The following is a 115343-nucleotide window of genomic DNA, read 5'->3' on the forward strand; positions in this document are numbered from 1 at the left end:
ATGACGGATGGGTATGACTGTTACCAGAATGCGTTGGCGGAGCGGGTGAACGGGATTTTGAAAGGAGAGTTATTGTTGCAAAGCCCGCAGGATTTAACGCAAGCGCGGGAAATGGTGCGTGAAGCGGTGGATATTTACAACGCGGAGCGGCCGCATCATGCGTTGAAATACAGAACCCCCGATGCGGTACATAGGGGGTTCTGAGTGGAGAAATGCTAGTTGAAAATGTGTAAACCTATTTCAGGACTAGACAGGAGCAACCACGCATTCGCACTGGCTGCGATATTGCCCGCAGCCTTATTCGCGCCACTGGCCGCCACTCATCACTCGCTCGATAGCAAACGTCCGGTCGTGTACCAGCAGCAGATCCGCATCCTGCCCGACCCCGATACGCCCCTTGCTGCAAAGCCCCAGCGCCTGTGCCGGATTGCTCGTCACCGCGGCCAACGCCCTCTCCAGCGAGACACCGAGCCGGGTCGCGCGCGCGCACTGCTGCCACAGGCTGGCAATCTGGCCGCAGCGCATCTCGATTAGCCGCCCTTCGCCATCAAAGCGCGGCAGGCTGGCGTTGGCATCCGAGCTGAAGGTGATGCGATCGGCAGGCACATTGGCGGCCAGCAGCTCGAGAAACGCATCGGCGGCAAGCCGCTCGCCATCCTCCAGCAGATCGGGAAAGCTCGAGGTGGTGAGATCTACCCAACCTCCCGCCTTGCCCCACTCGATGGCCTCGGCAAAGAGCCAGGGGTTGCGGTTGCAGTGAGTGGGATAGAGCTGGCGCAGTGGAATGTCGGTCTCATCGCGAAGAGCCCTCAGGGGGGCCAATGCCCCCTTGCCATCCCCGACATGGAAGAAGCTGACCCCGCTCTTGCCCGCAAGCAGCCCAGCCACTCGCGCCTCGCTGGCAAGCCTGGCCAGCTCATCGTGGGTCGGCGCGCTGGATCTGTGGTCGCTGATAGCCACCTCCCCCACCCCCAATACCTCAGGGATCAGGATGATGTCCGACTCCAGCGTGCCGGTCAGGGTCTTGACCGGCAGATGGTAGGAGCCGCTATACATAAAGGCGCTCACCCCGGCGGCGCGAAACTCGCGCACCTTGCCGAGCACCTGCGCGGGAGTGCGGGTCAGGCTGTCGGTGCCAAGCGCCGCCACCAGGGTAGTGACGCCGGCCCTGAGCGCCTCGCTCGCCGCCAGTTCCGGGGTGCGAAAGGCAAAGCCCCCCTCACCGCCGCCGCCGGTGATATGGGCCAGCGGATCCACCAGCCCGGGCACCAGATAGCGGCCTCGACCATCGACCCGATGCAGCGGCCAGTTTGCGGGCACCGTCAACCCCTTGCCCATCCAGGCGATACGGCCATCAGCCACCAGCAGATCCTGCTGGCCAAGGTGGGTGGGGCTGAAGATCTCGGCCCCCTCGATCAGGGTCAACATGGCGATCCTCCTTGCACGATTGTCGCTTACCCGATGAAAAGAGAGGGAGCAAGCTCCCTCCCCCCGTCAACCACCATATATATCGTACTTGAAGTACTTCTGGTTGATCTGCTGATAGGTGCCGTTGGCACGCAAGGCCTTGATCGCCTCGTCCAGCTTGCCCTTGAGCTCCTTATCGCTCTTGCGCACGGCGATCCCCATACCATCACCAAACCACTGGCGATCGGTCAGGGCGGGCCCCACATAGTCGAACTTGTCGCCCCCCTCTTTGCCAAGCAGCCCCTGCTCGATGGCAGAGGCATCGGCCAACAGGGCCTGCACCCGACCCGCCTTCAGATCGAGATAGGCCTCATCGGCATTGCCGTAGCGGACTATGGTGACATTCGAGCCAAAATTGTCGGTCAGGTACTTGTCGTGGGTGGTAGCACGCTGCACCCCGATGCGCTTGCCCGCCATGCCTTCCGGGGTCAGCGTCAGCTCGGTCCCCTTGGCCGCCACAAAGCGATTGGGAATATGGGCATATTTCTCGGTGAAGTCGACCTTCTGGCGCCGCTCGTCGGTGATCGACATGGCGGCGATGATGGCATCGTATTTGCGCGACAGCAGGGCCGGGATCATACCGTCCCAATCCTGCGCCACCAGCTCGCACTTGACCGCCATCTGCTTACAAAGGGCGTTGGCGAGATCGATATCAAACCCCTTGAGCTCACCCGACGCATCGGTCCAGGAGAAGGGCGGGTAGGCCCCCTCCACCCCGAAGCGCACGGTTTTCCACTCCTTGGCCATGGCAGGGGTGGCCAGCAGGCTGGCAACAAACAGGGCTGAGAGGGTCAGTCTGATCTTCATCATGAGTACTCCATTACATAAAAAGCGCACAGGCGCGGACAAGGCACCGCAGGCAAATGCATGCGATGACCAAAAGCGGCAAAATCTGGATGAGCGAGATCAAGCCCAAGCGGGCGTCAGTGAACTGCTCCAGGGGTTCGATCTATTCGTCGAACCACTCGGAGAGATAGAAAGGCTTGAAGTAGAAGGCCAGAAAAAAGCCTCTGGCTTTGCGCATCATGGTGGTTTGTCGCGTCCTGTGACAAAGATGGCATCACCTTAGCACGCCCGAATTTTGCCCGGCAAGAGGCAGCCGCCGGGCAGTAGCAAAATCCCGGTCATGGTCAAGGCGGGCGGGATCCGTTAGGCTCGAAGCACCTTGCCATTCCATAACAGACCCACAGCGACCGATGAATTTTCTGGCCCATCTCCATCTGGCTGCCCACACCCGAAGCTCTCTCACCGGCAATCTGCTCGGCGATTTCGTCAAAGGCACGCTGCCCACGGGGCTTGCCGCCCACTTCGATGAGGGGATCTGGCTACACCGCAAAATTGACGCTTTCACCGACAGCCACCCCGAGCACAAGGCGGCCGTCGCCTGTTTCGAGGCCCCCTGGCGCCGCTTTGGCGGCATAGTGGTTGATATGATCTACGACCACTGGCTGAGCCTGCACTGGGGACTGTTCAGCACCGAGCCCCTGCCCCGCTTCCTGCAACGCAGTTATGAGCAGCTATTGGCGGATCACCCACGCCTGCCGGACGGACTGCCACTCCCCCTCAAACGGATGGCCGAGCAGAACTGGATCGCCTCCTACTGCCACAGGGAGGGGCTGGGGCAAGCGCTAAATGGCATAGGTCGCCGACTGCGCCGCCCGGTACAACTGGGAGAGGCGCTGCTGACCCTCGATGAGTCGCAGTGGCAAACATGCGAGGCGGGATTTCTGCGCTTCTATCCCCAGCTGATGGACTTTAGCCAGCAGCAGCTGGCCCAATATCGGGAAGCCCAAGGGGCACAGTGATCCCTCTGGATAGAGCAGCTTCCCCATAAAAAACGCCCCTTGCGGGGCGTTTGTCATCAGTTGGCTTCGTCTTTCTTCTTGCGAATGCTTAAGCCAAGTTCCCGACCACGCAGTCGGGCGTAATAGATGGTGCCGACAAAGGCGAGAGTGGTGAAGACCAGCTCCACCACCGCCAGCCACCGCTCCCCCTCATCCGTGGTGATCAGGGTGAGGGCGTGGAGGAAATAGGGCATCAACACGAAGTTGCCCCAGGCGTGGGTGTAGGGATTGCCCTGCACGATTCCCTTGAGGGGAAAGAGCAGCGGCACCGTCCAGATCACCGGCAGCAGCCAGGGGTTGAGGTCCGGGTGGGGTGACAGCCACAGATGCCAGAGGATGACCCAGCCCAGCAGGCCGAAGAAGCCGACCAGAGTCAGCCAACGTGCGAAGCGGGTGCTCACTTGAGGATCTCCAGCACCTGCTCCGGCGGGCGACCAATACGGGCCTGACCATTCTTGATGACAATTGGGCGCTCGATCAGCTTGGGATGCTGGTGCATGGCGCGAATAAGGGCATCACCGCTGACATCGGCCAATCCCAGCTCCTTGTAGAGATCCTCCTTGGTGCGCATCAGCTGGCGGGGATCGCTAAAACCGAGCAGAGAGAGCAGGTTGCGGATCTCATCTTCGCTCGGGGCCTGCTCCAGATAGAGCACCACATCAGGGGCGATCCCGTGCTGTTCCAGCAGGGCCAGGGTTTCGCGACTCTTGGAGCAGCGCGGATTGTGGTAGATTTGGGTCTCGCTCATGGTAACTCCCTGATTAATCGCAAGATGGGATTAGAAACGGCGCTATTGTAGGGGAAAGTGATGGTCAGGGTAAGCAGCAGTGGAAAGGAATTGAAACGAATTTGTTGGCTGATTGTGGCTGGCCTGCTGGGCGCCTGCACGCCCGTCCCCGAATTTACCGATGCAACAGGGCAGTCGGTCAGCCTGCGCCACTTTGCCGGCAAGCCGCTGCTGGTCAACTACTTCGCCCCCTGGTGCGCTCCCTGCCTGCGCGAGATGCCGCGCCTCAACAGGCTGGCAGCGGAGGGCCAGATCACAGTGGTGGCCATCAACTACGACCCGACCACGCCAGCAGAGCTGAACAAGCTGGCTGCGCAGTATCACATCAAGGTGCCGCTCCTTATTGCCAATGAAGATGCCAAGCTCCCCTTCCCTCGCCCAAGCGGCCTGCCCACCAGCTATCTGCTCGATAGCGAGGGCAAGCTCAAGCAGACGCTGGTCGGCGAGCTCGACCAGCAGCAGCTCGAGATGCTCAAGGCGACCGCCAGCAGCATGAGTCACTAGCCCATCGCTGCTATCACCGTCCCCCACATCAACGCCACCGCCATAAACAACAAGGGCGCACCATAGTGCGCCCTTGTTTGATAGGTTTCGTTAGCCCTTGAGGCTGTCGAGATCCTTCTTGGCCCGCTCCAGCTCGGTGATGCGCGCCTCCAGACGAGCCAGGGTCATCCGGTCGCTGGTGGTACCGCGCGCAACGATCAGCTCGTCGATGGCCGCCTGATAATCCCCGCGCAGTGCGAGCATCTCGGCCCGCGCCATATGCAGCTCGGTCATTCTGCCCGCCTTGCGATAGGCATCGGCCAACAGGTTCCAGGCCAGATTATTCTCCTCATGGGCACGGGCATAGGGGTCGAGGATGGCGATGGACTTCTTGTAGTTGCCGCTCTCGAGGTAGGCGTTGCCGAGGTTGACCACCACCACTTCGTTATCCGGCATCCGGCTGCGGAACTTCTCGAGGCGCGCGATGGCCTGAGCACTGCGCCCCTTGGCCAGATCGATGTCGGTCTGGGCATCGACGATAAAAAGATCTTCCGGATGACGGGCCGCCAGCTCCTGCATCAGGGTATCAGCCTCGTCGGTGCGCTTGAGCTGGATCAGCGCCAGCGCCTTGCCATAGATGGCGGCATCCTTGAGCGGGTAATCCCCCTTCTGGATCCGGCTATCGAAGTAGCTCAGCAGCCCCTGCGGGGTATCGGTACCAAAACGCACCTGAATCCGCACCTTGGCCAGCCAGAAGTCGAGACTGGGCGGCAAGTCGCGGCGGCCATAGCTGCCCGCCCGAGCGCGAGCCTCGCTGATCCGGGTCTCCGGCAGCGGGTGAGTGAGCAGCATTTCCGGCGGCTTGCTGGCGTAACGGTATTCGGCAGCCAGTTTCTGGAAGAAGTTGGCCATCCCCATGGGGTCGAAACCGGCATCATAAAGCGTCTTCATGCCGATGCGATCCGCTTCATATTCGTTGTCGCGGGTGTAGTTGATGGCCGACTGCATGGAGAGGCCCAGCGTAGTCTGCAACGCAGCGATACCGGCGGTCGGGTTGATCACCGCCAGCGCGATGGAGCCCACCAGACCGGCCAGGGTCACTGCCGAGCTGCTCGCCTGCGCTTCCATATAACGGGCGATATGGCGTTGGGTCACGTGGGTGATTTCGTGGGCCAGTACCGAGGCCAGCTCGCTCTCGCTGTCGGCGTAGAGGAATAGACCAGTGTGCACCTTGACTCGCCCGCCGAGGAAGGCGGCCGCGTTGATGCTGGGATCATTGATGAGGAAGAAGGTAAACGGGAAACGCACCCCATCGGCGTTGGTCAGCAATCGCTGACCCAGATCATCAATGTACTGGCTCAGCACCGGATCATCGATGATCGGCAGACCCGCACGGGCAAAGCGCATAAAAGCGTTGCCGTAACGCACTTCCTGCTCGATGGGCAGGGCAGCAACCCCGGCCGTGCCGATGTCGGGAAGCTGATTGTTGGCCTCGGCATGAAACGTGGCGCCCATCAGGGAAGCCAGCAGGGGAAGCGATGCCATCAGGGGGGAAAAACGTGCCACGTTATCTCTATCTCCATCAGAAAGGGCCTCGGCAGAATACCCTTGCCCATCAAGGGCTACAAGCGTTGTTTCATGCTCTTATCACGGCCATAATAGCGGCCACCTGCCTGATGGAGCCCCCATGGAAATTCTCGACCTGACCCCCTGGCGCTGCCCCGAGCCGCTGATCCTGCTCAAGCTCTGGTTAAGGGAGGCCAAAAGCGGTCAAACCGTCACCATCCGGCTGGCCGATACGGGCTCCCGGCAGGATATTCCGGCCTATCTGCACCGTCAGGGCCACCATGTCGAGGTGCAGCAAGAAGCGGACAAAACCCTCTCTTTGCAGTTGGTTGTCGGGGCGAAACAACCATCTTGAGCCCCAGTGATGTAAGGATGCCGTCATGTTAGAAGTATTGAAGCGCTGGTATCAGACCCGTTTTTCCGATCCCGATGCCGTTACCCTTTTCCTGTTGCTGGTGTTCTGCTTCACCATCATCTGGCTGTTTGGCGATCTGCTGGCCCCCCTGCTGGTGGCGCTGGTAATGGCCTATCTGCTGGAGTGGCCGGTCGCCCGGCTGCAAAAAGCGGGGCTGTCGCGCACCCTGGCCACCAGCGTCATTCTGATCCTCTTTATTGCGGTGGCAGTGGCCTCCTTGCTGGGTCTTATCCCGACGCTGGTCAGTCAGGGGATCAATCTGGCCAAAGAGGCGCCGGCCATGCTGACCCACGCTCAGGATTATGTGCGCACCCTGCCTGACAAATACCCCGAGCTCATCGACGTCAGTCTGGTGGAGACCGTCATCGACAATATTCGCCAGCGCATCCTCAGTGGCGGCGAGCATCTGGTAAGCGCCTCCCTCAGTTCGCTGGTCAACGTGGTCGCCATCATGATCTACCTCATTCTGGTGCCGCTGATGGTCTTCTTTATGCTCAAAGACAAGCGGGTACTGATGGGCAGCCTGCGCCGCTTCCTGCCGCGCAACCGCACCCTGGTCAACCGGGTGTGGGTCGAGATGAACAACCAGATCATCAACTACATCCGCGGCAAGGTGATCGAGATCCTCATCGTCGGCATCGCCACCTATGTTCCCTTCGCCCTGATGGGACTGCGCTACTCGGTGCTGCTGGCGGTCGCGGTCGGCTTCTCGGTGCTGATTCCCTATATCGGCGCCGCCGTGGTGACCGTGCCGGTCGCCATGGTCGCCCTGTTCCAGTGGGGGCTCACCCCGGAGTTCGCTTGGCTGATGGTAGCTTATCTGGTCATTCAGGCCCTCGATGGCAACCTGCTGGTACCTGTACTTTTCTCGGAAGCGGTCAACCTCCATCCGGTGGCCATCATCATCGCCGTGCTGGTCTTCGGCGGCTTGTGGGGATTCTGGGGAGTCTTCTTCGCCATTCCCCTCGCCACCCTGGTCAAGGCGGTGATCAATGCCTGGCCAAAACGTGAAGAGATGCCCAGTGCCGCAAAATAACCTGCTTCCCCTGCAATCGTGACAACGGAGTGTCCATGACCTTTTTTCGTCAAATCAGAGCGGCAGGGCTGACGGCCCTGCTCCTCGCTGCAGCCCTCCCAGCGCGTGCCGATATCGATCTTGGTGCCATGGATCTGCTCACCAGCGACAGCCCAACCAGTCCGGTGCCACAAGGCTTTGTCGCCGGTGCGGCGCTCATCGGGGGGCAGGCCCGTTATGAAGCACAAGATAACAGCCTCTACGCCATCCCCGGCTTTATCTACTTCGGCGACGACTTTATGTTTCTGGGAGATCGGGCCCGCTACTACTTCCACAAGGATGATAACGTGGCCCTCTACGGCTATGGCCGGGTCCGTTTTGGCAATCTGGATCCCGAGGATTCTCCGGCCTTTACTGGCATGGAGCAGCGAAAATGGCAACTGGAAGGCGGGATCGGTGGCAACATCATCACCCCCTACGCCCTGCTGACCGTGCGTGCCAACAGCGATGTCACCGGCCGCAGCAAGGGACAGGAGCTGCTGCTGTGGGCCGATTTCCCCATCCTGCGTGACAACCTGCTGATCATGCCGGGGATGGGGCTGATGCTGCGCAGCGACAAGATGGCCAACTACTATTTCGGCGGCATCTCCGAGAGCGAGGCGACTGCCCAGCGGCCTGCTTGGGATACCGGTACCACCCTCTCCCCGATGACGGCCCTCATCACCAGTTACCGCTTCAGCCCCAACTGGATTGGCATGTTTGCCATGAACTACGAATGGTATGATCGGGACATCAAAAACAGCCCCATCGTCCAGCACGACGGCGAGCTCTATGCGGGTTTTGCGCTGGGCTATATCTGGTAACGGTTATGAGTCTTGAACCGTGAGACACGACCAAACAAAAGGGAGCCCTCGGCTCCCTTTTTCACGACCATCAGGCTGGTCGTACAGCCTGCTCAAGCTGCCAATTCAGGCTTACAGCGCCGCCAGAAAATCGATCATCTGCTGATTGACGAAGGCCGGATTTTCCAGCGACGAGATGTGGCCAGCCATCGGGATCTCCCTGAACGGGCAACCCAGCACCTCAGCCATCAGATAGCCCTCCAGCACCGGACGGGCCTTGTCCTCGCAGCCGGTCATCACCAGTGCGGGAGTGGTGATCTCCTCCAGCCACTCGATACGATCTTCGCGGGTCACAAAGCTGCGGCCCACCGCCACCATGGCGGCAATCTTCTCGTTTGGCCAGGCGGCCAGACGCGCCTTGAAACCACTCATCAGCGCCTCATCAGGCTGGCTGGCAAAGAAGATAGGCGCCACCTGTTCGATGATGGGCGCCGGCACGGTGCCGAGCTGCTCGATCATCGCCAGCATGCCGAGGTAGCGCTCGCAGGTGATCTGCGGTTCCAGGCCGACAAAACTGTCCATCAGCACCAGACCCTTAAGGCGGTTTGGCACCATGCGCGCCAGCTCCACACCCCACATGCCGCCGATGGAGAGGCCCACCAGTACGAACTCGTCTACCCCGAGGGCATCGAGCAGCGCCAGGTGATCCCGCGCCAGCGTCGCCAGGGTGCAGCCACCTTCGGGGAGCAGGTCGGAATCACCGTGGCCCCACAGATCGGGAACGATGCAGCGATAGCTGCCCTTGAGCGCCTCGATTTGCGGCGCCCACATGGCGCTGTCCCACAGATAGCTGTGGCCAAACAGCAGTACCGGCCCTTGCCCTTCGTCCAGATAGGCCATCCGGCGGCCCGCTATCTCCATAAAATGCTTCATGTTATCTCCTGTTGCCAGCGATGGGCGGGCAGTGTATCACGTCCCCCTTGGCAGGTGACGCCTCCCTGGTGCAAGCTGACAGTGACTCAAAGAAGTCACCCATGAAAGGATGCCAAAAGGAGAAGCCCATGGCGAAGGAGAAGAGCAAGAAGCGGCCGCGTCTGGACAAGAAGTGCTACGAGCACCACCTTGCCCATCTGCAGGAGGAGCTGGTCAAGCTGCAGGAGTGGGTCAAGCAGGAGGGGTTAAAGGTAGTGGTACTGTTCGAAGGACGGGACGCCGCCGGTAAAGGGGGCGTCATCAAGGCGATCACCGAGCCGCTCAACCCCCGGGTCTGCCGGGTCACGGCGCTGCCCGCCCCCTCCGATCGGGAGCGCTCCCAGTGGTACTTTCAGCGTTATGTGGCCCACCTGCCCGCCGCTGGCGAGATGGTGCTGTTTGACCGATCCTGGTACAACCGGGCTGGGGTTGAGCGGGTGATGGGATTTTGCAGCGATGCCGAGTATCGCGAGTTTCTGCGCGCCTGCCCCGAGTTTGAGCGGATGCTGATCCGCTCCGGCATCACCTTGATCAAATACTGGTTCTCGGTCAGCGACGAGGAGCAGGAGAAGCGCTTTAAGGAGCGGATAAATACGCCCATCAAGCGCTGGAAGTTCAGCCCGATGGATTTGCAGTCCCGCTCGCGCTGGGTGGAGTACTCCCGCGCCAAGGATGACATGTTCACCTACACCGACACCGAGGATTGTCCCTGGTTCGTAGTGGAGGCAGATGACAAACGCCGTGCCCGGCTCAACTGCATCGCCCATCTGCTGAGCAAGGTGCCCTACGAGGCGATCCACTACGAGCCCATCAAGCTCCCCCCCATCAAGACCGAAGGGTATGAGCGCCCTCCCCTGACCAGCCAGACCTTTGTGCCCGATATTACCGCCGAACTCGAGGCTTGAGCCGGGTTACCTTGCCTATCTGCGTGTTCAAATCGCAGGCAATAAAAAGCCGGTCTGACGACCGGCAAAAAGGCATTGATTATTAAGAAAGGAAAACCAGCACAACAAAAAATCAGGTACGGATATATTTGGCAGTACGGGGGAACGCCTGCTCCTTGGCATCGAACAGGTAGCAGGCTTCGGCCGGGATACCCACGCTGTAGGTCTGACCGGTCGCCACATCCACATCCGAGGTGGCCTTGACGGTAAAGTCGTGACCATCCACATCCATATAAACGAAGGACTCGGCACCCAGGTGCTCGGCCACCTGCACGATCCCGCTCACCTTGCTGTGCGCATGGGGGTGATCCAGCGGCATCAGATGCTCGGGGCGAATACCCAGCTCCACCTTGTCACCCACAGCGCCACTGCGGGCATCGACCCGGGCACGCACGGTATCGCCAGAGGTCAACTTGACTAGGCACTCCTGCTCGCCAATCTCCAGCAACTCGCCCGCCAGGAAGTTCATCTTGGGAGAGCCGATAAAGCCCGCCACGAACTTGTTGTCCGGGTTGTGGTAGAGATCCAGCGGTGAACCGAACTGTTCCAGGTTGGTGGCAGCTTCGGCCTTGAGCGGGCTCAGCACCACAATCTTGTCGGCCAAGGTCATCGCTTCCACCTGATCGTGAGTCACGTAGATGATGGTGGAGTTAAGCTCTTTGTGCAGCTTGGCGATCTCGATCCGCATCTTGACCCGCAGCGCGGCATCCAGGTTGGAGAGCGGTTCGTCAAACAGGAACACCTGCGGCTGCTGCACGATGGAGCGACCGATGGCGACACGCTGACGCTGACCACCGGAGAGCGCCTTGGGCTTTCTGTCCAGCAGCGGCTCAAGACCCAGGATCTCGGCGGCGCGCATCACCCGCTTGTGGATGTTCTCTTTGTCCATCTTCTTGAGCTTCAGACCAAAGGCCATGTTCTCGTAGATGTTCATGTGCGGATAAAGGGCGTAGGACTGGAACACCATGCCGACGTTGCGCTCTACCGGCGGCACGTCGTTCATGTAGCGACCGCCGATGGTCAGCTCACCGCTGGTGATGTCTTCCAGACCCGCGATCATCCGCAGCAGGGTGGATTTACCGCAGCCGGACGGGCCGACGAAGACGATGAATTCGCCCTCCTTGATGGAGAGGTTGATGTTGCGCAGGGTGTCCTTGTGAACAGCCGGATCGTAATTTTTGCGAACGTTGTTGAGTACTACTTCAGCCATGACGAGCTCCGCTCTTGAATCTTTGCAAATCGTGATAGCGGGGGGAGTCAGCTCCCCCGGCCATAAACTTAACCTTTCACACCACCAGCAGTCAGACCGCCAACCAACCAGCGCTGTGCCAACAGGAAGACCACTGTGATGGGGAAACCGGAGAGCACTGCGGCCGCCGCGAAATCACCCCACAGATAGTTCTGCGGATAGAGGTACTGCTGGGCCCCGACCGCCAGGGTCAGATTGTTCACATCCTGCAGCAGGATGGAGGCCATGGGCACCTCGGTAATGGAACCGATAAAGGCCAGAATAAACACTACCGCCAGGATGGGCACCGACAGGGGCAACAGGATCAGACGGAATGCCTGCCACGGGGTCGCACCGTCGATGGCCGCCGCCTCCTCCAGGGAGGAGTCGATGGTCTCGAAGTAGCCCTTGATGGTCCAGACGTGGAGGGCGATACCCCCCATGTACGCCAGGATCAGGCCACCGTGGGTATTGAGACCCAGCCAGGGGATGTAGTCACCAATCTTGTTAAAGAGCGCGTAGATGGCTACCAGTGCCAGCACTGCCGGGAACATCTGGAAAATCAGCATGCCCTGCAGGATGGTGGACTTGCCACGAAAACGCAGGCGGGCAAAGGCGTAGGCACAGGTGGTGGAGAGCGTCACGATCATCAGGGCAGTGATGCCGGCGATCTTGATGGAGTTCCACAACCAGGTCAGCACCGGGAACGGCGGCGGCGTGATGCTGCCGTCGGCGTTGGTGATAGACATGCCCAGCGCCAGCTTCCAGTGATCCAGCGTCGGATTGGAGGGGATGATCTCCCCTACCGCGAAGTTACCGTTACGGAACGAGATGGCGATAACCATGATCAACGGGAAGATGATCAGCGCCAGGAAGCCCCACATGACCAGGTGGGTTGCCCACACCCGGTATTTGACTGATTTGGGTTGTACGATTGCCATGTTGAAGCCTCCTTACAGCTGCTTGTCGGCTTTGGACAATTTCAGGTTGAGCAGCGCCAGCGCACCTACGATGAGGAAGATGGCGGTGGCGATGGCACTGGCCAGACCGTAGTCCTGACCACCCGATCCCTGGAACGCAATCCGGTAGGTATAACTCACCAGCAAGTCGGTGGTACCGGCCGGGGTGCTGGCGCCGATGATGTCGGGCGCACCGTTGGTCAACAACTGGATAAGCACGAAGTTGTTGAAGTTGAAGGCGAACGAGGCAATCAACAGCGGTGTCAGCGGCTTCATCAGCAGCGGTACGGTGATCTTGAAGAAGTTCTGTACCGGGCCGGCACCGTCCATGGCTGACGCTTCATAGAGATCTTCCGGAATGGCTTTGAGCAGGCCCATGCAGAGGATCATCATGTAGGGGTAGCCGAGCCAGGTGTTGACAATCAGGATCATCACCTTGGCCAGGAAGGGGTTGGTATACCAGTCCGGTTTGATGCCAAACGCAGCTTCCAGGAACATGTTGATCTCACCGAAGTTCTGGTTGAACAACCCCTTGAACACCAGGATGGAGATAAACGCCGGAATCGCATAGGGCAGGATCAACATGACCCGATAGAAACCGCGCCCCTTGAGCTCTTCCCACTGCACCAGACAGGCCAGCACCATGCCGATAGCCAAGGTGAAAGCGACGGAGCAGGTTGAGAAGATCACAGTCCAGATGAAGATCTGCAGGAAGGGTGACTGGATGCCCGGATCGGTGACGATGCGCGCGAAATTCTTCCAACCGACGCTCACCACAAAGCCCGGAGCAATACCCTTGCCGACAAACTGACCCTGTTCGTCGATGTACTGATAGAAGCCGGTCTCACCATTGGGCAGCATCAGCTCGCCATTCTGGGTATCACGCAGCAGGTTGCTGTCTTTGATCACCACGCCGGACTTGAGCACGGCACCATCCATCAGACGGGTGTAGTGCTGCTTCTGGGCGGCAAACTTGCGCAGACTGCTCAGGGTCAGGTGGGTACCGCCATCCGGCAGCACCAGATCAAGGTCACTCAAATGAGTACGATGCTCAACAATGGCGCGGATCGGTGCGGCCTTGCTGGCTGCTTCGCCAGTGAAGGGCTGCAGCTCGACCACTTGCTGGGTGTTCTGCACACGGCCCTCGCGGGACGCCAGCTCACGGGCCTTGTTGGTCATCAGGGAAACAGGTTGGCTGATAAAGGATTGATCATCCTGTGTCAGCAGCAGCTGAAACTGGCCGTTGTCGCCACCCAGCAGGGTAAAATCGAATTCACCGCCCGCCACCTTGTAGGTTTTCTTCAGGTGGTAGTCCCGCGCCTGCTCCACGGAGAGCAAGTTGGACCCCGAATAGTTGGTGAAGGCAATGCCAATGGTGTAGGCAAGAGGGAAGATGATAAACACAACCATGCCCGCAACACCCGGAAAGATGTAGCGATGGGCATAGGTCTTCTTGTTCATGAAGACATACAGACCGACGGAAACCACCACCAGATCCAGCAGCGCGAATACCCACTCGCCACTGGCGTACATCATCACGGCTGCGTAGCCGTTGAGGATGGCAACCAGGGCCGCTATGGTCCACTTAAGCCAGGTGTGCTTATCCTTCGGACCGGCATAGGACTCAACAGAAGGTACTACTTCCATGCCAATTAACCTTTATAACGCCAAGAGAGATTTGAGAGAGTGGGAGGCCATGACGGCCTCCCGGGTAGTGCGTGCTTACTGAACGATACGCTTGGCAGCGGTATCCAGAGCTTCGTCAACACCCTGACGACCGGAGGTCACGTTCTTGAGGGCAGTTTCGAAGGAAGACCAGAAACGGCTCATCTCGGGAACGGATGGCATCGGCTCGCCAGCCTGGGCGTTCAGCATGGTGGCCTTGATGTGCGGATCGGATTCCAGGGTCTTCTGGAAGGATTTCAGCGCAACGGCACCCAGCGGCTTGTCGGCGTTAACCGGCGCCAGACCGGCATCGGTCAGCAGGTAGTTTTCCAGGAACTCGATAGCCAGATCCTTGTTCGGGCTGGCGGCGTTGATGGTGGCACCCAGTACGCCAACGAAGGCTTTGGCCGGCTTGCCGTTCAGGGTCGGCAGCGGCGCTACGCCGTACTTGATGCCGCTCTTGTCCAGGTTGCTCCAGGCCCAGGGACCGTTGATCATCATGGCCACTTCGCCCTTGTTGAACTTGGCGTCCATCACACCGTAGTCGATGCCTTTTTCCAGGTGACCGGACTTGATCATCTCGGAGATGTAGCCCACGCCCATCTTGGCACCTGCGTTGTTCACGCCGGTATCTTTGACGTCATAACCGGTAGCGGTTTTCTTGAAGGCGTAACCACCGTTGGCAGCCACCAGCGGATAGCTGAAGTACGGGGTGTCATAAGCCCACATGATGGCGCGCTTGCCGTTTTTCTTCAGAGTCTCGTCAATCTTGGCGATCTCTTCGAAGGTTTTCGGCGGCTCGGGCAGCAGGTCTTTGTTATAGATCAGGCTGACTGCTTCCATGGCAACCGGGTAGCCATAGGTTTTGCCATCAACAGTCATGGCATCCCATGCCAGCTGTTCAAATTTGCCTTTGGTGGCAGCGTTCGGCGTTACCGGAACCAGCAAACCGGCTTTGACCCACTCACCGTAACGGTCGTGAGCCCAGAAGAAGATGTCCGGGCCGTTGCCAGTGGCGGCGGCTTGCTGGAATTTCACTTCAACCTGATCCGGGTGAGCAACAGTAACCTTGATGCCGGTTTCTGCTTCAAACTTCTTACCCACTTCAGCCAGACCGTTGTATCCCTTGTCACCGTTGATCCAGATGGTCAGCTGGCCTTCATCGATGGCAGCAGTAGCAGAGCAAGCGACGCCAAGAGTGGCCAGACCGATCAGGGATGACAGCAATTTCTTTTTCATGAGCCTTTCCTTGTATTAGTTCCGCGCTGTAAGAGCATTGTGTGCGAGATGAATATTATCCCAAGCGGCAAACGGCTCACATGACGCAACTCGCATTTTTGAAATGCAATTACGTACTTCCTTCCAGAAAGTTTTGAAAACATTTTCTTATTTCAGGGAATTACGGCCATTTATCGGCTTAATTCCAGACAACCACAGAATAATAATTACCAAAATGAAATAAAATTTCATGAATGAAAGGGTTTTCACCTCAATGAAAACCCTTTCAGGTGGTTTATTTTGTTTGATTTGTTAACAAAGTACCGCGCCAGTTTCGAGGTCTGCCCGGGCGCGATAAAAAAAGAGACCCCGCCGGGGCGGAGTCTCTTTTTGCCAGAAATGACGAGTTGATCACACTCGGGAGCATGACTACGACTGGCGCAGCAGCTGATCCTTGAGATTGGGCGGCACACCCTTGATGGTCAGGGTGTCGGTCTGGGGATCGTAAAAGATCCGGCTGTTCAACAGCTTCTGCTCAAAGCTCAGAGTCAGACCGCCACCGGAGCCGACAAACTTGGTCAAACCACGCAGAGTAGAGCGATCCGCCGGGAAGCGCTCTTCCAGCTCATACTCCTGACCGATAAAGCTGTAAAAATCGAGATCACCGTCGCCGGGCAATTCTGCAGACAACTCCTTGATTTCGATCTCTTCACCGGCACTCGCCTGTTCGGTGCAATATTTGAAGACCTGCTTTTTATAGTCATTGCGCTCGGTCGGTTCGAGCTGACGACTGTCGCAATAATCTTCGACCGCCTGCAGCAAGCCTTTATTTTGTACCTTGGCATCCATGCCCTCGCGGGCACCCAGCAGATCCATAAAGAAGTCGCCCAGTTTGCGACCAATGCGCCCCTTGCAGAAGGTGATATAGCGGCGCGAATCAGGTTGGGTTTTCCATTCGGTCAAATCAATGCGGGCCACCAGATTGAGTTTGCCGATATCCAGATACTGGATATGGCGTAATTCCAGCGCTTCGCTGACGGTGACGCTCTCCTTGCCCTCCAGCAGAGCAATCAGCAGATAATCGACCCCGACGTAGTTATATTTGGCAAACAGCAGCACCCCCTGCTCATCGAGGGCGTGCTCCACCAGCTGCTTGACCAGCATCTGGGTCACGGTGACCGAGAAGGGAACGAATTCGGTCTGCTCGTCGAGCAGCTGTTCGAGGGCGATACGAAACGCGGGTGAAGGCTGCTTGGGAGCCTCTTCACCGTCGGCCAGCTCGGCGACGGCGGCCTCGGGGTCGGCAAAGAAGCCAAAGCCCTTGCCGCCCTTGCCGTTGTAGATCCGATGCAGTTCCGCCATCAGTCCCTGTACCGCCTCATCAGGGGACAGGGTCTGGCTGCGGGTATCGGCGTGGGGTTGACCATCGCCGCCCTGGCGCAAGGAGTGAAGAATGATCTTGTCGATATCGAGACTCATGTCACAAAGCCATAGTGTTAGCCGAAAGGGTGAAGTATTATAAGGCGCTTTGAACCGAGATGAACTGAAGATTATGCCTATCGTATCAAAGTACAATAACGAGCAATTTGACGCCCTGATGAACGACCTGATCACCGCGCTGGAAAAGCATAAAGCGCCGGTGGATCTCAGCCTTATGGTGCTTGGCAATCTGACCACCAATATCATCAACGGTATGGCACCGGCCCAGCGCCAGGCCATCACTGAAAAGTTTGTCCAGGCCCTGACCGCATCGGTCGATAATCGCCACGACGCACACTGAGTCCCCGACTCTGTTGATTTGACGTTTCTCAACGCAGATGGATCACTATGGTCGAAACCGGTAACCCCTATCGTGATAATGTCTCTCGCCTGATCACCTGGGGGCATTGGTTCTCCTTCTTCAACATTATTCTGGCCATGCTCATCGCCACCCGTTATCTGGGTGCCATCAGCTGGCCATCGACCACGCTTGGCGTGATCTATCTCGTTGTAAGCTGGATTGGCCACTTCTCGTTTCTGAGTTTTGTCACCTACCTGTTGACGATCTTCCCGCTCAGCTTCGTGCTGCCCAAGGAGAAGTCGTTGCGGTTCATCTCGGCCATCATCGCTACCCTGGCGCTGGTGCTGCTGCTGATCGACACCCAGGTATTCCGGCTGTTCAAGTTCCACCTCAACAGTCAGGTATGGCAGTTGCTGCTGGATCAGGCGCAGACCGAAGAGGGCTCAATCTGGAGCATCATCTTCGTTGCCGTGCCCACCATCTTCCTGCTGCAACTGCTGCTGTCGGCCTATGTCTGGCGCAAGATCAACAAGCGCAAGCGCCGCCAGTACGGCAATCAGGTGGGGCTGGCCCTGCTGATCTGCTTTATTCTGACCCACGTGGTCAACAGCTGGGCGGATGCGACCCTCTATCAGCCCATCACCATGCAGAGAGCCAACTTCCCCCTCTCCTACCCCATGACGGCCCGCTCCTTCCTGGCCAAACATGGCTGGCTGGATCTGGATCAGTACGAGAAGCAGGCTGCTTCCCAGGGGGATAACAGCGACAGCCGGATGCACTATCCGCTGCGCCCGCTCAACGTCAACGCCCCCCTGACTCACAACAATCTGCTGATTGTGGTGGTCGACTCATTGCGTTTTGACATGCTCAACAACATCAACATGCCCAATCTGCAGCGCTATGCGGATCAGCATCTGACGTTCCGCAATCACCTGAGTGGCGGCAACGACGACCTGATGGGCATGTTCAGCCTCTTCTACGGGTTGCCCGGTCACTACTACAAGGACATCAGCAGCGACAAGCGTCCGCCGGTGCTGTTCGACGAGATGCTGCGCCAGGATTACCAGTTCGGGCTGTTCGGCGCGATGGAAGATGCCCAGAAGTATCGCAAGAGCATCCTCGCCGGTCTGCGCAAACAGGTGTTTGTCTCCGAACAGAGTGACGATGGCAAGCTGCTGACCGACTGGCAACAGTGGCTGGAGAAGCGCTCTCCCGAGCGTCCCTGGTTCTCGCTGGTCTATCTCTCGAGCCCCGGCGACTACCAGTTGCCCGCCACCATGAAGGGGCCGTTCCAACCGGAGCTCGCCAACTTCAATCCGGCGACAGCCTATCGGTCGGAGAACCTGCAAAAACTGGAGAACCGCTACAAGAACTCGGTCTTCTATACCGACCAGTTGCTTGAGCAGATGCTGACCAAATTGCAGTCGCAGGGGATGGACAGCAACACCATCGTCGTGATCACCTCCAACCATGGTCAGGAGTTCAACGACACCCGTAGCAACAGCTGGGGCGCAGGCAGCAACTACTCACCCTATCAGGTGCAGGTACCGCTGGTACTGGCCTGGCCGGGGCGCGGCAGTGATGTTCGGGAACAACCAAGCAGCCATTTCGATCTGGCGCCGACCCTGATGCAGGGGATGCTGGGTGTGCGCAATCCGGCGCGCGATTACAGCGTTGGCCGCTCGCTGTTTGATACCAGCCCGCGCAACTGGCTGCTGGCCGGGGATCAGAATGACTTCGCCATCTATGAAGGGGACACCATCACCCACTTCAACAAGCAGGGTGACTTCGAACTGCTGGAGCGCAACAGCTATCGCCCGATCAAGCACGGCACCCCGGATATGGGCGCCATGATCCAGGTGATGAACGAGCTGAACCGCTTCTATCGCAACCAGTGAAGCGCCCGTTGATGGCTTGCTACCATAAAAAACGCCCCGAATTCGGGGCGTTTTTCGTTGTATAGCCGTGCCACGTTCACGACTGTTAGCCACCCCACCCTTGCGGGTACTTGTAGCCGACGAAACGCTTGGCTGCATAGGATTTGAAAGCCGCCGAGTTGTAGGCTGCCGCCACATCTTTGGCAAAAGGCTGATCCGCATCTGCGCTTTTCACCACCACCCAGTTGATGAAATCGTAGCTGCGCTCCAGAAACAGTCCTTCACTGAACAGGATACCGCTGGAGGCGGCAAAATTACCGTTGATCACCGAGAAATCCACATCCTCGCGCGAGCGGGGCAACTGCGCCGCCTCCAGCAACACCAGCTTGAGATTGTGCGGATTGTTCACCACATCAAACTCGCTCGCCTTGAGCGGGTTGATCCCCTCCTTGAGGGTCAGCCAACCGAGATCCTGCAGCATCAACAGCGCCCGCGCCTGATTGGTTGGATCGTTGGGAATGGCCACCGTGCTCCCCTCTTTCACCTTGTCGAGGGCCGCCAGCTTGCCGGAGTAGAGCCCCATCGGGCCAGTTGGCACTTGGGTAATGGGCGCCAGCGACAAGCCGCGATCTTTGGCAAAACTCTCCAGATAAGGTTTGTGCTGGAAGCAGTTCACATCCAGTGATCCGTCAGCCAGAGCAATATTGGGAGTCACATAGTCGGTGAACTCCACCAGCTTGACCTTATACCCCTTGGCCTCCAGCTGCGGCTTGATGGAATCGGTCACCATGTCGGCAAAATCCCCCACAGTGGTACCAATCACGATCTCCTGTTTGGCCGGCAAGGACGCATCGGCGGCAACCGCGGAAAAAGAGAGGCTCCCGACCGCTATCGCGGCAATAAAGGTGCTGGCGCCAGCAGTGGCACGCAAGGAAGCAGTAAAAAGAGAAGATAAGAAGGAACGAAACGGCATAGGGACTCCCTGTCAGGTACGCATCAAGCTATGGGACTGCGGCGGGGTGGCTCTCAGAGATTAGGCCTCTCAAACCGCAGCAATCTAGCCATCCAAACGGCTGTTTTGGTTACCATAACAGAGCCATCCACCGCCGCCAAGCAATAAACCGCTGGTCCCACCTCATCACCCTTGCTGTCACCCCCGAATGCATAGCTGTATCACATTGGCACACACAACCATGCCGCTCACGTTCAAGAGCACACGAGCTCCCCTCGGGATTGCCCCGAATCGAGATGGCTGCGGCGAAGGAGAGTCGCGAGAGGAGTGAATTACAGATAAAAAGATCAGTAGCGAGCGGTGAGAACCATTCTCAATAGAACACATAACCAGTGTCATTGGAATACCTACCACAAACCAGATCGGATTTCTTTGAACCTCATTGCGTTTTTTGAAAATGGCTCTTTTTGAACCCCTACCACCCGTGTATAGATTTCCGTCGCACTCAGGATGGTGCGATCCAAGATGGAGTTAAAAAAATAATGAAGCAAACATCGTTAGCACTGGCGATCACAGCACTGCTGTCGACCCTGCCCAGTGCGCTCGTTCAGGCAAATGAAGGTTGTGCGCCGCTCAGCGGCAAGGAGAGCGGCATGGATATCGGACGCAGCAGCACCGAGCGCTGCCTGCCAGGTGCCAATCCCCTGCAGGATCAGCAGTGGTATCTGCTCAACAGCGGCCAGGATGGATTCAGCGCCCGTGGCGGTATAGCGGGCAATGATCTCAACCTCTGGTGGGCTCATCGCACCGGCGTGCTGGGCCAGGGAGTCAATGTGGCCGTGGTGGATGATGGTCTGGCCATCGCCCACCCGGATCTGGCGGAGAACGTGCGTCCGGGTTCGAAAAACGTGGTAACCGGCAGCGATGACCCGACACCGACCGATCCGGATACGGCCCACGGCACCTCGGTCTCCGGCATCATTGCGGCGGTAGACAACGCCATCGGCACCAAGGGGATTGCCCCGCGAGCCCAGCTGCAAGGGTTCAACCTACTGGATGACAACAGCCAGCAGTTGCAGAAAGATTGGCTCTACGCCCTTGGGGACAGCGATGCCAGCCGCGACAACCGGGTGTTCAACCAGAGCTACGGCATGAGTGTGGTGGATCCCCGCTCAGCCAACTCTCTGGATCAATCCCAGCTTGATCGCCTGTTTGAACAGCAGACCCTCAAGGCGCAGGGCGCGGCCTATATCAAGGCCGCCGGCAACGGCTTCAACAAGATAGCGGCGGGCGGCTATGTGCTTAACCGCACCGGCAATGGTCCCAAATTGCCGTTTGAAAACAGCAACCTCGATCCCTCCAACAGCAACTTCTGGAACCTGGTGGTAAGCGCTCTCAACGCCGATGGAGTCAGATCCTCCTACTCCAGCGTCGGTAGCAACATCTTCATGAGCGCCACCGGCGGCGAGTACGGTACCGACGCTCCGGCGATGGTGACCACGGATCTGCCCGGCTGCGACATGGGTTACAACCGCACCGACGATCCCAGCACCAACCGGCTGCACGGCAACCCGCAACTGGATGCCAGCTGCGACTACAACGGCGTGATGAACGGCACCTCCTCCGCCACCCCCAGCACCTCCGGCGCCATGGCGCTGCTGATGTCCGCCTACCCGGATCTGTCGGTACGTGACCTGCGGGATCTGCTGGCGCGCAGCGCAACCCGGGTCGATGCCAAACATCAGCCCGTGATGGTCAGCTACACCAGCAGCACCGGCAAGGTGCGCGACGTGAAAGGACTGGAAGGTTGGGAGCGCAATGCCGCCGGCATGTGGTTCAGCCCGACTTACGGTTTCGGTCTGATCGACGTCAACAAGGCCCTTGAGCTGGCAGCCAATCACCAGCCCCTGCCCCCGCTGGTACAGCTGCCATGGCAGAAGATCAATGTCACCGGCAGTGCCGCCGCCATTGCGGATGTGGGCAACAGCCCGACCAGCTCAACAACCCGCATCGCGACACCATTGACGGTAGAAGCGGTTCAGGTGATGGTGAGTCTGGATCATCAGCGCCTGCCCGATCTGCTGATCGAACTGGTCTCCCCCGCTGGCACCCGCAGCATCCTGCTGAGCCCCTTCAACAGCCTGGTCGGCCAATCTCTCGACCAGCAGCAGCTGGGCTTTGTGCGAACCAAGGGATTGCGCGACATGCGGATGCTATCCAACAAGTTCTACGGCGAATCGGCGCAAGGCACATGGCGACTGGAAGTAACCGACGTTGCCAACGGTACCCGTCAGGTCTCTCTGCTCAATCGCGAGACCCGTGAGCGTACCACCCTGACCGAGCGCAACAATCGCCAACCGGGCAAGCTGATCTCATGGTCCCTGCGGGTCCTGGGTCACGATGCCAACCGCAGCTAACACGCTAGGAGTATTACCATGAACAAACCTGTTACCTTGCTTCTGGCAACCCTGCTGGCCCCCCTCTCGGGACAGCTCTGCGCCCAGGAGTCCATCACCATGGATGGCAAGCAGTACAGCACCATAGAGGTGAACGGCCAGACCTACCTCATTCCTGACAACGGCAGCAAGAAGCGGGTCGCCCGCAGCCTTGACAGCAAGGTCCCGCAACAGACCCTGCGCCGCGGTGACGTGTTGATGCAAGGGGCCGCTAGCCCGGAGCTGACTGTAAGCGGCACCCTGCTGGTGGAAGCTGACGATGCCAGCGCCAAGGCGCTGGCGACTCGCCACGGCCTGAACTTCAAACAGAGCAGTGGTGGTATCGCCCTGCTGGAGGCCAAACCGGGCACCGATCTCAACGCCATCGCCACCAAGCTCAAGAGCGAAGGGGTTAATGTGCAGATCGAGCTGTCGGGGGCCGAACAGCAGCCGAAATAGGTCGCGACAGACAAATAACAAAGGGGGCCATCATGGCCCCCTTTCTGCTGTTCATTTTGACAGTGACTTACTTGGCACCATGCTGCTCCGCCAGATAGAGCCAGGTATCGACCACGGTATCGGGGTTGAGCGACACCGAATCGATCCCCTGCTCCACCAGCCAGGCGGCAAAGTCCGGGTGATCGGATGGCCCCTGACCGCAGATCCCCACGTACTTGCCCGCCTTGCGCGCAGCCTGGATCGCCATCGCCAGCAGCGCCTTGACCGCCTCGTTGCGCTCGTCGAACAGATGGGCAATCAGCCCGGAATCCCGATCCAGCCCAAGGGTGAGCTGGGTCATGTCATTGGAGCCGATGGAGAAGCCGTCCACGTGCTCGAGGAACTTGTCTGCCAACAGGGCATTGCTCGGGATCTCGCACATCATGATCACCTTGAGCCCCCGCTCGCCGCGGCGCAGACCGTTCTCGGCCAGGATGTCGATCACCTGCTCCGCCTCGCCCACGGTGCGCACGAAGGGGATCATCACCTCGACGTTGGTCAACCCCATCACATCGCGCACCCGCTTGATCGCCTCGCACTCGAGGGCAAAGCAGGGGCGGAAGCTGTCGGCGATGTAGCGGGATGCGCCACGAAAACCGATCATCGGGTTCTCCTCGTGGGGCTCGTAGCCACGACCGCCCACCAGATTGGCGTACTCGTTGGACTTGAAGTCCGACATCCGCACGATCACCCGCTCCGGCCAGAACGCGGCCCCCAGAGTGGCGATCCCCTCGGTCAGCTTGGCCACGTAGAACTCCCGCGGGCTGTCGTAACCGGCGATCATCTTGCCGATGGTGGCCTTGAGCTCTGGGGTTTGCTGGTCAAACTCCAGCAGCGCCTTGGGGTGCACCCCGATCATCCGGTTGATGATGAACTCAAGGCGCGCCAGCCCTACCCCGGCATTGGGCAACTGGGCAAAGTCGAAAGCGCGGTCCGGGTTGCCGACGTTCATCATGATCTTGATGGGCAGGCGCGGCATATTGCCCACCTCGGTCACCGCCACGTCGAAGTCCAGCTCGCCGTCATAGATAAAACCGGTATCCCCTTCCGCGCAGGAGACGGTGATCCGCTGGCCCGGCTGAATATGATCGGTAGCGTTGCCACAGCCCACCACAGCCGGAATGCCCAGCTCACGGGCGATAATGGCGGCGTGACAGGTGCGGCCACCCCGGTTGGTGACGATGGCGGAGGCCCGCTTCATGATGGGCTCCCAGTCCGGGTCGGTCATGTCGGTGACCAGCACATCGCCGGGTTGCACTTCGTCCATCTGGCTGATGGAGGAGATGACCCGCGCCGGGCCCGCGCCAATCTTGTGGCCGATGGCTCGTCCCTCGATCAGCACCTTGCCCGCTTGCTTGAGTGCAAAACGCTCGAGGGTGTTGGCCTCCTGGCGGCTGCGCACGGTTTCCGGGCGGGCCTGCACTATGTAGAGTTGGCCATCCTGACCATCCTTGGCCCACTCGATATCCATCGGGCGGCCATAGTGCTGCTCGATGATGAGGGCCTGTTTCGCCAGCGCCATCACCTCCTCATCGGTGATGCAGAAGCGGCTGCGCTCGGCCTCATTGGTGTCGACAATCTTCACCTGACGGCCGTGACCGGCATCGTCCGAATAGGTCATCTTGATAAGCTTGGAGCCGAGGGTCTTGCGCACCACCGCCGGGCGGCCCCCCTTGAGAGTCGGCTTGTGCACATAGAACTCGTCCGGGTTGACCGCTCCCTGCACCACCATCTCGCCAAGACCATGGGCGCCGGTGATAAAGACCACGTCGTTGAAACCGGACTCGGTATCCAGGGTAAACATCACGCCGGAGGCGGCGAGATCCGAGCGCACCATCCGCTGCACCCCGGCCGAGAGGGCAACGCCCTTATGGTCGTAGCCCTGATGCACCCGATAGGAGATGGCGCGATCGTTGAACAGGGAAGCAAACACATGCTTGACCGCCGTCATGACGGCATCGATGCCACGTACGTTGAGGAAGGTCTCCTGCTGACCGGCAAAGGAGGCGTCCGGCATATCCTCGGCGGTGGCGGAGGAGCGCACCGCAAACGAAGCCTCGACACCGGCACTCAACTTTTCATAGGCAACCCGGATAGCCTGCTCCAGCTCGGGCTGGAACGGGGCTTCGATCACCCAGTTGCGGATCTGCTGACCGGCCCGGTTGAGGGCGGCGATATCGTCCACGTCGAGATTGTCGAGCAGATGGTGGATCTTGCCGTTGAGGCCGCTTGACTCCAGAAACTCGTTAAACGCAAAGGCGGTGGTGGCAAAGCCCCCCGGCACGGATACGCCGGCGCCAGAGAGGTTGCTGATCATCTCGCCAAGGGATGCGTTCTTGCCGCCAACTCGTTCTACGTCCTGCATTCCGAGTTGTTCGTACCAGAGCACGTACTGTTGCACTTGGATGTCTCCAGGTTGGTGGGCACCGATGCCATAGCACCTCGTGCGCCCGATTTAATCGATGAGGTTATGGGTAAGTCAGGTGCGTTATTGTCTGTTTCTTTTGTTGCCAACGACAATGAAAACGTTTTCTATTGGTTTTCAAAAAAATCCCCGAGCAAGAGGTGGGGATGGTCGAATGACCGGAACATTCTACAATGGCGACACAAAAAGATAACGATTCAGGTTTGCAAGCCACTTCACAACTTGGGCACAGCAGACCGGTTGACAAAACTGGTATGGTTTCGGGAGATACTTCTCACCCCTTACCCCATGCGACCCCACCCGCGGTATCACAGGAGCCCTACGTGCACACCGTATTTTATGTTTCAGACGGCACCGCCATCACCGCCGAAGTGTTCGGCCACGCGGTACTGAGCCAGTTTCCGCTGGCCTTCGAGCAGATCACTATCCCCTTTGTGGAGACACTGGAGAAAGCCCGTCAGGTGCGGATGCGGATCGACGAACAGTTCCGCCAGACCGGGGTGCGCCCCATCCTGTTTCACACCATCGTCGACCCGCTGGTACGGGAAGAGGTACTGAAATCGGAAGCGTGCGGCCACGACTTTCTCAACACCTTCGTCAGCCCGCTGGAGCAGGAGCTAGGGGTAAAAGCCGAGCCCCGCCTCCACCGCACCCACGGCATGGAGAACCGCAAGCTCTATGACGATCGCATCGAGGCGGTCAACTTCGCACTGGCCAACGACGATGGCATCACCACCAAGGAGTACGATGAGGCGGACATCATCCTGATCGGGGTCTCCCGCTGCGGCAAGACCCCCACCAGCCTCTATCTGGCGCTGCAGTTTGGCATTCGTGCCGCCAACTACCCCTTTATCGAGCAGGACATGGGCATGCTGGAGCTGCCCGCCCCCCTCAAGGCCAACCGTCACAAGCTGTTTGGCCTCACCATAGCGCCGCAGCGGCTGCACGAGATCCGCAACCAGCGCCGTGCAAACAGCCGCTACTCCTCCATCGAACAGTGCGAGCAGGAGCTGGCCTGCGTGGAGAGGCTGTTTCGCCAGGAGGCGATACGCTTCCTGGATACCAGCTCCCACTCGGTGGAGGAGATCAGCGCCAAGGTTCTCGAGGCAACCGGTCTGCGCCGCCAGCTCTGTTAAGCCAGCTTGACAGCTATCGGCATCAACAAAAGATAAAAATTACAGTGTCGCGGCGAAAGTCAGCTGTGGCGAACTGCAATTCACATAGATGACAGTGAAAAGCGTGGGTAAAAAAGGGATAAGCACCACAAATGCTTATCCCTCTTCTTGTCGACCTTGGCGTTGTGCCCTTATCACCTGCTGCCAGTTAGCCGCTATTCGATTCCGTTCTGCTGCCCTCGGCAAACAGCCAGCGTTAACTAACGATTGAGCTCAGGGTTGTTCATCAACCGGGCATAGAAGGCCAGCAAACCGTGGCGCAGGCGAACCCGCTCCGCCAGCCAGCCGCCAACGAGCGCCCCCGTTACCCCACCCACCAGCAACAGCGGCTGCCAGTAGGGCAGCAACTCCTGATCACCGAGTAACAGCCAACCCAGCAACATAATCGCGGCCACCAGCAACAACAGCGGACTGGCGGCAATCCCTAACCAGAGCGCCACCAGTACACCCCGGGCAACCCCTTGTTGCAGCACGCTTTCGCGCTCTCTGTACTCCAACTCCCTGCACTCTTCCCTGTACTCTCGCTTGTTTGGCATCATTTGCATCCATTTGTGACCTGACACCACAAAAGCACACCAATAATACAAAATGTCAATAAAACAGAATTCGATTGTGCAAACATCAACCAGAAACTGCCAAGAAGCCTCTTCAGATCATGAAAAAGCTGCCTTTGGTACAAAACACGGCCATTAGAGATGGAAAACAGGTGCATTCATGGCGGATTATCACTATTCTGCTTCGGTTGCCAGCCAACACTAAAAATTGAAAATGGCATGGTGTAACGAAATAAATACAGTTTTCGTCAGGTTTTGGCTACGCACTGCGTGCCTGCTCAGGATGAGCCCAACACCGACCAGAGACAACAGAGACGTAAGGACAGACCTATGGATTTGAAACAAGACGGTGAGGAGCTGAAGCGCGGCCTTAAAAACCGCCACATTCAGTTGATTGCTTTGGGCGGCGCCATCGGCACCGGCCTCTTTCTGGGCATTGCCCAAACCATCAAGATGGCAGGCCCCTCAGTCCTGCTGGGGTATGCCATCGGCGGCTTTATCGCCTTCCTGATCATGCGCCAGCTCGGTGAAATGGTGGTTGAAGAGCCGGTAGCTGGCTCCTTCAGCCACTTTGCCTACAAATACTGGGGCGAGTTTGCCGGTTTTGCGTCCGGCTGGAACTACTGGGTGCTCTACGTGCTGGTGAGCATGGCCGAGCTGACCGCAGTGGGCATCTATGTCCAGTACTGGTGGCCCGAGATCCCGACCTGGATGTCGGCAGCCTTCTTCTTCGTGCTGATCAACGCCATCAACCTCTCCAACGTCAAAGCGTTTGGCGAAATGGAGTTCTGGTTCGCCATCATCAAGGTGGTCGCCATTATCGGCATGATTGGCTTTGGCGGCTATCTGCTCCTCTCCGGTGCCGGCGGCCCCGAGGCGAGCGTCACCAACCTGTGGGCTCAGGGCGGTTTCTTCCCCAACGGCATCAGCGGTCTGGTGATGGCGATGGCGGTGATCATGTTCTCCTTTGGCGGTCTGGAGCTGGTTGGTATTACCGCCGCCGAAGCGGACAATCCCGAGAAGAGCATTCCCAAGGCCACCAATCAGGTGATCTACCGCATCCTCATCTTCTACATCGGTGCTCTGGCTATCCTGATGTCCCTCTACCCCTGGGGTAAAGTGGTGGAAGGCGGCAGCCCGTTCGTGATGATTTTCCACGCACTGGACAGCAATCTGGTCGCCACCGTACTCAACATCGTGGTGCTGACGGCGGCACTGTCGGTCTACAACAGCTGCGTCTACTGCAACAGCCGGATGCTGTTCGGTCTGGCCAAACAGGGCAACGGCCCGAAAGCCCTGCTCAAGACCAACAAGAGCGGCGTGCCGCTGGTTGCCCTCTCGGTCTCGGCCATCGCCACCCTGCTCTGCGTGCTGATCAACTACCTGATGCCGGGCAAGGCGTTCGGCCTGCTGATGGCGCTGGTGGTCTCCGCACTGGTGATCAACTGGGCGATGATCAGCCTCGCGCACCTCAAATTCCGCAAGGCCAAGGTCGCAGAGGATGTCCAGCCCAAGTTCAAGGCGTTCTGGTACCCCTTCGGCAATTATCTCTGCCTCGCGTTCATGGCCGGTATTCTGGTGATCATGTATATGACCCCCGATTTCCGCATCTCGGTCGAACTGATCCCCGCCTGGCTGGTGGTATTGGGCATTGGCTTTGTCATCAAGCGCAAAGGACAAGCCCAAAGCAAGGTTGCAGCCAATCTGGGTTAATGCCCGCAACTGAGAAAAACAATGCAAAACGCCGATCGGATGATCGGCGTTTTTTATTGTGCGCAGCATTACTCGCAGCCATAGCCCTCAGGAAGGCAGCTCTTGCCTTTGATCTTGCCGATGCTCCGGGCTGTTGACGCAACACTCATCGCGGAAAAAGGCGATGATCTCCTCCAGCACCGCGTATTGAGAGACGCAAAGCAGGGTGCGACTCTCCCGGTTTTGCTTCACCAGCCCCACTGAGACCAGCGCCGCGATATGGTGGCTGAGGGTGGAAGCGGGGATCACCAGCTGCTTTTGCAGCTCACCCACCGGCAACCCCTGCTCTCCCGCCTTGACCAGATGCTTGAAGATAAACAGCCGGGTCGGATGACCCAGCTCTTTCAATGCCTTGGCGACCTCTTCCAGTTGCATCTCTGCGCCCTCCACAAATTTGATATTTCGATAATACCAGAAATATCTTGACCGGCCATTCATTTCGATTATTTTGGAAATATAGAAACCAAGTGAGGATACGACAATGAATGAGTGGTTAACCATGCTGACCGATGCAGCCCAGATGTTCCTGTTTCTGGCTGTCGAGCTGTCGGTGCTGTTTCTGGTCATTAGCGCCGGGGTCAGCCTGATCCGTCAGAAGATCCCCGACGAGAAGATCCAGCGGATGCTGGGGGCGAGACATGGCAAGGGCTATCTGCTCTCGGCCCTGCTCGGTGCCGTCACCCCCTTTTGCAGCTGCTCCACCATCCCCATGCTGAGAGGGCTGCTCTCGGCCAAAGCTGGCTTTGGCCCCACCCTCACCTTCCTGTTTATTTCGCCACTGCTGAACCCCATCATCGTCGGCTTGATGTGGGCCACCTTCGGCTGGAAAGTGACCCTGCTCTACGCCGTGATCGCCGCCAGCGTCTCCGTCATGGCGAGCATGCTGCTCGACAGATTGGGGTTCGAGCGCCATGTCATCGACCCCAAAGAGGCCACCCCCTCTTGCGGTAGCGGCTGTGGCCCGGCGACCCGCACCACCACTCAAGCACATTGCAGTGACAACCAACGCAGTGCCATTCGCGAAATCAAACCCCTCAACGGGTCAGCGTGCTGCCCGGCACCGCAACCAGAGATGGCAGAACAGGCCACCCTCTCCTGCTGCGGCGATGGCACGGCAACCCTGACCAGAGCACCACAGCTCCCCACCGCCTGGGTCAAAGCTCGCCTCGATGCCTGGCAGCAGTTCAAAGCGGTATTGCCCTTCCTGCTGCTGGGGGTGCTTATCGGCTCGTTTATTTACGGTTTTATTCCGGCCGAGTGGATCGCCGCCCATGCTGGTGCCGACAACCCGCTAGCCATCCCCTTCAGTGCCATCGTCGGGATCCCGCTCTACATCCGTGCCGAGGCCGTGATCCCGCTGGCGTCGGTGCTGCTGGGCAAAGGGATGGGGATGGGCGCCGTCATGGCGCTGATCATCGGCAGTGCCGGTGCCAGCCTGACCGAGGTGATCCTGCTCAAATCGATGTTCAGAACACCGATGATTGCGGCCTTTCTTACCGTGATCCTCGGCATGGCGATCCTGATGGGCTACCTGACACAACTGTTGTTTTAAGTCGCCCATCTTTAAACAGGCAAAATGCCAAAGCAGCCGAGTGTGAAACCATCCGGCACCTCATAGACAAACGCCGCTCGGATGATCGGCGTTTGTTTATTCCGTACGGCAGTCAATTTGAGACAGCCAAAGGATGAGGGTTTGCTGCTCTCCGGGCCATGTGACATGGCTTGCCTCCCCTCGCCGAACCGTACTGTAAAAATGTGAGACCCATCCCGTCCCCACGCAGTAGCACAAGAGTTAATGTGCAACAACACAATAAATGAACATCCTCTGCCATACTCAAACGAAGTATTCCGTTACGCCGAAACCGGAGCCTGATCATGGTAACCAGCTCGCTTCACACCACAGATACCGAGGTTGAATTTGCCGACGATATCCAGTTGGTATCGACGACCGACCTCAAAGGGGACATCACCTACGCCAATCCGGCGTTTTGTCAGGTGGCAGGCTATCGCCTGGAAGAGATGTTGGGGCAGCATCACAATCTGGTGCGCCACCCCGACATGCCCAAGGCAGCGTTTGCCGATCTCTGGGCCCACCTGCAGGCAGGCAAACCATGGCGAGGCATGGTAAAAAACCGCTGCAAGGATGGTCGCTATTATTGGGTTGATGCCTATGTCACCCCGATTTATGAAGATGGCAAGATGGTGGGTTACCAATCCGTCCGCTGCCGTCCCGCAGCAGAGCACAAAGCGCGTGCCAGCAAGATGTACAAAACCCTTAAAGCCCGTGAAACCGGCTCTGCCATTCACATGGGCCTGCGTCAACTCACACCGGCCATGATGACCATACCTCTGCTGCTCGTCAGCGTGATCAGCGCGCTCTGGCTGCTCTCACCGCTGCAGGCGCTCTGGGTCATCATTCCTCTCTTGGCAGCCATCTGGTTCAATCGCCACCCCCTCTTCCTCACACCGCGATTCTTGCAGCAGCTCGAGCAGGATTACGACAGCATCAGCCGCCTTATCTTCTCGGGGGATGCCCCCCACAGCATTGCCGATTTCCATATCAAGCTCGGGCAAGCGAAGATCCGTACCGTACTCGGCAGGGTGGATGACACCACGGCTTCGCTCAATGCCATGGCCAATGACCTGCGCGGCTCTGCCTCGCTGGCCAGCCAGGATATCTCTTCGCAAGACACGCAGATCCAGCAGATTGCCACCGCCGTCACCCAGATGGCTTCGGCCGCCGAGGAGATCAACCGCAATATTCAAGACAGCAACAGCCAGATTGAAGAGGCCCGTAGCCACTGCATCACCACCAGCACCCAGCTTTCGGAAGCAGGAGAAGAGATGTCGGCGCTTGCTACTCAAGCGGAGCAAGCCTTTCAGTCAGCCGTCGAACTGGCGAGCGAATCCGAGCGGATCGGCACCATCATGAGCGAAATTCGCGGCATTGCAGATCAAACCAACCTGCTGGCGCTCAATGCCTCCATCGAAGCCGCACGGGCCGGCGATCAGGGGCGCGGCTTTGCAGTGGTGGCGGACGAGGTTCGCAGCCTGTCGACCAGAACCCACAAGGCGACAGAGCAGATCCAGAACAGCATTGGCCATATCCAGCAAACCCTTGGGGGATGGAAAGAGATGATGCATCTCAATGTGACCAGAACCAACGCCTGCCTCGCCACCACCCGGGCAAGCACCGGCAACCTGAATCAGGTTGTGGTCGAGATAGACAAGGTCTCTGATTTTTCCAACCAGATCACCGCCGCAGCCACCGAGCAACAAGCGGTCATCGAGGAGATCAGTCGCAATATCAACCAGATATCCTCGCTCTCTCACGATAACAGCCTCAAAATCGATCAGGTGAGTGAAACCAGTGCCAACTTGCAGAGTAAAGCGAGCCAGCTCAAGGACTTAAGCCGGACATTCGGATAGCAACATGCAGATAAAGTCCATGTAAACGAAGGGCCACCCGTCTGGGTGGCCCTGTTGTTTATAAGGCTTAACTGTTGCTCCTGGACGCCACTTACTTGGCGTAATCCTCGGTCGGGATACAGGCACAGAACAGGTTGCGATCGCCGTAGACATCGTCGATGCGGTTAACAGAGGGCCACAACTTGGCGGCGCGCACGGCGTCGGACGGGAAGACCGCCTCGGCGCGGCTGTAGCCACGGTTCCACTCACCGTCCATCACGTCGTCCTGGGTGTGCGGCGCATGGACCAGCGGGTTGTCGGTCAGGCTCCACTGCCCCTCCTGCACCTTGGCAATCTCGGCGCGGATGGACGTCATCGCCTCGACGAAGCGATCCAGCTCGCGCTTGGATTCCGACTCGGTCGGCTCGACCATCAGGGTGCCCGCTACCGGGAAGCTCATGGTCGGCGCGTGGAAGCCGTAGTCCATCAACCGCTTGGCTACGTCCATCTCGCTGATGCCAGAAGCCTCTTTGAGCGGACGGATATCCAGGATGCACTCGTGTGCCACCCGACCGTTACGGCCGGAGTAGAGCACCGGGAAGGATTCCCCCAGCTTCTTGGCCAGATAGTTGGCGTTGAGGATGGCCACCTGAGTGGATCTCTTCAATCCTTCGTCACCCAGCATGGCGATATACATCCAGCTGATGGGCAGGATGCTGGCCGAACCGAACGGTGCAGCCGACACGGCGCCGTTATCACGGCTCTCCTTGTCGGTCTTGACTACGGCGTGACCGGCCACGAACGGTGCCAGATGCTTCTTCACGCCGATGGGGCCCATGCCCGGGCCGCCACCGCCGTGAGGAATGGCGAAGGTCTTGTGCAGGTTGAGGTGAGAGACGTCCGCCCCGATAAAGCCCGGCGCCGTCAATCCGACTTGCGCGTTCATATTGGCACCGTCCAGATAGACCTGACCACCGTGCTGGTGAACGATGTCGCACACCTCCTTGATGGTCTCCTCATACACCCCGTGGGTGGAGGGGTAGGTCACCATCAGACAGGAGAGTTGCTCCCCCGCCTCGGCCGCCTTGGCACGCAGGTCGTCGAGATCCACGTTGCCGGACTTGTCACAGGCGGTGACGATCACCTTGAGCCCCGCCATCTGGGCAGAGGCCGGGTTTGTGCCGTGGGCAGAAGCCGGAATGAGGCAGATATCGCGATGCCCCTCGCCACGGGATTCATGGTACTTCTTGATGGCCAAGAGACCTGCGTACTCCCCCTGCGCCCCTGAGTTGGGCTGCATGCAGACCGCATCGTAACCGGTCACTTTCACCAGCCAGTTTTCGAGGTCGGCCAGCAGCAGCTGGTAGCCCTTGGCCTGCGCCAACGGGGCAAACGGGTGCAACTTGCCAAACTCGGGCCAGGTCACCGGGATCATCTCGGCAGTGGCGTTGAGCTTCATGGTGCAGGAGCCGAGTGAAATCATGGCGTAGTTGAGCGCCAGATCCTTGGCTTCGAGACGGTGGATATAACGCAGCATCTCGGTTTCGGAGTGGTACTTGTTGAACACCTCGTGGGTCAGCACGGCATCGGTGCGCAGCAGATCCTGCGGGATAGCGTGATGGGCCTGGGCCGCCTTGTCGAGAGCCTCGATATCGAGCCCATGACCTTGACCAAGGAAGAGATCGAACAGCTCGGCCACATCGCCGCGAGTGGTGGTTTCAGAGAGGGACACCCCTACCGAGCCATCCAGATCGGCGCGCAGGTTGATGCCGAGCCCCTCGGCCTTGGCAATCAGCTCTGATTTGCCCGTGGTCAGCACGGTCAGGGTATCGAACCAGCTGGCATGCTTGAGGGCCACCCCCTTGGCCTTGAGGCCAAGCGCCAGAATGGTAGTGAGACGGTGCACGCGGGAGGCGATGGTTTTCAGCCCCACCGGGCCGTGATAGACGGCGTAGAAGCTCGCCATGTTGGCCAGCAGCACCTGAGCGGTACAGATGTTGGAGTTGGCCTTCTCGCGGCGGATGTGCTGCTCGCGGGTCTGCATCGCCATACGCAGCGCGGCCTTGCCGCGGGCATCCTTGGAGACACCGATGATGCGGCCCGGCATGGATCGCTTGTAGGCATCGCGGGTAGCAAAAAAAGCCGCATGTGGGCCACCGTAACCCATGGGCACGCCGAAGCGCTGGGCGGAGCCCAACACCACGTCAGCACCCAGCTCGCCCGGGGATTTGAGCAGCAGCAGAGAGAGCAGATCGGCGCTGACGCAAGCCAGTCCTTTCTGGGCCTGTACGGCGGCAATCAGAGCGCGCAGATCTTTCACCTCACCTGTGGTGGTGGGGTACTGGAACAGGGCACCAAACACCTCTTCGCTCACCGCATCGCTCGCGGCGCCGACCGCCACGTCGAAACCGAAGTGAACCGCGCGCTCCTTGACCACGTCGATCACCTGCGGGTGCACGTCATCGGCCACGAAGAAGAGGTTGGATTTGGACTTGGCCATCCGTTTGGCCAGCGCCATCGCCTCGGCGGCGGCGGTCGCTTCATCCAGCAGGGAGGCGCTTGCCAGATCCATGCCGGTCAGATCCAGCGTCAGCTGCTGGAAGTTGAGCAGGGCTTCGAGACGGCCCTGTGCCAGCTCGGGCTGATAGGGGGTGTAGGCGGTATACCAACCCGGATTTTCCAGCACGTTGCGCAAAATGACGTGGGGCACATGGGTATCGTGATAACCCATGCCGATGTAGCTCTTGGCAATCTTGTTCTGAGCGGCATAGCCCTTGAGCTTGGCGAGCGCCTCCACTTCGGTCATGCCGGCACCGATGCCGAGCGGGCCCGGCAGGCGAATGGCGGCAGGCACGGTCTGGGCAATCAGATCGTCCAGGCTTTCGGCCCCGACGGTCGCCAGCAGCTGGCGCAGCTCTTCCTCGCCCGAGCCGATATGGCGGCGGACAAAATCGGTTTTTTGCTCGAGTTCAAACAGTGACTGGGTCATTTCCCTATTTCCTGATAAATAAGTCTTGGCATGACATCCTGATAACCAAGACCTGATGTTCCTGATCGTCGGCTGATACCGACTCCACTCATGTTCTGGGTCCCGCAGACAGGGTGCGGCACCGGATGCTGCGGCAGCATCAAGAGGGGATCGCCTTGTTGCGAACCGGCCCGTTTGCCCTGGCAAAAGCAGGCAAGCAAACGGCAAGCGCGGACGACTTCACCCTTCCACCGGCCGGTGCTTGCCCGGCTGGCGGTCATACAAAGGGGCCCTGCTGTGTTGGCAGGGCCCGGGGGCATTACTCTTCGTCCACCACGTTCTGGTAGCCTTCGGCATCCAGCAGGTTGGCCAGCTCGCTCTCGTCATCGAGCTTGATGCGGAACAGCCAGCCAGCGCTGTAGGGGTCGGAGTTGACCAGCTCGGGGCTCCCTTCCAGCTCTTCGTTGACGGCAATGATCTCGCCGCTCACCGGGCTGTAGATGTCGGAGGCCGCCTTGACCGACTCGGCCACAGCGCAGTCGTCACCGGCACTGACCTGCTTGCCCACTTCCGGCAGCTCGACAAACACCATGTCACCCAGCAGCTCCTGGGCGTGCTCGGTGATACCGACCACGGCCTCGCCGTTGGCTTCAACACGGATCCACTCGTGGGAAGTGGCATATTTCAGTTCGCTCGGGATATGGCTCATTTGTGCTTCCTTTGATCTTTGAGTCGCGTTTAAAAACGAATATGAAAAGGGATGAGGGAGGCACTGCCCTCCCCCAAGACGATGTTAAACCAGCTTCTGGCCGTTACGGACGAAAGCGGGCTTGGTGACCTTCACGGTGACCAGCTTCTTGCGGATCTCCACCTCGGCCAGCTCACCGATATCACGGGGCACCCGCGCCAGGGCAATACTGTAGCCCAGGGTGGGGGAGAAAGAGCCGGAGGTGATCACACCTTCCCGCTTCTCACCATTTGCCGCGGTGAAGGTAACCGGCATACCGGCACGCAGCACCCCTTTCTCTTCCATGACCAGACCCACCAGCTTGGGCTGGTTGCCCGCCGCTTTCTGCGCTTCCAACACGTCACGGCCGATGAAATTTCGATCGCTCGGCTCCCAGGCGATGGTCCAGGCCATGTTGGCGGCCAGCGGAGAGACTGACTCGTCCATATCCTGACCATAGAGGTTCATCCCCGCTTCGAGGCGCAGGGTATCGCGAGCACCGAGACCACACGGGGCCACGCCGTTATCCAGCAGCGCTTGCCACAGCTCGCAGGCTTTCTCTTGCGGCACTACGATTTCATAACCATCTTCGCCGGTGTAGCCGGTAGTGGCGATAAAGAGATCGCCAGCCTGCACGCCGAAGAAGGGTTTCATCCCCACCACGGCGGTACGCTGAGCGGCGCTCAGCACGGTCGCAGCCTTGACCTTGGCGTTAGGGCCCTGCACCGCAATCATCGCAAGCTCCGGACGCTCGGTCACTGTGATATCGAAATCGATGGCGTGATGGCGGATCCAGGCCAGATCCTTCTCGCGGGTAGCGGAGTTGACCACCAGCCGGTAGAAGGTATCGGTCAGGTAATAGGTGATGAGGTCATCGATCACGCCGCCTTCCGGATTGAGCATGCCGCTGTAGAGGGCCTTGCCGGGGGCAGTGAGTTTGGCCACGTCGTTGGCCAGCAGGTGTTGCAGAAAGGCTTTGACCCGTTCGCCGGTCAAATCGACGATGGTCATGTGGGAGACATCGAACATACCGGCATCGCTGCGCACCGCGTGGTGCTCTTCCAGCTGGGAGCCGTAGTTGATAGGCATTTCCCAACCGTGGAAGTCCACCATCTTGGCGCCGGCTTCCAGGTGTTTGGGATGCAGTACAGTAGTCTGGATCATCGCATTCTTTCCTTAGCAAAAAGCCTTTTCGCTTTGGCGACCACCCTTGCGACCCGCGCCACCGCTCTGACTGCAATACGTACAGCAAAAAGCGACCGGATCCAAAAGTGTGTGCTCGCTCCTGCCCTTGCCAGGCAAGAGGGATTCCTTGAACGGAGCGGATTATATGACAAGCAGGCGAGCGTGCCGCTCAAAAAAAACTAATCCCCTCCCGTAAAACTGACTCCAGACACTAAGATAAATGCAGTGATAAAAACAGCCATAAGCCGACTCAGGCGAGATTAAATTTTGATTTTTACCGTTTCGTCACAATTTGCAGAAAAACGTTTCGCTCCAGAGCAAAATTAAAGGCTGACACCCAAAACGGGTCATCAGCCTTGTCGGATTACTTTTGTTGTCAAAAACGGCGAGTAATATTAGTTTTTTTCACCCTTGGCCTGCATGGCACTGCCCTTGGTCGCAGCAACAGCCCAGTCAGGACGGGCCAATGCGGGCAACTCTCCCTCCAGCCCCATGGCAGCGCGGATCACCCCCTCCTTGAAGGGCGTCAGCAGATTGGCCGCGCGCAATCCCACGCCCCGCACCAGCTTCTTGAGCGGGTTGGCCCCGCTGAACAACCTCTTGAGCCCTTCCATCGCCGCCAGCATGCGAGCCGCCTCGCTCTTGCGCCAGCGCTCGTAACTGCGCAGGTTGGCGAGCAGGCCGATATCCTCGCCCGCGGCATGATTTTGCAAGATCTGCTCCGCCAGCGCGGCAGCATCCAGCAGGCCAAGGTTGACCCCCTGCCCCGCCAGCGGGTGGATGGTGTGGGCGGCATCTCCCACCAGCACCAACCGCTCGCGAGCAAAGTCGCGGGCATAGCGGGCAGTGAGGGGAATGGCGCTGCGCGGCCCCTCCACCTTGCACAGACCGAGCCGGGCATCGAAGGCGGTGGTAACCTGGCGATTGAACTGCTCGTCATCGCAGGCGCAGAGCGCCTCGGCACGAGCCGCAGGCAGCGACCAGACGATGGAGCAGAGGTTCTCCTTCCACAGCGGCAAAAAGGCGAGCGGGCCATCCGGGGTGAAGATCTGGCGAGCAACAGCTTCATGGGGTTCGGCGCAGCGCACCGTCGCCACCAGGGCGTGGTGACCGTAATCCCAGCTGGTGAGCGGGATATCGGCCTGACGGCGCACCCAGGAGTGGGCGCCATCGGCAGCCACCACCAGTTTGGCCGAGATGGCCTGACCATCTTCAAGGAGCAGCAGGGCGCCCGCCGGGCCGCTCTGCAGGCTCTTGGCTCTGGCGGGGGTCAGCAACTGGATATTGCTGGCACCTTCAATCGCCTCAAGCAGCGCCAGCTGGATCACCCGATTCTCGACGATGTGGCCGAGGTTGGCCTGACGCAGGCTGGCGGCATCGAAATCGATATGGCCGAAACTGTCCTGCTCCCACACCGCCATCTTGTCGTAGGCCTGCAGGCGGCGCGCTTCAATGCCGTCCCAGGCGCCGACATGGCGCAGGATCTGCTGGCTGGCCAGACTCAGGGCGCTGACCCGGTTATCGGCCACCTCCCCCAACTGCGGGTCGGGCAGTTGTCCCTCCACCACCAGCACCTTGAGGGCGCTATGTTTCAAGGCCGCAGCGAGCCCCAGCCCCACCATGCCGCCACCGACAATCACCACATCCACATTTTGCATCTGCATCATCTCATCCTTTCAGGGCTGACCGGCTGGCCAGCGAGGGGACGCCCGCAGGCATCACCTCTTTATTCAATAGGTTTTGATCAACGAATGGTGGTCAACAGGTTCCACTCAACAAGTGCTGGCTAGTTGCCGCACACATCAGCGACAAAGCCCAGGGTGCGCGAGGCAAGCGGCGCCTTGAGGCACTGGAATCGCCCCATCAGGGTGAGCGCCAGATTCCGCCCCGCCACCAGCGGATCGTGACCATTGGAGAAGAGCTGGGCCAGCGAAGAGGTGAGCCAGACGGTCTGCTCCTGATCGCGCTGACGCTGCTGCCAGTAGCCACTCAGTACCTTGAAGCTGCCGATATCCTCCCCCTCTGCCAACGCCTTGGCTACGGCGCCGGTAAGCAGGTCGAGATCCCGCATCCCGAGGTTGAAGCCCTGTCCGGCAATCGGGTGCAGGGCGTGGGCGGCATTACCGACCAGCACGGTACGCTGGGCCAGCGGATAGTCGCAGGCGGTCAGAATGAGCGGATAGACGTTACGCACGCCACATCGCTCGAAGCGGCCGAGCCGCCAGCCAAAGGCCTGCTGCAGACGGGCAAGAAATGCCACCTCATCGAGGGCCATCAGCTCATCCACCTCATGCTGCCCGACGCTCCACACGAGCGAGGAGAGCCCCTCCTGCATCGGCAGCAGGGCCAGCGGCCCCCCTTCGGTAAAGCGCTCGAAGGCGCGTCCCTCAGGGTCTTGCGCCGTTTTGACCGTGGCGATGATGGCGTGCTGCTCAAAGTCGTGGCGGGTCACCGGCAACTTGAAGTGCTGACGCACAAAGGAGTTGCCGCCGTCTGCCGCCACCAGCAGGCGGGTCTCAATCTGTTCACCGCTCTCGAGGGTGAGGGTCACCTTCTCCTCATCGGGCGCAATCTCGCTCACCCGGGCCGGACAACAGACCCGGATATTGGGAGAGGCCGCCATCGCCCGTTGCAGCTCCTTGCCAGCGGATGCAAGCTCGATCACCTGGCCCAGCGCGGGCAGACCGTATTCGGCAGCCGACAGGCGAGCCTGACCGAAGTGGCCCCGATCCGAGACATGGATCTGGGTAATGGGGGCGCAATGGGGGGCAAACAGCGGCCAGAGTCCGCGTCGCAACAGCGCATCACAGGTACCGGCCGAGAGCGCAATGGCGCGGGCGTCGAACCCTGAATGGGTGTGCTGTTCGGGGACGCTTGCCTCCAGCAGCAGGATCTCGAGGGGGGAGCCATTGGATCGGAGCAGGGCCGCCAGCGAGAGGGCCAGCACGGCACCGCTCATTCCACCGCCGACCAGGGTGACATCGACCTGTCGCACATCAGATTGAGACATAAGCAGAGAGGAAGAAGTGAAAAAGGTGGCCTCATGCTATCACAAAGCCGCTGGCCGAATGCGAGGTCACCGGCAAAAAACCGGTTGCGCCTCACAGGGTTAGCCACCACAAGGAAATAAAAAAGAGCGCCATCAGGCGCTCTTGCAGATTCAGTAAGGGTCGCGTTGACCCGCACCTCAATGAAGGGTCGGCGGCGCGCTCGGGGTATCGGGGCGCTTGCCAAACTCTTCGAAGGCCATCATGACACCCAGTTTGACGTGTTCGTAGAGCACCAGGAAGGAAGCTTCATTCTCGTCATCTTCCTGATCGAACTCGGCAGAGACCTGAGTGATGCTGGCGATATCCTGGATCATCTCCTGCAGCTCTTCCGACGCACGGGAGAGCTCCTGCTGCACCACACCGAAACCAGCCAGAAACGCCTGTGACCAGTCCACCAGCGAATCGATGCGCTCGTCGAGGGGAGCATCATCACTTGGCAGCAGCAGCTCGACGCCCTTCTGGGCCATCAGGCTCTCGACCACATTGTGATAAAGATCGGTCATCACCTGGCGCACCGGGGCCGGCAGGCCGAAACCGTCGTTCACCAGATCGTTGAAATGGGGCACCCAACTCTTGTCGTCCAGTGCCACGCCGCCGCACACCAGACCGCAGATCACACCATGGGCCTCTACTGCGCTGGCCATCAGCTCATGTTGTTCCATGATGTCGGCCACTGCCGCATATTTAAGGGGGTTCGTTTTGCTCATCGAGGATCCGCTCAAAGTTCAGTCAAATTTGCAGAATTAATGGTCAGGATCCTAGCATTCTCCCTCTTGCAGAGCCAGCAAGGCCTTGAAACTTATGCATCTGCGCTATATAGTCCCGCCCAGTTGTCCACGTGGATAAAGGCGGAAATCAGCTCCGCCGTATTGAGGAAGGCATGAGCACAGAGGCCGTAGAAATCGTCATTTTGGGACGTCCCTACAAGGTATCCTGTCCCTTGGGACAGCAGGATGCCCTGCGCCAGGCCGCCGAGCAGCTGACCGACAAGTTGATCGACCTGCGTCAACGCTCCAAAGTCTCCAGCAACGAGCAATTGGCTATCATGGCGGCACTTAATTTCTGTCATGAGCTCTGCCTTGAAAAAGAGAAGAACCACCAATACTCTGAGACCATGGACAAGCGGATCAAGATGCTGCAGCGCACCATCGAAGCGGCCCTGATCGAGCACGGACAATATGGTGATTCCAGCGAAGAGGGGCAACAGCCCTAATCGCAAACCGTTTTAAAATTCCCTGGGATGTTTGTCAGCCGGTTCAAGTCCCCGAGCCGATATTCATACCAAACAGGGGATCTGCCTTCTGGCTATTGCGCATGCTCGGCACGACCGAGAAGCCTGCGGTCAGATCCGATCCCCGCCTTGAACCGACGGTTCAAGGGCCCAAACCGGCAACGGCATCTCGGGGTACCAACAGCAAAAGCCCGTCACCAGCGTGACGGGCTTTTTCTTTGCCTGATGATTAACGCCCCCTACCCCTTTCAGAGCTGAAAAAATGCCCCGGATGAAAAGCTCACCCGGGGCATCACAGCATTCACAGTGCATGCTGTGTTAGCGCAGCCAGTCGCGTTAGCGCTTTTATTTGACCAGCAACAAATTCTCCTGCTGGCGGGAGGCCGTCACCAGCACCGGGATGGACTTGGAGGTGGGGGTAAACGACCCGGCCCCGATACTGTCGATGGGCACCAGCGGATTGGTCTCCGGGTAATAAGCCGCGATGTTGCCCTGCGGAATGTCATAGATCACCACGCTAAAGCCGGTCACGATGCGCTCACGCCCATCGTTGCAGATGGCCGCCATATCGACCTTGTCCCCTTCGGCAAAACCGAGGCGACGGGCATCCCCTTCGTTCATGAACACCACGTTGCGCTGGCCCTTGATGCCGCGATAACGGTCATCCATGCCATAGATGGTGGTGTTGTACTGATCGTGAGAGCGCAGGCTCTGCAGCAGCAACACCGGCTGATCCACCATCTGCTCGGCATGGCGAGTACACTCCGACAACACAGAGTGCGGCAGGGTACTGGCGCGAAACTCAGCGCTGCCGCTGGCAGTATTCCAGGTCAGCAGCGCCGCAGAGTTATCGAGATGAAAACCGCACGGCTGCTGGATGCGGGCATTGAAATCGGCAAAGCCGGCGATGGTCTGCTCGATAAGATCGCGAATACGAGCATAGTCATCGCGCAGAGCCAGCCAGTCGACCCGCTCGCTGCCCACGGTGGCATGAGCCATCCGCGCGACTATGTCGGTCTCGGAGAGGCAGAGCGGCGATACCGGCTCGGCTGCGCCGGTCGAGGCGTGCACCATGCTGAAGGTGTCCTCCACCGTGATCTTCTGGTTGCCCGTGCGCTGGATATCGAGCTCGGTGCGGCCGAGGCAGGGCAGGATCAGCGCCGCCTTGCCCACCTGCAGATGGCTGCGGTTGAGCTTGGTGCTGATCTGCACGTTGAGCTCGGCCTTTTTCATCGCCCCATAGGTGAAGTCGGTATCGGGTGCCGCTGCAGCCAGGTTGCCGCCCAAGCAGATGAGTACTTTGCTCTTGCCCTCATCCAACGCCTTGAGCGCTTCGTACACGTTGTGGCCACGGGCCCGCGGCAGGCTCACCTGCAGGTGACGCTCGAGCCTGTCGATAAAGGCAGCGGTCGGCTTTTCGTTGATACCCATGGTGCGGTTGCCCTGCACGTTGCTGTGGCCCCGTACCGGACAGAGCCCCGCCCCCGGCTTGCCAATCTGGCCGCGCATCAGGTGCAGGTTGACGATTTCACGAATGGTATCGACCGAGTGCAGATGCTGGGTCACCCCCATGGCCCAGCAGCTGATGATACGCTGGCTGGCGGCAAAGACCCGAGCCGCCTGCACTATGTCGGCGCGGGTCAGGCCGGACTGCAGCTCGATCGCCGCCCAGTCGGTGGCACGCACCTGCGCCTCGTACTCGGCAAAGTGGCGGGTGTGGCGGGCGATAAAGTCGCGATCCACCGCCTCCGGAGACTCTTCCAGGATGTACTTGGCCATGCCACGGATGGCGGCCATGTCGCCACCCAGTTTCGGCGTCAGATATTGGTGGCTGATGGTAGTAGCCGCCGGGGTCAGCAGTTCAAGCGGGCTCTGCGGGCTGGCGAAACGCTCCAGCGCCACCTCTTTCAAGTTATTGAAGCTGACGATCTTGCAGCCGCCACGCGCCGCCTGGCGCAGTGCATTCATCATGCGCGGGTGGTTGGTCCCCGGATTCTGGCCATAGACGAACACCGCATCGGCCTGGTCGAAATCATCCAGCACCACAGTGCCCTTGCCGATACCGACCGACTGGATCAGCGCAACCCCGCTCGCCTCGTGGCACATGTTGGAGCAGTCGGGGAAGTTGTTGGTGCCAAACAGACGACCAAACAGCTGATAGAGGTAGGAAGCTTCGTTGCTGGCACGCCCTGAGGTGTAGAACTCCACCTCGTCCGGGCTATTCAGCCCCTTGAGAGTGTCGGCAATCAGGGAGAAGGCGTCGTCCCAGCTCACAGGCTCATAGTGATCGGTCGCCGGGTTGTAGCGCATCGGCTCGGTCAGCCGCCCCTGATACTCGAGCCAGTAGTCACTCTGGGTGGCCAGCTGGCGCACCGAGTGGGCGGCGAAAAACTCGGCCCCCACCGTCTTGCCGGTGGACTCCCAGGCCACCGCCTTAGCGCCGTTTTCACAAAACTGGAAGGTGCCGTGGTCGTTGTCACCCCAGGCGCATCCCGGGCAGTCGAAGCCGTCGGTCTGGTTGACCCGCAGCAGGTTCTTGATGTTCTGACGGGTCTTCTGGCTGCGCAGCACCTGTTTCATGGTGGATTGCAGGGACGAAAAACCGCCGGCTTTGGCGGGCTTTTCAATATGACTCATGGCACTCTCCGATGGGATCCGCCGGGCGATAGCTCGAATAGCTGACCGGGGCATCAAACTTGGGAATATGAACGACGTTGAGGTTGTATTTGAGGGCCAGCCTGACCGCCAGCTGGCTGGGCGATGCCAGACAGATAAGATGACGGGCACCAAAGCGGACGGCTTTTTGCACCAGCTCGCTACCGCAACGGCTGGTCACCACCAGGGTGTCGCACGCACTGTGTTGACGCAGCAGCAGGCCGATCAGCTTGTCGAGGGCATTGTGGCGCCCAATATCTTCCCGGCAGTGGAGGATCCGGCCCTCGGCATCCAGCGCCAGCGCTGCATGCAGGGCGCCGTGCTGCTGACCCTTGAGCTGCCACTGGGCGATCTGCGCACGCAGCCCCGCCAGCAAGGCCCCATCCCGCGGCGGCGTCAGCGGCAACACCGGCAATGCGGGCAGCGCCTGCTCCACCGCCGCTACGCCGCAGATGCCGCAGCCGGTCACCCCGGTCAGCCGGCGCTTGTGTTCGGCCAGAGCGGCCAGAGAGCGGTTGGCAATGGTCACATCCAGTACAATAACCTGTTCGGCTGGCGCGACCTGGATATCGTGGACTTCGTGGTTATGCCGGATGATCCCCTCGCCAAACAGGAAACCGACGGCAAAGTCGTCGAGATCGTCCGGAGTCGCCATCATCACCGCATGGTTGATGCCATTGATGTTGATGGCGACGGCTATCTCCTCCACCAGATGATCCAGTGACGGCAAGTTGGCGGGGGTTGCGACGGGAGAATGGGCAGGCATGCAGGTTGGCCTAAAAATGCAAACTGCATTCAAGTTTAGAGAGGCGACTGACGCAAAACCAATGAAATAAATCTATATCCTGATAGAATTGCTCTATCGAAGATGTTTTTTCAATTGATTAATTTTTCAATAATCGGTTCCACTGCCTCCACTACAACCAGATGAACATCAAGCAACTTCACTACTTTCACGAGCTGGCCAAACACCAGCATTTTGCCAAAGCGGCCAAAGCCTGCCACATCACCCAACCCACCCTCTCGGCCAGCATTACCGCGCTGGAAAAGAGTGTCGGCACCGATCTGGTGGTACGCACCAGCCAGTTTGTCGCCCTGACCGAGGCGGGCGAGCTGGTGCGCCAATATGCCGAACGGATGTTGCTGGAGCAGGAGGCGCTCAAGCAGGAGCTGGCGCTGTTCCAGGGCGAACTCTCCGGTACCCTGCGTATCGGCATCGTGCCCCAGTCCAATCTCGACATCATGCCGTTTATCGCCCGCTGCAAGCAGCGCTATCCCGATATCGTCATTCGCCTGTCGGTGCTCAGCAACGAAGCCCTGCTATCACAGCTGGAGCTGCATCAGTGCGATATCGGACTGGGATTTGATGAACCCGCCGGCGGCGCTGGCCGGCGCGCCTTTCATGTCTACCCGCAAGGCGCCAACCAGATGGCGGTGCTGATGAACCGTGACGAAGCGGATCAGTACCCGCGCAGCGGCGACATTGCGCTTGCTGAGCTGCGGCAACAACCATTGGTACTGCCCAGCCGCACCATGCAATTTCGCCAATATCTGGATCGCGCCGCCGAGCAGATGGGGACCTCGCTCAACGTGGTACTGGAGACCGACTCGCTGTTCCATCTGGTCAGCGCCGTACGCCACCGGCTGGGCTGGGCCATCGTCAGCGCCGGCCTCGCCCGCTCTGCCAGCAAACTCTCGGATCTGGTTTGCCTGCCTCTCGCTCCGCTGGAGAATATCGGCCATACCGCCTTTCTGACCCGCCAGCAGAGCATCACCCCCGCCATGCGCGCCTTTCTTGAACTGGTGGCAGAAGGTGAACCGGCAAACGCGCCTTGACGCAGGCCGAGCAGTAGACCGCATTAGGTTCTGGCAAAGAAAAAGCCCGCCAGAAGGCGGGCTTTCAGAGAGCAAGCGCGGGCATCAAATCGCCATCTGCTCGTGCGGCGAGCCGTGGTGGCGCAGCCAGACAAAACTCAGTGCCACGATCAGCACCATCAGGGTCATGATGGCCCCCAGAGTCACCTGACCGGTCATCGGGAAACCGGCCGCTAGCAGGGTCACCACACCGGCACCCAGATTCTGCATCCCGCCGAGAATGGCCCCCGCGGTGCCGGCCTGACCCGGGAAGGGCTCGATGGCGCAGGAGGTGGCGGTCGGGTAGAGAATACCGCTACCGATGAAGTAGACAGCCGCACCACCAACCAGCGAGGCGACACTCACCACCCCGAACAGCCCCGGCACCAGAATGATGAGGGAGCCGAGCGCCAGAAAGGCGATCCCCAGACGCATCAGCTTGCCCTGAGTCAAACGGAAGCTCAGCTTGGCAGAGAGCCAGGCCCCGAACAGATAGCCGGGCAGCGGCAGCACGAACAGCACGCTCACGGTACGGGCGCTCAGTTTCAGCACATCGCCCAGCAGCACACCGGCCGCAGCCTCGAACACTGCCAAACCGGCAAAGGTCGCCATCAGGCAAAACAGGTTGCCCTGAAACTTGGGGTTGCCCAGCACATGACGATAGGCAGCACCGACGCGCAGCGGCTGACGAGCAGCAGCAGGCAGCGTCTCACCAAACCAGGCCATGATCGCCAGAGTGGCTACGGCACCAAAACCGAACAGGAACCAGTAACCGGCGCGCCAGTTGAACAGCTCGGTCAGCCAGCCACCCAGCACCGGGGCCAGCAGCGGGGAGAAGATCACCCCCATGCTCACCAGACTGTTGGCACGGTTGAGCTCGGCGCCGTTGTAGCGATCGCGCATCACGGTACGGCTCATGGCGCCACCGGCACCGGTACCCAGCCCCTGAATAAAGCTACCCACTAGCAGGGCGGCAAAATGGGGGATGACCTGAATGATCAGGGTGCCCACCAGAAACACCATCATGCCGACGATCAGCACCGGGCGACGGCCGATACGATCCGACAACGGCCCATAGACAAACTGGGAGAGGCCATAGGGGATCAGGTAACAGGCCATCACCGCCTGCAACTGGCCCGAGGCCACATTGAAGTCCCCCGCCATCATGGGAATGGAGGGAACATAAAGGGTCTGGGTCATCTGGCCCACAGCGACCATGAGAATGGTCAGTAAAAACAACGGATAAAAACTGTGCCGATCCATATCAGTCCCAAAAAATCGAAAAAATGCTGCCGCCCCTCTGGCACAAAATGGCCCAGAGGAATCTGATCACAGAGGCTGTGATGCAATCAAAAACAGTGTTGGAAACAGTAGGCGGGGAGCCCGCCAAGCCACCGCACAGGACGCTTGGTGGTATGGGGGCATCATAGTGATTCAGCTCACAAAAAACGAACGAATCTTTATAATCGGCTTGCCTTAGTTTTTCTAATATTACGGGGCGGCACGCCCCGTCAGCAGTTAAAAATCAACGTGTTACCATCTGCTGCGCCTGCTTGATCAGCTCATCGGGCTGCTCCTTGCGTGGCGGTATGGTGATCCCCTTCTGGCAGGCAGGTTTCTCTGCCATGCGATCCATCCAGGCTTGCAGATGGGGCAATCCCTCGATGGAGATGCCGCTCCAGTCATAAATACGCACCCAGGGCCAGGTGGCAATGTCGGCGATGCTGTACTCGTCCGCCAGATATTCATGATGGGCCAGATGGCTGTCGAGCACCTCGAACAGGCGGCGCCCCTCCTTCTGGTAGCGTTCGATAGCGGCGGGGATCTTCTCGGGGAAGTAGCGGTAGAAGACGTTGGCCTGCCCCATCATGGGTCCTACCCCGCCCATCTGGAACATCAGCCACTGGATGGCCTGAGAGCGGCGTTTGGGATCAGCGGGCAGCAACTTGCCTGCTTTCTCCGCCAGATAGATGAGGATGGCCCCCGACTCGAATACGGCGAAATCGTCGTTATCCCGATCGACGATAGCCGGAATACGGCCATTTGGGTTGATGGCGAGAAACTCGGGCTTCTTCTGATCCAGCGCCGAAAGATCGAGAGGAATGACCCGATAGGGCAAACCCAGCTCTTCGAGGGCGATCGCCACTTTGAAACCATTGGGGGTCGCGGCGGTGTAAAAGTCGATCATGATTCACTCCTTGTTGGTCATAGCCAGATTGCACGGTTGGAACAGGGTGCAACACCATAGCCGCCTCATCTTGCAACAAGTGACCGGCTCCAGACCATTAAAAAGCGGCGCACCGTAGGCCAAACAAGGCCACGGTGCGCCGCTGGTGTGCTCTGGCAATGGTAGATATTAGTTGATCATGGCGACCGGCTTGCGCTGGCGCAGCATGATCAGGCGGGAAAGCAGCGGGAAGTAGGACTCCAGCTTGCGCAACAGCACCCGGCTGCAGGCAGGCTCGGGCAGCTCCGACTCATCCAGCACGATGCCGTTTGAGACAAAATAGAAACGGGGGTCGCGCACATCCGGCCCGCAGACCGTCAGCTCCTTGTCCCCCTTGCGGATCAGCAGCGGCAAGACCGGCAAACCGATCGTCTCATCCTCTCCCCGGGCAAATCCGGCATCCTGCCAGGGCGCATCGCCGTCGATCAGCAGGATCGCCGCCTCCGTCTTGGCCGGTTGCCACTGGGCCAGGGGGGTCACGGTGATGTGGGCAAAGTGCTCACCATACTCGGGTGATGACCGCAAGATGGCCAACAGTCCCTCGCTGGCCGCTGACACGTTCTGACTCACTAATGACAAATTCATGGTTCACATCCCTATGCTCATGACAGCCTGTATCCGGCTGCTGGGATAAGACTAGCGCAGATCTGGTCTATATTGGAGCCGTCAAATCTGGCAGTGGTAATCAATTGGTCGTAGGGGGATAACAGTTGCCATCGCACAAAATACTGGTATTATACCGCGTCCTTTTATCCCCCGTTCTTTAACATCCAGTGGTGAACCTATGCATCCGATGCTGAATATCGCCGTGCGCGCTGCGCGCAACGCCGGTCAAGTTGTAGTAAAAGCCTTCTCCCAGCCTGAGAACATTGAGGCTATCCAAAAAGGCAGCAATGACTTCGTGACCAACGTTGACCGTGAAGCCGAAGCGGCCATCATTCACACCATCAAAAAATCTTACCCGGAGCACAGCATTGTTGCTGAAGAGTCTGGTGAGATTGCCGGTACCAATCCGGACTACCAATGGATCATTGACCCACTGGATGGCACGACCAACCTTGTCAAAGGCATTCCGCACTTTGCCGTTTCCATCGCTCTGCGCGTGAAAGGCAAAACCGAACAAGCCGTTGTTTACGATCCCATCCGTGACGAACTGTTTACTGCTACCCGTGGTAGCGGCGCCCAGCTGAACGGCTACCGCATCCGTGTCGGCAAAGCCAAAGAGCTGGCTGGCACCGTGCTGGCGACCGGTTTCCCCTACAAACAAAAGCACCACATCGAGTCCTACCTGAAGATGTTCCAGAGCATGTTCATCGAATGTGCCGACATCCGTCGCTCCGGCTCTGCCGCACTGGATCTGGCCTACGTGGCTGCCGGTCGCGTCGACGGTTTCTGGGAAATCGGCCTGAAACCCTGGGACACCGCTGCCGGTGAACTGCTGGCCAAAGAAGCGGGTGCCATCGTCACCGACTTCGTAGGCGGTCACAACTACGAAAACTCCGGCAACATCGTGGTTGCCAACCCGCGTGTCCTGAAAGAGATGCTCGGCAAGATCCGTGAAGAGCTGCCGGAGTCTCTGGCCAAATAAGCCAGCTCCCCAGCCTTCACCAATATAAAAAAACCGGCGCAAGCCGGTTTTTTTATTGCTGCGATATACCCTGTTAGGGCATTCCAACCAACTGCTTATGCTCTTCTTACCCGTAGCGCACGCCCCAACCGCTCGCCCCGTTTCCCATCCCCAGGCCCTTCTTTCGTTAGCAAATAGGTCTTAACCAACCTTCTTGAATATCACCGCGCACAGGCCGGGATAATCATCTGACCGCCCTATTCGCCCAGACCTTCATCCTCTTATGAAGAGCCCCAACCATCAGGCCTCGTACCCATCGCCAGATAAAAAAAATACCCGGCACATGGCCGGGGGTCGTGAGGGCATGTAAAGCGCCCCGACTTTTATGAATGAAGAGGCCGGCGCACACCAGCCCCTTTATCAGGCGAGGCGGAAGCGACCGATGGTCTGCTTCAGACCCACCGCCAGCTGGCTCAGCTCCAGACACGCGCGGGCAGTATGATCCGCCCCCTGCGCCACCTCATTGGCGGATTCGTTGATCCGCTCAACATTGCGACCCAGCTCATCAGACACAGCATCCTGCTCACCACAAGCGCTGGCAATCTGGATCGCCATATCGGCGATCTGCGCCACCGCTTCTTCAATCTGCTGGATACCGGTGCCGGTCTGCTCGCTTTGGGTGACGCACTGACGGATCATGTCACAGCTCAGCCCGGTCACCTCTTTCGCCTGATTGGCGCGAGACTGCAGGGTTTCGATGATGGCGACGATCTCGCCGGTAGAGGCCTGGGTGCGGCCCGCCAGGGTGCGCACCTCATCGGCAACCACCGCAAAGCCACGGCCCTGTTCACCGGCACGGGCTGCCTCAATGGCGGCATTGAGAGCCAGCAGATTGGTCTGATCGGCAATGCTGCGAATGACATCGACCACTACGTTGATCTGGGCGGATTCACGCTCCAGTTCGGCCACCAGCGTGCCAGCCTGCTCAATCTCTTCCGCCACACGGGTGATCGCCACCAGCGAACGCTGCACATCCTGATTACCTTTGCGGGCCAAGGTATTAGCCGCACTGGCAGACTCAGAAGTGTGCTCTGTATTGCCCGCCACATCAGCAACGGTCGCTTTCATCTGGGTCATGGCCGTCGCCACCAGCGAAATCTCTTGCTGCTGGCTCTGAATACCCTTGGCAGACTGTTCGGAAACCGCACTCACTTCGTCAATCGCCGCCCCCAACTGGGTAACCGCAGCCACCACCTCTTCAATCAGACCACGCAGGTTGTCCTGCATCTTGAGGGAAGCTTTGGCCAGCATGCCCAGCTCGTCGCGGCCGATATGCTGACGCTCCAGCTGATGAGTCAGATCGCCGGCGGCAATGGCGTTGGCCTGAGCCACTACCGCTTGCAGCGGCAGGCAGATCTGGCGGGTCAGAAACCAGGTCATCACCACCATGAACACCAGCAGAGCACCAATGCTCACCATGGCGAAAGTGGTCACCATACTGACGCTGCCAAGCAAGCTGCTGCGGTTTTCCTTCACAAAACCGAGGTTCACATCGATCAGAGCATTAACTGCCCGCTCCAAAGAACCAAAAGCAGCATTCGAGGCAAATAACTGTGCCTTGGCTTGCTCTTGTTGTCCTTGTACCAGCAGTTGATCAAACTCGTTCACTGCACGTTGGTAACTGAGCCACTGTTGTTTGGCCTGATTAAACACCTGACGCTCATGATCAGCACCGACGGTCGCCTCATAGGCGTGAAATGCGTTGTCTACTTTCTGGATATTCTGCTGGATCCGGCTGCGGCGAGCCTGCAGATCAGCGGCATCGTTCACCATCAGCAAGGCAAATTGGGCACGACGGACATAGGAGACGTCATAGAGCAGGGTTTCGACCGACAGGACACTCGGCAGCGTAGAGTCGGTAAAGTTCAGCACCCGATCACGCACACCGCGCAATTCGCTGGAGAGAAAAACACCGAAGAGAACGTTGACTGCGGCAATGACCGCAAAAACCACGGCAATCTTTTTGCCAATGGAGAGATTCTTGTAAAACATAGTGGCGGGTGATCCTCTACTGCTGACAGGCGAATGGAGTGTGGCGATCACGTCCCTATGAGCAAATCCCCGGACCTTCCTGACGGGAAAAAATGCAGAACACCGGGAAGGTAGAGTTCCGCAAAGGCGCGCACTCTAGCACAAAGCGACCACGCCCTCACTTTTCTTTAAAAATTAAAAGCAACTTAACAAAACCAACAATCGGAGCCGGATCACAAAAAACTTCATATTCACCTGACGCCATTTTTCGATAGCGGCAATCGCCTTGCAGACATAGACAAGGGGCGGCCAAGTGGATGTAATGCCACCATCCACTTTGCACACTCGAGGTCATGCCATGGACCATCTCTCAGCTCTTCCTCCGTTATCCTGGTCACAGCAACTGCGCAGCCAGATGCAAAGCCGCCCGCTCACCGCTCTCGGCCTCTTTATCGCGCTGGCTGCGGTCTTGTTGCTGCTGTTGCAGAGTCTCATCATGCTCGCTACCGGCGAAGTGACCAGCGGCGTGCGCTACGGCCTTGTCGGTGGTGCTGCCGGGTTTGCCGCCACCGCCATCGGCGCCCTGCCCGCTCTATTCCTGCGAGCGGTGCCGCAAAAGGTAGAGGACACCATGCTGGGCTTTGCCGCCGGCATGATGCTGGCCGCAAGTGCCTTCTCCCTGCTGCTGCCGGGGCTGGAGGCCGCCGAGGGGATCACCGGCAACGGCTTTAGCGCCGCCGCCGTGGTGGTGGTCGGCATGACCCTCGGGGTGCTGTTGATGCTGGGGCTGGATCAGTTCACCCCGCACGAACATGACAAAACCGGCCCCTGCGGCCCCGGCCATGAGCAGTGCTCTAGGGTCTGGCTGTTCGTCTTTGCCATCGCCCTGCACAACCTGCCGGAGGGGATGGCCATCGGGGTCAGCTTCTCGCAGGGGGATATGTCGGTGGGACTGCCGCTCACCACCGCCATCGCACTGCAGGATATTCCCGAAGGACTGGCGGTGGCGCTGGCCATGTGCGCCGCCGGTTTTCGCCCCTCGGTGGCGGTGCTGGTTGCCATCGCCAGCGGCCTGCTCGAACCGGTTGGCGCCCTGCTCGGGGTGGGGCTCTCCAGCGGCCTTGCCATCGCCTACCCCATCGGACTTGGGCTCGCCGCCGGCGCCATGCTGTTTGTGGTCTCACACGAGGTGATTCCGGAGACTCACCGCAACGGTCACCAGACCTATGCCACCCTCGGCCTGATGGCAGGCTTTGCCCTGATGATGACCCTCGACACCGCGCTCGGCTAAAGGCTCTCTCCTCTCTCATCAATGCTTTTTGTCACCCGCGGCGCTCCCATATTGAGCGCCGCACTTCATCTCTCCTTTCGTTTGTGCCTCTCGGCGCCGACGCCATCTTTTGTTATGATCTACAGCAACTTAAATTCAGCCACACGGCTATCAAGACGAGGTCAGCAATGAAAGTAGGTATTATCGGCGCCATGGAGCAAGAAGTAGCCCTGCTGCGCAGCCAGATGAGCAACCCCACCACCCTGCAACTGGGCGGCTGCGAGTTCTATCAAGGGATGCTGGCAGGCAAAGAGGTGATCCTGACCCGCTCCGGTATCGGTAAGGTCGCCGCCAGCGTGGCCACCAGCCTGCTGCTGGAAAAATTCGCCCCCGACTGCGTCATCAATACCGGCTCTGCGGGCGGCTTTGCCCAGGACCTGCACATCGGTGATGTGGTGATCGCCAGCGAGATGCGTTTCCACGATGTCGATGTGACCGCCTTTGGTTACGAGATGGGCCAGATGGCGCAGCAACCTGCCGCCTTCCCCTGCGACGAGAAGCTCATCGCGGTCGCTCAGGATTGCATCGCCGAGCAGGGCAAGCACAAGACCAAGGTTGGCCTTATCTGTACCGGCGATCAGTTCATGTGCAAACCGGACGCCATCGCCAAGGCTCGCGCCGACTTCCCGCAGATGCTGGCGGTCGAGATGGAAGGTGCTGCCATCGGTCAGGTGTGCCACATGTTCAACGTGCCCTATCTGGTGGTTCGCGCCATGTCCGATATCGCCGGCAAGGAACAGGTTGAATCCTTCGATGCCTTCATCGAAGTGGCCGGCAAGCACTCCGCCGAAGTAATCATCAAGATGCTCGGCAAGCTGTGATCGAGACCGGCTCGCTTGATTTGATGGCCGACGCCCTCCTCTCAACGACGGCGGCCATTCTGGTGGGGGCTGCCCTGCTGGAGACGGTGATCCCGTGGCCATCCCATCTACGTCTTTCGGCCGTCACGCCCCTGCTGACCCGGCTGGGACACAAGGTGCACAGACCCGATGGTTCACCCGGCCAGCAAATGCAGGCCGGCCTGCTGGCGATGCTGGTAGTCTGGCTCCCCTGCGCCGCCGGGCTCTGGTCGCTGCGCAATCTGGCCCTGAGCGAGCCGCTCTTCGACCTGCTGTTCCTGCTGCTGATGCTCGAATCCCGTCCACTGCGCGAACTCGCCCATGCCACCCGCTCGCTCGCCACCCAGGAGACGCGGCCGCTGGCAAGATTGCAGTCCGCCCCCTGGCTCAAACGGGAGACCGGCAAACTCTCGGCCATGGGGCTCGCCAAAGCAGTGACGGAGAGCTGCGCCCTGCGTCTGGTCGGCCAATGGGCTGGCCCGCTGCTGGGATATGCTCTGGCTGGCGTACAGGGCGCCCTGCTCTGGCGACTGGTGCAGCTGATGAATCAGAGCTGGAGTCGCAAAGATCCCGCCTTCGACCACTTTGGTCGCGCCGCCAGCGCCCTCTATCAGGGGCTCAATGCCTCCGTCATTTTGCTGCTGGGGCTGCCACTGCTGGCAAGCCGTCTCAAACAAGCCGCACAGCTGCTGCGCAGTGGCGCGCTCTGGCCCTATCCCGCCATGGGGATGCTGCTCACTCTGCTGGTAGACAAGTGCCGGATCCGCCTTGGTGGCCCTCGCTACTATCAGGGGGCTCTCCAGCGCTGGCCCGTCATCGGCACTGGTGCTGAGCCAGATAGCGAGACACCGCGCAAAGTGCTCAACATTCTGCAAGGGTGCGGCTGGGGCTGGTTGATACTGGCGCTGGTTGTCACGGTAGCGGGGTTATTTCATGGGTAGTTTGTTGCGCTTGCCGATCTGGCTGCCCTGCGTGCTGCTTGCCTGGTTGCCCGGTGTCCTGCAGGCCGCCACGCCGACCCGGGTGGTGAGCGTTGTTCCTCACCTGACCGAATTGCTCTACGAGATTGGCGCCGGCGACAAACTGGTGGCCATTGACGATGCTTCCGACTATCCAGCAGAGGTCAAAACCAAGCCCAAGGTAGCGAATTATCGCAGCTTCAACGTCGAGGCAGTGCTGGCGCAAAAGCCGGATCTCATTCTCGGCTGGCGCTCGGCCCAGTCACGTATGCTGGCACCGCTGGAGCAGCTGGGTATCCCGGTTTTCTACTCGGAGCCCACCAATTTTGCCTCGCTGGCGACCGAAATGCGGGCGCTGGGCAAATTGCTTGGGGTGGAGAAGAGTGCCAACGAAGCCGCCGATCGCTATCTGGCACGCCTGCATTCCCTGCAACAGCGCTATGGCCAACCAACCGGTGTCAAGGTGTTCTACCAGCTCTGGTACCCGCCACTCACCAGCGTCAGTGGCAATGCCTGGCCGGCTCAGGCCATCGAACTCTGCGGCGGGATCAACATCATGGCGAATGCCAAGACCCCTTACCCTCAAGTGGACATGGAACAGGTGATCAGAGCCAACCCATCGCTGATCCTGGCGGGGAGTCAAGATCCTGACACCCTGCGTCACTGGCGAAAGTGGCCAAATCTCGACGCGGTGCAGCATCAGCGACTCGATTTGATCAACTCGGATGAGCTACACCGGTTCACCCCGAGAGCCCTCAATGCAGTGGAGCAGGTTTGCCAAGCTATTACCAAACCCAACAGCAAGTAGCCAAAAAACAGCCATTCAGATCACGCCTGCCAATATACGTCTGCAAATGGCATAAAAAGTGCTTTAGAATTCTATAGATACCAATTTTCATCATGGGACACCGTCATGTTTAATGGAAAAACAATCCTGGTTACCGGTGGCACGGGGTCATTTGGCAAGAAATTCATTGCAACCGTGCTATCCCGCTACCAACCCGCACGACTGATCGTCTACTCCCGTGATGAGCTCAAGCAGTTTGAAATGCAGCAGTGTTTCAACCATCCCTGCATGCGCTATTTTATCGGCGATGTTCGCGATGCCGAGCGCCTCGACATGGCTATGCGCGATGTCGACTTTGTGGTGCATGCCGCGGCGCTCAAGCAAGTGCCAGCTGCCGAATACAACCCGATGGAGTGCATCAAGACCAACGTTGGAGGAGCCGAAAACGTCATCAAGGCAGCACTCAACAATGGCGTGCAGAAGGTCATTGCACTCTCGACCGACAAGGCTGCCAACCCGATCAACCTTTACGGGGCAACCAAGCTCTGTTCTGACAAGCTCTTTGTCGCTGCCAACAATATGGCGGGCAAGAACCCGACCATCTTCTCGGTGGTACGTTATGGCAACGTGGTCGGCTCAAGGGGCTCCGTGGTTCCCTTCTTCGACAATCTGATCAAGAGCGGCGTCAGTACGCTGCCTATCACCCACCCCGAGATGACCCGCTTCTGGCTGACCTTGCAGCAAGGCGTAGATTTTGTTCTTAGTAACTTCCAGCGTATGCGCGGTGGCGAACTGTTCGTGCCGAAAATCCCGTCGGTCAAGATCACCGATCTGGCGGCAGCCATGGCTCCGACCCTTAAGCAGGAGATCATAGGCATCCGTGCGGGGGAGAAGCTGCACGAGGTGATGTGTCCGGCTGACGACTCTTTCCACACTTATGAGTTCAACGATTACTACGTGATTGCCCCCAGCATCACTTTCACCAGTCGCAACAATGATTTCAACATTAATGCGCTCGGTGAAACGGCTACGCTGGTCGCTCCAGGCTTTGAATACAATTCCCTAAATAATCAGCACTATCTGTCGATAGCTGAACTACAGAGCATAAACCAGCAGGTGTTGTCCGAATGATCCCTTATGGCCGCCAATCGATCAGCGATGCCGATATAGAAGCCGTCGTTGCCGTACTGAAATCTGATTATCTGACCCAAGGCGAAGCCGTTCCCGCTTTCGAACAAGGACTGGCCGATTACTGCCAAGTGCCGCATGTGGTTGCTTGCAGTAACGGCACCACTGCGCTTCATCTGGCCTGCGCAGTACTGGATATTGGCGCCCAAGATACAGTTTGGGTTTCTGCGGTCAGTTTTGTTGCGTCGGCGAACTGCGTTCGATACTGCAATGCCAACGTTGATTTTGTCGACGTTGACCCTGCTACCGGTAACCTCGATGTAGTGGCACTGGATAAGAAACTGCAGCAAGCTGTGCGCACCCACTCCCTTCCAAAAGCGCTGATTGCTGTACATCTGGCCGGACAGCCCTGCGATCTCGAAGAGATCGGTGCGCTCTGTCGCCAGTACGGAATCGTTCTGATCGAGGATGCCTGCCATGCACTGGGTGCCCACTATCAGGGGTCACCTATCGGTAGTTGCCGTCACAGCGATATGACGGTCTTCAGCTTTCATCCGGTCAAACCGATTACGACCGCAGAAGGAGGCGCTGTCACCACCCGGGATCAGGTGCTGGCCGACAAATTGCGACTCTATCGCAGCCATGGAATCACTCGAGATCCGCAAGCGCTGCTCATGCCCTCTCCCGGAGAGTGGTATTACGAGCAACAACTTCTGGGCTTCAACTATCGCTTGACCGACATTCAGGCGGCACTAGGGCTGAGTCAGTTGAGCCGTCTTGACCAGTTCATTACCCAGCGTCGTGAACTTGCCAGGCGATATGACGCGCTGTTATCCCCCTTGCCAGTCCAGCCGTTGCAGCAGAGTAATAATCGCCAGAGCGGTTATCACCTCTATGTCATTCAGGTGGCTGAACGCGATCAGGTGTTTGCCCGCCTGCGTGCTGCCGGCATTGGCGTCAACGTTCACTATATTCCTATCCCAGCCCAGCCCTACTACCGTGGGCTGGGACATGATCCAGCAGCCTATCCGGGCGCACAAGCCTACTATCAGGGAGCAATCTCTCTTCCACTGTTCCCGGCTCTGACTCTCTCAGAGCAGCAACAGGTCGTAGATGCGCTGGAGCAGGCACTATGCGGCTAGCTCTGGGCACAGTGCAATTCGGTCTGGATTACGGGATCAGCAATCACGACGGACAAGTCAGCGATGAGGAACTCGACGCGATCATTGCGTTAGCTCGTCAAGCAGGTATCGATACCCTGGATACGGCGCAAGCCTATGGCAATGCCGAGCAGAGGCTGGGGCAAAGAGATATCACCGACTTCACTCTCATCGACAAGCTGGCACCAGGGCTACCGCTGTCCGATGTTAAGGCAGCGCTCAACAACAGCTTGCATTGGCTGGGGCGAAAACGGCTCGATGGTTTGCTGCTGCACCGTAGCCAAGATGCCTCACCTGCCTTGTTCGAGTTACTCACCGATTTGCAGCAACAGGGCGCGATCGGAAAACTCGGGATCTCCGTCTACTCCCCGGAGGAGCTCGATACCTGGAGCGCAGCTGGCTATCCTCTGGAACTGGTGCAATTACCTGCCAATTTGCTCGATCAACGCTTTTTACGCACTGGATGGCTCGACAAACTGGTAGATATGGGGTGTGAAATCCATGTTCGCTCGCTCTTTTTACAGGGCCTGTTATTGATGCAACCAGCGCAGCGACCTGACTATTTTCAGCGTTTCGCTACCGCACTTGAACGGTTTGACCACTGGCATCCCTCGGTGGCCCCGCTTGGCAGAGCCCTCTCCATCATGACAGCCCTACCACAGGTGAGCCGCTTTGTTGTCGGTGTTTGTCATGCCCAAGAGCTGGCCGCCATCGTTGCGGCCAGTCAAGTACAGCACGAGTGCTACGAGGCCGATATCGCACACCTGGCGTCTATGGAACAGGAACTTATCAACCCCGGACTCTGGAGAACACGATGATCTTGGGTATTCTGCAGGCCAGAACCAGTTCTTCCCGCCTGCCCAACAAGGTACTAAAGGAACTGCTGGGCGAACCCATGCTGGCAAGGCAGATTGAACGGTTGCAACAGAGCAAGCTACTGGACAAGCTGCTGGTTGCCACCAGCGATCAGTCGGAAGATCGCGCCATTGCCGAGCTGTGCGAGAGGTTGAATATCCCCTGTTTCTGCGGTCCTCTTGACGATGTGTTGCTGCGTTTCTATCTGGCGGCCCAACCCTACAGTCCGACCCATGTTGTGCGTCTCACTGGTGACTGCCCACTGGCTGACCCTATGGTAATAGACGAGCTGATAGCCCTCCATCTCTCGGGCAAGTTCGACTACAGCAGCAACTGCGGCAACCCTAGTTATCCGGATGGGCTGGATGCCGAGATCATGAGTGGAGCAACTCTGGAAATCTTGCAGGAAAAGGCCGCCACGCAGACCGAGCGGGAACATGTCACCTATTACGTTCGCTGTCATTCCGAACAGTTTTCTATCGGCGAACTACAGCGCTCGCCTTCGCTGGCCCACCTGCGCTGGACTGTCGATGAGCCTGCCGACTTTGAACTGGTAGAGCGAATTTATCAGGCTCTCTATCCTGCCAACCCAACCTTTACGACCGACGATATCCTCGCCCTGCTGGCGCAGCAGCCGGAGCTGACAACACTTAATACCCGGCACAAGCGCAACGAAGGATTGGCTAATTCGCTGGCCAAGGAGAATCATATATGACCTCACGTTATCAACATTCACTCGCTCTCTCGGCACGTGCGGAACAGAGCATTCCACTCGGCTCCCAAACCTTCTCCAAAAGTCGCCTCTGTTTCCCCTATGGCGCCGCCCCACTCTTTATCGAGCGCGGCAATGGGGCGCATGTTTGGGATGTAGATGGCAACGAGTATCTTGATTTTGCCAGCGGCCTACTGGCCATCAGTCTTGGATATTGCGATCCGGATGTGAATGAAGCGGTAATGGAGCAACTCAGTCTTGGTTCGATCTTCTCCCTTCCCCACCGGCTGGAAACTGAAGTCGCTGAACAGCTCATTGAGCTCATCCCCTGCGCCGAAATGGTTCGCTTTGGCAAAAACGGGACTGATGCCACCTCAGCCTGTATCAGGCTCTCCAGAGCAGTCACAGGCCGCGAGCGGGTAGCCGTCTGTGGCTATCATGGCTGGCAAGACTGGTACATCGGCTCAACCACCCGCCATTTGGGGGTCCCCGAGTGCGTGAGAGAGCTGACCCACAGATTTGACTACAACGATCTTGCCTCGCTGCAGTGCCTGCTGGAAGCTCACCCGGGCGAGTTTGCAGCCGTCATTCTGGAACCGATGAATGTAACCTGGCCAACCCCGGATTTTCTGCCTGGTCTGCGCCAACTCTGCGATGCCCATGGCGCACTACTCATCTTTGATGAGACCATTACCGGTTTTCGCTACCACTTGGGCGGGGCACAGAGCCTCTTTGGTGTGACGCCGGATCTTGCTGCGTTCGGCAAAGGCATGGCCAATGGTTTCCCGATTTCCGCCGTTGTTGGCCGCCGCCAATATATGAAACGGATGGAAGATATCTTCTTCTCCGGCACCTTCGGCGGGGATGTAATTGCCCTCGCTGCGGCCAACGCCGTCATCAAAAAGATGCGGCGACTGGATGTACCAAAGAGGCTTGCAGAGCGGGGACAACAGGTACTGGATGGGCTCGATAGCTTGCTAAAAGAGATCGATGCCCCGGACTGGCTGCATACCGCCGGACATCCGAGCTGGAGCTTTCTGCTGGTTGCGGATTCAGTAAACCACTCTACCTGGCTTCTCAAGAGCTATCTGATCCAGGAGTTGTGCAAGCGAGGGCTCCTCACCCTTGGCAGTCACAATATGAATCTGGCCCATAGCGAACAGGATGTGGCCGTTCTGCTGGCAGCCTATCGCGACATACTGCCAGCGCTCATTCGCCACGATAGAGAACTGACACTGGCCAGTGCGCTTGATGGCGAGTCCATTCAACCCGTATTCCGGGTACGCTGATGCGGTTGCTGTTCCGATGTGATGCCAGTACGACAATAGGCGCAGGCCATCTCATGCGGTGCCTTAGCATCGCTGATCTTGCAGCCAGCCGAGGTGACGAGTGCCACTTCTTTTGTGCCGATTTGCCTGGCTTTGATGGCACTCAAGTCATTGCTCGCCAGCATGGTCTGACGCTGCTTCCCGCACAACCTGACTGGCGCTCGCTCTATCGCGCCATCATGGGGTGGGGAGGCAGTGACTGGCTGATTGTGGATCACTATCAGCTGGATCGCCGTTGGGAGCAGCCGCTGGCGGCCCTCTTCCCCCAACAACTGGTTATCGACGATCTGGCTGACAGACCTCATGAAGCAACCCGGTTGCTTGATATGACCCCATACCGGCAACCAGCCGACTATGGCGAGAGCCTATTTGCAGAAGTGCCTCTGCTGGGCCCTGGTTATGCGCCACTGCGACCAGAGTTTGCCAGGCTACGGCCTGTCGCGCTTGTCAGAAGAGCGTCAAATAAAAGGATCAGACGACTGCTGCTCTCCCTCGGAGCAATGGACAGTGACAATCATCTATCCCGCATTCTGCCCCAGATAGATCAACTGCCCATCCCTATATTGGAAATTGATCTGGTATTGGCAAGCAAAGCCCCTCATATCGATACACTTAAAGAGGTCATGGCAAAAAGTCGTCATCACGTCAAATTGCACCTCGATGCAAACAACATGGCCGAATTGATGTTGCAGGCCGATCTCGCCATCGGTGCTGGAGGAACCAGTTGCTGGGAGCGCGCTACCTTGGCTCTGCCTACCCTGCTATTCACTCTTGCCGACAACCAACTGGAAAATGCCAGACGGCTAGCACAGGCAAATGCCGTGATATGGCTTGGCGATCTGAGGATGCTTAATAATAAGCAACTGCTACAACAGCTGTTACTTCACTGGCCCAATCAAGAGACCTTGCAGCAACTCGGCAAACATAGCGCCGCACTGTGTGATGGCACGGGAGCACAGCGTTTGTTGCAGAAGCTCACATCGCGGCAGCACTCATACTGGCTGCAGCCAATCACAGAAGAAGACGCAGAGTGGATATGGCAGTGGCAACAGGATGCGGTAACTCGCCGCTATAGCCGAAATACCGATTGTCCTCCACTCGGTGTGCATAAAATCTGGTTACACGGAGCTTTGCAGAACCCTCAGCGCTGGCTGTTCAAGGTTATGTCAGCCACAGGTCCTTGCGCCGTCGTGAGGCTGGATGAAGCCTGTGAGCCAAGCAGGTATAACGAAGTTTCTATCTACGTTGACCCCGAGCAACACCAACGAGGGCATGGCAAACGGGCTCTTAATCTGTTGCACCAACTTTTCCCTTGGTTCACCTTTCACGCCTATATCAGCCCTGAAAACCAGGGCTCTCTGGCACTCTTCCGGTCAATTGGATATCAGTACAGTAGCTCACAGAACTGGTTTCATTTTTCTCCCAAGGAGACGTTTCATGCCTCAGTTCACTATTAATGGCCGCGAGATAGGCCCAAATAGCCCGCCATACATCATTGCTGAACTATCCGGCAACCATAATGGCCAGCTGGAGAGGGCACTGGCGCTGGTAGATGCGGCTGCCGATGCGGGAGCTGATGCCATCAAGCTGCAAACCTATACAGCTGACACCATGACAATCGACTGTGATCTACCGGATTTTCATATTCAGGGCGGTTTATGGGATGGCCATACCCTTTACGATCTCTACACCCTGGCCCATACCCCATGGGAATGGCACCAGCCTCTCTTTGAACGAGCAAAGTCACGCGGATTGACTATTTTCTCCACGCCCTTCGACGAGAGTGCTGTTGATTTTTTGGAGGAGCTGGGTACTCCCGCATACAAAATTGCCTCATTCGAAATTACCGATCTTCCCCTGCTCAGTTACATAGCTCAGCAAGGAAAGCCGGTCATTATCTCTTCTGGCATGTCAACTGAAGATGAAATTGCCAAGGCAATGACCATTTTGCGTGAAAATGGTTGCTCACAGATCCTGCTGCTTCATTGTGTCAGTGGCTACCCAACCCCTCTTGCTGATATCAATCTCAAGCGGATTACCCGCTTGGCTGAGACATTTTCAGTACCCGTTGGTCTCTCTGATCACACGCTGGGAAATACCGCCGCTCAGCTGGCAATAGCATTGGGCGCTGTGGCCATCGAGAAACACCTGACCTTGGCTCGCGCTGATGGCGGCCCGGATGCCGAGTTCTCACTTGAACCACGTGAACTTAAAGAGCTCTGCAGCCAGGCAAAACTCTGCTGGCAAGCGTTAGGATCAGGAGAAAGTGGTGACAACCAGGCTGAGCAGGCAAACCTGAGATTTCGTCGTTCTTTGTATTTTGTTACCGACATCCCTGCGGGCACCATCATAAAGCCAGAACACATCCGACGGATCCGGCCAGGCTATGGGTTGCCACCTGAAGCATTACCACAAATATTGGGAAAAAAAACACGCCACGACATACATCGAGGTAAGGCAGTAAATATAAAGGATGTTATTCTTTAAAAAAGATCGTCATTGGATCATATAACCCAATGACGATATGTTATTCTAGCCTTCAAAAAAATCGCCATAAAAACGTAATGATGTTCTTATATCACCACCAAAACCACGCTTAAAGTGACTAATACCACTCTCTTTATCAGTAGGATATTTACCAAGAGAGTCAATAACATTACCATACATACTTTCCCCCATACTGAATTCAGTACATCCCATATCTCTGGAACGCAACATTCCTAGCCAAACGGGATAATGAGAAAGGGGAAGGTGGAATAAATCTCGATTATAAACTCCAACAGAGTAATATGCTCGTTTCCCCGATGCAGCAAACAACGACATACCAACAAGCTCACCACTTAGATGACTTACAACCAAAAAGTTTTCCCCTGCCTGTACTAAGTTCATCTGATTCAACCAAGACTCATGGCTTCGAGTTCGTCTACCAGCAATAGCCACATGAAACTCTTCGAAATCTAGGAAATCCTTTTCAGTAACATTGTGAGTGTCAATAACTCTACACTGTAGATTACGGGCACCCCAGTTAATATTCTGGCGAAACACTTTTCTCATGTCACTTAACATCAATTCATCGCTAGTCAACCTAATTACTTGCTCAGAAAACACCCTCGGTGAAACACCTCTTAACAATAGCACTTTGGCAATAAAACTCATCTCACTTGCGACTTCCAGAAAGTCAACCCCCCCCCCATTCTTGAATAAGGAAAGGATATGAGCCTGAGCCACCAGCTCAGCTTGGTGTTTTTTTTCTCCTCCCCCTTGGCACAATAATCTTGCAGGTTGTCCATACCAACTGTAACGGATCGAGTTACTGCTCATGTAGCGAGTAAGTAAACAAATAATCTCCCCACCTGGATAAAATACACCAAAAGAGATGTCTTCAAAGTCGAACGCATGATAGCTTTTAAAATATTCAATATGCAGTGGAGTCATCAGGCCACCATAGTTAAGTAGCCGTTGATGTAATGTTCTTTCAAAATCTTTATTAGATAAAGTCTCTATTTTCATTTTCTAGCACTGATAGCTAAATACTCGACAAGAGCCCTACTTTTGGGGTACCTTCTACTAATTGTAGATACTTCTAAAGAAGTAAAATCTTTATATAGCACTTCAACTTCTTCAGCATCAAGAAATGATGTTAGACCATTACCCGCCAAAGGGTAGTCAGCTGGAATGTTATTAATGGATATTTTATCATGCCAATGCAGATTAGGCACCCCACATACTGAAGAACCTTTACCAAGATGATAGGAAAAAAAACTCCCGCCAGACTTTAGACAGCGATGTATTTCACCTATAGTTGTATTATGTTGGGAAAGGGTCAAATGCTGCATTGAGACCACGTCGACTATTGCATCAAAATGATCATCTGGATATGGGAGCTTTGTCATATCCCCTACATCAAGATGGGCAGTTACATTCCATGATGCTACAACTTCCTCACAAATAGCTATCCCAGTTGGGGATAAGTCAAGACCCCAGGTATCAAATCCTTCTTTGGCCAACATCCATATATTGGCACCACTACCACACCCCAATTCAAGCACTCGACACTTACTTCGTTCTGTTTGAGAAAGATGGAAAAAATTGGCTGCCATAAATCCAATCAAACTATCATTAGGATAACGGCGCTGAGAATTGATACCTCTTTCCAAATAAAGTCTATTGAAAGCATTGCTATCATCAACGACCATTACACATCATCCTTTATATAATTTTAAGTCTGAATTTTTAGGTAGATTACTATTATTACCACAGAGTAAATATGTAATTAGATAAAGTCAGAAATCAATTTAACCAGCTCCAAAAGATGACTTGCGGTTAACAAGTTCGCTATTTACGGAACAAATCAACAACATCATTATCTATCATATCTACACTATCAAGAGCCATAGGATACATTTTTTTTGCTGTTCTAAGGAAATCCAGCCATACATTAATAGCGGGAGCCATTAAGGATAGAGTTTCTTCTTCCCCCTCAAATGAATAAGCGATTGTACTCAATAAAGTAAATACATAATTCATTGAACCGATCATGAATATTGCTATATGCATTTGCTGAGTTTTTGATATTTCATGCAGATAGTTAAAATGCCTTAACATCAACTGATTAATCTGATTTCTGGATGAAAAACTCTGCTGCCACTCTTCAATCATTTTATCAACAAAATAATTGAAGAAATCAACATCTAATAAAGGATAAAAGTCCTGCTTTGATAATGACAATGGAGAGCAAAAACGAGTAACGATATCTTCCAGCAAAACAGATTTATTAGTTTGTTTAAACGGTCCTAATTTAGAACTACGAAGAGGGACAGCCCCAGTTATTTTCACACCATCACTACAGTTAAAACACAGTACATCTTCGTTAGCCTCCAAAACTTGTTCTATAACCTTCCTAGATGTATCAAACATCGCATCACTAATAACAACTCCGCCAAAATTCCCCTCTCTCGGAAACTTATTTTCACCACATACCATTTCTGTCAAAACTTTAGCACCCTCTGCATTGTTGTAATATGCACTAAATTTTGAGTGGTGGTGATCTTTATTTTTATAGCCATTATCCAAACCAAATAGATATAAGTTTTTGAACCCAAGATGGATAGGAACACTGACACCTATGTTACCAACCATAGGATTTACCCCCCCCAAAGCAGTGAATGCTCTGGTCTCGGGAAAGTATGTTCTACATAAAACAACACCTGGTTCTGAAAGCTTAAACAGCAGAGCTGACGATTTAAATAGCGAAGCACAGTATGGATGAATAACATCAACACTTAAAAATATGATATCTTTCAAATAATCAGGATCATCCATGCTGACCAGAAAATCATAGACACTTTTAGTTCGCTCAGTTGCTACGTAAATGTCTGGTTTTATGCCTACTTTGTGTAAAGCAGTGATTGCGCTTCCGCAGGCAATCAATATAGCAGCACTACTAGTATTTTTGATAACAGGAAGAGACTCATCCAAGGATGGACCATTGCCGATAATAAATACTGGCGTATTTTGCTGTTCAAAATAAATTTTTTCTTTATCTTTTAAAAATGGCACACCTTGTTCAATATTTTTTATTGTATGGGATAGAGCTATCAAGTTATCATCAAAAAATCCCCAACCCATTACCAGTAAGTGATACTCTTTCTGGACCTTTATCATGAGTTGCTTTATCTTGTCATTTTGGTAGCCCCACATAATGAATGCGTTAGCAATCAGGAAAGAACCGCGACGATGAATGGCAGAAGCAAAGTCCTTCACAATAGTGTCTTCATCTTGGCCTAATAAAATTTGCAAACCAAGATTTTCCTGATGTAAATAATCTAATAAAGGAGCCCAGTCAAAACAGAATAGCGATGCATAGAAAAGGTCAAGATCAGGTTCAAAAAGAAATAAGGTCCCAATCTTACATTTTTCGTATAAATAACCAAGATGATAGCCCAAGCCAACACCAAAAACTAATGCCGTAGGTACCTCAGTAGGAACATTTCGCTTCGCCTCCTTTCGTAAGGCGATATCGTCAAGGTAGGCATTGAGCTTGTTTAGATACTCGACATGAACAAATCCGAGTGGGTTTGCCTCTTGACTAAATGAAAACTTTGACAATCCCCCTTTGTCCATAAATTCTTTGACTAAGGTCTCACAAATCAGATATGGCTCTTCCCCATATACAGCAACATCATCATCAAGCCAAGCCATATTTGGCTGACCGTTTTCATTGCAAAAAAAACGAAATGGACGCGAAGGCTGATATGACTCATACATTTCCGCAACATGAGGAATATACTTGCGAAAAGCTGTGATATTTTGGGAAAATCTAAGGGGTAGCGCTACCGACATAGCGACTTCTTGCTCTGCTCGCTCTTTTAGTCGCAAAGCATTATCCTCAGCTTTTTTCAAAATATCATTAATATTCTCAGACATCAGAACTCCTTGCTGTTCACACGATAAATTTTTTTAGCCCTACTCGCCAACCCAATCGAAGATAGCTCTTTAAATATAGCCTGATGATGATGACTGGCTAAATGTCTCATGCTTTCTTCCTGCAGAGAAAGCATTGCAGATAATAAAAGTGCGTCCTGTTTCAATTCTGGCTCTTTTTCAACAAGGTGTAAGAGATGTTCAATTAATACAAGACGATTATCCATATTGACCAGAACGTCATTATAGTTTTTTTTTGCCAAAAAAGACTCTATTTGCTCATAATTTTCAGTGAGTGCTTGCTGCAAAAAAGCTAGAGTCATCATTATAACTCACCCAGCTGCTGTCTCATTTGATAACCTTGTTGTTTGGCTGCTTCAGGTACTTGATCCCAGCCCGATTTGATCGTCACCATCAAAGCCATAACTTCGTCGATTGGAGACGAATCCAAGGCTAAGCTAGCATCCCAGATTCGTTCATCCATATAGGCATAAAGTCGATACAAATCTTCAGCTAATATACCTTGGCTCATATCAAGCGCATCTTGCAGCCCATGTAATAATCCTTGAGCCTTAGAGACAGAAATCGCTTTCGCCTCCATATCATGGCGCTCTATTGCCCCCTTGGCTTGAGCTAGTCTCTCGAGAAAACCTTGCATCATCAGCTGAATAACACGATGAGGATCAGCGACGGCCAAATCAGCAGCGACGCTGGTTGTTTTATATGCTTTTAAATTACGTTGATACATGATATGAGTCCTCAACAGAACATGCTTAGTTACTGTTACTCTTGAGCTGTAACGATTTCAATGCTGATGCAGAACTATTCATTTTAACCAGTATTGCATCCAAGCTACCATATTGTGCACGCAGTGATGCTTCATACTTAACCAGCTGTGCATTGGCCGTAGATTGTTTCTGACTCAAGCTACGCAGATCCGCATTAAGTATATCTGTGCGCTCAGCCAACATACCTCCTGACTTAGTATATTCTTTTAGCCCTTTATTCAAAGTGCTAGCAAGACCATCATCACCACCAAATAATGCTACAACCTGATCGAAGTTTTTATCAACTGCCTGGCCAAACTTCTCTTTATCCAGAGATAGTTTGCCCTTATTATCCATTTTTATTCCAATTTCGAAGATGCTAGAGTAAGTTGTACTTGAACCAGTTTTACCTGTAATTGTGTTAGCCATAAAACTACTGATTGTCCGTGTGCTTGCATCACCGGCTAGCGCACCACCATCCTCCTGCCTGACACCACCGACTATACTGTTACGCTTACCAAGCGCATCCATTTTATCCTGCAGAGCGTTATATCCATCAACAAACTGCTTCACCATCTCCTGAATAGATGTTTTATCTGTCGTGATATCTACTTTATTAGATTTTGGATTACCACTACTATCTTTATCGGAAACACGTAATACCGTCAGCTTAAGGTCTTGAATAGAATCATCAAAAACGTTGGTGTCACTTTTTAGTGTATTGCCATCTACTATAATTTCGGCACTACTTGCAGCCTGTGTTTGACTCATAACATTGCTAGAAGCACCAATAGAGAACATACCCAGCTCTGAGGTATTTCCGGTGATAGTCAAATCCTTGCCATCACCAGAAATGCCGGAATCAATAATTAATTTGGCTTTACCATCTGAGGTGTTAACGATATTAGCACTCAGACCAAAGTTATCCCCACTGCTATTGATGGTTTTCCTAATATCCTGCAAGGTATATCCAGTTTTAACATCGATCTTGAACTCTTTATCACCAGCCTTGAAAGTCAGTTGACCATCCTGAGTAATGAGTGGTGCGGTTGAGCTGTCAAATACGCCCTCCTGACGACTGGTTGTCGCCAATTTATTGACTGTGACATTGTACTGACCATTAGAGCCACCACTTTTACTCTCAATCTTCATCACAGGATTATCTTTATCCTGCGTGATGTTGATAGACCGCTTGTTGAAAGCACCGGGTTTGCTCAATGTGTCGAGAATATCGGTAAAGGTCGTGAGGGATGACTTGAGCTGACCAATGCCAGAAAGCGCTATCTGGGTGCTGTTTTGCTTGGTGACTATGGGCTTCTGTAGTTGAGCCTTCTTGGCAGCCACGCTAGAGGCAATAACGCTCTCGAGATCCAGCTGAGAGCCCGCCCCGGCAGAAGTAATGGCCATGTTATCTTCTCCTCATCAATTCGATTCAAATCTCGCTATCAAACAACAATCCGCGTTTAGGGTTCGCCCCTGCTTCACCTTGTTGCAACGCCTGGATCCGCTTGTGGATAGCAATCAACTCTTCCGTAGGGATCTGGCGGATCACCGAGCGGGTATCAGAGTCCATTACCTTTATTACCATCTGGCCAGACTCCTGCTCCATGCTGAAATTAACGGTCCACCCTTGCAACTTGCCAAATTCCTGCAAGTTTTGTACCTGTTCTTCAATATCGGCCTGGCTCTGCACTTGTTGAAGCTCAGTTCCCTTGGGCTGCTCCTGACTTTTCTGCTGTACAGTCCCGGCATCCTCTACCGTGCCAGAAAGCAGTTGAGCGGCCACTTGGCCGCTCTTGTCACTTAGCTGTAAGGAAGCGCCATTGGCAGATGACAGATTGCCTATTTCGGTTGCCATCTTATCTCTCCCATCTTAGTCAGCCTAGTCTACCCATTACCCAAGCAGGGAAAGAGCAGACTGCGGTCTCTGGTTAGCCTGAGCCAAGACACTGGATGCGGCCTGTTGCAGAATATTCTGCTTGGTCATGTTAGCAGTCTCGGTCGCAAAATCCGCATCACGAATACGAGAGCGTGCAGCACTGACGTTTTCCGAGATATTGGCCTGGTTACGAATGGTAGAATCCAACCGGTTCTGCACCGCACCCAGCTCCGCGCGTTTGCTGTCAACTACGCCCAACATTGCGTCGGCAGCAGCCATTACGTTTTGAGCGCCAGTCTGGGTACTAATGCTAATCCCACCAGTCAGTCCATTAGTGAAGATTGCCGTTACAGCAAGCGCCCCACCACTAGCAGCGACAATCGTAGTACCTGCAGCAACCGCAATCCCAGAAATACTAAAACCACCGGTCTGATTCAGGCTAAATCCGATAATCTGGTTGGCATCAGCTCCCACTTGAAAGTCACCGCTAAAAGATCCATCCAGCAATTTGGTACCCGCGAAAGTTGTATCTTTTGAAATCCTGTTGATTTCAGAACCAAGCTGATCTACCTCTTTTTGCAGGGCTGCACGATCCTTGTCAGAATTTGACCCGTTTGCAGACTGTTGAGCCAAGGTGCGCATACGCTGCAACATCCCGGTCACTTCATCCATTGCTCCCTCTGCCGTCTGTGCCAAAGAAATGCCGTCATTTGCGTTACGGTTACCCTGATCCAAGCCGTTGATCTGTGACGTCAAACGGTTGGATATCTGCAGACCAGCCGCATCGTCTTTTGCACTATTGATGCGCAAACCAGATGCCAAGCGAGTGTACGAGGTATCCAGAGATTTGCTGGTATTCATCAAATTACGCTGGGCGTTCAATGATGACGTATTGGTGTTAATGAACATGGCCATAATAATTTCTCCCGGAGAACATACGACTGCGGGTTGCATCGTCACAACAACACGATGGCCCACCGTTGAAGAGCAGGGTGAACAAGCCTGTCTCTTCTGGCGGGTACCTGTATGAACAGACAGACTACCCGCAGCTATGCAAACGTTGGATTCCGAACACCCCTCGATTGCCTCATTTTCTATAACGGCGGCAAAACCATTAACTTTAGAAAAATAATGGCCAAAAACAGCGGTTTTATCTGGAACGTCTGACTGAGTCGCCCCCAGCTCCACTCAAACTGAGTCGATTTAGGCAACAATACCCAAGTAAAGACAAAGCGGCCTGATATAGGCCGCTTTGTATCAACATTAGTTATCAAAATCGCCAACAATATTAACCCAGTAGGGAAAGTGCCGATTGCGGACGTTGGTTAGCTTGCGCCAATACGCTGGATGCGGCCTGCTGCAGAATATTCTGCTTGGTCATATTGGCAGTCTCAGTCGCAAAGTCCGCATCACGGATACGTGAACGAGCCGCACTGACGTTTTCAGAGATGTTTGCCTGGTTGCGAATAGTAGAGTCCAGTCGGTTTTGTACCGCACCGAGCTCAGCACGCTTACCATCCACCACCCCTAACATGGCGTCTGCCGCAGCCAATACAGCCTGAGCTCCACTTTGAGAACTGATACTTATCCCGCCTGCGCTGGCACCACTAACGAAGATAGTGTTCACAGCGATTGCAGTGCCGATAACGGTACCAACGTTGACTGTTGCAGTCGCAGCTGCTGCAATCCCAGAGATACTGAAACCATCTGCCTGGCTCAGACTAAAACCAATGGTCTGGTTAGAATCTGCACCAACCTGGAAACTGCCAGCAAAGGTGCCATCCAGTAATTTGGTACCCGCGAAAGTGGTATCTTTCGAGATCCGGTTAATCTCTGACCCAAGCTGATCAACTTCCTTTTGCAGGGCTTCACGATCTTTGGCGGAGTTTGAACCGTTGGCAGATTGTTGAGCCAAGGTGCGCATCCGCTGCAACATCCCAGTCACTTCATCCATTGCCCCTTCTGCAGTCTGCGCCAGGGAAATACCATCGTTGGCATTACGGTTACCCTGATCCAAGCCGTTGATCTGTGACGTCAAACGGTTGGATATCTGCAAACCGGCCGCATCGTCTTTTGCGCTGTTGATGCGCAAACCAGATGCCAAGCGAGTGTACGAGGTATCCAGAGATTTGCTGGTATTCATCAAATTACGCTGCGCGTTCAATGATGACGTGTTGGTGTTAATGAACATAGCCATAATAATTTCTCCCGGAGAACATACGACTGCGGGTTGCATCGTCATAACAACACGATGACCCACCGTTGAAGAGCAGGATGAACAAGCCTGTCTCTTCTGGCGGGTATCTGTATGAACGGACAGGCTACCCGCAGCTATGCAAACGTTGGATTCCGAACACCCCTCGATTGCTTCATATCTTTTAGCGGCAGACTGTATAGAAGCTTGAGGAAAATCGTTGCCGGTAGCGGCAAATTTTATCCGGTTAAAAGATCAGCGCTGATGAACTCTGCACATGGCAAACACCATGCACCAGCAAGCCCCCGTATGCCCAGATATGATGAGAGAGAAAATTTAATTTGGCACAATATGTGCTAGATACTTATGGAGTGACGTCAATTTGACGACACAATAAAAAATGGCCGGAGAACCGGCCTAAAGATGAGCATATGCTCAGGAGAATATGACCAAGCGTGACAGAACTGAACAGCTGGACAACACTTGGCATTACTAGTAGAGAGTTATATCTCTCCCGATTGAACAAGGTGCAAACCCGAACACCCCTTTGTTCCATCTCTTGACCAGGGCGGCCTGAACAACCGCCCTGTTTTCTTTCGGTTACCCTTGCAGCAGTTGAAGTGCAGACTGAGGTCTTTGATTGGCTTGTGACAGGATACTGGAAGCAGCCTGTTGCAAAATATTCTGTTTAGTCATATTCGCGGTTTCGATAGCGAAATCTGCGTCACGTATACGCGAACGAGCTGCGCTGACGTTTTCCGAGATGTTGGCCTGGTTGCGGATGGTCGAATCCATCCTGTTTTGCACTGCACCAAGCTCTGCTCGCTTGCCATCCACTACCCCTAGCATGGCATCTGCAGCAGCCAATACGGCCTGAGCTCCACTCTGAGAGCTGATACTAATGCCGCCAGCACTGCCACTAACAAAAATAGTATTCACCGCGATATTACTGCCGATAACGGTACCAACGTTGACTGTTACGGTCACCGCTGCGGCAATCCCTGAAATACTGAAACCATCAGCTTGAGATAGACTGAAACTGATAGTCTGATTAGCATCCGCCCCCACTTGAAAAGTCCCGCCGAAAGTACCATCAAGCAGCTTGGTCCCCGCAAAAGTTGTAGAGGTAGAGATACGGTTGATCTCCGCACCCAGCTGATCCACTTCTTTTTGCAATGCTTCACGATCCTTGGCAGAGTTGGAACCGTTAGCCGACTGTTGTGCCAGAGTCCGCATCCGCTGCAGCATACCTGTCACTTCATCCATGGCTCCTTCGGCAGTTTGTGCCAAAGAGATACCATCGTTAGCGTTACGGTTACCTTGGTCCAGGCCGTTGATCTGGGATGTCAGACGGTTGGAGATTTGCAGACCAGCTGCGTCATCTTTGGCGCTGTTGATACGCAGGCCAGATGCCAAACGGGTGTAAGATGTATCCAGTGATTTGGTCGCATTCATCATATTACGCTGAGCGTTGAGTGATGAAACGTTGGTGTTGATAAACATGCCCATGACTATTCTCCTAAGCTATTAAATGTACTCTTCTATTTGCTCTGGCTTTATTATTTTCTGTGCCCGATGCGTCTTATTTAACGGCCCATTTTTGGATGTCTTTAGCATTTTTTTCAACGCTTCATCGCATTAACGCCGCTTACCCTATATATCGGCGGGTCAGGGGGAAACTTAAGGAAAAAATCGGACCTAAACCTGTGATGGGCTCAACCTTCTAAAGCCCGCCAACGGCGGAGAACTACGGGCACGCACGAGCCTCACCCGGTTCATGCCGCGAGAAAAATCCGTCCCGACTCTCAATTTTGTCGAGCACTGTTGGCGATTGGGCTCACCAGCCCCTAAAATCGCGGCCCCATCAACAATTTGACGTGAGTTGTTCTCCATGCAGACACTGGTTGAGCAGATTGTTTACATCAGCGACATGTTTGGTACTGCGGTATTCGCGTTTTCAGGGGTATTGGTGGCTGGCCGACTCAGGATGGACGGGTTTGGCGTCATGGTTTTGGCGGCGGTCACTGCCATCGGCGGCGGCACCATCCGTGACATGATCCTGGGAGCCACCCCCGTGTTCTGGGTGCGCGATCCCCTCTATATCTGGGTCGTCATTGCGACGGCGCTGATCGGTATGTGGATGGTCAAGCTGCCCCGCAGGATGCCCTGGTATGTGCTGCCGGTGGCGGATGCCTTCGGGCTAGCCCTCTTTACCGTTATCGGTGCCCAGAAGGCCCTCAATTTCGGCACCCCAGGGCTGATTGCCGTTATCATGGGCACCATGACCGGGGTTGCCGGTGGCATGATCCGCGATGTACTGGCGCGGGAGGTTCCCATGGTGCTGCAAAAAGAGATCTATGCCACCGCCTGTATCCTTGGCGGCATTCTCTATACCCTGGCGCTTGAGGCGAACATGGACAGGGTAACGGCCATGCTCATCTGCATGACGGCCGTGTTTGGCCTGCGGGTCGCGGCTATCTACTGGCATCTTTCGCTACCGACCTTCTCCCTGCAACGCAATTGAGAGCAGGCCCACAGCGTCATCATGTCGCTGTGGGCCACGCGTTGAACCAAATAGGCTTTTCTGTTGTCATAGAAGCAGTCGTTGTTAGCCGGAACTTCTCATGCGCAAAATCGGTATGCTTACCACCCTTCTCCTGGCGAACGTGACGGCAGCCCACGCCGAAGCACAAGTGGTATTTGGACGACTGGCCTCGGCGCCGGTGCAGCAGTTCAACCAGCAGATACGCCAGGCAAGCCATCAACAGCAAAACTGGGTTAATGACTACCGTGAGGTAGCTCTGCGATTCGTCGGTCATGGTGACACGCCCAGCCGCATCCATGCCCAGCAACTGGACAATGACTTGGTGCTCTCGGTCGCCCTCGACGGCAGCAAGAGCGACATGATCTACATCCTGACTCTCTATCGCAGCAACAACCTGTGGCAGATGCGGGAGGCAGAAATGGGCTGGCGTTGTCAGGGGCAAGACTCCTTCACTCCGGTTCCCTGTCCCTGATAGTCATTGCTCACTCTGTGAAATAAAAAATCCGGCACATTGGCCGGATTTTTTATTGAAGGTAAAAAACACGCTTACGGGCGGTACACCTTGACGTTGTCAAAGCCCTTCTCTTTCAGATAGAGCGCCTGCAGCTTGCTCATCACACCGCGATCGCAGTAGAGCAGGTAAGTCTTCTCTTTGGGCAGATCTCCAAAGGCGGTGGCCAGCTTGAAGAAGGGGATATGCAGTACTTCACGACCTTCCACCACCAGCGGCTTCTCGTCGTGTTCGTCGGCAGAGCGGATATCCAGGATCACCTCGTCAGCGCCCAGCACCTGGGTGGTTTCCACCTCTTGCACTTCAGCGGCAGTCTCTTCACCGATACGGCGGATATCGAGGTAACGGGCCTTAGAGACCACCTTGTCCAGAATGGAGAAGTCAAAATTGGCCTCTTCCTCTTCAATGCGGGAGAGCTCGGCCTTCACGGTCGGCTTCTTGGAGATGACCCCACAATACTCCGGCATGGTCTCGGCAAATTCCAGGGTGCCGATACGGCGGGCTTCGTTGATAATATCCGGCTTGTCCCAGGTGATAAGCGGGCGCAGGATCACCTTGTCGGTCACCCGGTCGATCACGTTCAGGTTGGTGAGAGTCTGGCTGGATACCTGACCCACACACTCACCGGTCACCAGCGCCGGGATCTGGAACTCGTCGGCCACCTTGGCGGCAGCACGCATCATCATCCGCTTGAGCACCACGCCCATCTGACCGTTGTCGATCTTCTCGAGGATCTCGGCGACCACCGGCTCGAAGTCCACAGCGGTGAAACGTACCCGGTGGGAGGAGCCGAAACGGTTCCACAGGTGATAGGCCACCTGCTTGACGCCGATCTCGTGGGCCGCACCGCCCAGATTGAAGAAGCAGTAGTGCACACGGCAGCCGCGCTTGATGAACTGGAACGACGCCACGCCGGAGTCAAAACCGCCGGAGAGCAGGCTCAGCACATCTTCCTGGGTCGCGATGGGCATGCCGCTCAGGCCCTGATGGATGGCGCTGACGATAAAGAGCTCCTCACCGTCGATCTCGAGGTTGATCTTCACATCCGGGTTCTTGAGGCGCACACCATTGCTTTCGCAGTGCTGATTCAATCCACCGCCCACGTAACGCTCAACCTCGAGGGAGGAGAACTCATGCTTGCCGTGGCGCTTGGCGCGCACGCAGAAGGTTTTGCCCTTGAGCTGGTCGCCCCATACGGCTTTCACCTGCTCGAAGATGTCGTGCAGATCGGTAAACTTGCTGGCCTGAACCTCGAGGAAAGCCTGAATGCCCGGAATACAGGCCAGGGCTTCGATTGCCTGCTCGTGGAACTGGTCATTGCGGGAGCTCACGATCAGCTTGTCCCAATCCATCCGTACGCGGGCATCGTCGTCGAAGCGGCGCAGGACATTGCGGATATTGCCCTGCAGGATCTTGATAAAGCGCTGGCGAACCGACTTGCTCTTGATGGTGATTTCCGGGAACAGCTTGATAATGAACTTCATGGTAATGACTCGGGTGACCTTGATTTAAGGGCGCGAATTATATCAGAACTTTGTGGCCAGCGCCTACTGGATGAGCGTTTGCTCACATTACCCCACGCAGTGTTTGCCGTGCAGCGCCAATCTTGCGTATATTCCCGACCCTGCGCCTCGCCAGATTTTTGACAACAGACTGATCCGATGAAGACCTACATCTACTACCCCGGCATGGAGGTACGCGACGAGCTCTGGCTCAAATTTGCCTTGCTCTATCTGGAGCGGCTTGCCTTTGTCTTCACCGTCAGCGAAAAGAGCGGCCTCACCGCCCTGCTCGATACCCTTCAACAGCAGACCGATCTGCTGGCCAAGCGGCCCGATGCCGCCTTCTTTGCCGCCATTACCCCGCAACTGGAGAGCCAGATAAGCGGCCTGGTGGCCCCCGATTTCGTCCGCCACAAGGTGTTTGGCAACAAGGAGCTGATTGGTCGCTGGCGTCAGGAGGCCAACCACGACTGCTTCTGCCCGGATCAGGTGGGGCTGGAGCGGCTGCACGGCTTTTGCCTTACTCACGGCTTTGCGACCCGGGATGAGGGGGGGATCAGAATGGCGCGACGCTTTGCCAACCTGATCTCCATGCGCCTTGCCCGTGAGTGGGCACTCGCCAATGACGGGGCGCTTATTACCGATCACGACTATCTCGACCGCCTGCTCCATCTGCTCGAATCCCGCTACCACAATCGCGGCGGTCAGGATTGCTTCCTCCTCGAGATCCCTTTGCAAGTGCCCACTCACCTGGCCGACATTCCGTTTGCAGAGCTGATTGCCCTGCGCGGGCGCAGCGGCTTTCGCCAGCAGTTGGCCGAATTTCATCTGGCCCTCGACAACCTGCTCACCATGCTGGGTAGCGGCTATGCCGACCCGGCGGCCCTGACCCGCTTTGAGCAGGCTCAGCAAGGGTTCAATCAACTGCTCGGGCCCGAGACCCTCAGCATGCCACTCACCACCCTGGTCAGCACCAGCCTGCCCGCCGTAGCCATGCTCCACCAGTTAAAAGCAAGCCATCCCGAAAGCAACCTCATCTTCCATCCCATCAAGAAGAGCCACTTTCACCAGCGCAAGAGCCAGCACTTCTTCACCCGGCTCGGCCATCTGCGCCAACCGGGCTGAATGGGCGGAATGAAAAAGGGGTTGGCATTTGCCAACCCCTCTCGTTATCTGCGGCCTACCAATCATCACCACGATGATTGGCCTGCTCTTGCGCCTGCCTGCGCGCCTCCATCGCCCTGTCACGGCGGATATTGGCAGGGGTACAGGCAAACTGTTTCTGATAACAACGCGCAAAACCCTCGGAAACGGGTTCGAAAGGTGAATAGAACCCGGTACGTTCAGGAGAAACATGGTGATCACCATGATTGGTAGTGGCACAGCCCGAACTCATCAGCACCAGCAAGGGACACAGAACACGCAGCAAAAGAGAACTCCCGATTGGATTTGAATGAATTCGTAATTATTCACAAATTAATTCACCCAATCAAATATTGATGCATTTCAAATAGTTAATTACATTCGCCTCAATGGCTGTTGGCAAAACGCTCAACGGGTGATGGTGCCGGCATCACCGTCAGGATGCACCACGCGAAACTCGATACGATCGCTGTTTCCTGCTTCATCGACCACCACCAACTGGTAGCGCCCCGCCACGCTCAGCACCTGATCCCCGTCCCAGCGCAGCCGCTGGCCGTTGAGAAACCAGGCTGGCTTGCCAACACCGCCAAGCACCTTCGGCTGCAACCGGTAGCGCTGACTGCGGATAAGGTTGCCCTCCCCCAGCGCCACGATGCGAATAGGGGCCTGCAGCTCAGCACTCTGCCCTTCCCCAGCACAACCGCTGGCAAGCAGCGCCTGCCGTCGCTCTCCGGGGGACCGCCACGGCTCCAGCGACAATGGCCAGAGGGCCCGAAAACCGGATTGCGCCGCATCGTGGCAACGGGTCAGAGTCGGCTTGCCCGCGGCGGTCAATGCAACTTGACGCAGCGGCGAGGGCCAGTCCATGGGATCCGGCAAGGTGGGAGGATCGCGCCCTTCCAGCAACCAGGCGCTCTGACGCTGCAAACAGGCTTCAGGCAGGGTCGAGCTAATTTTGCGCCCCAGCGGCCAGCAGATCTCGGCTTCGCTCACCGTATTGGGCTGTGCCGGCAGGGGGCTGTTGTCCGAGAGCCGCGAGTAGACCGAAAGCAGCAGCGGCACCGCCGCGCTCTGGCCGTAAAAACCGGGCATGGGGGTACCGTCGGGGCGCCCCAGCCAGACGCCGATGGTCCAGCGACCGGAGACCCCCATCGCCCAGCTGTCGCGATAGCCATAGCTGGTACCGGTCTTCCAGGCCAGCCGGTTGACCCGGCCGGTCGCCTCGCTGGCAAAGGGTTGGTCCGCCCGTCCCTGCGCGCTCAATATTTGCCAGATGATCCAGGCCGCTCCCGGACTCAGCAAGGGGCGCGACACCGCCTGCTGCCCCGCCAGCCAGACCGGCATCGCCACCTGCCCCTGCCGGGTCAGCGAGCTGTAGAGCGCCACCAGCTGCTCAAGCCGAATGCCCGCCGCCCCCAGCGCGATGGCCGGATTGGGTTTGTCGGAGAGCGCCAGCCGCACCCCAGCGTTGTCGAGGCGACTGACCAGTTTGTCAGGCCCGAGCGCCTCCAGCACCTGCACCGCCGGCACGTTGAGGGATTGCTGCAGCGCCTGAGCGAGGGTCACCGGCCCTTGAAAGGCGCCGGAAAAGTTGGCGGGGCGATAATCAGATCCCAGCCTTGGCGCATCGGAGAGCAGGGAGGCCGAGTACACCAGCCCCTCATCCATGGCCAGACCGTAGATGAAGGGCTTGAGGGTGGATCCCGGGGAGCGGATTGCCTGCACCATGTCGAGATAACCGTGGCGGCGCAAATTGCCATACTCGGCGCTGCCCACATAGGCGCGCACCGCCATGGTTTTGTTGTCTACCAAGAGCAACGCCGCTGAGGTCTGCTCGGGGAAGCGGCGAATGTAGCTCGCCACCCGTCCCTCCAGCCAGCGCTGTAGATCCCCGTCGATGGTGGTGTGCACCAGGGCTCCGGCCTGATGGTCGGCGGCGAGGCGGGCAAAGAGCGGCGCCTCCATCGGCGTGAAGTGACCGCGGGCCAGCACCGGCTCGATACGCCCCTCCAGCCACACCTGTTCGGGCCAGACGCCTTGCGCTACCAGCCGCTGCATCACCTTGTCACGGGCGGTGCGGGCCCGCTCGGGATGGCGGTCCGGCCGGTTGCGGCTGGGGGCCTGCGGCAGCACTGCCAAGAGCGCCGCCTCGGCATAGGTCAGCTTGGCTGCGCTCTTGCCGAGATAGGCAAAACTTGCCGCCTGCACCCCCTCCAGATTGCCGCCAAACGGCGCCCGGTTGAGGTAGACGGTGAGCAGGGTGCGCTTGTCGTAGTGCCACTCCAGCTGCAGCGCACGAGCCATCTGGCGCAGCTTGCCGGGCACGCTCCTGTGGTAGGGCTCGATAAGACGCGCCACCTGCATGGTGAGCGTCGAGCCGCCCGACACAGCCCGCCCATAGCGCAGCCACTGCCAGACCCCGCGCACCATGGCCACCGGATTAACCCCGGGATGACGCCAGAAGTAGCGATCCTCGTAACCCAGCAACGCCTCGATATAGCGGGGGGAGACCTGCTCCAGGGTCACGGGGTAGCGCCACACGCCGCTGGTATCGGCAAAGGCGCGCAGCGGTCGCCCTTTCATGTCAAGCACCACCCGTGCGTAGGCGGGGTCTAGTGGCGGCGGCGGGAAAATGCGATCCAGCGCCAGCAATGACAGCAGCAGTGCTACAACTCCCAGCACCGAAAAGTGCAGCCAGCGCGGCAGACCGCCAAGCCAGCGCCAGCCTGCGCGGCCACTGCGACCCAGACTCAGCCAGCCACGCTGCCAGAAAGTGAGCGGGCGAACCCGCTCAAGGGAGGGAATGTTACTCAGAGATACGCACCTCGTGGATGTCCTCACCCACAGCCCGCAGTTCAGGCCGGTACATATCCTCAACCTGGGTCGGTGGCACCTGATAGCGACCCGGCGTCACCGCCCGCATCAGGTAGACCAGCTGCTGGTTGCTCCCCTCGCTCAGATCCAGCGCTGCCGTGTAGCGGTCATCGCGAAACTCCTGATGCTTGAGGTAGTCGTTCCACTCGCTCTGCCACGCCGGTTTCCCCTCGATGGAGAGCTCTTCGAGCTTGATGCTGTTGCCAAGGGCCGGGTTCTCCAGCTCGAAGCCAGCGGGCACCATCTCCACCAGCAGGGCATCGGGCACGGCAGATTCGCTGCTGACGTTGAGTCGCACCACCACCAGATCCCCCACCTTCACTGTGGCGGGATCAAAACGCTGACCGTCGCCGTTGAACCAGCTGCGGGTCACACTCATCCCTTTGCTAATCCGTGCTGGCGCCTGTTCGGGGTAGCCGACCAGAGTGCGCTGCACATAAAGCGAGCCCTTGCCCTCGTTGGTGATGGCGCTCGCGGCCAGCGCCTCGGGGGCACCCTGTTGTAGCGGAGCCGAACCGCTCAGGGATTCACTGCCAAGAGAGGAAGTTACCTTGGCCTGCCAGTCGACGGCAGGATCGAAGCGGGCGAGTCGCAACAGGGCGAGCCGCTCTTGGGTGCTGAGCCACTGACGGTGGGCCAGGGTGTCGGCCACCTTAGCGCTGAGATCAGGCCAGCGTTCCGCAGCCAGCTTGTGCTGACGCAGCAAGGAGAGCTCAAGGGCCTGATCGCGCAGCGGTGAGCCGTAATCCCCCAGATAGCCATCACCGCGCTCGGTCGCCAATGCACGGCTGAGGGCCTTGGCGGCGTTCTGCTCATCCCCCATGGCCGAGAGCGCCAGCGAGAGGTGAAGCAGCGGCAAACCTGAGCGGGCGTGATCGGCCTGCTGCTCCCAGATAAGGCGCAGGGTAGCGAGCGGTGCCTTGCCCACCCGGGCCAGCACATAGGCGCTGTAGGCCTGATAGGCCAACCGGCTGTGCTCGGGGGCACTGCTCCAGCGCTCACCATACTGACTGTCGGTGAGATAGCTTTGCAGCCGGTTCAGCGCCTGATTGAGCATGGCCTCCGGCACTGCGTCGCCCGCCTCCTTGCGCGCCAGCAGGTAGTCGGCAGCATAGGCGGTGAGCCATTGTTCCTCATCGGAGCGACCATCCCACAGACCAAAACCGCCGCTTGGCAGTTGCAACCGCTGCAGCCGTTGCAGCAGGGTGCGCTGCACATCCGCCTCACTCGCCGGTTTTTTGCCCTCTGCGGGTTTGCTCCAGGCGGCCCGCTCATCCGCCGTGGTCAGCAAGTAAGGCCAGGCCCGCGACAGGGTCTGCTCCAGACAGGCGTAGGGGTAGTCGGCCAGCGCCTGCCACTGGGCTGCTGGCTCCCAGGGCGGGGTGCCGGAGAGGCTGAGCAGCCCCTGCAGGTTGGCGCGATCCAGCCCGGCCAGCTCAGCTGGCGCAAAGCTCATCTGCTGGCCGGGGGCCAGCATCTGATAACGCTGGCGAGTCTCGGCAGGCCAGGGGGATCGCAGCGGCAGAGTCCAGTCGCGGTTGATGGCAAAATCCTTGCCGCTGGCCGCCAACTGCAGGCTTGCCACGCCGCTTGCCCCAGTCACGGTGAGCGGCAGGGTCAGCCACTGCTCTTCGCCGTTCTTAAGGGAAAGGGTGCCGGGCAACTCGCCATTTGCCTTGAGCCCGCCATTGAGGGTCCAGACAAGGGAGAGGGTCTGATCCTCGCCGCTCATGTTGCGAAGCTGCACCAGCGCCCGGGTCTCATCCCCTCTGGCGCCAAAGCGCGGCCAGCCGATCTCTGCCACCAGCGGCGCCACTACCTTGACGGCGCGCTCGGCCTCCCCGACTTGCTGTTCGTTCCAGGCCAGCGCCATCAGCGCCAGTTCGCCGTTGAAGTTGGGCAAATCGAGCGGGATCACCGCCTTGCCCTGCTGGTCAAAACTCACCTCGCCGCTCCACAGTGCGGCGATCTCGACCCGACTCTCCAGCGCGCCACCCTTTTTCAGCGGCGCCCGGTCACCCCCATAATTGAGGCGGGCCAGCTTGCCATCTTGCGGCGGGATCACCTGGCCGTAGTTGTCGAACAAATCTTGAGCGAAGCGCTTGCGACCAAAGAAGAACTCGAACGGGTCGAGCGGCTGGTAGTCGCTGATATTGAGCACGCCCCGATCCACCGCCGCCAGCACCACGCGCCCCTGACTGTTGGGGGTGGATGTGGCGGTCACTTCCAGCCGGGTAAGCGGCACCGCTTTATCAGGCGCGCTCAGGATGAGCGGCAGACGACGCGCTTCCCGATCCAGGGTGAGCGGCACCAGTCCGACCGAGCGCAGGCTCTGCCCCTGTTGCTTGCCGGACGGTTTGGACGCGCTGTCTGGCGCGGCGATCTGGGCCGAGATATGCAGGTCATGACGCTGCCACTCGGGACTGACCGGGATCTCGAACTCGCCGCGGGCATCCTTGGCATCGCCACCTGCGCCCTTGAGCTCGATACGCTGCCACCAGCGCAGGCCGTCGCCATCCTCCACCAGCAGCAACCCCTTGCCGGGGCGCGGCGCCACCAGCGTCACTTTGGCCTTGTCACCCGCCCGATAGGCGCGCTTGTCGAGGGTGATGGCAATCTTGTCGGGCCGTGCCTGCTCGCCACCGCCGCCCCAGGCGTAGCTGCCAATCTCTACCCGCAGGCTGGATTGATGGCCCTGACTGTTCTCCACTTCCAATCGATACCAGCCCGCCGCCAGTTGCAGCGTGAGCGGGGTCGGCCCCTTGCCATCCAGCTGCAGGGTCTGCTCCTGCTCCAGATAGGGCTGGCTGTTGAACTCGTACTTCCACCCCTCGCCATCGGCGTAATGCCAGTAGTAGTCGCGGTACTCGTTGATAAGGCGCACCTTCACCGCCCCCGCCACCGGCTGGCCTTGCTCATCGAGGTTGAGGATCTGGAAGGGGAGCGGCTTGCCCCCCTCTACCCGATCAGCCACGAAGTCGGCCTTGAGCGCGGGCCACTGGCTGCCCGCGGGCCAGCCATACTGGGTGCGGCTGCGATTGACTGCGCGGCCACCGGGCTCGGCGAGCGACACCCGATAGGCCACCTCCAGCGGCCCGAGGGTTCGCACGCCATCGAGCTCATCAGTAAGCGAAAAAGTCCCCTGCCCCTGCGCATCGAGGGTGAGACTGCGCGCCTCGAGATCCTTGGCCTGCTCGGCGAGCAGCACGTCACCCAGAGTGAACTCCTGCCACTGGGTAAAGGGCATGGTGGCGCGGCTTAACTTCACCTCGGCTTTGGCCTTGGTGGCGCTCGCTGGCGCACCGTAGAGATAGTCCCCTTGCAGTGGCAGCGTCAGGGCGGCGTCCAGACTCGTGACTTCCCCATCCGGCCCCTTGCCAAGCTGCAGTTTCAACCGCTCCGGCAAAAACTCCTCCACCAAAAAGGGCCACTCGAAGCGACTGCCGGCGGCGGTCTTGAGGTTGATGGTCCAGCGCCCGAGCGGCGCATCATCCGGTAGACGCAGGCCGTAATGGGCGGCGCCCAAATTGTCCGGCAGCAGCCGCTTCTGTTCGAGCAGCTGGCCGTCCGGCTGCTTCACCTCCAGCTCCACCGCCATGCCCGGCAGCAGCTGGCCATCCTGCCCCTTGAGCAAAATCTCGCTGTCGAGCCGCTCGCCGGGGCGATAGAGATCGCGCCCACTGAACAGATACAACTGCTGGGCCTGCCAGGGCTGGGTGCCGAGATCGAAGGTGGAGAGATCGAGCGCCGCCCCATCGAGGCGCAGCACCGCCAGATGGTTGCCCTGTTCGGCCAGCAGCAAGCGGGCCCCCTGCACCTGATCGAAGCGACGATGGCCCTGCGGATCGGTGGTTTGCACCTGCAGCCGGTTACCCTTCTCGTCGAGCAGGGAGAGCTGCACATCCTTGAGCGGGTCGGCGCTGGCCAGGGAGCTGACGAACACCTCCAGCTGATCGCGGTAACGGCGGGCACTGAGCCCCATGTCGCTCACCGCGAAATAGGTGGTCTCCTTGCGCCAGTCGTAGTTGCCAAGGGGCGACATCACCGCAAAGTAGACGCCAGCCTCCGCCAACTGCGGCTCCTTCACATTGATGAGGCGGGTCTCGCGCCGGTTGGCATCAAGCTCCAGCGCATAGCGGCCGCTGAATACCCGCTTGGCCCGCTTGGTGATCTGCTCAAGCTCCCAGTTCCCCATGCCGGCACCGGGGCGATATTCCGCCAGAAAACGGGGCAGATATTCCGCGTCGACCCGAAAGAAATCGATATTGACCTCATCCACGTTGACCGCGCTGATGGGCAAGCGAAGTTCCTGACGCAGCGGCAATACCATGCCACTGGCGGTAAAGGAGGCCCCCGCCTCCAGCGGGCGAGTCTTGAGGGTCCAGCTCTGGGGGGATGGGCCCAGCCCCGCCTTGAGGCTCACTTCATAGCTTTTATCGGGCTGAACGTTCGGAAAATAGAGGGTGCGACCATCGTCGGCGAGGATCCACTCCCCCTGCACCTGCTTGCCCCCCTCGCTGACCGAAAGCCAGCTCTGCCAGTTTGCCTTGGGCACCAAGGAGCCGGAGAAGACCAGCGCCAGTGCCGGCGCATCGCGATATTGGCGGGCATTGGCCTGCACTACAGAAGTTGGCGCCCCGGCCTCCTGCTGCGCGGTGGATTCTGTGGTCGATATTTGGCTGGCGGGCTTGTCAGGGCCGCAACCAGACAGCAAACCGACCACTCCGCAAAGCAGCAGGGCCGAGCAGCAGCGGCGCAGAGCGCCGGTTCCGGCGGTAGAGCGGTGAGAAGCAGAGGGAGAGTCGAAGAGGCGCATAGGTTCCATCCCGAGTTGGAGCGCTGCAAACGCAGCGTGGCTGGAAACAGGATAAGGCATCCTGCTCACCCGACACAAAGCTCATTACCCGAATGGGCACAATTGCGCGCCCCTACTGCACGAGAACCCCCTTGCCCACTGATTCCGTGCGGCAAGGGTTGTCATCTAGTCGTGGCTGGTCTCGTTTTTTGCTCCGCCTTTGAACCAGCGAAACAGGATGGCCATGACGGCCGCCAGAAACAGCACCAGCGAGGTAATCAGCAGGGCCCGGGTCAACAGTTCGCTGTGGTGGAGGAAGAAGGGGGTATTCATCGCCAGCTTGCCCACCAAACTGAGGCAGAGCGACCACATAAAGGCACTGGCAAAGCTGGCCACGCACATGCGCAGCACGCTCAGGCGGCCAATCCCCATCAACATGGGGGTCAACACCCGCACGAACGGGATAAAACGGGAGGAGAACATCGCCAAAAAACCGTACTTTTTCAGTAGCCGGGTCGCCTTGGGCAGGCTGTCGGGAGGCAACATCCGTTCGATATGATCCATAAAGCGGGTGCGCTGCAAGGCCCGTCCCTGCCAGTAGGCGAGCACGGAACCTATGCCAGCAGCCAACGGCAGATAGACAAGAGTCACTTCGGGGCCAAACACCCCCATGCCAACCAACCCACCGGCCAGCAGAACCAGGCTGTCCCCCGGCAGGGGCAGGAAGACGAATGCGGACTCCAGCAGCAGTACCAGCATCAGGCAACTGATCAGCAGGGGTACCGCCTGCATCTGAACCAGGGCGTCAAAATCCTGATGCCAAATGGCCATCAGCATATCCAGCATGTCACTCTCCCTACTACACGGTTCATCATGAACGAGACAGGGGTTATAGCACCCATCCCCTGAACAAAACGTTAATTTTGTCCGGCACAGGAAATAAAGTGTGTCGAAATATTGCTGCAATTAGGGAATGCAAGGAGGGCGAAAAGCAGAAACAAAAAGCCCCTCATCTTGCACGCACAAGGGAGAGGGGCAAACAGGCACAGAAATAAAACGGTTACTCGGCGATGGCCATCTGCCAGGTTTTGAAGCCGCCGGAGAGATTCTTCACTTTAAAGCCGTGTTGGCTCAGCAGGCGACAGGCGACATGGCCGCGCAGCCCGACCTGACAGCTGATCAGCAGCTCTTTCTCTTTGGGCAACTCATGGAGGCGACCACGCAACTCGTCGAGGGGGATATGCAGCGCCCCCGGAATCTGCCCCAGCTTGTCGAGCTCCGGGCCATTGCGCACGTCCACCACCAGCTGATGGGGGTTACGAGCCTGCACCTCGGCCACGTGGCAGAGCAGGGTGTCCCCCTTCAGGTGGTTGCTTGCCACAAAGCCCGCCATGTTGATCACATCCTTGGCCGACCCGAACGGCGGCGCATAGGTGAGCTCCAGATCCTGCAGGTCAAACACGGTGAGACCGGCGCGCTGGGCCACCGCCAGCACGTCGATGCGCTTGTCGATGCCATCCTTGCCGATGGCCTGGGCACCGTAAATCTTGCCATCCGGGGCAAACAGCAGCTTGAGGCTGACCGGATGGGCACCCGGGTAGTAACCGGCGTGGCTGCCTGGGTGGACATAAACCTTCTCGAACGGCAATCCCAGTTGCACCAGTCGCTTCTCGTTGAGACCGGTGCTGGCCACCGCCAGATCGAACAGCTTGCAGATGGCGGTCCCTTGCGTCTTCTTGTAGGTTTCGCTTCGGCCCAGCATATTGTCGGCGGCGATGCGCCCCTGCCGGTTGGCCGGGCCCGCCAGCGGGATCAGCACAGATTCGCCGGTGACGAAGTCAATCTCTTCCACCGCATCCCCCACCGCATAGATGAAGGGATCCGAGGTACGCATCCCGGCATCCACCTTGATGCCGCCCCGTGTGCCCAGCTCCAGCCCCGCCTTGGCGGCGAGCAGGGTTTCCGGCTTGACGCCGATGGCGAGGATCAGCAGGCCGGTGTCGAGGTGAGAACCGTCATTGAGGGTCAGGCGCAGGCCACCGCTTTTGGCGGTCGGTACGGCGGAGGTCTTCTCGGCAGGCAGATCCAGACTCTCGATGGCGGTGAGGCCGGTGCGCAGGCGAAGGTCGATCCCCTCTTCCCGGATGCGGGCATGGAGCATGTTGGCCATCTCCTTGTCCACCGGAGCCATCACCTGATCGGCCAGCTCCAGCAGGGTGACATCCAGCTTGCGCTGGTGCAGCGCCTCCATCATCTCCAGCCCGATAAAACCGCCGCCCACCACAGTGACGTGGCGCGGCTGATCGTGGTGCAGGGCCGCCAGAATGCGATCCATGTCCGGGATGTTGCGCAGGGTATAAACATGGGGGCTGTCGATACCGGGGAAGGGAGGACGGATCGGCGCCGCCCCCGGGCTCAGCAGCAGCACATCGTAATGCTCGCGCTGCTCTTCACCGGTTTGCAGGTTGCGCACCAGCAAGGTCTTGCCCGCCTTGTCGATCTCAATCACATCGTGGAAGACCCGCACATCGACGTTGAAACGGCGCTTGAAACTCTGGGGAGTCTGCAGCAGCAAGGCATCCCGGTCGGGGATATCGCCCCCGATGTGATAGGGCAGACCACAGTTGGCGAAGCTGACAAACTCGCCCCGCTCGAACATCACGATCTCTGCCTCTTCACTCAAACGACGAGCACGAGCCGCCGCCGATGCGCCCCCCGCGACACCACCGATAATCAGGATCCGTTTCATCTGCAAGACTCCTCATACATGATAATAGGCAATAAATTAGACTTTTCTAATTTAGAATTCAATGAAATTTTGTTTCACACCATTTTGCAGTATTCTTGCAACCCCGACGGTTGCTTAACAGGATGTTGTTTGTTCATGTCGTCTACCGCACTCAGTCATCTACCTCCTGCCCTCCAGACGCCGCTCTTTTTCCGTCTGGATCTGCGCAGTCAACGGCTGGTCGCCCTGACCGACGTGATGCAAACCCCGCTCTACTGGCTCGACGAACCGCGCGCCCCCTGGCCTGCCCAGCTGCCCGATGCCCTGCGCCTACCCATCGAACAACTGCTAGCCAACGGCCATGGCGGCAAGATCACCGTGCGCTTTGCCAGCCAGCTCTGGCATATCGCCCTCGCCCACGAGCAGGATGGCTTCTGGCTCATCTGTCTGCAGAACCTTCGCCAGGAGCCCATCGCCGATCTGGCATTGCAACTGCCGCGCCTCAGCCAGATGGCGAGCCAGCAACAGTATGCGCCCCTGCTCGAGGCCCTTAAAGAGAGTTTGGGGGCCGATCGGCTCATCCTCTGGCACTATCAGGCCAACGGCGATCTCGGCAGCGAGCAACTCACCCCGGTGTTCACCCTGGGGGTCGAGGCGCTCTACCCCATTCGTGGTGACAGCCGCTATATCCGCGCCCTGCGTACCCGCAAATCGTTGAGCTTCTCGGAGGCCGCCCACCAGCCGATGCTGAGCAATCACCTCTATCTGACCAGTGCCGGTGTGCGCTCACGCCTCGATGGTGCCCTGCTGGAGCAGGACAAGCTGTTCGGGGTGCTGAGTCTGGAGTATCTCGATCCCACCCCGCTTAGCGAGGAGATGTTGCAGCTGGTGCGCAGCAGTGCCCAGCTGCTCGGTCACTGGCAGCCGCAACCGGAAGAGCACCGCGCCGAGCTGGCCCTCCCGCCCGAGCTGCACCAGCAGACCGGCATCGACTACTGCAAGACGCTGGTAAGCTGGGCCATGAGCGCCAGCGGTGCCCGGGTGGGCTGGATCGGCGAGTTCCAGCCCCGCGGTCAGGATCTCTGGATCATCCCCCGCTGCGTCATCAACGAGGAGATCTGCTCCACCCTCAAGCCCATCCAGCTCGACCCCGGCCCCGCTCAGGAGCTGTTCCAGCATGGTCAGGCCATCTATGTGGAAGATCTGCCCGTGCGCTATCCCAAGGCGACCCGGCTGCTGGCCCTCAATGCCAGCGCCTACATCGGCATTCCGCTCCATGGTCAAAGCGGCGCCCCCATTGGCCAGATCACCCTGCTGCTCGATACCCCCCTTGAGGAGCCCGAACAGCTGCTGGATCTGTTGAGCAGCCAGCACGAGCGGGCCGCCATCGAACTCAAGCGCCTCGCCACCGATGATGCCCTGCGGCTGGCCGAGGTAGCCTTTAATACCCACGATGGGCTGATTGTGATGGATCACAACGGTATCATCCTCAAGGTCAACCACTCCTTCAGCCGGATCACCGGATTTGGCGAGGTAGAGGTGATCGGTCACTCCATTCGCAAGCTGCGCCCAACCTACTACGGGGATCATCTCAAGGAAGATGTCAGCCGCACCGTCAACGAGCAGGAGTTCTGGCTCGGGGAAGAGCGCTGCCTGCACAAGGATGGTCACCTCTTTCCGGTGCGCTTGATGGTGAACGGTGTCAAGGATGAGCAGGGGGAGCTCAGCCACTTTATCTGCAGCTTCTACGACATCACCCAGGAAAAAGAGGCGGCCAGACATATCGAGCAGCTCGCCTACTACGACGATCTCTGCGGGCTGCACAACCGGCGCAGCCTCAACCATATTTTGCAGCAGACCCTGAGCGCCTCCAACGGCCAGTGGGGCGCCCTGCTGCTGGTGGATCTCGACAACTTCAAGTCGATAAACGACTCCCTCGGTCACGCCTGCGGCGATCTGTTGCTGCAGGCCGTGGTGCAGCGTTTCAGGGAGCTGCCCCAAGACAATCTGGTACAAGCGCGCATCTCGGGGGATGAGTTTGCCCTGCTCTTTACCCAGCTGGGACAAGGCGAGGTCACCGCCAAAATTCTGGCAGAGCACTTCGCCCGCGAGCTGATGGGGCTGTTTCGCACCCCGTTCGACATCGGCGATCACAAGCTGCACTGCAGCGCCTCGGTGGGGATCAGCCTCTTCTCCGGCAACGAGACGGATCATCTGGTCCTGATGCAACAGGCCGACACCGCGACCCACATGGCCAAGCGCGCCGGTCAGGGCCACTACGTCTTCTTTACCGAGGCGATGGCCCAGCACGAGAAGAACCGGCTGACCCTCACCAATGAGCTGCGCGATGCCCTGCGTCACCACGAGCTGCAACTCCACTATCAACCGCAATACCGGGTCGACAATGGCTCGCTGTCGGGTATCGAGGCGCTGCTGCGCTGGCAGCGCAGCGACGGCACCATGGTACCGCCCGGGGAGTTTATCCCCATCGCCGAAGAGACCAGCCTAATCCTCGAGATCGGCTACTGGGTGATGAAGACCGCCTGTGCCCAGTACAGCTTCTGGCTCAACCGTGGCCTGCAGATCCCCCATCTGTCGGTCAACGTCAGTGCCCGCCAGTTCCACACCCAAGGCTTCGTGCAACAGGTGGAGTACATCTTGCGCGACACCGGTGTGCCCCCCTCCCGCCTGCTGCTGGAGGTGACCGAATCGGTAGTCTTGGAGAATAGGCAGGAGAGTATTGCCAGAATGCGCCAACTCAAGGAGCTCGGCATCCTCATCTCCATCGATGACTTCGGTACCGGCTACTCGTCGCTGGCCTATCTTCGGGATCTGCCCGCCGATGAGGTGAAGCTGGACAGAAGCTTCATTCAGACCCTGGTACACAGCGAACAGGACAGAGCCATCGTCAAGGCGATACTCGATCTGGCCCAGGTCTTCCGTTTTACCGTCACCGCCGAAGGGGTGGAAGAGGAAGCGCAGCTGGCCATCCTCAAAGCACTGGGATGCCAGCATTATCAAGGGTTTCTCACCAGTCGGCCGCTCACCGTCAAGGGGCTGGAGCAGCTGCTTGGCAGCCGGGCGCCGGACTAAAGGTGTAGGATCAATAGGGGTTTATGTAATAAAATAACGGCCTGCTCGAATCGTTGGAGTTGTTTATGTCTGTCATTAATCGGATCCCTGCCGTTGAAATCAGCCAGCCAGCCGGAGCTCACGGCACCGTTGGCCGGATCCATTCCGTCGAAACCTGCGGCACTGTCGATGGCCCGGGAATACGCTTTATCGTATTCATGCAAGGCTGCCTGATGCGCTGCAAGTACTGCCACAACCGCGATACCTGGGATACCGAAGGTGGCCGCGAAGTGACCGTACCGGAGTTGATGAGTGACATCACCAGCTATCGCCACTTCATGAATGCCTCCGGCGGTGGCGTGACAGCGTCCGGCGGTGAAGCCATGCTGCAACCGGCTTTCATTACCGAACTCTTTACCGCCTGCAAAGAGAAAGGGATCCACACCTGTCTCGACACCAACGGCTTCGTCCGTCATCTCGACGAACAGGTGGACAAACTGCTCGACCAGACCGATCTGGTGCTGCTCGACATCAAGCAGATCAATGACGAGAAACACATTCCGCTGACCCACGTCAGCAACAGATACACCCTGGAGTTTGCCCGCTATCTGGCAGCCAAAGGCAAGACCATGTGGATCCGCTACGTGGTGGTACCGACCTGGAGCGACGACGACGAGAGCGCCGAAGGGCTGGGCCAGTTTATCGCCGAGCTGGGCGATAGCGTGGAGAAGGTGGAGCTGCTCCCCTACCACGAGCTCGGCAAACACAAGTGGGACGTACTGGGCGACCCGTACGAGCTGAGCGGGATCAAGCCCCCCAGCAAAGAGACCATGGAACGGGTCAAGGGCATCCTCGGCAAGTACCACAACAACGTCAAATATTGATGGTAAAAGCAGGCTGACTCGTCAGCCTGCTCTGCTATGGGGCGGTCGGGAAGGCCGCCCGGACTCTACTGCATGAATGGACGACAAGATGAGTGAAGGACAACTCGCCGCCCTCCTGATCTGGCTGGTACTGCTGGCCTTCAGCCTGCGCCGCTCCCTGTGGCAGACCCTCCGTGACAACCCCCTCTATCAGCACCTGTTGCTGGGTAGTGCCATCGCGCTGGTGCCGCTCTGGTATCTAAGGGCCGGTCTGCATGAGGGACTGGAGGTCCATTTTCTCGGGCTCACCTCCCTCACCCTGCTGCTTGGCTGGCGGCTGGCACTGCTCGCCCCTTGCCTGACCCTGCTGGTGCTCGGTTACTTCGGTGTCACCAATCTGGCCGATTTTGGCTGGCAAGCGCTGGTGGGCATCGCCCTGCCGGTAGCCACCAGCTGGCTGCTGTTTCTGGCCAGCTGGGCCTGGCTGCCGCGCCATCTCTTTGTCTATATCTTCGTGGCCGCCTTTCTCGGCGGCGCCATCACCATCTCGGTCAAGGTGGCCGCCAGCGCATTGCTGATGGGGCTGAGTCAGAGCTACCCCTGGCACACCATCACGGCGGATTACCTCTCCATCTGGCCACTGCTGCTGTTCCCCGAAGCTCTGCTCAACGGCATGGCGATGACGGTGCTGGCCATCTACCGCCCTCACTGGGTCAATACCTTCTTCGACCGCACCTATCTGGGCAAGTAGCTCCCTCTTTCCTGATCTGCGCCCATAAAAAAGGAGAGGCCATCGCCTCTCCTTGTGGTATTCAACATGGTGCCAAATCCCGGCTTAGTGCAGCTTCAGGGTCGGGCGCAGTACCCGGTTGATGCGACCCACCAGCATGATGAGGCCGGTCTTGACGTAGCCGTGCAGGGCGATCTGGTGCATCCGGTAGAGGGAGATGTAGACCAGACGGGCAATGTAGCCCTCCACCATCATGGAGCCGCGCATCAGGTTACCCATCAGGCTACCCACGGTGGAGAAGCGGCTGAGGGAGACCAGCGAACCGTGGTCGTGGTAGAGGTAGGGCTTCATCTCGCCGCCGTTCATCTTGGCCAGGATGTTCTTGAACGCCTGGCTGGCCATCTGGTGGGCAGACTGGGCGCGCGGCGGCACAAACTTGCCATCCGGCTGCGGGCAGGCGGCGCAGTCACCGATGACGAAGATGTTCTCGTCACGGGTAGTCTGCAGGGTCTCTTTTACCACCAGCTGGTTGATGCGGTTGGTCTCAAGGCCAGCGATATCCTTCATAAAGTCAGGCGCCTTGATACCGGCCGCCCACACCATCAGGTCAGCTTCAATCAGCTCGCCATCCTTGGTGTGCAGACCGTCGCTGGTCGCTTCGGTGATCATGGTGGCGGTACGCACGTCCACACCCAGCTTGACCAACTCCTGATGGGCGGCGCCGCTGATGCGCTCCGGCAGAGCCGGCAGAATGCGCGGGCCCGCTTCCACCAGGGTCACCTTCAGGCTATCGGTGGTGAGGTTCTTGAAGCCGTAGGCGTAGAGCTGCTCAACCGCATTGTAGAGCTCGGCAGAGAGCTCGACGCCGGTTGCGCCGCCGCCGACGATGGCAATCTTCACCTTGTCGCCTGGCTGATATTCGGTGGCGAACTGCAGGAAGCGGTTCATCATGCTGTTGTGGAAGCGGTGCGCCTGGGAGGGGCTATCGAGGAAAATACAGTTATCCTTGATGCCTTTGGTGTTGAAGTCGTTGGAGACAGAACCGATGGCCATCACCAGATAGTCGTAGGGCAGCTCGCGCTCGTTGACCACGATGTCGCCGTTATCGTCGACGATCTTCCCCAGCACGATGCGTTTATCGTCACGCTTGATGTCGGTCAGGGTGCCGAGCTGGAAGTCGAAACCGTGGTTCTTGGCGTGAGACTGGTAGCTCAGGGCATCGATGCCCGCATCCATGGAGCCGGTGGCTACTTCGTGCAGCAGGGGTTTCCACAGGTGGGTGCGGTTGCGATCGACCAGAGTGATCTTGGCCTTGTTCTTCTTGCCAAGCTTGCGACCCAGACTAGTGGCCAGCTCCAGGCCACCGGCGCCGCCGCCTACAACGACAATATTCATCATGATGATTTTCCTCGGTTCCTCAAAACGAAAGGGAGCCATTGGCTCCCTAAAACGAAATCGGTCGACGTGATGGATCAGGCTTCTTTGAAGGCCTTCATCCGCTGCAGATGATGCGAGATATTTTTGAACTTATGAGTCTCGCGCTCATCCCACACGATGTCGTAATAGTTCTTCAATTCACGTTCAGTGTCCCGATTATCGCGCACTTCATCCTGAACGGAAAGGATACACAGGCAGTTTCCTGAATTTTTCTTACGAAATTCAGTTACACACTTGGTACCGATATCGTCATATTCTTCCGGCCGGTCGATCTTGCCCTGCATGTTCTCTTCCGGATGGAGGTTGGGGTTGAAGATCACCTGGCGAATGCCGCACAGAAAGCCGATCCGCTCGCTCCAGTAGCCACCAAGACCCACGCCGCAGATCAGCGGTTTGGGATCGGTACTCATATCGAGCTGTTTTTTCACTTCCTTGAGCAGATGGCTCATATCATGACGGGGGTGAACCGTGCTGTAGTGCACGAAACGCACATCATCATCAATAAACTGCAACTGCAGCACTTTCTCGTGATTGCCTGGGCTGGTGGCATCAAAGCCATGCAGATAGATGATCATGGATAAGACCTCAGGATCTGTGTCGGTTTTATCGAAACTACCCCAGCGGCGGCCCCGTACGCCACCAAAACATCCAACTTTCTTGCTTTGGATCACGCCCCCGCCCCCGATTGCGCCCCGCGGCCCGCGAGCGCCGTCACCTGCAGAGGGGCGCATTGCGAGCAACCCTCTGGTGCCTGGCTATCAAAGTGAGATCGCCAGACCGATAATGATAAACCCCTTACCAATCTGAGATGCCCTCACCTCCTTCCCCTGCCAGCAGCCGGACACTTATCTGGCCGGTATGTGACTCATCCCGCAAAAACAAGGCGTTATCGCCAAACGTTTTCTCTCGTGAGTGGCGTTGTGCATGTTTTGTGCACTGACCCGTGATGCACCGGATCCCTCTCACTACTGCCGAGGGATCTGGCTCCTCTGTCAATACACGAGATCAATGACCGGGAAAGCTGCGGCTTTCACTATCTTGCCTGTAGCAGTTGCGCGGGCTTCAAGGAGTGATCTGTTCATGAACGAGACCAATCCCCCCTCCCCCCGACCGGGTGCGCGCAAGCGCCCGGTGGATGAAGTGGAGCGCATGCTCCCCATGGGCCAACTCTTTACCCTGGGCCTGCAACATGTGCTGGTGATGTACGCCGGCGCCGTGGCGGTGCCATTGGTGATTGGCGGCAGTCTGGGGCTGCCCAAGGATCAAATCTCCTACCTTATCAGTTCGGATCTCTTCTGCTGCGGCATCGTCACCCTGCTGCAATGTGTCGGGATTGGCCGCTTTGCCGGGATCCGGCTGCCGGTCATCATGTCGGTCACCTTTGCCGCCGTGATGCCCATGCTGGCCATCGGAGCCAACCCGGATCTGGGGCTGACGGGCATCTTCGGTGCCACCATCGCCGCCGGTATCATCTCGACCCTGCTGGTGCCGCTGATAGGTCGGCTGATGCCACTCTTCCCCACCGTAGTGACCGGGGTGGTTATCACCTCCATCGGGATCAGCATCATGCAGGTGGGGATCGACTGGATGGCGGGGGGCAAGGGTAATCCGGAATATGGCAGCCTGCGCTATATCGGCACCAGCTTTCTGGTGCTCGTCTTTATCCTGCTGGTGACCCGCTTCACCAAGGGCTTTTTCAGCAATATCTCGGTGCTGCTCGGGATCATCTTCGGTTTCGCGGTGGCCATCGCCATGGGCGAAGTGAGCCTCGATGGCCTCGGCGAGGCAGCCTGGTTTGCCCCCATAGTGCCCTTCGCCTTCGGCTGGCCCACCTTCGATCCCATCTCCATCGCCACCCTGACGGTGATCATGCTCATCACCTTTATCGAGTCGATGGGGATGTTTCTGGCCCTTGGCGACATCGTCGGCCATCCGGCCAGGCGCGGTGATATCGTGCGCGGGCTGCGGGTGGATGGTATCGGCACCATTATTGGTGGGATATTCAACAGCTTCCCCCACACCTCCTTCTCCCAGAATATCGGTCTGGTGAGCGTGACCGGGGTATCGAGTCGCTGGGTCTGCGTGATGTCGGGGGGGATCCTGCTCGCCTTTGGCCTCATCCCCAAGATGTCGGTGCTGGTCGCCTCCATCCCGCCCTTCGTGCTGGGGGGCGCCGGTATCGTGATGTTCGGTATGGTGCTGGCCACCGGTATTCGCATCCTGGCGCGCACCGATTACAACAGCAACCGCCACAACCTCTATATCGTCGCCATCAGTCTCGGAATTGGCATGATCCCGACGGTCTCCGGGAATTTTTTCCAGCAGCTTCCGGCGCAGCTACAACCGCTTTTTCATAGCGGTATCCTGCTGGCCACCATCAGCTCGGTGCTGCTCAACCTCTTCTTCAACGGCTATCAGCCGGATCTGACTCACCAGCCCCGTCCTCTGTTCGTTGGCCCCATCAAACCGCAGCAAGAGCAGGCATAACAAACAGGCCCCCGGACAGCGAGACTGTCCGGGGGCCTGTTGTTCATATCACCGCTGACCCAATCAGGCAGGCAACTGCGTGAAGCGCTCTACCGCCTGCGCTACTTGTGCCAGACTCCCCTGCCAGAAGGCGGCCTCACGGATATCCAGCCCCAGATGCTTGGCTACCAGATCTTCGGCGCTCATCCGGCCGGTATCGCGCAGCAAGGCGCGATACGCCTCGGCCACTCCCGCTTCCCCCGCCGCTTTGCGGCTCGTCAACTGCTGATAGACCCCGAGACTGAACAGGTAACCGAACAGATAGGGGTAGTTGTAAAAGCCCAGCCCGGCGATGGAGAAGTGCGCCTTGGCCGCCCAGAACATGGGGTGATAGCGGGTCAGGCTCCCCTCATACCAGCGTCCCCACGCCTCGTCGGTCAACGCCTTGAGCCGCTCTGCGGATACATAACCCTGCGCCCGCTCAGCCACCAAGGCCTGCTCGAAATCGAAGCGAGCCGGGATATTGACCAGGAAGGTGGCCGCGCCATCGGCCTCCGCCCAGGCGATGGCCAACTGCTCTTCCGGGCTTTGCGCCTGCTCGAACAGGGCGCTGCGCACCAGGGTTTCGGCGAAGATGGAGGCGGTCTCCGCCAGCGTCATGGGGTAGCTGCGCTGACTCATCGGCAGATCGCGGATCACCCAGTTGTGCCAGGCATGACCCAGCTCATGGGCCAGGGTAATGACGTTATCCATGGTGCCGGCATAGGTAACAAAGACCCGCGGTTCGACCGGTTCGGCAAACTTGGTGCAGTAGGCGCCTGTGCGGCGATTTGGCGTGGGCGCCGCATCAATCCACCCCTTCTCGGCCATCATGCGGGCAAATGCACCCATCTCGGGATCGAATCGGCTAAAGGCATCGGCAATCAGCGCGATCGCCTCATCAAAAGGAATGTCGCGGCTGCTGGAAGCAGGCGGCGGCGCAAAGAGATCCTCCGGCCCCAGATCGTCGAGACCAAGGCGCTCGGCCATCAGCTCCAGCGCCCGCTGACCCAACCCACGGGCTCGCCAGGTTTCGCTCATCAGGGCATCGAGGGTGGCGCGCTCGATATGACTCTGATGGCAGGAGAGATCCAGCGCATCGAGCACACGGGTTTTGCCGCGCTGACGGGCCAGCTCCAGCCGCCAGCCGTTGATGGCATTGAGGATAGCGGCGACCGTCTCCTGCTCCCCTTCCCAACCGGCGCTGATGGCATCAAAGGCTTCTAAACGCAGCGCACGTATCGGGCTGGAGAGCAGATTGCTCGCCTCGGCCAGCCCCATCTCGCGGCCATCAATGGTCAAGCGGATCTTGCCCACCAGATCGTTATAGAGGTTGCCCCAGGCGTGCAGACCATCGGTGCCCAGACCAATCACCAGCTGCTCCGCCTCCACCGGCAGGCGCTGATCCTGCAAGCGACGCTCGTGGCGCAGGCGGTACGCCTCTTCACCGAGCAGCGGATCCGCCATCAGCGCGGCGAATTCCTCCTCCGGCAACGCCAGCATCAGATCTTCCACCGGCGCGAGCGTCTTGAACAGATCGGCATTAAGGGCGCGGGCACGGGACGCCAGCTGTTTGGCCTGCGGATCCCGCGCATCCTGACTGCCGCGGCAGGCGGCCAGAATGGCGACGTTCCAGCCGATATGGCGAATATCACGGGCGCGCAGCCGCACTTCCCGCAAAAAATCCAGCAGCGCTGCGTCAGCGTCGCGCACCCCGTCCAGACCCGCCATATAGCTGGCCAGCTCTTCCAGCGCGTGGCGGGCTGCGCGCATGTCCGCTTCCAGCTCGGTGCTGTCGAGGCCCGGGTAGATATGGTCGTTATTCCACTGTTGTTGATACATAGCTTCTCGCAAAGGCCTTTATCGGGAGGCGCAGCAGACCTGCGGGCAGCAAGTCAGAGACCGGGCAACCCGAAGGCCAAAAAATGAAGAGAGGAAAAAAGAGACAATGGCCCGCAAGCTCGCTTATCCCTTGGCCGGGGCAAGACGGCTCACCAGCATCATCACGGCAACCAGCAGCAGACCCGCCACCACACCGGCCACGGCGTTGAGCAGAGTCGGCGTCACCGCCGCCAGTACGGCCCCCACTGTGGGCAGGGTGGCGACAACAGCGGCTGCACCTTCAATCAGGTGATGGGCAAAGGGCCAGCCATGCACCAGAATGCCACCGCCCACCATAAACATGGCGATGGTGCCGACCAGTGCCAGCAGGTGCATCAGACGAGGAGCCGTCACCAACAGTCCCTTCCCCACCGCGCGGCGCAGGGCGCTGCCATCAGGCTTTTGCAGCAAATGCAGACCGATGTCATCGAGCTTGACGATCAGCCCCACCAACCCGTAGACCCCGATGGTCATCAGCAGGGCGATGCCTGCCACTACCGAGAGCTGCAGCGCGAGGCTTGCTCCCTGTACCGTGCCAAGGGCGATGACGATGATCTCGGCAGAGAGAATAAAATCGGTGCGGATCGCTCCCTTCACCTTCTGCTGCTCAAACGCGGCCAAATCATCGGGAATAGGAGCAGTGTGTGCCTCCCCCTCACTCGCCTCATGGGGCAGGAACTTGTGGGCCAGCTTCTCGGCCCCCTCAAAGCAGAGGTAGGCGCCTCCCAGCATCAAGAGTGGCGTGATAAGCCAGGGCACCAGGGCACTGATGGCGATGGCTGCGGGCACCAGAATCAGCTTGTTGCGAAATGAGCCCTTGGCCACCGCCCACACCACCGGCAGCTCCCGCTCGGCACGCACTCCGGAAACCTGCTCCGCGTTGAGGGCGAGATCGTCGCCCAACACCCCGGCGGTCTTCTTCGCCGCCATCTTGGTCATCAGTGCCACGTCATCAAGCACGCTGGCGATATCATCGAGCAGGGCCAACAAACTGGTTCCAGCCATATCAAAGATCCCTTATATCAGTGAGAAACATCTTCCCGAAAAATGTCTCGCGCTTGTTCACCACGACCTTGGTCATCAGCGCTACGTCATCAAGCACGCTGGCGATATCGTCGAGCAGGGCCAACAAACTGGTTCCGGCCATATCAGAGATTCCTTATATCAGTGAGAACAACACCGCGAGAGAGGTGCACGTCCCGATAACCACCAAGGTCAACAGGACCACCTCATGGCGATCGCAGGCCATCATCGGCCGAGCCAAAAATCCGGCGCTAGCCATCGGGGGTTACGTCTTTCGGGCAAAAGATGGCACAGTGTAACGAGAAGCCGCCGTTTCGGCAGCACCCCTGAGCCATTTGTTCCTGGTTCCCTCTGAATCACCTCAAGGAGTTCCCATGCAACCCTGGCAACCTCTGCTCGCTCTCTGGTTTGGCGACGAAGCCGATGACGTCCTGCGAGCCACACGGCAAGCCCCGCTCTGGTGGGGAAAAAGCAGCGAAACAGATGCCCTGCTGGCCAGCCGCTTTGGCGAGCTGGCACAGGCCGCAGCCGAGGGCAGCCTCGCCCACTGGGCCGATGCTCCCAGCGGTCGGCTGGCGCTGATCCTGCTGCTTGACCAGCTGCCGCGTAATATCCATCGCGGCACGCCTGCGGCCTTTGCCCAGGATCCGCTGGCAAGGGATCTTTGCCTGAAAGGGCTATCCATCGGGGCGGACAAATCCCTCTCGCCACTGGAGCGGGTCTTCTTCTATCTGCCGCTGGAACATGCTGAATCCCGCGAACAACAAGCCAGAAGTGTGGCCCTGTTCGAGGCACTCGCTGCCGAGCAGGCTGGCACACCGGCGCAGGTAACCTTCGCGGGCTTTGCCGACTTTGCCCGCCGTCATCAGGTGATCATCGAACGCTTTGGCCGCTTCCCCCACCGCAACGACATTCTGGGTCGCACCAGCACACCGGAAGAGGCGACATTTTTGCAGCAACCGGGCTCAGGCTTCTAAGCAAGCCATATAAAAAAATCCCCGCCAGCTGGCGGGGATAGCAGATGGATAACAACCGTCGGCGTTACTGAATGCGATAGCGGGATATCTGCTGGTGGATGCTCTCGGTGGTGACATTAAGCTCCTCGGCTGCGGCTGAGGTCTCTTCCGCTGTGCTGCTGGTCTGCTGCACGACCTGAGCAATCTGCTCCACCTGATGGGCAATCGACTCGGCGGCCGAGCTCTGCTCGCGGATGGCATTGGTGATCTCGCCCACCTGCTCCATCACCCGGTGCGACGCACTGCGGATTTCGGCAATAATGGCGCCACTCTCGGTCGCCATGGTGACCCCCTGGCTCACCTTCTCCTCCACCAGATGCATGCGGGAGACCGTATTGTTCGACTCCTGCTGGATCGCCTCTACCGTAGCGGAGATCTCCTGGGTGGATTGCGCCGTCCGCTCTGCCAGTTTGCGCACCTCATCCGCCACCACCGCAAAGCCACGGCCGGACTCCCCGGCCCTCGCCGCTTCAATGGCCGCGTTCAAGGCCAGCAAGTTGGTCTGCCCCGCCACATCACGGATCACGTTGACCACACCGCCAATGCGCGAAATACCCTCACCCAGCGCAATGACCTCGGCCGAGGCCTGCCGGATCGAGTCGGCGATCTCGTTGATGGCATGGACTGTGCGCTCGATGGTCCGGCCCCCCTCGGTCGCCAGTTGCCCCGACTCGTTGGTGATACGGCTCGTCTCCTGAGTACGCTGGGAGATATCTGTGATGCTGACCGTCATCTCTTCCACACCGGCGGCGATCAGACTGGTGGCATCATTGGCCTGATTAGCCGAGCTGGCCAGGTGCTGCGCTGCCTGAGAGAGGGATTCGGCAGTGCTCTTGATCTGCAAGCTGCCTACGGAAAATTCGGTAAATGTCTGTTGCAGCGTATCTAGCAGCCGGTTAACCGCATTGAGGGTCAGGCCAATCTCATCCTGCTGTTTCACGTCTGCTCTCAGGGTAAAGTTGAGGTCACGCTGGATCCGGGTCAGGGTATCCATGGCGGTGCGAAGGGGATTGGCCACCTGATTGAACAACCAGACAAACAGCCCCATCGTCAGTACGGTGGCACCACCGGCGATAAACAACAGGGTTTGCAGGCTGCTGTCGTAGTTCTCCTGGCCCTGCTTCTTGAGCGCCAGTCCCAAATCCATATTGAAGTTGACGTGAAGCTCGATTGCCTTGGCAAACTGATGGAACAGTCTGGAGGCTTCTCCTGCCAGCATGTCTCGCGCTTCGTCGTTTTTGTTTTGGTGGGAGAGCTGCAGAACCTTGTCTATCTCCTGATAATATTGCGCGATAATGCGTTGATCATCGTCGGTCAGGCGCCTGTCTTCGTCATTGGAGAGCATCTCTGCTTTATATTTCTCCAGTTGCGAATTGATCTGTTTGCGATGCTCGGCAATATCCGCTTCTATCTGCTGCATCTTGTCATTGTCGGTGTTGAGGATATGGCTTTGAACCCGGGAGTGCAGCTCATAGAACGCAGCCTGCACCTCCTTGATCAGCGCAATACTGGGCACCGTATTGTCCGTCACATAGCTCAAGTCTCGATTGCCAGCCCCAAGGCGGTTGATACTGAACCAGCTGAGGAAAACAAGCGCCAGCATAACCAGCAGCGCTATCAGTTGAAGCCGACGAGCAATGTTCATAACCGTACACTCCAGATGAAAACTATCTAGCAGTGTAGACGAGCCATAAACAACAACGGCCCGCATTGGCGGGCCGTTGTTGTTTATTTTTCATGGCGTTGTGGTCAGGCTTTGGCTGGCTCACTCTCGCCCAGCGCGACGGTTTCACCCAGACTGTCTTCGGTCTTGGCCACCACGCTGGCGGCGATGGCGTTGCCCAGCACGTTGGTGGCAGAGCGGCCCATGTCGAGGAAGTGGTCGATCCCCAGCAGCAGCAGGATGCCAGCTTCCGGAATATGGAACTGGTTCAGGGTGGCGGCAATCACCACCAGAGAGGCGCGCGGTACCCCGGCCATCCCCTTGGAGGTGACCATCAGCAGCAGCAGCATGGTGATCTGCTGGGCGGTGGAGAGCTCGATGCCATAAGCCTGGGCGATGAACATCACCGCGAAGGTGCAGTACATCATGGAGCCGTCGAGGTTGAAGGAGTAACCCATCGGCAGCACGAAACTGGCGATGCGTTTGTCACAACCGAACTTCTCCAGACGATCCAGGGTCTTCGGATAGGCAGCTTCAGAGCTGGCGGTAGAGAAGGCAAGCAGGATGGGTTCGCGGATCATCGCCAGCAGCTTGATGATACGGCCACGCAGGAAGGCACCACCCATGGCGATCAGCAGCAGCCAGAGGCAGCCAAGGGCGATGTAGAACTGGGCCATGAAGCTGCCGTAGGTAACCAGAATACCCAGACCCTCTTTGGCCACCATGGCGGCAATGGCGCCAAACACGGCGAACGGCGCAAAGTTCATCACATAGCCGGTCACTTTCAGCATGATCTCGGCAGCACTGGCCATCAGCACCACCACCGGTTTGGCCAGATCGCCCAGCGCCGCTGCGGCCAGACCAAAGAACAGGGAGAAGACCACGATCTGCAGGATCTCGTTGGTGGCCATCGCCTCGACCACGCTTTTCGGAATGGCGTGGGTCACGAAATCTTTCAGGGTAATCGCGCCGGCAGAGATGCCAGAGGTAGCGGCATCATTGGGCAGGGAGAGGGAGAGGCCCACACCCGGCTGCATCAGGGTGACCATCACCAGACCCAGGCTCAGGGAGAGCAGGGAGGCCAGCATGAACCAGCCGAGGGTTTTGGCACCGATACGACCCACAGTGCGGGTATCGCCCATCTTGGCGATGCCGACCACCAGGGTGGTGAAGACCAAAGGTGCGATGATCATCTTGATCAGTCGCAGGAAGATATCGGTCAGGATAGTGATGTTGTTTGCAAAGTCTGCCGCCTGATCGGCAGCAAACAGGCGATAGCCCTGGCCGGTAAGGATGCCAAGCAACATCGAAATGAGGATGGCGACCGTCAGTTTATTCATTTTCATGGGAGAGTCCCGGTTTTGATTGGTGCAAGCCGTTGACAGTGGCATGGGAGCCACTACAGTCCGTTTTTGTGATCCGAGCCGTTGATTCCTGGCGGCTGGTATGCTGGGAGAATGCCTAAAAGCAGGGGGTAAATCTAGAGGCTTTATCCAGAATTTTATCCTGCCATTAGGTGTATGTGATATGGATCTTGCAAACCACCAATATTAATCACTGTTTATTTTGATTTCGGCGAGATATTTCGCATTCAGAGTTCGCTCATCGAGTGCCCGTGGCAACAGGCGAAAAGTGAGCAGCGCCGAGATGGTATGCTGCACCTGCATCTGGGCCATAAAGAGATCAGGTTCATCCTCGTCAAAGCCGAAGATCGGCCGTGATGGGGTCACCCTGACGGCATCACGGTTAATGGTCAGCTCATCGACCTTGAGCCAGGAGTAACCCTCTGCCAGTGCCAGCTCCCCTGCCCGCTTGAGCACATATTTGCGGGCGGTCTCCCTGTCCACCAGATCGTTGCCGACAAACTCCAGTTGCCACTTGTCCGGGCCAAGCCGGGTCTGGGAAAAACCGGTCTGGCCATTCCAGAATGACTTTTCACTCTCGTAAGGGGTGGCGCAGCCCACCAGCAGCAGGGTGAGCATCAGCAGACAACAGGGTTTAGATACGGATGCAGACACGAGAGGCCTCGCCAGGCAAATGAGCAACAGAGTCGTTACTACACCATAAAGCGAGGTGGCTGCACAATCTGCTCGCGCCAACAACGACCAGCGTGCATCACCACTGGCTTCGCGCCTGTGCGGCAAATCGCAGGCAAAAGAAAAGGCCTTGTCGTTTGACAAGGCCTTTTCCGGGGAATTTGGTCGGTGTGAGAGGATTCGAACCTCCGACCCTCTACACCCCATGCAGATGCGCTACCTGGCTGCGCTACACACCGACGGAGTCAGCTCGGCTGACGGGGGCAGAGTTTATGGAGATGACCCTGCCCTGTCAACAGGGAAACGCCGCCAATTCCTCGGCCACGGTGCGTTCGCCTGCTTTGCGAACAATCAGCGGTTAAAGGTCAGTCGCTTGCCCAGGATCTGGTCAGTCACCTGCCCGTTTTGCCAGGCGATCTGGCCATTCACCAGCGTCATCTCCACCGTGCTGTGGAAGCGGTAGCCGTTGAAGGGCGACCAGCCACAGTGGTAGAGGATGTTGTCATCGTTGACCACATAGGGCTTGCCCAGATCCAGCAGCACCAAATCGGCGAAATACCCCTCGCGGATATAGCCGCGATCCTGCACCTGGAAGCGCTCGGCTACCGCGTGGGAGGTCTTCTTGACGATAGTCTCCAGGGTAAACACGCCGTTGTGGTAGAGCTCCAGCAGCGCCTGCAAAGAGTGCTGCACCAGCGGCACACCGGACGGCGCCTTGAAGTAGCTGTTCTGCTTCTCTTCCCAGGTGTGGGGCGCGTGGTCGGTGGCGATGATATCGAGCACGTCGTTACGTACCGCATCCAGCAGTGCCTGCTGGTCGGCGGCACTCTTCACCGCAGGGTTGCACTTGATCAGGCTGCCCTGGGTCTCGTAATCGGCATCATTGAAGAAGAGGTGGTGCACACACACCTCGGCGGTGATGTTCTTGTCCTTCAGCTCGCTCAGGTCGTGGCTGGCGGTAAACAGCGACAGCTCCTTGGCCGAGGTCAGATGCAGCACATGCAGCTTGGCACCGTATTTTTTCGCCAACGCCACCGCCATGCTGGAGGATTTGTAGCACGCCTCGTCACTGCGAATGCGGCCGTGCTCGCCCATCGGCACATTCTCGCCCCACTTGGCCCGCGCCGCCTCTTCCGCCTTGGCGATGGTCGGAGTGTCTTCGCAGTGGGTCACGATCATCACCGGACTTTCGCGGAAGATGGCCGCCAGGGTCTCCTGATTGTCCACCAGCATGTTGCCGGTCGAGGAGCCCATAAACACCTTGACCCCGCAGGACTGCTTGGGGTCGAGACGCTTGATCTCTGCAAGGTTGTCGTTGGTGGCGCCGAGATAGAAGCTGTAGTTGGCGACGGAGGAGTTGGCAGCGATCTGGTATTTGGCTTCGAGGGCGTCGAGGGTGGTGGTCTGGGGATTGACGTTGGGCATTTCCATGAAACTGGTGGTGCCACCGGCGACGGCGGCGCGGGATTCGCTGGCAATAGTCCCCTTGTGGGTCAATCCCGGCTCCCGGAAGTGGACCTGATCATCGATCATTCCGGGGATGAGATGGCGACCTGCGGCATCGATCACCAGCGCATCGGGCGCCTCGATATCCGGGGCGATGCGGGCAATCCGTTCCCCCTCGATCAACACATCGGAGGCATAGATACGGCCTTCGTTGACCAGGGTGGCATTCTTGATAAGCAGTTTGTTCATGGGGGGTTCCAGTTCCTTTGCCGATAATCGCGGGTCATAATAGCGCAAAACTGCCCTTTCTCTGTAGCAAGGCCTGACTGATGAAGTTATTTGTAAGAGATTTGACCGTGATCGACTCCAGCTACCTGTGCGAACGCCGCGGCATGGTGGGGGAGAGCTGGCTGGTAGATATCGAAATGAGCGGTGAGCTCAACGAAATGAGCATGCTGCTGGACTTTGGCCGGGTAAAGAAGCTGATCAAGTCGATCATCGATGAAGAGGTGGACCACAAGCTGCTGGTGCCGACCGGGTGCCCGCTGATCCACGTCGAGACACTGGATGGTGACGAAAGCACAGTGGATCTGCTGCGCCCGGGTCGCTCCATCCATCTGCGCTGCCCATCCCAGGGCTTTGCCTTTATCCCGGCCCCGCAAGTTGATAAAGAGTCGGTGACCCGCTACCTGCTGGCGGTACTGGCCAAACGGCTGCCGGGCAATATCAAGGATCTCTCCCTGACCCTGCGTCAGGAGGCGATCACCGGCGCCTTCTACCACTACAGCCACGGCCTGAAAAAGCACGATGGCAACTGCCAGCGCATCGCCCACGGCCACCGCTCTCCCATCGAGATCCACGTCGATGGCGAGCGCGACCAGGAGCTTGAGCTCAACTGGGCCGAACGCTGGGGGGATATCTACCTTGGCACCGAGGAGGACAAGGTGGCGCTGACCGAGCTCGCTTTGAGCACCCGCGCCAATGCCCAGCTTGGCGAGCACCACTGCGGCTTCAAATATGTGGCGCCGCAAGGGCTGTTCCAGCTGGCCATCCCCACTGCCGAGGTGGAGATGATCGACACTGACACCACGGTTGAGCTGCTGGCCTGCTATATCGCCCGCGAAGTTAAGAAGATGGTGGGCGACAAGTTCGTCAAGATTGTCGCCTATGAAGGGGTCGGCAAGGGCGCGATTGCCTACGCCTGATCCCCTTGTCACTACCGTAATAAACAGAAGGCCCCGCATCTGCGGGGCCTTGTTGTTTCATCCTGTTGCCATCAGGCGCTCAGGCGGAAGCGCTTGACCAGGCTCTCCTGCTGCTCGGCGAGGGAGTCCAGCTGCTGGCTGGTCTCGGCTACCCGCTCAATCCCCTGATAGTTGAGATCCGAGATATCGGAGATGCGGTTGAGGTTGGTGGCGATATCGGCGCTGGTGGCCTGCTGCTGCTCGGCGGCAGAAGCGATCTGGCTCGACATGTCGCTGATCAGCACCACAATCCCCTGCACCTCCTCCATGGCGTTGTTGGCGTGAGAGCTCTGATCCACGCAGCTGTCCATCTCGCGAGAGCACTCCTGCATCACGGTCACCGCCTTGGCTACCCCCTGCTGCAGGTTCTCGATCATGGTCTGGATTTCGCTGGTGGACTGGGCGGTACGGCCCGCCAGACTGCGCACCTCATCGGCCACCACCGCAAATCCGCGCCCCTGCTCGCCGGCCCGCGCCGCTTCGATGGCGGCGTTGAGGGCCAGCAGGTTGGTCTGCTCGGCGATGCCGCGAATGACATCGAGGATGTTGCCAATCTGGCTGCTCATGGCACTCACATCACCAATCACCTTGCCGGTCTGTTGCAGCTTGCCCGCCAGTTGATGAGTGGTGGTGATATTGCCTGCCATCACCTTGCGTCCCATCTCGGAGGCCTTCTCCACATCCTGCACCCGCTCCAGGGTCTGGTTGGCGGCCTGCGCCACCTCCCGCACCGAGGCCTCCATCTGGGTCATGGCGGCGGCGACCGAGGCGGTCTCCTGGCGCTGTTTTTCCAGATCCGCCCGCACCGATTCGGTGGTGTGGCGATTGCCGTGGGCGGCATCGTTAAGCTGGGCCGACGCTTGTGAAAGCTGCGCCAGCACCTCCCCCATCTGGGCAATCAGCAGGTTGATCTGGCTGCCCAGCTGGCCGAATTCGTTCTTGCTCTGAAAACCGATGCGCTGGGTCATGTCGCCCTGAGTCACTTCGGTCAGCACCCGCAGCAACTCCCTGAGCGGACGGCGAATGGCCTTGCCCAGGGTATAAGCCACCAGCATGGCGATCAGGATGGCGACGACGATGCTGGTTCCCTGTGTCAGGGTGCTCTGGCTCTGTGTGGCTTTGGCGTGCTGAATGCTTTGACTCATCAGCTGCTGACTCTGGCCGGTGATCCGCTCAAGCTGGTTCTGGATCTCGACGATGAGAGCGCTGGCCTGCTTGCTCTTCTCCCGCATCTGTTCCTGCTGCTTCATCAGCGCCAGATACTGGGAGAGCACGCCTTCGCTTGCGGTGGTGTCGCGCACAAAGCCGTGAACATAGTGGCCCATGTCGTTCTCGAAGTTCTTCAGCTCCCCCTGCAGATCCTTGATGGTGCTGTTGAACCCCTCGATCTGCATCTTGTTGCGCTTGAGCGCCCCTTCGATGGGGGCCGGAATGGTCTGATTGAGGGCGTCCATGGTGGAGAGTTCGATGGCGGAAAGCTTGGTGGTCAGGGTCTCGGAGAGCATCTTGATAAAGCTGTCGTCGATGGTGACCATCATGTCACCCAGACTCTTCTTGAACTGGGGCAGACTGACCTGAAACTGCCCCTTGGCCAGATTGACCTTGTGCAGTCGGGTGAGCAGCGCCTCGTGTTCGCCGGGCAGGGTATCGGTCAGTTGCAGGTAGCTGTCGACCTGCTTGCTGAGGCTGCTCATCTCCCCTTGCAGTTCGGGGTGGTGGGCCACCTGCTGGCGCAAGACGTCGAGGCTCTTGCCCACCGCAGCCTTGGCCTGTTTCAGTTCGGCCACTTCGGCCGGCAGCTGTTTGGGATCCTGCTCGGTGAGCACATCCCCCAGCCACTTGTTGGCGCTGAGCAGAGTGATTTGGGTCTGACTGCTGGCAATCACCAGCGGCATAGACTGCTGGGTAACCTGCTCCAGTGCGTTCCCCAGGGTCTCCTGACTACGAAATGTGAGCAGTGAACTGGCCACCATCACGGCCACCAGGATCGCGAAGCCAAGGTAGACTCGCTGCAAGATGGAGAGATCCGACATTGTTTGTTTCATTATTGTCCCGCTGTATATGCAAAAGTCCCTTGCCTGAGTACCCCGTCCTTTTGATACCCTGCAGACCACCCTGAACAGGCGCTGCAGATGACGTCCCTCTGGCTATCGGTATTTTTAACAATAACTGAAGGGAATGGGACATCAGCTGTGTCAAATGTCGGCTTGTGTCACACTTGGCGTGCTGCTCGCCCCCCTTTCGGGAGCCGCTTGGGGTTCTAGTTCAATTTTCTGTTTCATATAAGGGAGTTAGCCATGGCGCAAGAAACCATTTTCAGCAAAATCATCCGTAAAGAGATCCCCGCCGACATCCTTTATCAAGACGATCTGGTCACCGCATTCCGGGATATCCAGCCCAAGGCCAAGACCCATATTCTGATCATCCCCAATGTGCTGATCCCCACCGTTAATGACGTGGAAGCCGAACATGAACTGGCCCTTGGCCGGATGTTCACAGTTGCCCGCAAACTGGCCGCCGAGGCGGGCATCGCCGAAGATGGCTACCGCCTCATCATGAACTGCAACCGCCACGGCGGGCAGGAGGTCTACCACATCCACATGCATCTGGTCGGTGGCCAGCCGCTGGGACCGCTGCTCAGCCTGTAATGAATCGCCACGCCTCAACCTGCCGCAGCGCCCTGTTGCTCTGCGGCGTCCTGCTGTTGCTGGGAGGCTGCGCCTCCCGCTGGCAGGATATGTTTGTCTCCTACTCCGATCAGATGGTGCCCCTGCGCAACCAGCTGCAGCTAGGCCATGCCGCCGAGGCGCTGCCCGAGGTGCGCGACTCCACCCTTGGGGATGACACCTTTGTGCTGGATCGGCTCGAACAGGGGCGCATTGCCTGGCTCGCCGGTCAGGATGCGGGCAGCAAGCAGGCGTTCACCGCCGCCGACAGCCGCCTTCAGTGGGAAGAGAATCAGGCCGAATACCGGCTGAGCCACGGTCTGGATCAGGTGGGCAGTCTGCTCACCAACGATCAGTCGATGGCCTATCGTACTCCCGATTACGAACGCACCATGCTGCATCACTATCTGGCCCTCAACTATCTGCAACGGGGTGATGCCGATGGCGCCCTAGTAGAGGTGCGCCGGGCCAATCAGGTGCAGGAGCAGGCGCTTAAACGGCGAGCCGATGAGGTGCGCAAGGCGAAGGATGAGAGCGAAGAGGCCGAGGCTGAAGGTGAGATGCGCCAGCTGATGTCGCGCGGCGCACCGGATCTCGACCGGTTGATCGGCAAGGTCAAAAACGGTTTTCAGAACGCCTACACCTTCTATTTTTCCGCCGTGCTCTATGAGGCGGCCGGGGATCTCAACGATGCCTGGGTCGACTATCAGCGCGGCTACCAAATAGCGCCGGACAACCGCAGCCTGCAAGATGCCTTGCTGCGTCTGGCGCGGCTGCGTGGCTCACCGGACGAGATCCGCGAGACCGAGAAAAAGATAGGCCGCAAAGCACCGCAGCTTGCAAAAGATCAAGGCCAACTGGTGGTGCTGTTTGAAGATGGTTTGATCCCGGCACGGCGCGAACTGTTCCTGCCGCTGCCCATCTCCACCTCCCGCGGCGATTTTCGCACCTTTACCGTCGCCATCCCCTATTACGATAATCGGGCCAGCGATACGGGGCCGCTCACGGTCACGCTCGGCAAGCGGGTCGAGCAGACCAGCGAGCTGGTCAGGCTGGAAGCACTGGCCGCCAAAGATCTGCAAGAGCGACTGCCCGGCATGCTGACCCGTCAAGCGCTGCGACTGGTGGCCAAGGAGCAGATGCGCCACACCGCCGCCAAAGAGGGGGGCGATGTGGGCAATATTCTGGTGGGGATCTTCAACACCCTCTCCGAGCGGGCCGATACCCGCAGCTGGCTGACGCTGCCTGCGCAGGCATCGAGCTGGCAGGGGATGGTGCCGGCAGGTGACATCAACCTCACCCTGAGCGCGGGGGCGGCGCAGCGGCAATTGCCGCTCACCATCCACAAGGGACGCACCACCCTGGTCTGGGTACAGCGCCTCGGCGCCGGTCTGACCACCCGGGTGATGCCGCTCTGAGCAGATGGCGAAGAGAGATGATCAAGACAATTAACCGGGCAGGCACACACGCGGCCCCACTCACCCCGATTAAGGAGAGCAAGATGAAAGCATACGGGTTGGCCCTCGGGCTCGCGCTGCTGCTGACCGGCTGCGCCACCAACACCTCCGGCGTGGCGCTCTATGGCCCGGCGGGCGGTGCTCCCACGCTGGAGCAGCATCAAAACGTCAACGTCACCCTGAGCGAGCTGAGCCGCCGCCAGCAAAATGGCCTGCTGCAGGTCAATGTGGCCGCCGCCAGCACCCAGCGCGGCGATAACAAGCTGCAATATATCTTCTATTGGTATGATGAGGCCGGTCAGGAGGTCGCCAGCGATGGCCGCGGCTGGACCCCCATCAAGCTGCATGGCTATCAGACCCGCACCCTCTCGGCCTTGGCGCCCAGCCCGGCGGCGCAGGGTTACCGAATTTACGTACGCGAAGTGATTGAGGAATCCTACTGATGAAAATGAATCATGCCCTGCTGATCCTGACTGGCGCGTTGCTCTTGGGCGGCTGCTCCAGCACTACCGTCAGCTATGGCGATCCCACTGAAACCGAAACCGTCACCGTCGATTACGGCTCAAGCGACCTGCAGGCCATCGCCGACAAGATGGCGGACTCCATGCTCGCCTCCCCTGCCACCAGCGAGATCACCGCTGGCGGTCGTCCGGTGATGTTTATGGACTCTATCCGCAACAAGACCTCCGAGCACATCGATACCGAAGCCATCACCGATACCATCCGCACCAAGTTGCTGCGGGCCGGCAAATTCCGCTTCGTCGACATGAGCAAGGTGGCCGCCGTCAAGCAGCAGCTCGAATACCAGCAGAGCAGCGGCATGGTGGATCCTGCCTCCATGGTGCGTCTGGGCAAGCAGACCGGTGCCCGCTACATGGTCTATGGCAACCTCGCCAGCATCGTCAAAGACAATGGCAAGGTGAAGGATGTCTACTACCAGATGACCATGAACCTGATGGATCTGCAAAACGGCGAACTGCTGTGGGCCGATCAGAAAGAGATCCGCAAACAGGCGAAGAAATCCACCTTTGGCTGGTAACAGGCTCCCGCAGACAGGCAACTGTGATCCGCTACTGGCCAGCCTGCCTACCCCCTGGCGGGAGGGGCAGCTGGAACCACTCGGGTTAGGCCTGACCAACTGCAACTATCGACTGCGCCTCCCCTCGGGGCGCAGTTATTTTTTGCGTCAGGGCCACTCCAACCCGGTACGCCTTGGCATCGACCGTCCCACCGAGTGGCAGCTTTATAAGGGGGCGATGGCCGAAGGGTTGGCGCTGCCTTGCCACTATGGCGATCCCGCCAGCGGTCTGATGCTGCTCGAATGGTGCGATGAGCCAAACTGGGCGCAAGCGCGCCCGCCGGAAGCCGATCAGCCCCGTCTGCTGGCTGAGGTGCTGCGCAAGCTCCATCGCCTGCCGCTGCCTGCGGTGGTGATGGCGGTGCGAGCCCACGCGGCGGGCTATCGCGCCCGACTGGCCCACATCCCCTCCTGGCTGCCCGCCCTGGAGCGGGGTTTGCTCGCCAGCAGTGAGCCAAATGATTGCTGGCGCCCTTGCCACCATGATCTCAATCCGGCTAACTTGTTGGGAAGCAAACCCTGGGTCATCGACTGGGAGTATGGCGCGGCAGGTCACCCCGGCTTTGAGCTCGCCAGCATCCAGCGCACCCATGAGTGGCCCGCCGAGCGGCGCGACGAGCTGGAAGCGCACTATCTGCAGGCCGTGCCGCGCCACCAGTGGCCCGATTTTCAGAGCGAGGCATTTTTACCCTGGGTCGACTATATCGGCCTGCTCTGGGCCCTGCTGATGGCAGAGCAACAGCCCTCACTCGACTATGACACCCTGATCGCCATCAACCGGCAACGACTGGAGTAACAGATGATAAACAAGGTGCGCTGGCACAAGCCGAAAACCTGGGGTCTGCTGCTGATCGGCCTGCTGCTGACCGGTTGCTCCACCCGGGTGATCTACTACTGGCTCGATACCGCCATCATCTGGCAGCTGGATGACTACTTTGCCCTCTCCTATTCGCAGAAGGATCTGCTCAGCCGCGAAGTGAAGGGGCTGATGGCCTGGCACCGCCAGCACGAGCTGCCTCGCTACGCCAGGGATCTCGATGCACTGGCCAAGGCGGTGGCCAGCCCCATGACGCCGGAGCAGATCTCGACCAATCTCGATGCGGTGCAGCAGAGCCTGACCCGCACGCTGGAAAACACTATCCCCCGTGCGGTCAGGCTGGCGCGCACCCTGACCGACGAGCAGGTGGCCCGCTTTATGACCGATCGGGTCAAGCGGCAACAGGAACGGCAAAAGGACTTTGCCACTGAGCCCAAAGAGCAGATGCTGGCGGAGTTTCGCGACAAGATGAACAAGCGGCTCGAGTTCTGGATTGGCGAGGTGAAACCGGCACAGGCGCCACTGGTGGCCCAGTGGGCCGAATGGCAATACGAGCTGATGCCCCCCTGGCTCGAGTTTCAGGAGTCCTGGACCCAGGAGCTGGACAGGCTGATGAAGCAGCGCCAGAGTCCCGACTTTACCCGCGAGCTGACTGACCTGCTGGCCGAGGGGGATGGGCTGATGGATGGCCGCTTTACCGGCTATACCGAGCAGTCGCGCCAACGTACCGTCAACTGGCTGAGCGCCATGAGCCAGTCGCTGGATATCTCCCAGCGGGCCCATCTCTACTCCCTGCTCAAGGGCTACGCCCGCGACTTCAAGCAGATGAGCGGCAGCTGACGAGCGGCATCGAATGGTGCCATGCGCCCGGGGCAACCTTGTTCAAACGGGGCGCTTATGGTAGTTTGACCTTTCTATTTATCGGGAATTAACTTTTTGCGCCTTATCGACAAAGTAAAACTGGTGCTGGTAACTCTGGTTATCGCCCTCACCCTGCTTTGTTCCATCGCCCGAATGGAAGGCCCGCTGCTACCCGCATCTCCCCAGAGTGAACAGCAGCAGACTCAGGTGTTCAATCAGCTTAGCGACAGCGACGATGGCATCATCAAGTTTGTTGGCAGCCATCAGAATCACCTGCTGCGTCTCGAACAATCCCTGCGCAGTGACAACCAGCCCAAGAGTGTGGTCTACGAGCTGATCCAGAGCTGGTCGGCCCAAGCCATCCTGCTGTTGCTGCTCGGCTGGCTGATGCTGGCACCCGAGCTCTATCACAAACAGAGTTTTCGCGATCGCTTTGGCGCGATCCACAGACGCCATCTACAGCGCCAACATCTGCAATACCGCTTCACCCAGAGCTATCTGAGCGCCTGACCCCGGAGGGGCTGGCACATCCACTGTTTGCTCATCTCCTCTTCCTGACGGATCCGGCGGCTGCCTGATCCGCATTTGATGCATCCCATTTTTTGCGCCTTGCCGAGCCTTGTTGCTATCGGCCCGGGCACCATTCTCCTGACAGAGGCTTGTTTGCCATGAGAAAGAGCAATCGCACCGTTCTCAACCGCATGAGCAAGTGGCAGTACGCACTGCTGCTGTTGATGCTGTTGACCTTTACCTTTTACTCCCTGCCCACCTTTTTTGGTGAGCAGCCCTCCCTTGGCCTGCACGGACAGCAGCGCCTGACCGCTCAGCAACAGATGCTGCTGAGCGACAAACACCTGGCCCCGATCAAGGTCATTGAGCAGCCTGAGCGGGTCGAGCTGGTCTTTGCCAGCCAGGGCGAACAGCAGCGCGCCAAGCAGTTGCTGGAGCAGCAAGGGGGCGACAGTGCCGCCCTCACCCTGGAGTTTCACTCCAACGCGCCGGCCTGGATCACCCGCCTCGGTGCCGACCCCATCAAGCTGGGGCTCGACCTGCGTGGCGGCTCCCAGCTGCTGATCGGGGTGGACGTGGACTTTGTCATCGACAATCAGACCAAGAATCTGGTGGATACCCTGCGCACCCGCTTCCGTGAAGCCAATCTGCGCGGCGCCAGCGTCACGCGCAGCGCACAGGGCGCCGTAGCCGTCACCCTGCCGGAGGTCGCCGAACAGGAGAGCTGGCTCACCATCATCAAGGAGAGTGCCGGTACCCGTCAGGATCAGTGGAAGCTGACCCGCTCCGGCAATGATCTGAAACTGGTGCTGAGCGATGCTGA

General features: G+C 58.0%; 101 protein-coding genes, 1 tRNA gene and 1 other RNA gene (1 of these 103 running past the window's edge). 49 read left to right on the forward strand and 54 right to left on the reverse strand.

Annotated elements, in window-relative coordinates:
• On the forward strand, nt 1–204 hold a 204-nt coding region (locus tag AB5Y76_RS04910; RefSeq protein ID WP_069566697.1), incomplete at its 5' end, for an integrase core domain-containing protein.
• Between the two features lie 93 nt (nt 205–297).
• Here the strand turns inward: AB5Y76_RS04910 and iadA are convergent.
• Nucleotides 298–1428 (reverse strand): beta-aspartyl-peptidase, encoded by a 1131-nt coding sequence (gene iadA / locus AB5Y76_RS04915; RefSeq protein ID WP_201986785.1) that lies wholly within the window; start codon nt 1426–1428, stop codon nt 298–300.
• 66 nt (nt 1429–1494) lie between these two features.
• Nucleotides 1495–2274 (reverse strand): ABC transporter substrate-binding protein, encoded by a 780-nt coding sequence (locus AB5Y76_RS04920; protein ID WP_201986884.1) that lies wholly within the window; start codon nt 2272–2274, stop codon nt 1495–1497.
• A 1-nt stretch (nt 2275) separates the two neighbouring features.
• Here AB5Y76_RS04920 and AB5Y76_RS04925 point away from each other — a divergent pair, with 1 nt between their 5' ends.
• Nucleotides 2276–2536 (forward strand): hypothetical protein, encoded by a 261-nt coding sequence (locus tag AB5Y76_RS04925; RefSeq protein ID WP_201986783.1) that lies wholly within the window; start codon nt 2276–2278, stop codon nt 2534–2536.
• 127 nt (nt 2537–2663) lie between these two features.
• Nucleotides 2664–3272: an ACP phosphodiesterase gene (locus AB5Y76_RS04930; protein WP_201986781.1), complete on the forward strand. Its 609-nt coding sequence runs from the start codon at nt 2664–2666 to the stop codon at nt 3270–3272.
• 56 nt (nt 3273–3328) lie between these two features.
• Here AB5Y76_RS04930 and AB5Y76_RS04935 read toward each other — a convergent pair whose 3' ends face one another.
• Nucleotides 3329–3712: a DUF2069 domain-containing protein gene (locus tag AB5Y76_RS04935; RefSeq protein ID WP_005333836.1), complete on the reverse strand. Its 384-nt coding sequence runs from the start codon at nt 3710–3712 to the stop codon at nt 3329–3331.
• Nucleotides 3709–4059, reverse strand: a complete 351-nt coding sequence (gene arsC / locus AB5Y76_RS04940; RefSeq protein ID WP_042657676.1) for an arsenate reductase (glutaredoxin) — start codon at nt 4057–4059, stop codon at nt 3709–3711. Before arsC ends, AB5Y76_RS04935 begins: the two co-directional genes overlap by 4 nt.
• A gap of 60 nt (nt 4060–4119) precedes the next feature.
• Here arsC and AB5Y76_RS04945 point away from each other — a divergent pair, with 60 nt between their 5' ends.
• Nucleotides 4120–4602: a TlpA disulfide reductase family protein gene (locus AB5Y76_RS04945; protein ID WP_213388816.1), complete on the forward strand. Its 483-nt coding sequence runs from the start codon at nt 4120–4122 to the stop codon at nt 4600–4602.
• Between the two features lie 90 nt (nt 4603–4692).
• Here AB5Y76_RS04945 and AB5Y76_RS04950 read toward each other — a convergent pair whose 3' ends face one another.
• Entirely contained in the window at nt 4693–6147 is a 1455-nt protein-coding gene (locus tag AB5Y76_RS04950; protein WP_005333848.1) for a M48 family metalloprotease, read from the reverse strand.
• Nucleotides 6148–6268: 121 nt separating this feature from the next.
• On the opposite strand from AB5Y76_RS04950, the gene AB5Y76_RS04955 reads away from it, so the two are divergent.
• The 3 genes from AB5Y76_RS04955 to AB5Y76_RS04965 are packed head-to-tail and all read left to right on the forward strand — an operon-like array spanning nt 6269 to nt 8440.
• Complete coding sequence (locus tag AB5Y76_RS04955; RefSeq protein ID WP_201986775.1) at nt 6269–6502, forward strand: sulfurtransferase TusA family protein; 234 nt, start codon at nt 6269–6271, stop codon at nt 6500–6502.
• A gap of 25 nt (nt 6503–6527) precedes the next feature.
• Nucleotides 6528–7598, forward strand: a complete 1071-nt coding sequence (locus AB5Y76_RS04960; protein ID WP_005352935.1) for an AI-2E family transporter — start codon at nt 6528–6530, stop codon at nt 7596–7598.
• A 35-nt stretch (nt 7599–7633) separates the two neighbouring features.
• Nucleotides 7634–8440, forward strand: coding sequence for a MipA/OmpV family protein (locus AB5Y76_RS04965; protein ID WP_201986772.1), 807 nt, complete (start codon nt 7634–7636; stop codon nt 8438–8440).
• Between the two features lie 111 nt (nt 8441–8551).
• Here AB5Y76_RS04965 and AB5Y76_RS04970 read toward each other — a convergent pair whose 3' ends face one another.
• On the reverse strand, nt 8552–9352 hold the full coding sequence (locus tag AB5Y76_RS04970; RefSeq protein ID WP_201986771.1) for an alpha/beta fold hydrolase: 801 nt from the start codon (nt 9350–9352) through the stop codon (nt 8552–8554).
• A gap of 128 nt (nt 9353–9480) precedes the next feature.
• On the opposite strand from AB5Y76_RS04970, the gene ppk2 reads away from it, so the two are divergent.
• The gene (gene ppk2, locus AB5Y76_RS04975) at nt 9481–10296 is read left to right on the forward strand and encodes a polyphosphate kinase 2 (protein ID WP_100654022.1); all 816 of its coding nucleotides are present in this window, start codon (nt 9481–9483) and stop codon (nt 10294–10296) included.
• A 112-nt stretch (nt 10297–10408) separates the two neighbouring features.
• Here ppk2 and AB5Y76_RS04980 read toward each other — a convergent pair whose 3' ends face one another.
• The 5 genes from AB5Y76_RS04980 to yejK form a co-directional block, all read right to left on the reverse strand.
• Nucleotides 10409–11545 carry an ABC transporter ATP-binding protein gene (locus AB5Y76_RS04980; protein WP_005333867.1) on the reverse strand — a complete coding sequence of 379 codons (1137 nt, stop codon included), beginning with the start codon at nt 11543–11545 and terminating at the stop codon, nt 10409–10411.
• 68 nt (nt 11546–11613) lie between these two features.
• Nucleotides 11614–12504 (reverse strand): maltose ABC transporter permease MalG, encoded by an 891-nt coding sequence (gene malG, locus AB5Y76_RS04985; RefSeq protein WP_005333868.1) that lies wholly within the window; start codon nt 12502–12504, stop codon nt 11614–11616.
• 12 nt (nt 12505–12516) lie between these two features.
• Nucleotides 12517–14169 carry a maltose ABC transporter permease MalF gene (gene malF, locus AB5Y76_RS04990; RefSeq protein ID WP_005333870.1) on the reverse strand — a complete coding sequence of 551 codons (1653 nt, stop codon included), beginning with the start codon at nt 14167–14169 and terminating at the stop codon, nt 12517–12519.
• Between the two features lie 75 nt (nt 14170–14244).
• Nucleotides 14245–15426, reverse strand: a complete 1182-nt coding sequence (gene malE / locus AB5Y76_RS04995) for a maltose/maltodextrin ABC transporter substrate-binding protein MalE (protein WP_005333871.1) — start codon at nt 15424–15426, stop codon at nt 14245–14247.
• A gap of 408 nt (nt 15427–15834) precedes the next feature.
• Nucleotides 15835–16884, reverse strand: a complete 1050-nt coding sequence (gene yejK / locus AB5Y76_RS05000; protein ID WP_201986769.1) for a nucleoid-associated protein YejK — start codon at nt 16882–16884, stop codon at nt 15835–15837.
• 73 nt (nt 16885–16957) lie between these two features.
• Here yejK and AB5Y76_RS05005 point away from each other — a divergent pair, with 73 nt between their 5' ends.
• The gene (locus AB5Y76_RS05005) at nt 16958–17185 is read left to right on the forward strand and encodes a YejL family protein (RefSeq protein ID WP_005333874.1); all 228 of its coding nucleotides are present in this window, start codon (nt 16958–16960) and stop codon (nt 17183–17185) included.
• Between the two features lie 47 nt (nt 17186–17232).
• Nucleotides 17233–19083: a DUF3413 domain-containing protein gene (locus tag AB5Y76_RS05010; protein WP_201986767.1), complete on the forward strand. Its 1851-nt coding sequence runs from the start codon at nt 17233–17235 to the stop codon at nt 19081–19083.
• Between the two features lie 85 nt (nt 19084–19168).
• Here the strand turns inward: AB5Y76_RS05010 and AB5Y76_RS05015 are convergent, their stop codons facing one another.
• A complete protein-coding gene (locus AB5Y76_RS05015) occupies nt 19169–20035 on the reverse strand; it encodes a MetQ/NlpA family ABC transporter substrate-binding protein (RefSeq protein ID WP_234916025.1) in 867 nt (288 codons plus the stop codon).
• Between the two features lie 521 nt (nt 20036–20556).
• Between AB5Y76_RS05015 and AB5Y76_RS05020 the strand changes: the two genes are divergently transcribed.
• Both AB5Y76_RS05020 and AB5Y76_RS05025 read left to right on the forward strand, forming a co-directional pair.
• Nucleotides 20557–22431, forward strand: a complete 1875-nt coding sequence (locus AB5Y76_RS05020; protein WP_201986765.1) for a S8 family serine peptidase — start codon at nt 20557–20559, stop codon at nt 22429–22431.
• A gap of 18 nt (nt 22432–22449) precedes the next feature.
• The gene (locus AB5Y76_RS05025) at nt 22450–22908 is read left to right on the forward strand and encodes a hypothetical protein (protein ID WP_101529965.1); all 459 of its coding nucleotides are present in this window, start codon (nt 22450–22452) and stop codon (nt 22906–22908) included.
• A 67-nt stretch (nt 22909–22975) separates the two neighbouring features.
• Here AB5Y76_RS05025 and ppsA read toward each other — a convergent pair whose 3' ends face one another.
• Nucleotides 22976–25348 carry a phosphoenolpyruvate synthase gene (gene ppsA / locus AB5Y76_RS05030; RefSeq protein WP_201986763.1) on the reverse strand — a complete coding sequence of 791 codons (2373 nt, stop codon included), beginning with the start codon at nt 25346–25348 and terminating at the stop codon, nt 22976–22978.
• 347 nt (nt 25349–25695) lie between these two features.
• On the opposite strand from ppsA, the gene AB5Y76_RS05035 reads away from it, so the two are divergent.
• A complete protein-coding gene (locus AB5Y76_RS05035) occupies nt 25696–26508 on the forward strand; it encodes a pyruvate, water dikinase regulatory protein (RefSeq protein WP_005344832.1) in 813 nt (270 codons plus the stop codon).
• Nucleotides 26509–26747: 239 nt separating this feature from the next.
• Here the strand turns inward: AB5Y76_RS05035 and AB5Y76_RS05040 are convergent, their stop codons facing one another.
• The gene (locus tag AB5Y76_RS05040) at nt 26748–27083 is read right to left on the reverse strand and encodes a hypothetical protein (RefSeq protein WP_201986878.1); all 336 of its coding nucleotides are present in this window, start codon (nt 27081–27083) and stop codon (nt 26748–26750) included.
• 348 nt (nt 27084–27431) lie between these two features.
• Here AB5Y76_RS05040 and AB5Y76_RS05045 point away from each other — a divergent pair, with 348 nt between their 5' ends.
• A complete protein-coding gene (locus AB5Y76_RS05045; protein WP_201986762.1) occupies nt 27432–28814 on the forward strand; it encodes an amino acid permease in 1383 nt (460 codons plus the stop codon).
• A gap of 87 nt (nt 28815–28901) precedes the next feature.
• Here AB5Y76_RS05045 and AB5Y76_RS05050 read toward each other — a convergent pair whose 3' ends face one another.
• On the reverse strand, nt 28902–29228 hold the full coding sequence (locus AB5Y76_RS05050; protein ID WP_128815807.1) for a helix-turn-helix transcriptional regulator: 327 nt from the start codon (nt 29226–29228) through the stop codon (nt 28902–28904).
• A gap of 106 nt (nt 29229–29334) precedes the next feature.
• Here AB5Y76_RS05050 and AB5Y76_RS05055 point away from each other — a divergent pair, with 106 nt between their 5' ends.
• Both AB5Y76_RS05055 and AB5Y76_RS05060 read left to right on the forward strand, forming a co-directional pair.
• Nucleotides 29335–30405 (forward strand): permease, encoded by a 1071-nt coding sequence (locus AB5Y76_RS05055; protein WP_201986760.1) that lies wholly within the window; start codon nt 29335–29337, stop codon nt 30403–30405.
• A 323-nt stretch (nt 30406–30728) separates the two neighbouring features.
• Nucleotides 30729–32282, forward strand: coding sequence for a PAS domain-containing methyl-accepting chemotaxis protein (locus AB5Y76_RS05060; RefSeq protein ID WP_005361477.1), 1554 nt, complete (start codon nt 30729–30731; stop codon nt 32280–32282).
• A gap of 91 nt (nt 32283–32373) precedes the next feature.
• On the opposite strand, the gene gcvP is transcribed toward AB5Y76_RS05060, so the two are convergent.
• The 3 genes from gcvP to gcvT all read right to left on the reverse strand — a co-directional run bounded on the left by gcvP (nt 32374) and on the right by gcvT (nt 37120).
• Entirely contained in the window at nt 32374–35250 is a 2877-nt protein-coding gene (gcvP, locus tag AB5Y76_RS05065) for an aminomethyl-transferring glycine dehydrogenase (protein WP_201986758.1), read from the reverse strand.
• A 298-nt stretch (nt 35251–35548) separates the two neighbouring features.
• Nucleotides 35549–35938, reverse strand: a complete 390-nt coding sequence (gene gcvH, locus AB5Y76_RS05070; RefSeq protein ID WP_005333898.1) for a glycine cleavage system protein GcvH — start codon at nt 35936–35938, stop codon at nt 35549–35551.
• Between the two features lie 84 nt (nt 35939–36022).
• The gene (gene gcvT / locus AB5Y76_RS05075; protein WP_201986757.1) at nt 36023–37120 is read right to left on the reverse strand and encodes a glycine cleavage system aminomethyltransferase GcvT; all 1098 of its coding nucleotides are present in this window, start codon (nt 37118–37120) and stop codon (nt 36023–36025) included.
• Here gcvT and AB5Y76_RS05080 point away from each other — a divergent pair.
• On the forward strand, nt 37097–37324 hold the full coding sequence (locus AB5Y76_RS05080) for a hypothetical protein (RefSeq protein WP_021230880.1): 228 nt from the start codon (nt 37097–37099) through the stop codon (nt 37322–37324). The genes gcvT and AB5Y76_RS05080 overlap by 24 nt on opposite strands.
• A 212-nt stretch (nt 37325–37536) precedes the next feature.
• Here AB5Y76_RS05080 and AB5Y76_RS05085 read toward each other — a convergent pair whose 3' ends face one another.
• The 3 genes from AB5Y76_RS05085 to AB5Y76_RS05095 all read right to left on the reverse strand — a co-directional run bounded on the left by AB5Y76_RS05085 (nt 37537) and on the right by AB5Y76_RS05095 (nt 40898).
• Complete coding sequence (locus AB5Y76_RS05085) at nt 37537–38805, reverse strand: FAD-dependent 2-octaprenylphenol hydroxylase (RefSeq protein WP_201986876.1); 1269 nt, start codon at nt 38803–38805, stop codon at nt 37537–37539.
• Between the two features lie 122 nt (nt 38806–38927).
• Entirely contained in the window at nt 38928–40151 is a 1224-nt protein-coding gene (gene ubiH / locus AB5Y76_RS05090) for a 2-octaprenyl-6-methoxyphenyl hydroxylase (RefSeq protein ID WP_201986755.1), read from the reverse strand.
• Between the two features lie 177 nt (nt 40152–40328).
• A complete protein-coding gene (locus AB5Y76_RS05095; protein WP_005346580.1) occupies nt 40329–40898 on the reverse strand; it encodes a UPF0149 family protein in 570 nt (189 codons plus the stop codon).
• A 173-nt stretch (nt 40899–41071) separates the two neighbouring features.
• On the opposite strand from AB5Y76_RS05095, the gene zapA reads away from it, so the two are divergent.
• Together zapA and ssrS are read left to right on the forward strand one after the other, a co-directional pair.
• On the forward strand, nt 41072–41404 hold the full coding sequence (gene zapA / locus AB5Y76_RS05100; RefSeq protein ID WP_005333910.1) for a cell division protein ZapA: 333 nt from the start codon (nt 41072–41074) through the stop codon (nt 41402–41404).
• 16 nt (nt 41405–41420) lie between these two features.
• Nucleotides 41421–41602, forward strand: a non-coding RNA gene (ssrS, locus tag AB5Y76_RS05105) — 6S RNA.
• A gap of 165 nt (nt 41603–41767) precedes the next feature.
• Here the strand turns inward: ssrS and AB5Y76_RS05110 are convergent.
• Nucleotides 41768–44059, reverse strand: coding sequence for an FdhF/YdeP family oxidoreductase (locus tag AB5Y76_RS05110; RefSeq protein WP_201986753.1), 2292 nt, complete (start codon nt 44057–44059; stop codon nt 41768–41770).
• Complete coding sequence (fdhD, locus tag AB5Y76_RS05115; RefSeq protein WP_201986751.1) at nt 44046–44843, reverse strand: formate dehydrogenase accessory sulfurtransferase FdhD; 798 nt, start codon at nt 44841–44843, stop codon at nt 44046–44048. Before fdhD ends, AB5Y76_RS05110 begins: the two co-directional genes overlap by 14 nt.
• 161 nt (nt 44844–45004) lie before the next feature.
• On the opposite strand from fdhD, the gene AB5Y76_RS05120 reads away from it, so the two are divergent.
• Complete coding sequence (locus AB5Y76_RS05120; RefSeq protein WP_201986749.1) at nt 45005–45913, forward strand: LysR family transcriptional regulator; 909 nt, start codon at nt 45005–45007, stop codon at nt 45911–45913.
• Nucleotides 45914–45997: 84 nt separating this feature from the next.
• Here AB5Y76_RS05120 and emrD read toward each other — a convergent pair whose 3' ends face one another.
• From emrD to AB5Y76_RS05135, 3 genes are all read right to left on the reverse strand, one after another.
• Nucleotides 45998–47194: a multidrug efflux MFS transporter EmrD gene (gene emrD, locus AB5Y76_RS05125; protein WP_201986747.1), complete on the reverse strand. Its 1197-nt coding sequence runs from the start codon at nt 47192–47194 to the stop codon at nt 45998–46000.
• Between the two features lie 262 nt (nt 47195–47456).
• On the reverse strand, nt 47457–48119 hold the full coding sequence (locus AB5Y76_RS05130) for a glutathione S-transferase family protein (RefSeq protein ID WP_005333923.1): 663 nt from the start codon (nt 48117–48119) through the stop codon (nt 47457–47459).
• Nucleotides 48120–48287: 168 nt separating this feature from the next.
• Nucleotides 48288–48743, reverse strand: coding sequence for a hypothetical protein (locus AB5Y76_RS05135; protein WP_201986745.1), 456 nt, complete (start codon nt 48741–48743; stop codon nt 48288–48290).
• Nucleotides 48744–48942: 199 nt separating this feature from the next.
• Here AB5Y76_RS05135 and suhB point away from each other — a divergent pair, with 199 nt between their 5' ends.
• Nucleotides 48943–49746: an inositol-1-monophosphatase gene (gene suhB, locus AB5Y76_RS05140; RefSeq protein ID WP_005352992.1), complete on the forward strand. Its 804-nt coding sequence runs from the start codon at nt 48943–48945 to the stop codon at nt 49744–49746.
• Between the two features lie 399 nt (nt 49747–50145).
• Here suhB and AB5Y76_RS05145 read toward each other — a convergent pair whose 3' ends face one another.
• On the reverse strand, nt 50146–51777 hold the full coding sequence (locus AB5Y76_RS05145; protein ID WP_158112290.1) for a methyl-accepting chemotaxis protein: 1632 nt from the start codon (nt 51775–51777) through the stop codon (nt 50146–50148).
• Between the two features lie 337 nt (nt 51778–52114).
• Between AB5Y76_RS05145 and AB5Y76_RS05150 the strand changes: the two genes are divergently transcribed.
• From AB5Y76_RS05150 to pseI, 11 genes are all read left to right on the forward strand, one after another.
• A complete protein-coding gene (locus AB5Y76_RS05150; RefSeq protein ID WP_201986743.1) occupies nt 52115–53047 on the forward strand; it encodes a ZIP family metal transporter in 933 nt (310 codons plus the stop codon).
• Nucleotides 53048–53214: 167 nt separating this feature from the next.
• Nucleotides 53215–53907, forward strand: coding sequence for a 5'-methylthioadenosine/S-adenosylhomocysteine nucleosidase (mtnN, locus tag AB5Y76_RS05155; protein WP_201986742.1), 693 nt, complete (start codon nt 53215–53217; stop codon nt 53905–53907).
• A complete protein-coding gene (locus AB5Y76_RS05160; protein ID WP_201986740.1) occupies nt 53904–54866 on the forward strand; it encodes a cobalamin biosynthesis protein in 963 nt (320 codons plus the stop codon). Before mtnN ends, AB5Y76_RS05160 begins: the two co-directional genes overlap by 4 nt.
• The gene (locus AB5Y76_RS05165) at nt 54859–55692 is read left to right on the forward strand and encodes a cobalamin-binding protein (protein ID WP_201986738.1); all 834 of its coding nucleotides are present in this window, start codon (nt 54859–54861) and stop codon (nt 55690–55692) included. The genes AB5Y76_RS05160 and AB5Y76_RS05165 overlap by 8 nt, the downstream gene beginning before the upstream one ends.
• A gap of 105 nt (nt 55693–55797) precedes the next feature.
• A complete protein-coding gene (gene pseB, locus AB5Y76_RS05170) occupies nt 55798–56802 on the forward strand; it encodes a UDP-N-acetylglucosamine 4,6-dehydratase (inverting) (protein WP_201986736.1) in 1005 nt (334 codons plus the stop codon).
• The gene (gene pseC, locus AB5Y76_RS05175; protein WP_201986735.1) at nt 56799–57941 is read left to right on the forward strand and encodes a UDP-4-amino-4,6-dideoxy-N-acetyl-beta-L-altrosamine transaminase; all 1143 of its coding nucleotides are present in this window, start codon (nt 56799–56801) and stop codon (nt 57939–57941) included. Before pseB ends, pseC begins: the two co-directional genes overlap by 4 nt.
• Nucleotides 57932–58777 carry an aldo/keto reductase gene (locus AB5Y76_RS05180; RefSeq protein ID WP_108542038.1) on the forward strand — a complete coding sequence of 282 codons (846 nt, stop codon included), beginning with the start codon at nt 57932–57934 and terminating at the stop codon, nt 58775–58777. The genes pseC and AB5Y76_RS05180 overlap by 10 nt, the downstream gene beginning before the upstream one ends.
• Nucleotides 58774–59529 carry an NTP transferase domain-containing protein gene (locus tag AB5Y76_RS05185; RefSeq protein ID WP_201986733.1) on the forward strand — a complete coding sequence of 252 codons (756 nt, stop codon included), beginning with the start codon at nt 58774–58776 and terminating at the stop codon, nt 59527–59529. The genes AB5Y76_RS05180 and AB5Y76_RS05185 overlap by 4 nt, the downstream gene beginning before the upstream one ends.
• Nucleotides 59526–60815: an aminotransferase class III-fold pyridoxal phosphate-dependent enzyme gene (locus AB5Y76_RS05190; protein ID WP_201986731.1), complete on the forward strand. Its 1290-nt coding sequence runs from the start codon at nt 59526–59528 to the stop codon at nt 60813–60815. The genes AB5Y76_RS05185 and AB5Y76_RS05190 overlap by 4 nt, the downstream gene beginning before the upstream one ends.
• Nucleotides 60815–62311: a UDP-2,4-diacetamido-2,4,6-trideoxy-beta-L-altropyranose hydrolase gene (gene pseG / locus AB5Y76_RS05195; RefSeq protein ID WP_201986729.1), complete on the forward strand. Its 1497-nt coding sequence runs from the start codon at nt 60815–60817 to the stop codon at nt 62309–62311. Before AB5Y76_RS05190 ends, pseG begins: the two co-directional genes overlap by 1 nt.
• The gene (gene pseI, locus AB5Y76_RS05200; RefSeq protein WP_201986727.1) at nt 62292–63341 is read left to right on the forward strand and encodes a pseudaminic acid synthase; all 1050 of its coding nucleotides are present in this window, start codon (nt 62292–62294) and stop codon (nt 63339–63341) included. The genes pseG and pseI overlap by 20 nt, the downstream gene beginning before the upstream one ends.
• A gap of 45 nt (nt 63342–63386) precedes the next feature.
• On the opposite strand, the gene AB5Y76_RS05205 is transcribed toward pseI, so the two are convergent.
• The 10 genes from AB5Y76_RS05205 to AB5Y76_RS05250 form a co-directional block, all read right to left on the reverse strand.
• Nucleotides 63387–64364, reverse strand: coding sequence for a hypothetical protein (locus AB5Y76_RS05205; RefSeq protein ID WP_201986725.1), 978 nt, complete (start codon nt 64362–64364; stop codon nt 63387–63389).
• Nucleotides 64361–65050, reverse strand: a complete 690-nt coding sequence (locus AB5Y76_RS05210; protein ID WP_201986723.1) for a class I SAM-dependent methyltransferase — start codon at nt 65048–65050, stop codon at nt 64361–64363. Before AB5Y76_RS05210 ends, AB5Y76_RS05205 begins: the two co-directional genes overlap by 4 nt.
• Before the next feature lie 139 nt (nt 65051–65189).
• Nucleotides 65190–67280, reverse strand: coding sequence for a 6-hydroxymethylpterin diphosphokinase MptE-like protein (locus tag AB5Y76_RS05215; protein ID WP_201986721.1), 2091 nt, complete (start codon nt 67278–67280; stop codon nt 65190–65192).
• Nucleotides 67280–67603: a hypothetical protein gene (locus AB5Y76_RS05220; protein ID WP_139494575.1), complete on the reverse strand. Its 324-nt coding sequence runs from the start codon at nt 67601–67603 to the stop codon at nt 67280–67282. The genes AB5Y76_RS05215 and AB5Y76_RS05220 overlap by 1 nt, the downstream gene beginning before the upstream one ends.
• Entirely contained in the window at nt 67603–68025 is a 423-nt protein-coding gene (gene fliS, locus AB5Y76_RS05225; RefSeq protein ID WP_201986719.1) for a flagellar export chaperone FliS, read from the reverse strand. Before fliS ends, AB5Y76_RS05220 begins: the two co-directional genes overlap by 1 nt.
• 25 nt (nt 68026–68050) lie before the next feature.
• Nucleotides 68051–69451, reverse strand: coding sequence for a flagellar filament capping protein FliD (gene fliD, locus AB5Y76_RS05230; protein WP_201986716.1), 1401 nt, complete (start codon nt 69449–69451; stop codon nt 68051–68053).
• 25 nt (nt 69452–69476) lie between these two features.
• Nucleotides 69477–69902, reverse strand: a complete 426-nt coding sequence (locus AB5Y76_RS05235; RefSeq protein ID WP_201986715.1) for a flagellar protein FlaG — start codon at nt 69900–69902, stop codon at nt 69477–69479.
• Nucleotides 69903–69938: 36 nt separating this feature from the next.
• Nucleotides 69939–70838, reverse strand: coding sequence for a flagellin (locus AB5Y76_RS05240; protein ID WP_139494616.1), 900 nt, complete (start codon nt 70836–70838; stop codon nt 69939–69941).
• A 373-nt stretch (nt 70839–71211) separates the two neighbouring features.
• Nucleotides 71212–72120 carry a flagellin gene (locus AB5Y76_RS05245; RefSeq protein ID WP_201986712.1) on the reverse strand — a complete coding sequence of 303 codons (909 nt, stop codon included), beginning with the start codon at nt 72118–72120 and terminating at the stop codon, nt 71212–71214.
• 597 nt (nt 72121–72717) lie between these two features.
• The gene (locus AB5Y76_RS05250; protein WP_167570003.1) at nt 72718–73626 is read right to left on the reverse strand and encodes a flagellin; all 909 of its coding nucleotides are present in this window, start codon (nt 73624–73626) and stop codon (nt 72718–72720) included.
• A gap of 382 nt (nt 73627–74008) precedes the next feature.
• On the opposite strand from AB5Y76_RS05250, the gene AB5Y76_RS05255 reads away from it, so the two are divergent.
• Together AB5Y76_RS05255 and AB5Y76_RS05260 are read left to right on the forward strand one after the other, a co-directional pair.
• A complete protein-coding gene (locus AB5Y76_RS05255; RefSeq protein ID WP_005333975.1) occupies nt 74009–74641 on the forward strand; it encodes a trimeric intracellular cation channel family protein in 633 nt (210 codons plus the stop codon).
• Nucleotides 74642–74741: 100 nt separating this feature from the next.
• Nucleotides 74742–75134, forward strand: a complete 393-nt coding sequence (locus tag AB5Y76_RS05260) for a hypothetical protein (RefSeq protein ID WP_005333978.1) — start codon at nt 74742–74744, stop codon at nt 75132–75134.
• Between the two features lie 74 nt (nt 75135–75208).
• Here AB5Y76_RS05260 and thiI read toward each other — a convergent pair whose 3' ends face one another.
• The gene (gene thiI / locus AB5Y76_RS05265; protein WP_201986441.1) at nt 75209–76657 is read right to left on the reverse strand and encodes a tRNA uracil 4-sulfurtransferase ThiI; all 1449 of its coding nucleotides are present in this window, start codon (nt 76655–76657) and stop codon (nt 75209–75211) included.
• Between the two features lie 177 nt (nt 76658–76834).
• On the opposite strand from thiI, the gene AB5Y76_RS05270 reads away from it, so the two are divergent.
• On the forward strand, nt 76835–77800 hold the full coding sequence (locus tag AB5Y76_RS05270) for a hypothetical protein (protein WP_201986442.1): 966 nt from the start codon (nt 76835–76837) through the stop codon (nt 77798–77800).
• Nucleotides 77801–77855: 55 nt separating this feature from the next.
• Here AB5Y76_RS05270 and AB5Y76_RS05275 read toward each other — a convergent pair whose 3' ends face one another.
• The 5 genes from AB5Y76_RS05275 to AB5Y76_RS05295 all read right to left on the reverse strand — a co-directional run bounded on the left by AB5Y76_RS05275 (nt 77856) and on the right by AB5Y76_RS05295 (nt 88236).
• Complete coding sequence (locus tag AB5Y76_RS05275; RefSeq protein WP_123172800.1) at nt 77856–78104, reverse strand: hypothetical protein; 249 nt, start codon at nt 78102–78104, stop codon at nt 77856–77858.
• 122 nt (nt 78105–78226) lie between these two features.
• A complete protein-coding gene (gene pbpC / locus AB5Y76_RS05280; protein WP_263718575.1) occupies nt 78227–80659 on the reverse strand; it encodes a penicillin-binding protein 1C in 2433 nt (810 codons plus the stop codon).
• A complete protein-coding gene (locus AB5Y76_RS05285) occupies nt 80625–85508 on the reverse strand; it encodes an alpha-2-macroglobulin (protein WP_234916002.1) in 4884 nt (1627 codons plus the stop codon). Before AB5Y76_RS05285 ends, pbpC begins: the two co-directional genes overlap by 35 nt.
• 165 nt (nt 85509–85673) lie before the next feature.
• Nucleotides 85674–86333 carry a DedA family protein gene (locus AB5Y76_RS05290; protein ID WP_201986444.1) on the reverse strand — a complete coding sequence of 220 codons (660 nt, stop codon included), beginning with the start codon at nt 86331–86333 and terminating at the stop codon, nt 85674–85676.
• A 214-nt stretch (nt 86334–86547) separates the two neighbouring features.
• Nucleotides 86548–88236, reverse strand: a complete 1689-nt coding sequence (locus tag AB5Y76_RS05295) for an FAD-dependent oxidoreductase (protein ID WP_263717678.1) — start codon at nt 88234–88236, stop codon at nt 86548–86550.
• 135 nt (nt 88237–88371) lie between these two features.
• Here AB5Y76_RS05295 and AB5Y76_RS05300 point away from each other — a divergent pair, with 135 nt between their 5' ends.
• The 3 genes from AB5Y76_RS05300 (at nt 88372) to AB5Y76_RS05310 (ending at nt 92901) form a co-directional block, all read left to right on the forward strand.
• On the forward strand, nt 88372–91308 hold the full coding sequence (locus AB5Y76_RS05300) for an EAL domain-containing protein (protein ID WP_100653432.1): 2937 nt from the start codon (nt 88372–88374) through the stop codon (nt 91306–91308).
• Between the two features lie 65 nt (nt 91309–91373).
• Nucleotides 91374–92171, forward strand: coding sequence for a pyruvate formate lyase 1-activating protein (gene pflA, locus AB5Y76_RS05305; RefSeq protein WP_080768686.1), 798 nt, complete (start codon nt 91374–91376; stop codon nt 92169–92171).
• Nucleotides 92172–92259: 88 nt separating this feature from the next.
• Complete coding sequence (locus AB5Y76_RS05310) at nt 92260–92901, forward strand: energy-coupling factor ABC transporter permease (RefSeq protein ID WP_263717677.1); 642 nt, start codon at nt 92260–92262, stop codon at nt 92899–92901.
• An 84-nt stretch (nt 92902–92985) separates the two neighbouring features.
• Here AB5Y76_RS05310 and AB5Y76_RS05315 read toward each other — a convergent pair whose 3' ends face one another.
• Complete coding sequence (locus AB5Y76_RS05315) at nt 92986–94278, reverse strand: NAD(P)/FAD-dependent oxidoreductase (RefSeq protein ID WP_263717676.1); 1293 nt, start codon at nt 94276–94278, stop codon at nt 92986–92988.
• A 74-nt stretch (nt 94279–94352) separates the two neighbouring features.
• Nucleotides 94353–94892: an alpha/beta hydrolase YcfP gene (gene ycfP, locus AB5Y76_RS05320; RefSeq protein ID WP_005334000.1), complete on the reverse strand. Its 540-nt coding sequence runs from the start codon at nt 94890–94892 to the stop codon at nt 94353–94355.
• Nucleotides 94893–95397: 505 nt separating this feature from the next.
• On the opposite strand from ycfP, the gene AB5Y76_RS05325 reads away from it, so the two are divergent.
• Nucleotides 95398–96804, forward strand: coding sequence for a nucleobase:cation symporter-2 family protein (locus AB5Y76_RS05325; RefSeq protein WP_263717675.1), 1407 nt, complete (start codon nt 95398–95400; stop codon nt 96802–96804).
• Nucleotides 96805–96867: 63 nt separating this feature from the next.
• Here the strand turns inward: AB5Y76_RS05325 and AB5Y76_RS05330 are convergent, their stop codons facing one another.
• The 3 genes from AB5Y76_RS05330 to AB5Y76_RS05340 all read right to left on the reverse strand — a co-directional run bounded on the left by AB5Y76_RS05330 (nt 96868) and on the right by AB5Y76_RS05340 (nt 99850).
• Nucleotides 96868–98664, reverse strand: a complete 1797-nt coding sequence (locus AB5Y76_RS05330; RefSeq protein WP_263717674.1) for a M3 family oligoendopeptidase — start codon at nt 98662–98664, stop codon at nt 96868–96870.
• A 123-nt stretch (nt 98665–98787) separates the two neighbouring features.
• Nucleotides 98788–99708, reverse strand: a complete 921-nt coding sequence (locus AB5Y76_RS05335; protein WP_263717673.1) for a DUF808 domain-containing protein — start codon at nt 99706–99708, stop codon at nt 98788–98790.
• Nucleotide 99709: 1 nt separating this feature from the next.
• Complete coding sequence (locus AB5Y76_RS05340) at nt 99710–99850, reverse strand: hypothetical protein (protein WP_263717683.1); 141 nt, start codon at nt 99848–99850, stop codon at nt 99710–99712.
• 250 nt (nt 99851–100100) lie between these two features.
• On the opposite strand from AB5Y76_RS05340, the gene AB5Y76_RS05345 reads away from it, so the two are divergent.
• Entirely contained in the window at nt 100101–100703 is a 603-nt protein-coding gene (locus AB5Y76_RS05345; RefSeq protein ID WP_263717672.1) for a DUF924 family protein, read from the forward strand.
• 64 nt (nt 100704–100767) lie between these two features.
• On the opposite strand, the gene AB5Y76_RS05350 is transcribed toward AB5Y76_RS05345, so the two are convergent.
• The 5 genes from AB5Y76_RS05350 to AB5Y76_RS05370 form a co-directional block, all read right to left on the reverse strand.
• Complete coding sequence (locus tag AB5Y76_RS05350) at nt 100768–102387, reverse strand: methyl-accepting chemotaxis protein (RefSeq protein ID WP_005353060.1); 1620 nt, start codon at nt 102385–102387, stop codon at nt 100768–100770.
• Nucleotides 102388–102491: 104 nt separating this feature from the next.
• Nucleotides 102492–103751, reverse strand: a complete 1260-nt coding sequence (locus tag AB5Y76_RS05355; RefSeq protein WP_263717671.1) for a dicarboxylate/amino acid:cation symporter — start codon at nt 103749–103751, stop codon at nt 102492–102494.
• 204 nt (nt 103752–103955) lie between these two features.
• Nucleotides 103956–104387 (reverse strand): hypothetical protein, encoded by a 432-nt coding sequence (locus AB5Y76_RS05360; RefSeq protein WP_041235087.1) that lies wholly within the window; start codon nt 104385–104387, stop codon nt 103956–103958.
• Nucleotides 104388–104603: 216 nt separating this feature from the next.
• A tRNA-Pro gene (locus AB5Y76_RS05365) sits at nt 104604–104680 on the reverse strand.
• Nucleotides 104681–104792: 112 nt separating this feature from the next.
• Nucleotides 104793–106136 carry a dihydroorotase gene (locus AB5Y76_RS05370; RefSeq protein ID WP_100653426.1) on the reverse strand — a complete coding sequence of 448 codons (1344 nt, stop codon included), beginning with the start codon at nt 106134–106136 and terminating at the stop codon, nt 104793–104795.
• 80 nt (nt 106137–106216) lie between these two features.
• Here AB5Y76_RS05370 and AB5Y76_RS05375 point away from each other — a divergent pair, with 80 nt between their 5' ends.
• Nucleotides 106217–107092: a 6-carboxytetrahydropterin synthase gene (locus AB5Y76_RS05375; RefSeq protein WP_263717670.1), complete on the forward strand. Its 876-nt coding sequence runs from the start codon at nt 106217–106219 to the stop codon at nt 107090–107092.
• Between the two features lie 71 nt (nt 107093–107163).
• On the opposite strand, the gene AB5Y76_RS05380 is transcribed toward AB5Y76_RS05375, so the two are convergent.
• Complete coding sequence (locus AB5Y76_RS05380; protein WP_263717669.1) at nt 107164–109176, reverse strand: methyl-accepting chemotaxis protein; 2013 nt, start codon at nt 109174–109176, stop codon at nt 107164–107166.
• Between the two features lie 252 nt (nt 109177–109428).
• On the opposite strand from AB5Y76_RS05380, the gene hinT reads away from it, so the two are divergent.
• From hinT to secD, 8 genes are all read left to right on the forward strand, one after another.
• Nucleotides 109429–109779, forward strand: a complete 351-nt coding sequence (hinT, locus tag AB5Y76_RS05385; protein WP_005334033.1) for a purine nucleoside phosphoramidase — start codon at nt 109429–109431, stop codon at nt 109777–109779.
• The gene (locus AB5Y76_RS05390) at nt 109779–111215 is read left to right on the forward strand and encodes a COG3014 family protein (protein ID WP_263717668.1); all 1437 of its coding nucleotides are present in this window, start codon (nt 109779–109781) and stop codon (nt 111213–111215) included. Before hinT ends, AB5Y76_RS05390 begins: the two co-directional genes overlap by 1 nt.
• 83 nt (nt 111216–111298) lie before the next feature.
• A complete protein-coding gene (locus AB5Y76_RS05395) occupies nt 111299–111697 on the forward strand; it encodes a YcfL family protein (RefSeq protein WP_158112315.1) in 399 nt (132 codons plus the stop codon).
• On the forward strand, nt 111697–112293 hold the full coding sequence (gene lpoB / locus AB5Y76_RS05400) for a penicillin-binding protein activator LpoB (protein ID WP_005302153.1): 597 nt from the start codon (nt 111697–111699) through the stop codon (nt 112291–112293). Before AB5Y76_RS05395 ends, lpoB begins: the two co-directional genes overlap by 1 nt.
• Nucleotides 112283–113128 carry a phosphotransferase family protein gene (locus AB5Y76_RS05405; RefSeq protein ID WP_263717667.1) on the forward strand — a complete coding sequence of 282 codons (846 nt, stop codon included), beginning with the start codon at nt 112283–112285 and terminating at the stop codon, nt 113126–113128. Before lpoB ends, AB5Y76_RS05405 begins: the two co-directional genes overlap by 11 nt.
• 3 nt (nt 113129–113131) lie before the next feature.
• Nucleotides 113132–113989, forward strand: a complete 858-nt coding sequence (locus AB5Y76_RS05410) for a DUF6279 family lipoprotein (RefSeq protein WP_005361577.1) — start codon at nt 113132–113134, stop codon at nt 113987–113989.
• Nucleotides 113990–114085: 96 nt separating this feature from the next.
• Nucleotides 114086–114520, forward strand: coding sequence for a hypothetical protein (locus AB5Y76_RS05415; RefSeq protein WP_005334044.1), 435 nt, complete (start codon nt 114086–114088; stop codon nt 114518–114520).
• A 158-nt stretch (nt 114521–114678) separates the two neighbouring features.
• Nucleotides 114679–115343, forward strand: the start of a protein-coding gene (gene secD, locus AB5Y76_RS05420) for a protein translocase subunit SecD (RefSeq protein ID WP_263717666.1). The gene runs 1138 nt beyond the window's last position; the window shows 665 of its 1803 coding nt (coding positions 1–665); the start codon lies at nt 114679–114681; the stop codon falls past the right edge of the window.

Origin of the sequence: Aeromonas sp. R1-2 (genome assembly GCF_040908505.1) — a bacterium.
GTDB lineage: Bacteria > Pseudomonadota > Gammaproteobacteria > Enterobacterales > Aeromonadaceae > Aeromonas > Aeromonas veronii.

Excerpts from the sequence above, each read along its gene's own strand:
- AB5Y76_RS04960 (WP_005352935.1), top strand. The coding sequence starts at position 6,528 with ATGTTAGAAGTATTGAAGCGCTGGTATCAGACCCGTTTTTCCGATCCC.
- emrD (WP_201986747.1), bottom strand. The coding sequence starts at position 47,194 with ATGGATCGGCACAGTTTTTATCCGTTGTTTTTACTGACCATTCTCATG.
- AB5Y76_RS05165 (WP_201986738.1), top strand. The coding sequence starts at position 54,859 with ATGGGTAGTTTGTTGCGCTTGCCGATCTGGCTGCCCTGCGTGCTGCTT.
- AB5Y76_RS05240 (WP_139494616.1), bottom strand. The coding sequence starts at position 70,838 with ATGGCCATGTTCATTAACACCAATACGTCATCATTGAACGCCCAGCGT.
- malE (WP_005333871.1), bottom strand. The coding sequence starts at position 15,426 with ATGAAAAAGAAATTGCTGTCATCCCTGATCGGTCTGGCCACTCTTGGC.
- iadA (WP_201986785.1), bottom strand. The coding sequence starts at position 1,428 with ATGTTGACCCTGATCGAGGGGGCCGAGATCTTCAGCCCCACCCACCTT.
- gcvP (WP_201986758.1), bottom strand. The coding sequence starts at position 35,250 with ATGACCCAGTCACTGTTTGAACTCGAGCAAAAAACCGATTTTGTCCGC.
- yejK (WP_201986769.1), bottom strand. The coding sequence starts at position 16,884 with ATGAGTCTCGATATCGACAAGATCATTCTTCACTCCTTGCGCCAGGGC.
- gcvT (WP_201986757.1), bottom strand. The coding sequence starts at position 37,120 with ATGATCCAGACTACTGTACTGCATCCCAAACACCTGGAAGCCGGCGCC.
- ppk2 (WP_100654022.1), top strand. The coding sequence starts at position 9,481 with ATGGCGAAGGAGAAGAGCAAGAAGCGGCCGCGTCTGGACAAGAAGTGC.
- AB5Y76_RS05005 (WP_005333874.1), top strand. The coding sequence starts at position 16,958 with ATGCCTATCGTATCAAAGTACAATAACGAGCAATTTGACGCCCTGATG.
- AB5Y76_RS05020 (WP_201986765.1), top strand. The coding sequence starts at position 20,557 with ATGAAGCAAACATCGTTAGCACTGGCGATCACAGCACTGCTGTCGACC.
- malG (WP_005333868.1), bottom strand. The coding sequence starts at position 12,504 with ATGGCAATCGTACAACCCAAATCAGTCAAATACCGGGTGTGGGCAACC.
- AB5Y76_RS05080 (WP_021230880.1), top strand. The coding sequence starts at position 37,097 with ATGCAGTACAGTAGTCTGGATCATCGCATTCTTTCCTTAGCAAAAAGC.
- AB5Y76_RS05215 (WP_201986721.1), bottom strand. The coding sequence starts at position 67,280 with ATGTCTGAGAATATTAATGATATTTTGAAAAAAGCTGAGGATAATGCT.
- AB5Y76_RS05095 (WP_005346580.1), bottom strand. The coding sequence starts at position 40,898 with ATGAGCAAAACGAACCCCCTTAAATATGCGGCAGTGGCCGACATCATG.
- AB5Y76_RS05330 (WP_263717674.1), bottom strand. The coding sequence starts at position 98,664 with ATGTATCAACAACAGTGGAATAACGACCATATCTACCCGGGCCTCGAC.
- AB5Y76_RS05120 (WP_201986749.1), top strand. The coding sequence starts at position 45,005 with ATGAACATCAAGCAACTTCACTACTTTCACGAGCTGGCCAAACACCAG.
- hinT (WP_005334033.1), top strand. The coding sequence starts at position 109,429 with ATGGCGCAAGAAACCATTTTCAGCAAAATCATCCGTAAAGAGATCCCC.
- AB5Y76_RS05110 (WP_201986753.1), bottom strand. The coding sequence starts at position 44,059 with ATGAGTCATATTGAAAAGCCCGCCAAAGCCGGCGGTTTTTCGTCCCTG.
- AB5Y76_RS05355 (WP_263717671.1), bottom strand. The coding sequence starts at position 103,751 with ATGAAAATGAATAAACTGACGGTCGCCATCCTCATTTCGATGTTGCTT.
- AB5Y76_RS05360 (WP_041235087.1), bottom strand. The coding sequence starts at position 104,387 with ATGCTCACCCTGCTGCTGGTGGGCTGCGCCACCCCTTACGAGAGTGAA.
- AB5Y76_RS05345 (WP_263717672.1), top strand. The coding sequence starts at position 100,101 with ATGCAACCCTGGCAACCTCTGCTCGCTCTCTGGTTTGGCGACGAAGCC.
- AB5Y76_RS05395 (WP_158112315.1), top strand. The coding sequence starts at position 111,299 with ATGAAAGCATACGGGTTGGCCCTCGGGCTCGCGCTGCTGCTGACCGGC.
- AB5Y76_RS05245 (WP_201986712.1), bottom strand. The coding sequence starts at position 72,120 with ATGGCTATGTTCATTAACACCAACACGTCATCATTGAACGCGCAGCGT.
- AB5Y76_RS05285 (WP_234916002.1), bottom strand. The coding sequence starts at position 85,508 with ATGCGCCTCTTCGACTCTCCCTCTGCTTCTCACCGCTCTACCGCCGGA.
- mtnN (WP_201986742.1), top strand. The coding sequence starts at position 53,215 with ATGAAAGTAGGTATTATCGGCGCCATGGAGCAAGAAGTAGCCCTGCTG.
- AB5Y76_RS05060 (WP_005361477.1), top strand. The coding sequence starts at position 30,729 with ATGGTAACCAGCTCGCTTCACACCACAGATACCGAGGTTGAATTTGCC.
- AB5Y76_RS05235 (WP_201986715.1), bottom strand. The coding sequence starts at position 69,902 with ATGGCAACCGAAATAGGCAATCTGTCATCTGCCAATGGCGCTTCCTTA.
- AB5Y76_RS04925 (WP_201986783.1), top strand. The coding sequence starts at position 2,276 with ATGAGTACTCCATTACATAAAAAGCGCACAGGCGCGGACAAGGCACCG.
- AB5Y76_RS04970 (WP_201986771.1), bottom strand. The coding sequence starts at position 9,352 with ATGAAGCATTTTATGGAGATAGCGGGCCGCCGGATGGCCTATCTGGAC.
- AB5Y76_RS05190 (WP_201986731.1), top strand. The coding sequence starts at position 59,526 with ATGACCTCACGTTATCAACATTCACTCGCTCTCTCGGCACGTGCGGAA.
- AB5Y76_RS05260 (WP_005333978.1), top strand. The coding sequence starts at position 74,742 with ATGCGCAAAATCGGTATGCTTACCACCCTTCTCCTGGCGAACGTGACG.
- AB5Y76_RS05015 (WP_234916025.1), bottom strand. The coding sequence starts at position 20,035 with ATGCCGTTTCGTTCCTTCTTATCTTCTCTTTTTACTGCTTCCTTGCGT.
- malF (WP_005333870.1), bottom strand. The coding sequence starts at position 14,169 with ATGGAAGTAGTACCTTCTGTTGAGTCCTATGCCGGTCCGAAGGATAAG.
- AB5Y76_RS05255 (WP_005333975.1), top strand. The coding sequence starts at position 74,009 with ATGCAGACACTGGTTGAGCAGATTGTTTACATCAGCGACATGTTTGGT.
- arsC (WP_042657676.1), bottom strand. The coding sequence starts at position 4,059 with ATGAGCGAGACCCAAATCTACCACAATCCGCGCTGCTCCAAGAGTCGC.
- pflA (WP_080768686.1), top strand. The coding sequence starts at position 91,374 with ATGTCTGTCATTAATCGGATCCCTGCCGTTGAAATCAGCCAGCCAGCC.
- AB5Y76_RS05390 (WP_263717668.1), top strand. The coding sequence starts at position 109,779 with ATGAATCGCCACGCCTCAACCTGCCGCAGCGCCCTGTTGCTCTGCGGC.
- AB5Y76_RS05270 (WP_201986442.1), top strand. The coding sequence starts at position 76,835 with ATGAAGACCTACATCTACTACCCCGGCATGGAGGTACGCGACGAGCTC.
- AB5Y76_RS05085 (WP_201986876.1), bottom strand. The coding sequence starts at position 38,805 with ATGCAGATGCAAAATGTGGATGTGGTGATTGTCGGTGGCGGCATGGTG.
- AB5Y76_RS05325 (WP_263717675.1), top strand. The coding sequence starts at position 95,398 with ATGAACGAGACCAATCCCCCCTCCCCCCGACCGGGTGCGCGCAAGCGC.
- ycfP (WP_005334000.1), bottom strand. The coding sequence starts at position 94,892 with ATGATCATCTATCTGCATGGCTTTGATGCCACCAGCCCAGGCAATCAC.
- AB5Y76_RS04955 (WP_201986775.1), top strand. The coding sequence starts at position 6,269 with ATGGAAATTCTCGACCTGACCCCCTGGCGCTGCCCCGAGCCGCTGATC.
- AB5Y76_RS05410 (WP_005361577.1), top strand. The coding sequence starts at position 113,132 with ATGATAAACAAGGTGCGCTGGCACAAGCCGAAAACCTGGGGTCTGCTG.
- AB5Y76_RS05050 (WP_128815807.1), bottom strand. The coding sequence starts at position 29,228 with ATGCAACTGGAAGAGGTCGCCAAGGCATTGAAAGAGCTGGGTCATCCG.
- AB5Y76_RS04980 (WP_005333867.1), bottom strand. The coding sequence starts at position 11,545 with ATGGCTGAAGTAGTACTCAACAACGTTCGCAAAAATTACGATCCGGCT.
- AB5Y76_RS04945 (WP_213388816.1), top strand. The coding sequence starts at position 4,120 with ATGGTCAGGGTAAGCAGCAGTGGAAAGGAATTGAAACGAATTTGTTGG.
- AB5Y76_RS05370 (WP_100653426.1), bottom strand. The coding sequence starts at position 106,136 with ATGAACAAACTGCTTATCAAGAATGCCACCCTGGTCAACGAAGGCCGT.
- AB5Y76_RS05045 (WP_201986762.1), top strand. The coding sequence starts at position 27,432 with ATGGATTTGAAACAAGACGGTGAGGAGCTGAAGCGCGGCCTTAAAAAC.
- thiI (WP_201986441.1), bottom strand. The coding sequence starts at position 76,657 with ATGAAGTTCATTATCAAGCTGTTCCCGGAAATCACCATCAAGAGCAAG.
- AB5Y76_RS05055 (WP_201986760.1), top strand. The coding sequence starts at position 29,335 with ATGAATGAGTGGTTAACCATGCTGACCGATGCAGCCCAGATGTTCCTG.
- fdhD (WP_201986751.1), bottom strand. The coding sequence starts at position 44,843 with ATGCCTGCCCATTCTCCCGTCGCAACCCCCGCCAACTTGCCGTCACTG.
- lpoB (WP_005302153.1), top strand. The coding sequence starts at position 111,697 with ATGAAAATGAATCATGCCCTGCTGATCCTGACTGGCGCGTTGCTCTTG.
- AB5Y76_RS05185 (WP_201986733.1), top strand. The coding sequence starts at position 58,774 with ATGATCTTGGGTATTCTGCAGGCCAGAACCAGTTCTTCCCGCCTGCCC.
- gcvH (WP_005333898.1), bottom strand. The coding sequence starts at position 35,938 with ATGAGCCATATCCCGAGCGAACTGAAATATGCCACTTCCCACGAGTGG.
- AB5Y76_RS05300 (WP_100653432.1), top strand. The coding sequence starts at position 88,372 with ATGTCGTCTACCGCACTCAGTCATCTACCTCCTGCCCTCCAGACGCCG.
- pseI (WP_201986727.1), top strand. The coding sequence starts at position 62,292 with ATGCCTCAGTTCACTATTAATGGCCGCGAGATAGGCCCAAATAGCCCG.
- zapA (WP_005333910.1), top strand. The coding sequence starts at position 41,072 with ATGAGCACAGAGGCCGTAGAAATCGTCATTTTGGGACGTCCCTACAAG.
- AB5Y76_RS05250 (WP_167570003.1), bottom strand. The coding sequence starts at position 73,626 with ATGGGCATGTTTATCAACACCAACGTTTCATCACTCAACGCTCAGCGT.
- AB5Y76_RS05335 (WP_263717673.1), bottom strand. The coding sequence starts at position 99,708 with ATGGCTGGAACCAGTTTGTTGGCCCTGCTCGATGATATCGCCAGCGTG.
- fliS (WP_201986719.1), bottom strand. The coding sequence starts at position 68,025 with ATGTATCAACGTAATTTAAAAGCATATAAAACAACCAGCGTCGCTGCT.
- pseG (WP_201986729.1), top strand. The coding sequence starts at position 60,815 with ATGCGGTTGCTGTTCCGATGTGATGCCAGTACGACAATAGGCGCAGGC.
- AB5Y76_RS05315 (WP_263717676.1), bottom strand. The coding sequence starts at position 94,278 with ATGATGAATATTGTCGTTGTAGGCGGCGGCGCCGGTGGCCTGGAGCTG.
- AB5Y76_RS05220 (WP_139494575.1), bottom strand. The coding sequence starts at position 67,603 with ATGATGACTCTAGCTTTTTTGCAGCAAGCACTCACTGAAAATTATGAG.
- AB5Y76_RS04965 (WP_201986772.1), top strand. The coding sequence starts at position 7,634 with ATGACCTTTTTTCGTCAAATCAGAGCGGCAGGGCTGACGGCCCTGCTC.
- AB5Y76_RS05375 (WP_263717670.1), top strand. The coding sequence starts at position 106,217 with ATGAAGTTATTTGTAAGAGATTTGACCGTGATCGACTCCAGCTACCTG.
- AB5Y76_RS05290 (WP_201986444.1), bottom strand. The coding sequence starts at position 86,333 with ATGCTGGATATGCTGATGGCCATTTGGCATCAGGATTTTGACGCCCTG.
- AB5Y76_RS05295 (WP_263717678.1), bottom strand. The coding sequence starts at position 88,236 with ATGAAACGGATCCTGATTATCGGTGGTGTCGCGGGGGGCGCATCGGCG.
- AB5Y76_RS05380 (WP_263717669.1), bottom strand. The coding sequence starts at position 109,176 with ATGAAACAAACAATGTCGGATCTCTCCATCTTGCAGCGAGTCTACCTT.
- fliD (WP_201986716.1), bottom strand. The coding sequence starts at position 69,451 with ATGGCCATTACTTCTGCCGGGGCGGGCTCTCAGCTGGATCTCGAGAGC.
- suhB (WP_005352992.1), top strand. The coding sequence starts at position 48,943 with ATGCATCCGATGCTGAATATCGCCGTGCGCGCTGCGCGCAACGCCGGT.
- pseC (WP_201986735.1), top strand. The coding sequence starts at position 56,799 with ATGATCCCTTATGGCCGCCAATCGATCAGCGATGCCGATATAGAAGCC.
- AB5Y76_RS05205 (WP_201986725.1), bottom strand. The coding sequence starts at position 64,364 with ATGAAAATAGAGACTTTATCTAATAAAGATTTTGAAAGAACATTACAT.
- AB5Y76_RS05135 (WP_201986745.1), bottom strand. The coding sequence starts at position 48,743 with ATGAATTTGTCATTAGTGAGTCAGAACGTGTCAGCGGCCAGCGAGGGA.
- AB5Y76_RS05130 (WP_005333923.1), bottom strand. The coding sequence starts at position 48,119 with ATGATCGACTTTTACACCGCCGCGACCCCCAATGGTTTCAAAGTGGCG.
- AB5Y76_RS05010 (WP_201986767.1), top strand. The coding sequence starts at position 17,233 with ATGGTCGAAACCGGTAACCCCTATCGTGATAATGTCTCTCGCCTGATC.
- AB5Y76_RS05340 (WP_263717683.1), bottom strand. The coding sequence starts at position 99,850 with ATGGCCGGAACCAGTTTGTTGGCCCTGCTCGACGATATCGCCAGCGTG.
- pseB (WP_201986736.1), top strand. The coding sequence starts at position 55,798 with ATGTTTAATGGAAAAACAATCCTGGTTACCGGTGGCACGGGGTCATTT.
- AB5Y76_RS05145 (WP_158112290.1), bottom strand. The coding sequence starts at position 51,777 with ATGTTTTACAAGAATCTCTCCATTGGCAAAAAGATTGCCGTGGTTTTT.
- AB5Y76_RS05040 (WP_201986878.1), bottom strand. The coding sequence starts at position 27,083 with ATGCCAAACAAGCGAGAGTACAGGGAAGAGTGCAGGGAGTTGGAGTAC.
- AB5Y76_RS05310 (WP_263717677.1), top strand. The coding sequence starts at position 92,260 with ATGAGTGAAGGACAACTCGCCGCCCTCCTGATCTGGCTGGTACTGCTG.
- AB5Y76_RS04920 (WP_201986884.1), bottom strand. The coding sequence starts at position 2,274 with ATGAAGATCAGACTGACCCTCTCAGCCCTGTTTGTTGCCAGCCTGCTG.
- ubiH (WP_201986755.1), bottom strand. The coding sequence starts at position 40,151 with ATGTCTCAATCTGATGTGCGACAGGTCGATGTCACCCTGGTCGGCGGT.
- AB5Y76_RS04930 (WP_201986781.1), top strand. The coding sequence starts at position 2,664 with ATGAATTTTCTGGCCCATCTCCATCTGGCTGCCCACACCCGAAGCTCT.
- AB5Y76_RS05180 (WP_108542038.1), top strand. The coding sequence starts at position 57,932 with ATGCGGCTAGCTCTGGGCACAGTGCAATTCGGTCTGGATTACGGGATC.
- AB5Y76_RS05150 (WP_201986743.1), top strand. The coding sequence starts at position 52,115 with ATGGACCATCTCTCAGCTCTTCCTCCGTTATCCTGGTCACAGCAACTG.
- AB5Y76_RS05350 (WP_005353060.1), bottom strand. The coding sequence starts at position 102,387 with ATGAACATTGCTCGTCGGCTTCAACTGATAGCGCTGCTGGTTATGCTG.
- AB5Y76_RS05210 (WP_201986723.1), bottom strand. The coding sequence starts at position 65,050 with ATGGTCGTTGATGATAGCAATGCTTTCAATAGACTTTATTTGGAAAGA.
- AB5Y76_RS05025 (WP_101529965.1), top strand. The coding sequence starts at position 22,450 with ATGAACAAACCTGTTACCTTGCTTCTGGCAACCCTGCTGGCCCCCCTC.